Origin of the sequence: Mesorhizobium sp. B2-4-13 (assembly GCF_006658535.1) — a bacterium.
Classification (GTDB): domain Bacteria; phylum Pseudomonadota; class Alphaproteobacteria; order Rhizobiales; family Rhizobiaceae; genus Mesorhizobium; species Mesorhizobium australicum.
Genome location: NZ_VFVB01000002.1, coordinates 388,925 through 503,849, shown reverse-complemented (window position 1 = coordinate 503,849; position 114,925 = coordinate 388,925). Strand labels below are relative to the sequence as shown.

Below are 114,925 nucleotides of genomic sequence, written 5' to 3'. Positions count from 1 at the left end.
TCGTCCGCTCGTTGCCGAGTCCTGTCCGAACGCCAGATTCCGAAGAGGTCGGAGGCGAGCCTGCCGCTGGCGGTCTTTCAACCGAAGTCGATGAATCTTTGTCGGTTGGTGGCCAGTCAGAAGACGAGGTCGTTCAAGCCCAGCCAACGCCGGAGTTGGATCTGTTGCCTTCGGACGAAATGCCCGACAATGCTCAAGCCGATCCTTTCTGGCATATCCGCCGAGACGCCTTTTTTGGTGATGATGCGGAGGTTTCGCTCGGCAGCCAGTTCTTCACACAAACAACAGCCAACCAAGAAGCCGGTATTCAAACGGTAAGAGGTCTCCAGATTGTTCATGGCATAGCAGGGAGTGGCAAGACGTCGGTCGCCCTGGGTCGGTTGAAGTTCTTCGCGAACTTCAGATCGCTCGAGAATCTGCTTGAGTACGGGTTGCACGAGCGGGACTTTGCTGACTTCGACGCCAGCGGCATGGTTGGCTTCGTGCTGAGCCCGAGTCTGGTCTCGTATCTCAAGCAGACGGCTGAGAGCTTGGACATCGGAGCCATGAAGATACAGGATTTCGCCGAATTCCTGCACGCCGAGCGCGCCCATCGTCGCGTATTCAACAGTCGTCCGTTCAAGAAGTCTTCGGAACCCTGCCACCCGGAGCTGAAGTCGGTGCGCTGGCTGAAGATACTAGATATCGTGGCGGCGGCGTACGTCGCAGACGGTATGAGAGAGATAGCCGCGGCTCCTCTCGTGAAGCCCGCGGTCCCCGGAGCTGAAAAAATATCGGACCGACGCTGGGAGCAAATGGTTACGGATACGTGGGGCAAGGGACAACTGAGGTTTCGGCTTCAGAGCTTGGTCAGAAGCTTGGAGGTAGCGCCCGATCTCGACGTGCGGACGTTTGTTTTGCGCAAAGTGGCAATCGAGATCGATCGTCGAGTTCGCGTTGGGGAAAATGAATCGGGCGGCCTTGAGCTGAGTGAGCGGCGAATTCTCCGCGAAGCCATTGAAAGCGTTCAACAGCGGCTGTTCAGGCTTCTCAATCCGCAAGAGCTGTATGTCCGCATTTTTACCGAGCCTGCGTACCGCACACGGATCGAGGAACTTGCCTTGAGTGTAGGCATCTCGGCGAAGGACGTCGTTGAACCAATAGTCGAGCGCCTTAGTCAGAACTTGGTCACAGATGACGATGTCATCTGCGCGCTGTGCCTGAACGCACTGTCATGCGATCAGTTCGAACGTGACATCAGGGCTATCCCCTACCTACGGACATTTGCGGAGCGAGTTGGCGTCTTTATCGATGAGTACCAGGATTTTAGCGAGTTGCAGGTCCTGCTGATGGGCTACAAGGCTCTCCCAAAGTACTGGCTCGTCACAGTTTCTGGAGACGCCAGCCAACGGCTTCATCGCGACGGTCTTGCAGAGGTGCAGCGGGCGTTCCCTCAAATAGCAATGCGCCATGCATCAGTTCTTCTGGACCGCAACATGCGCCAGACTGGTCCGCTTGCCGCTCTGTCAGCCTGTTTCCGTTCGCTGACGGAGGCGGATGGTGGTCAGATAGTCAGCGCCTGCAATGCCCCTTTGGAGGTGTATGAGGATCCTGAGGAGTTCGCGCGGATGGCGATCGATCGCATCGTCGCGCTACCGGAGACCGCTAGCGTCGCTGTCATTTGTGCAGACGACCAGGATGTTGATCGCTGGTTCGCGTTGATGCACGGCGATCTCGATGCGAACTTCCGAAATCCGATGATCTCAGATCATTCGAAGCTGACGATGCGGTTTCACACTCATTTCACAACCCCGGTGGAAGCAAAGGGGCTTGAATTCGACGCGGTTGTGATCCCGAACTTGGCGGCATACGACGGCTCTGACGCGGTCGGTAGGAACTCGCTGTACGTCGCGGTTAGCCGTCCGCGTCAAGCGCTTCTGATGGGTTGCGACTATGAGGCCATCGGTTCGTCGATGGTCGCCGGATTGGTTGATGTCGGACATCTGGTACTTCGAACCCGAGAGCTTGTAGGTGACGCAGTCGACCGCGTAGCATAGTGGGCTCAGCTGACCTGGAGCCATGACAGCTCGTTGGCTACTTGCACTCCTGATTGAGCCTCTCAGTCTGAGGTGTCTTTGGTTGAATGCACAATTCGGTTGTCGGACACCGGCCTGACCTGATCTACGCCCCATGTTGTGGGCATCGGGGGGACGGCATGACGCGCAAGAAGAACTACTGGGAGACAATTGCGGAGCACATTGCCGAGGTTGTCGGAGCCCGGCAGATCGAGGATGTTCTGCATTTCACCCGCCTTGAGAATCTGTCCGGTATCCTTGAACACGGACTTCTAAGTCGATCAGTGCTCCGGAACGCCGATTATGGCGTTTATGTCAGCGATGCCGATCGCCTCGACAGGGAAGATGACGCGATCTCGGTGTCGATCTCGTGTTACTATCCGAAGATGTTCGAAGCGAAGCGGCACCGCTCAGGCGACGAGCCGTGGGTCATCCTTGTGCTGCACCCGAGCCTTCTGTGGAATTACCCCTGCCGCTTCCACCGAAATGGTGCTGCGACAAATGCCACGAAATACCAGAGCGGCACGACACATGGCGGGTTCGCGCTCTACAAGCTTTTCGACGATTTCCCTATGACGATGGATTCGACGAAGACAAGTTTCCGCGCTGAGTACGGACTTCCGATAAGTTGGCCGACCTCCTCAGATTCCGAAGTCCAGGTTATGAGCCCCATCCACCCAAACTACGTCATGGGAGCCTGGATCGAGACGCCTGAACACTACGAGTTTGTCCAGGCAGCGTTTGCCACCAAAGGACGCAAAGAGTGTAAAGTGGTGGTTCAGCCCTTCAGCCCCCGAATCTGCCGTAAACCCTACTGTTGGGGATGAGCCGTCTGGGAGGACGCCTGTCCGGCCCGCCAAGTTCGGATAGTGACTGAGACAGAGGCGCGCGGCCGCTTGAATTGATCACCAGGCATTGAACGATGAAATCCGAATCAAACTGGAGCGGCTTAGTCGCCCCTTGTCCACGAACTCGTCGAGCGTCACATTGTTCCACAGGGTAAAGATGTGGGGGAAAGCATGGCAGGCTGGGTGCGGTATTCCATGTGGGACCGCTGGCGCGATCTAACGCGGTTCCGGCTGGCGTGTGAGATGGCGCTTGATTCTTACAAAGCCTATGTGAACGACTTTCCGGTATCGTCTCCATCGCCAATGATCGTCCATGATCCCTCCGGCGATTCTGGATTCAAATGCGTTCTTGACGATTTCAAGCAGGTGTTGAACGACGGGGAGGTGCTATACCGGACACTCTATCCCACGTACGTCGCACTCACAGAGGACCTGGCGCGCGAACTCGTCGAACGGCTCGTGGCCGACAAAGGGGTCGCTCGTACGAGCTTCGCGGGCATGAAGGCTGGCAACATCAGCGAGGCCGCTGAGCGCTATGTGACTGATGTAGCAATGGAGGTTTGGGGCGATGCCATCTTGAAGGCGAGCGGCCGGGGCTGGTCGGGTATCAAAGGCAGCAAGCGCGCCGTCGTTGAAGCAGTGACGGTCCGCAATCTTTGTGCTCACGGCATTCCTGTCTTCAACCGCAAGGCGATCAACCGGATAGCAGCGGCGGCAGGGCGCAATATCGCGGTCAAGGAGGGCGATCCGATCAAGCTCGATAAGAAGCGCTTCACCAATTACACAGCAACGCTTCGGGCGTTTGCGCGCGCGCTCGCAGATGGCGTGACGAGCCTTCCAGATGTTAAGAAGGGCTCGTAGCGCCGGACTGGCCCGACAGGGCGATAATAGCCAAGTTTGCGTGGGCGGTGGTGTAGTCGTATTCGGTATCGTCACGAGCACCCAACGGAGGCGAAAGGTGCGGTTCAAACACATGCGGCTACAATGTGCGAACGTCGGCGACTGACTCCAATTACCTGCCGATAGGTGAGGGGTCAGTGTAAAATACCCATTTCACACTATTGGACGTTTCCAAGGATTTTCCCCAAACCGCTGACCCGAAAGTGACGCACTTTGCCAGAGGGTGAACGGCAGCTTTGCGCCCAATCTTGGCCAACTAGGTGGATCAACGAGGCTCCCGTAAGCGGACATCGCCGCCGTGCAGCCGAAACGCGATCGGTCTCGCTGGCGTTCATCGGCAGAGGAATATACGCGCCGGGGAACTTTCACCAGACCTCTAGGTTTTTCGAGTGACCTGCAAGTCAGCCAATTCCAGATGGTTGGCCGAAGTAAGAGGAGTTGGTGATGTGCCTGACCATCAACGGGCGAGAGGTCGAGGTGCCCGACGATTCCCGGGTGTCGCTGCTCGATCTTCTGCGCGAGCGTCTCGACCTCACGGGTACGAAAAAGGGTTGCAACCAGGGCGCTTGCGGAGCCTGCACTGTCCTGGTCGATGGCGAGCGCATCATTTCCTGCCTTGCGCTCGCTGTTCAGTACGACGGGCGCGCCATAACCACGATCGAAGGCCTGGCAAACGGCGGGTCTCTCCACCCGCTTCAGCAGGCATTCATCGATCATGACGGGTTTCAATGCGGATACTGCACGCCCGGCCAGATCTGTTCCGCGCTGGCAATGATCGACGAGCTTCGGCGCGGGGTGCCGAGCCACGTCACCTCGGCCCTCACGACCGACGAGATCGTGCTCGATCGCGAGGAGCTGCGAGAGCGGATGAGCGGCAATCTGTGCCGGTGCGGCGCGTATAACGGCATCGTCGACGCAATTCTCGACACTTTCAGCGACAGTATGGACGACGTGGCCCGATGACTCCCTTCCAGTATGCACACGCGAGCGATGCCGCCGATGCGGTGCGGCGCGCCAGGGTGACGGGAGCCATGTATCTGGGAGGCGGCACGAACCTGGTCGACCTCATGCGCGAGACCATCGAGCGGCCCTCGGCGCTGGTCGACGTGACCGGCTTGTCGAGAGACATCATCGAGCAGAAGAACGGCGGACTGCGGATCGGAGCGGCGATGCGCAACACGGCTCTCGCCGAGCACCGTCTGGTGCGGAAACGCTATCCTGTGCTCACGCGCGCGATCGTTGCTGGCGCGACCGCCCAGATCCGAAATATGGCGACCGTCGGCGGCAACCTGCTTCAGCGCACGCGCTGCACGTACTTCTACGATGAAGAGGGCTCGCGCTGTAACAAGCGCCTCCCCGGACAGGGTTGTGATGCACTCGACGGCTTCAACCGCGGGCACGCGATTCTGGGAGCCTCGAAGGCATGCATCGCGGTGAATCCGTCCGATATGTGCGTCGCGCTCGCCGCCCTCGATGCCGTCATCCACCTGGAGAGCCTGAGCGGCTCCCGTAGGCTGCCGTTGACCGACCTGCACAGGTTGCCTGGAGACACGCCGGATATCGAGACGGCGCTGGCACCCGGCGAGTTGATCACCGCGGTCGAGTTGCCGCCGCTGCCGCCGTCGATGCGCTCCAGCTACCGAAAGGTGCGAGACCGGGCGAGCTACGCGTTCGCGCTGGTCTCGGTCGCGGCTGCGCTGGAAATCGAGCATGGGCATATCAAGGACGTGCGGCTCGCACTCGGCGGCGTCGCACACAAGCCTTGGCGCGCCTGGAAGGCCGAAGAGGCCCTTCGCGGACAGCCAGCGAATGAAGCGATGTTCGGCTGCGCAGCCGATGCCGAATTGTCCGAGGCTCGGCCTCTGAAGGACAACGGGTTTAAGATCGAACTCGCGCGCCGCACGATCGTCGCGATCCTCTCGCAACTCGCGGGAGAACTGGCATGAGCATTCGGGAGAAGGCCAAGCAGCGTCTGCAAGCCACAGCGATGTCGGTGGTGCAGAAAGCCGTCGCTCTGGCGCCTGACGCGTGGGTTCCGGGTGGCCACCCCGATCCGCTGATCCACCACAGGAGCGGCCTGATCGGCGCCCCGGTCCCGAGAATTGACGCCCCGCAGAAGGTAGCGGGCCAAGCGCGGTTCGCAGCCGAAGTTCCGTTGGACGGCATGCTTTACGCGGCGCTCGTCTACAGCACGATTGCCAAGGGCAGGCTTGCTTCGCTCGACACGTCCGCGGCGGCGGCCGCACCAGGCGTCGCGCTGGTGATGACACACCGAAACGCGCCGCGGCTGCAGCCGCTACCGACCTTCACATCCAACATGCGGTCCGCGGCCCAGGACTCGATCCCGGTACTCCAAGACGATCGCATCCATTGGAATGGCCAGCCCGTTGCGCTTGTGCTGGCCGAAACTCAAGAACAGGCCGACTATGCCAAGTCCATGTTGCACCCTGTCTACGAGCCCGAGCATGCGGTTACTCGTTTCGCTGAAGCAAAGGCGGCCGGCCTTGAGACGGGCGCCATGATGGGCATGCAGTTCAAGGACGAAATTAACGACGCTGAAAAAGTGCTCGCGACGTCTCCGGTGAAGGTAGACGAAGTCTATTCGACGCCCCGCCACAATCACAACGCTCTCGAACTGCACGCTGTCACGGTCATCTGGGAGGACGACAACCTCACTGTTCACGACGCGACGCAAAAGCTCGCGCATACCGCTTGGTCGCTCGCCCACGCCTTCGGGCTGGACGAGAAACAAGTCCGGGTTCTCTCGCCTTACGTCGGCGGCGGCTTCGGCGGAAAAGGGCTGTGGCAGCACCATTTGCTTGCTGCCGCCGCCGCGCGCCTCGCTGGCCGCCCGGTCCGGTTGGTTCTCACCCGCGAGGGTGTCTACCGCATCGTTGGCGGGCGCACGCTGACCGAGCAGCGGGTCGCCATCGGCGCGCGGCCGGACGGTAAATTCGAGGCGCTCATCCACATCGGGAAGGTCGCGATGACCCCCCACAATAACATGCCTGAACCGCTCATTATGGGCACGCGCGGCCGCTACGCGGCTCGCGCCTTGCGGCTTGAGGTGCAGGCCGCCCGTGTCGACATGATGGCCAACACCTTCATGCGCGCTCCGGGTGAAGCTGTCGGCACCTTCGCGCTCGAATCCGCCGTCGACGAACTTGCCGCCCGCCTGGACATGGACCCGATCGAACTGCGCCTGCGGAACGAGCCGGATAAGGAGCCAACGAGCGGGCTACCCTTCTCGTTGCGCGAGGTCGAGAAGATCTTTCGTGATGGCGCCGAGCGCTTTGGCTGGAGCCGTCGCAACCAAACGCCGGGCCAGCGCCGCGAGGGCGAATGGCTGATCGGTACGGGTGTCGCGAGCGGGACCTATCCGCACAACCGCATGCCAGGCGGTGCAGCCCGGTTGACCGTCACGCGAGATGGCCACGCAACGGTCGAGTTTGCCGGGCAGGAGATGGGCATGGGCACCGCGACAGTACACGCCCAAGTCACCGCCGAGCGCCTCGGCCTGCCCATGACGCGGGTGGCTGCGAAGTATGGCGACAGCTTGCTTCCGGGCAGGGTCATGGCGGTCGGCTCGGCACAGACTACTTCGTTCGGCGCAGCGATCGCGGCCACGCACAAGAAGCTGGTGAAAGAACTGACCTCGCTCGCCGGCAATGATAGCCCGCTTGCCGGACTCTCGCCGGACGAAGTGGGTGGCCTGAACGCGGGACTCGCCAAACTCGACGACCCGACCCGGCATGAGAGCTACGCATCCATCCTGTCCCGCGCCGGCAGAATGGAACTGACGGTCGAAGCAGAAGCTCCCCCACCTCTGGAGACCATGCATTGGTCCATGCACTCGCACTCGGCCATGTTCTGCGAGGTGAAGGTCAACGCCGTCACAGGCGAAATCCGGGTCAGCCGCATCTTAGGATCGTTCGCCTGCGGTCGCATCCTCAATGCAAGGACCGCGTCGAGCCAGTTCCGAGGCGCCATCATCATGGGCATCGGGCTCGCGCTGATGGAAGAAACTCAGTTCGACGAGCGCAATGGCCGCATCATGAACGCCAGTCTCTCGGAATATCACGTGCCAGTGCACATGGACGTGCCCGAGATCGAGGTGATGTGGACCGACACGCCAGATCCGCATGCGCCCATGGGTGCGCATGGCGTCGGGGAGATAGGCATCACCGGAACCGCCGCCGCCATCGCCAACGCGGTGTTCAACGCCACGGGTAAACGCATCAGAGACCTGCCGATCACCCTCGACAAGCTGCTGTGACCCGGTAGATGTCGCGGGGTCGCCTCTGTTGGGTCTCAGATCTCTCACGGGCTGCACAGCCGTTGCCTTCTAATGGATGGCTTTGCTGGCGCTGCTGGGTCGCCACGGCAGTCTGTGCAGCCGCAGGAACAGCGCTTTGGAGTTGGACATCTGTCGATTGCCCAATCGAAGCACTGGAACGGAGGGAGCTCGTCTCGGCTGACGCCGGGGCGGGTTTTCCAGCATGGCCAGCACGGTCATCCCGATCCAGCGCGCATATCGATCACTTGGGCTCTCGGTGCAGCGCATCGGACAGTGTTTGACGCAATTGCCACCCGTCGATGGACTTCTGCACGTCGAGCGAAATGGCTTGCGCGGTGATCGGCGCGGCCCACGAAACGAGGGCAACGCTGACCGAGAACGAGATCAGCAGTGCGAAGGCGGTCGCGAACAAAACGTGGTCCTCTTTGGAAGCACTAGCTTTACGGCCGTCAGTCCGATTCGTTCATTCACGATCCGAGAGCCTATGTGTCGTGGTTAATCCATGCTTAACGAGCCGTGGCGACTTTATGCGCAGCCGTTTGCTAAGAGCGCAGATGGGGCGTAGCCTCAGACATCGGTCGCCGATTTGTCCGGATGCTGCCGACAGTGAGAGGGTACGTGCTCTTGCCCGATTGGGAGAAGAGCCATGCCGCAATCCATGCTTCGCAACCATGTCTTGAAAACCCTCACTCCTGAGGATTTTGGGCTTTTATGGCCATCGATGCATCACGTCGAACTGGCCCTCAAGGCCCGGCTGGAGATCGCGCATCAACCGATCGAGCATGTCTATTTTCCCGAGACGGGCATCGCGTCGGTTGTCGCCGCCATGACCGGTGGGCGGCAAAGCGAAGTCGGCATCATCGGCCGCGACGGCATGACGGGGATAGCGGTCGTTCTCGGCCAGGACCGATCTCCCAACGAAACCTATATCCAGGTCGCCAGCAACGGCTGGTGCCTGCCGGTTGAACATCTGCGCATTGCGATTGCCCAGAGCCAGACCCTTCGCCTGTCGCTGCTTCGCTACGCCCACGCATTCCTGGTCCAGTCGTCGCGAACGGCGCTGGTCAATGGCCATTCGAAAATCGAGGAACGGCTCGCCCGCTGGTTGCTGATGGTCAACGATCGCGCTGAAGGAGATATCATCTACCTGACGCATGAATTTCTGGCGACCATGCTTGGCTCCAGGCGCCCGGGCGTTACCACCGCCCTCCAAATGCTCGAATATCGGGGGCTGGTTCATGCCAAGCGCGGCGAGATCACGATCGTCGACCGCACCGGAATGATAAAACTCACGGATGGTGCCTATGGCCAGGAGGAGCAGCGTCACTTAGGTACCGCCTCCGGCTGACTGTCCGGAATCGGACATAGCCTTGAAGACCGCACCATGTTGGTCGAAAGTAGTGTTGGGTTTGGGTCCAGAGAGGAACTCTCGATGACCAACACTTTTCACACGATTACGATTGAAAGGGCGGCTGAGGCCTACGTTCTTTCCAGAGGCAGAGCCCGGTTTCTTTCCATCGCACAAGCCATCCGCGCCATCCGGACACTGATGCCAGCCTGTAAGGCCACCGACCACGACTTGGAGGAAATATTGGCAGCGGCATGTATCACTCATAATGTGCCCGTAGCGTTTGACACCATGACGGTCGATGGTTCCGAACAGCGGCTGCATTCATAGGGCTTCAAATGTCTGCGGTTGACGTCACGCCTACTGCATCGGCCGCTCGCCAAGCAATCGTCCGCTACCTTATTGATAATGTCGACCATCCGAGCGTTTCCATATCGGAGGTGATCCGTGCTGTGAGAGAGGTGCTCCCGCTTTGCGAGTTAACGGATTGGGAACTGGCCAATCACATAGCCAGAAGCGCTAGCGACGCGGGAATTATCGTTGAGTTGGACGCGAACATGCCCTGACCGGGATTTGGGGATGGATAACATGGCACTCCGACGTTGGAAGAGAGCACCACTGCTGGCCTTGATCCTCGCATGAAAAGCCACTGAATGAGAATTCAGCCGCACCTGTGGAAGCGACTAAGAGCGAACCTGTTGAGCCGCCTGTTCGCCAGAATCTCAGAAGACCCAACATCATCTGAGTTTAGGCTCGACGGACCTGACTAAGCCGAATTTTCTCGCTTCGTGAGCGAAAGCGCCTATAATGCTTAACCGGGTGAACGAGCAAAATGCCGATGTCCTTACGTGGCCGCGCGCTGTTCGATGTTTACGTTGCGAGCAGCCTAAATCATTCGAGTTTGAAACTCTTGGGCATTGGCACCCATGTGTTCAATCTGTCCTGCGATGCTGCGGCAGCACACATTCCAGTTAGCGAAATGACTGAAGAAGTTGGGCCGCTCGCTTCAGCCCTGTTAGCGGCTAGAAAAGGGTGAATGCCGACCAGACAGTCAGAATTGCCCCTCAATAGCCACATGGCTATCACACGGGCGCGTCTGACAGCGCAGTCGATCACGCCAAAATCAATTGCGGATTCCACACGCCTGTCGCACTGTCCGAGTTTCGTAGCTTTCGAGGAGGAAAGGCTATGTTGTACCCCGGTCAGTGCTTGGGACCGTGCGAGATCGATATGCTCTCTCGCGTGTGCCGTATTGTATGCAAGGAGAACGGCACTCCCCTTGAATCGCAGCAGGCCCAGCGCATCGCGTCCCACCTGCTCAAGCTGTTTATGAACGGCCTGACAGCCGAGGAGGAACTGCTGGATGCCGAGAGGAACCGCGCCGGACGGCTAAAGCAGTCGCTCCAGCATCAGCTTCCGCATCAGAACATTGTGGCCGACAGCCAGCTGCACGGCTAGGAAGTGCCAAGCTCCCCGGCCGGTGCCTGGCGGGCACCGCGGCACCACTGCGCGGACTTCTGCATGGCCCACAGTGGGAAGGCTGAGCAGACGTCCATCTGCTGCGCCGAAACCCGATCCACTCGGCTTGGCGTGGAAAGCCGCAGGGAGGGGGCTTAATTCACTCCTTTGAAAAGTTCCCATCGATTTTCGGACTCAGCTAGTTCGGCTACCGTATGGGCAATGCCACGGCGACCTTGAACCCTTGATTTGCGAGAACCGATCGCTGCTGGCGATTTTGATTGTGAATCGGCGTGCAAAATTGACCCCCTAAGCCGGGGAATCGGCGTCCAATTTTGACCCCCCTGATGCTTTGATTTTGCGACCATCAGCTCGTCGTAGCGAGCGGATGGTGTGGGGATGAAGTCGGTGGATACGATTGCTCGGGTTCGGCGCGCATTCCATGTGCAAGGATGGTCGCTCAAGCGGATTTGCCGCGAGCTGCATGTGTCTCGCAACACGGTCCGCAAGATTCTCAGATCCGACGAGACATCATTCTCCTACGAACGCGAGCGGCAGCCCAAGCCAAAGATCGGCCCATGGCAGGATCAGCTTGACGGGTTTTTGAATGGCAACCGTGGCAAGGCGGCGCGCGAGCAACTGACACTGATCCGGATTTACGAGGAGCTTTGCAGCCTCGGCTACGAGGGAGGCTATGACGCCGTCCGCCGATACGCGAAGAACTGGGCGAAGGCGCAGGGGTCGGCGATGGCGGACGCCTACGTGCCGCTATTCTTCGCGCCGGGCGAGGCCTACCAGTTCGACTGGAGCCACGAGATCGTCCTGATCAACGGCGTGACAGTGACCGTGAAGGTCGCCCATGTCCGGCTCTGCCACAGCCGCATGATGTTCGTCAGGGCCTATCCGCGCGAGACGCAGGAGATGGTGTTCGACGCCCATGACAGGGCCTTTGCCTTCTTCGGCGGCGCCTGCACGCGCGGCATCTACGACAACATGAAGACGGCGGTGGAAACGATCTTTGTCGGCAAGGACCGCCAATACAATCGCCGCCTCCTGCAGATGTGCAGCCACTATCTGGTGCAGCCGGTTGCCTGCACGCCGGCGTCGGGCTGGGAGAAAGGTCAGGTCGAGAACCAGGTCGGGCTGGTGCGCGAGCGCTTCTTCACGCCCAGGCTGCGCTTCAAGACCTACGAGGAGATGAACGCCTGGCTGCAGGACAAGTGCGTCGCCTACGCCAAGGCGCATCGTCACATTGAACAGCCGGAACGAACGATCTGGAACGTGTTCGAGGAGGAGCGCGGCAAACTGATCGAATATCGCGGCCCCTTCGACGGGTTCCACGCGGTGCCGGCTTCGGTGTCGAAGACCTGCACGGTGCGCTTCGACACCAACAAATACTCAGTCCTGTCGACGGCCGTCGGCCGCCCGGTCGAGATCCATGCCTATGCCGGCAAGATCGTCATCCGCCAGGACGGCGTGGTCGTCGCCGAGCATGCCCGCTCCTTCGGGCGCAACGAGACGGTCTACGATCCCTGGCACTATGTTCCGGTCCTCGCTCGCAAGCCTGGCGCCTTGCGCAATGGCGCGCCGTTCCAGGACTGGGTTCTGCCATCGGCAATGGAGCGGCTGCGGCGGAGATTGAAGCCGGCGCATGACGGCGATCGGCAGATGGTGTCAATCCTGGCCACGGTGTTGATCGACGGCATCGATGCCGTGGAGGCTGCCTGCCAGGAAGCGCTCGACCAGAATGTCTGCTCATCCGCCGTCATCATCAACATTCTGGCGCGGCGGCGCGATCCGGCGCCGGCCATTACCATCCTCACCCCGGACGCGCTCCGCCTGCAGCATGAGCCGCAGGCCGACTGCGCCCGCTACGACAGCCTCAGGAGGGCAAGCTGATGGAACGCACGCAGGTTCTGGAACTGATGGGAACGCTGAAGCTCTATGGCATGCGCGGCGCCTATGACGAGGTCATGGCGACAGGCATCAAGCGCCAGCACGAGCCGCCGAGGATCGTCGGCGATCTGCTGTCGGCCGAGATCGCCGAGAAGCAGGCGCGCTCCATCAAATACCAGCTCACTGTCGCCAAGCTGCCGATCGCCAAGGACATCGATGAATTCGACTTCGACGGCACGCCGGTTAACGAGGTGCTGGTCCGGGACCTTGCCAACGGCACCTTCGTCGCCGACCAGCGCAACGCCGTTCTCATCGGCGGCACCGGAACCGGCAAGTCGCATCTGGCAATCGCCATTGCCCGCGCCCTGATCCGCAACGCCTCACGTGGCCGCTTCTTCAACGTCGTCGATCTAGTCAACCGGCTCGAGACCGAGCACCGCGGCGGCAAGCAGGGCCGTATCGCCGACTACCTCACCAGGCTCGACTTCGTCGTGCTCGATGAACTCGGCTATCTGCCCTTTGCCCAGGCCGGCGGGCAATTGCTCTTCCACCTGATCAGCAGGCTCTATGAACGGACCTCGATCATCGTCACCACCAACCTGGCGTTCGGCGAATGGCCCGCCGTCTTCGGCGACGCCAAGATGACGACAGCGCTGCTCGACCGTCTCACCCATCATTGCGAGATCATCGAGACCGGAAACGAATCCTGGCGCTTCAAGAACCGCGCCTGATCACCCCATCAAGCTGCCAAGCGCCATCCGCGCTCGCCCGGGCTGCGCAACCCTGACCAGCTCCGCCCGGGCGAGCGCTGACCGCCGCACATTACATAAGGGGGGTCAAAATTGGACGCCGATCGGGGGTCAGTTTGGAAGCCGTTTGACAATTTTGATAGCCTTCCCCGATCGGTCAATCTCGAGGCCGTGAAGCTCCACCAGTTCCACCAGCAACGTGATAAAGGTCGTAGCGGTGGCTCGTCCACCCTTCTCGATCGCGCCGGCAATGGTATCCGCAATTACAGGGTAACATTCTCGCTCCAAAGCTGCGTTTCGTCATGATCGATGATCGAGCAGAAAAGCTCATGAAGGTCTTCGAACCAGCCGGTATCGGCCGGTATAATAACATCGCGCTCCTTGAACCTATGGGCCAGGTCGTCAAAGTATCTGATAAATGGGATGGGCACCTGCGTCTGTGGCTCGTTGCCTTTCACTCCGCTGCTGAGCCAATCGATCAGAGCGCTCTTGGTAGTGATGGCTGGACGTTTCCCAACGGTAGTCGGCATTGTTGTCTCCATAATTGTTAAAATAGGGGATCGGGTTTGCAGCCTGCTCCCTGGGATGACCAACTCGGCAACGACTGGCGGAAGACGGACATGATCGTCGCTCCTTCCCGGTCGAATAGGATGGTTCTTGAACCTTTACGGTAGGGCACTTTCGCCAGTGACCGCGCGTAGATCTCACGCCGCGGTGGCAACCCATTCAGTCAGGGCACCTTCCGACTGGACAGTTCCTCTGTCGGAAGGAGAATGAGAGAGTGACCTGGCATTAGTCTCGATCGGCCGTCGAGGCACTCACGTGCCGGTACTCACCTTCAGTCGGTGTCGAGATAAATCCAGTAGACCCGCCCTTTTGCACAAATCTTTGAGGGAGTTTTAATCGTCAACTTGGGGTTTTTGCCGCGCTCTGTCTTTGCCAGTCCGAGCCTCCGCAATTGCTGCATGATGGCCTTATGGTCTTCGAACTCAGCCCTGAACCGTTCTGACGGGATGAGCAGTGCCTTTCTCCCCGTCGCCCGGATTAAATACCCTGGCGATCCACTGAACTTCTTAAGGCTCACTGGACCTGACAAGGTTTTGACCCGTACGATGGCGTCGCCCTGCTTCTGAACGTATTTCGCCACACGCTCCAGCGCCGAGGAACCGGTGGCTGCGGTTTTCGCCGATCGCCCCTCCACCTGATCGAACACGTCAAGCAGGCTCTTCGTCAGGCTGCCCCACTCGTTAGGTAACAAGTCCCATTTGCGAGCGAGCATGCCTGCCGCAAACATCATAGCGAATACCTTCTTCACTCGCACAGATGACGCATCCTTGCCGAGGTGCTTGCTGAGCTTATCCAGGAACAACGCCATCCATTTTGAGATTTGTTCCTGGATCGCATTCTCATCCTCAGAGGCAGCTTCGATCAATCTGACGACGAAGGCCCGGCCAGGGTGACCGTAGTTCTTCGCGCAGATGCCCCGAAGTGTCGCCACCGCTTCACTTGCATCCTCAAACCCGTCGGGAACCGTGGCCAAGACCCCCTTCGTCTTATCGACGTTGATTGTCACCATCCGAGAGCTCACGGCATCGACAATCTCCTTCGACGCCTTTATCAACCGGCTGAGGGGTTCATTGCTCGTGCTCAACAAAGCCACTCGGACGTCCGTGGACGACACTGGGTCTGTCAGTCGCGTTCTGGTTCCGGTCGATGCGAATCTAAACGCAGCCGCCTGCAGGAGATCGGCCTTTTCGCGTGCATTGCTGCCGGCCGAGTTCGCCTCATCCAGCATCAACAGCACGTCGGCGTGTGACTCTTTCAGCGGATCCAAGCTGCCAAGGGTTCGATTCCAGTTCTGCCCACCACCGCTATCGCTGTTGCGCTTCCCGGACCAGACCGACGCAGCCAGCACCGCGACCGTGGATTTTCCTGTCTCACGGTCCCCGACAAGCTCAATTTGCGGGTTGAGGGTTCCTTCCGGTACGAACCGCAGGAGCGGCGGCACGAACGAGTAAGCGAGCATAGCCAACGGCAAAGGCTGACCCGCGATAATCCGTCCGACTTCTGTCATCCAAGCTTCCAAAGTCCCCGCCGCCTCGAATCTCGGATCGCGCTGAAATGCAACGATGATTTTCTCCGAGCGGTGCTTAGGAGAGACTACCGTCCTATCTCCGAAGACGAACGACTGACCGCACCAGCCCGGATGCGCCGCGACACTGGCCAGTCTATATCCTTTGGCATCTTCGATCTGCTTCTTGAAGCGGTTCTTCGATTTGGTCGTCAGCAGGATGCAGCCCGCCCCAGCCAATTTGGCAAGGACGCCGCTCTCGGCGGCATGGAGCTCCTGGATTGAGAACCATATCGATCGCAATGCAGTCCCGTAGCACACCCAATGAGTGCCGTTCTGGTCTTCGACGAGGTCAACGATTGCGACCTCGACCTTTGCGTTGTCATGATTGAGTGCGTTCGCCGTTTCCCTTGCGGGACGCGAGCTATTATTTTCAAGCGTCATGTTTTCACCTGTTTTCAGCTAGATTTCCCACCTTCCCACCCGTGGATCGGGTGGAACCCAAAAAATTTGAAGGGGATGATGTTGATCGCAGTGTTGTATCGAGAATGTTCTCAAAGTGGCTTCGGATGAACCTCCTATGGCAGTGTGAGCATGGTTTGAGCGGGTCTTCCGCAATTCGAGAAATACAAAGCTACCGCAGGGGAATGAATTGACCTGATCGATAAGAGCATTTGTTGGTGATCATCACATCGACCAGATTTTGTTTGTGAAGCCAGGCGAGAACTTGGTTGTGGTGGGGGAGGTCGATCCGAGTTCCTTCCCGCCTTCTTTTTTTCTTGCCGTTAATGTCAATGACGGCTTTCTGCGGCCAGAAGGCTTTGAACAGATAAGACAGCTGCTTTCTCCGATGGTTCACCGATTGCGATTTGATAGGAGCTGCCCCGGTTGAAGTCCGCTCGTAACCCCAACGACCCCTAAGGGCAGGTCGGATCGCCTGAGCTTTTTCGCGTGTTGTCACGAGATGCCAGTGCAGCTGGTAGGTCCGGCTGGTTGGTTCGAACTCACCATGCAGAAAACCGACCAGGAGCCCTTTCCGCGCAAGGATCCCAGCCCTCCCAAGGTGGGTCCGGAATTCGCCTTTGATCGATTTCGCGCTGGCTCTATCGAGGGCTGCCGGGTCGAGGTGCCAGTGGCGATTGATGACCGTCACGACGTTGAGGTCGTTGTGAGGAATGTCCTCAACGGCATCGAGCAAGGCCCCGATAATCTCGGCGCGTAGCTCCCTCATGTGACGAGACGAAGCCAAGGTTGGTTGTGGTTCCGGGCTGATAAGGCCGAAGCGCAGGAGCCTTTGAAGTTCTTTGGTCCTCGATCGATATTTCGGGCAAGTTTGAAGCAGCTCGAGGCGCTTCTGATCTTCGTTCCGGGAGAATGACCGCGTTTCAAAATAGCGCGATTCATCCTCCCACTGCCGTGTGGGTGGCATAGGTTCACCATGGTGTTAGAGGGGGTAGGGCGCCCCGGTCAGTCGCGACCGAGGTCCGACGTTCGTGCGGCGTCCATCGGCCTAGTGCTAGTCCCCGACAGAGTAGGTCATTCCGAACTGCCGGGTGTCCCAATTCACAATTTCGCTTTCAGGCCACCAACGACGGCCCCATAAGTATGTCGGCTCCGGGAAGCCAAGCGCTGCATCTTTTTGCCATCGGCTAAGAGTCCTTTCGCTGATGCCGAAGCGGGCGCAGACCATGTTGGCGTCGAGGGTTGGGATCCGTTTGCAGGAAGTCGCAGTCGATTCAGAGAAAACGGGGGACATGTTGGTTCCTTTAAGGGTTCGAGGACGCGATGACGGGCCGGTATGACCGTGCCTGCGTCCTCTCCGATCGTTCGGGTGTAGGCTAAAATAGTCAGCTACAGGGACGGCGATCGCGCTCACGGTTCTCGCCGCTCACCACTCAAGTCTTTGATCTGAAAGACCTTTACGGTGGGAGTGCTTTCTCTCACGAGCCTAGCCTTGGGTGAAATGACGCGGTCGGGTTGCGGACCTCTGGTGAGTTGGCAGGTGTTTTCGCGAGTGTTCGCCTCTTCCCAGGCGATCACGTCAGACAGCCGATAACGGACAGAACGGGAAAGCTTGACGAATGGTAGGAAGCCCCCAGTGACTCTACGATTTCGCAGAGTCTTGACGGATATAGCCCACCTCTCAGCAAGCGCATGCTCGTTCAGAAAGGTCTCGCTCCGGCGATCAGAAGTTTGTGTAGTTTCAAGCATCGGAAGTCCTTTTTCAAATTGAAGGACTTCCTAATTGAACCGCAAATCGCTGGTGAAAAATGCTGAAATTTCGGCTTGCACCCGTGTAATTTTAAATTACACGGTTTATCCCTCAAAATTCCAGTTTGCTTGGCTTTTGCCGGCCGGCCTTCGGGTAGGCGAGGGTTTGTAGAGTCATATTGTAGTTGTCGCGCACATTCTCTTCGAAAGGCTTAGGATCAAAAGCCTCGGCCTCCCCTGGGGGAGGCTCTATATTCGTCTTCATCATACCAGGCGTGAGAGTGTCGAAGACGAACCTTGCCCTGCCAAGGCAACTACGGATGTGGTCTGGATAAGAATGCAGGCTAGCGGGATTAACAATGATCCGATGGAGGAGACACTCCCCGTCGCCGAACGAGACGTTATAGGCAGCATAAGCGACCGCGGGTGCAGCACCCTTGTGATCTAGCTCGTTCTTGATCGTCCTGGTCTCTCCGATCCTTCGTTTGTTTGGTCTTTCAAAGGATTGCTTTCCGCCAGTCAGAATGCCTTCGATGGATGATCGCCACTCAATCGTCGAGGGCACCTGTCGCGCCTTGTTGGCACTCAAAATGTTCGAAAAGTTGGCTGGACCAATTTGCCCCATCAGATGGTGAAGGCCTGTGTACATTATCAGCGCATCGAGTACCCAAGCTGAGGTCTTTTTCGTCTCGGCGGCGATCTGATCTGACGTTTCGGGCCATCGTTCCGATGCAGCTTGCTCGACAAGATGATGTAGCCCCTGAAAGAACCCTCGGTATGAGACTAGGCGTGCGTGCATGGTGTCGATGTGCCCAGTCGGGAAATCTGATGGTCGATGGTCTCGCTGAAGTCCTTTCGCGACCGATGTGACTGAGGAGAGCAGCGTCCGGAAGTGAAGATTTGAGCTAGCTGGATCTGCCAACCAGGCTGCCAACATTCGCCCGACAATTGGTCTCTCCACCTTGGGGAGTTCATCGTCTAAAATTAGAGAGAACAGCTCATTTGGGTTGATGACACCCCCTTCGATGACCGACATGAATGGGATGGCGCCGGCGTCAGGCGGGGAAGCCGGTTGTTCCAAAAGTACGCGACGGATATTCTTAGTTTTGAGCTTCAGCGAATTTTTCGCCCAGTAGCGTTTCATACCGCGACGAACCTTTTCGCTCGGGCCGGCTACCGGAGTCCCTTCCTGATCATCTTCGTCCATCCACGACTTCTCCTAAGCTAATGCTAGGCTAGTCCTAGCATGAAGGACCGACTTGAGGCGATCAAACGGCGAGGGTGGGACTACCTCAATGTTCCGGATTTTTCCCCGTTCGCTGATTGCTATCTGATTGCTGTAACCGGTCAGCGCCGGAGTGCCGCGTATGGCGCTGCGTTAAAAAACTAAGCTGTTTCAGAAAGATAGGATGGTGGGCGTGACAGGGATTGAACCTGTGACCCCTGCAATGTCAATGCAGTGCTCTCCCGCTGAGCTACACGCCCATCCGAAGCCGCGCATACACCATTTTTGGTCAGGCGCGTCAATAGCAGGAAAAGAGGAAAAACACGTCGTCCCGCCGCGGCTGTGGACCAACGCCGGCGGCTTGCGAAAGGCGGTTCAAGCCGCCTGCAGCATCTTCTCGACCTCGTTGACCAGATCGCGCAGGTGGAAGGGCTTGGACAGCACCTTGGCGTCTTTCGGCGCCTTGGAATCCGGGTTCAGCGCGACGGCGGCAAAACCGGTGATGAACATGACCTTGAGGTCGGGATCGATTTCGGTGGCGCGACGCGCCAGTTCGATGCCGTCCATCTCCGGCATGACGATGTCGGTCAGAAGCAGCGAGAACGGTTCCTCACGCAGCCGCTCATAGGCGCTGGCGCCGTTGTCGAAATCGCTGACCTGATAGCCGGCGCGCTCCAGCGCCTTGACGAGGAACCGACGCATATCGTCGTCGTCTTCCGCCAGAAGAATGCGTGCCATGTTATCCCGTCCGAATCACCCGCCGGAGACTGCCGTGGGGCAGGCCCGTTAACCATCCTGTATATGAGGAGGTGAGAGTAAACATCAAGTGAACGCGGACGCGCCTGACCCACATTTGCCCAGCGGCACGACCGCCGAAATGCTGGACATGCGGCCAGCAAGGTGGCAGTTTCATGCCATGATGCACTGGTGTTTTCGGGTTCGTTCAAATTGAAGACGGCAGCCGAGGATTTTTCGGTCTTTCCACCCTTCGAAATCCGGTCGGGCGCCGAGCAGCGCGTCCCCTTCCTTTTCAACTCGCCGCATAGCGGCCGCTACTATCCCGAACGCTTCCTTGCCATGGCGAGGCTCGATCGCAATGCCATCCGCCGCTCGGAGGATTGCTATGTCGACGAGTTGTTCGGCGGCGCCGTGGCGCTCGGCGCGCCGCTGCTGGCGGCGAATTTCCCGCGCGCCTATCTCGACGTCAACCGCGAGCCCTGGGAACTCGACCCGCGCATGTTCGCCGAGCCGGTGCCGTCCTTCTGCAACATCCGCTCCGCGCGCGTGGCCGGCGGGCTCGGCACCGTGCCGAAGCTGGTGGGCGAGGGGCTCGACATCTATTCGGGCCGCTTGCCGCTCGCCGAGGCGGTTGCCCGCATCGAGGCCGTCTACAAGCCCTATCATGAAACGCTGAAGCGGCTTTTGACCAGGACCCACGCCCGGTTCGGCTTTGCCGTGCTGATCGATTGCCATTCGATGCCGGCGAGCATCCGTGTCGGCGACAACGGGCTGCGGCCGGATTTCATCATCGGCGACCGTTTCGGCATCTCGGCCACCGCGGCCCTGACCGAAACCGCGATCGGCCTGTTGACCGCGATGGGCTATACGGTTGCCCACAACAAGCCTTACGCCGGCGGGTTCATCACCGAGCATTACGGCCGTCCGGCGCGTCATTTGCACGCGCTGCAGATCGAGGTCAATCGCGGGCTCTACATGAATGAGCGGACATTCGAGAAAGCCGCCGGCTTCGACGCGCTGGCCGACGATCTGACGCGGTTTTCAGCCGACCTGATGGCGATGCCGGACCATCATTTCATCGATCTGCCGCTGGCCGCGGAGTGAAGACCACGCCTTGTCTCATGCGTGCCACCGCCCAAGATTTTTGTGTGCTTCTTTGGACGGCCCGCTCCAGGAGCGGCCGTGAAAAAAAGACCGCATCGTTTGCACGATACGGTCGAAGTCTAGGGAGGAAACGCCCAAGGAGGGCATGGACAGGAAACCCTGTCCGAGATTGAGGGTATTGTGCAGCGCACAAATGTCAAGCGACGTTTAGGCTTTTTTAATTCAGAGTGATGTGGAAATTGCGTTTCGATGACGTTGGAGTGACATTCCGGCAACAGTTGTCGCGGCGGATAAATCGATAGACAAGCTTGTCTTGGCGGGGAAGTCGCGGCAAGCCCGGCTAGGGCGCGCTGCAAAGCGGGAGAATCAGTTGGACATCAGCATCGATTTCATGCGCCGTATCGCGCAAGCGGCGGCGGCGGAGACCTTGCCGCGCTTCCGCGCCCAGGGCGCGGTCGCCAACAAGGAAAAAGGCAGTTTCGATCCGGTCACGGAGGCCGACCGCGAGGCCGAGCGCGCCATCCGGGCGCTGATATCGGCTGAGTATCCCGACCACGGCATCCTGGGCGAAGAGCACGGCAGCGAGAACATCTCCAGCCGGCATGTCTGGGTGATCGATCCGATCGACGGCACGCGCGCGTTCATCTCCGGCCTGCCGGTGTGGGGGACGCTGGTCGGGCTGACGGTCGATGGTGACGCGGTCGCCGGCATGATGGCCCAGCCCTTCACCGGCGAGCTGTTCTACGCCAACGCCTCCGGATCACATTATGAGGGGCCGGGAGGGCCCCGCAAGCTGACGACCAGCAAGACGACGAAGCTGGCCGAGGCCAGGTTGTTCACCACAACGCCGGCCCTGTTCAAGGGCGAGGCACGCAATCGCTATGACGCGTTCGAGCGGCAAATCCAGCTCGCCCGCTATGGCGCCGATTGCTATGCCTTCGCCATGATCGCCTCGGGGAGCGTCGACATCGTCGCCGATCCTGGATTGAAGCCCTACGACATCGTGGCGCTGATCCCGATCATCGAGAAGGCAGGCGGGGTCGTGACCACCTTCGACGGCGGGCCCGCGGAGAATGGCGGCGATGTTCTAGCGGCCGCGACACCGGAGCTTCATGCCGCCGCCATGGCTGCCCTGCGCGGCTGACATCGCCTCCGGTCGGCGGCTCTCGACCGCTGGAATGCCGCCAGCGTACGCCCATAGGTCTGCCTGAACGCCGCCAGCGCCTCCTTCCTGAAAAAGGGAGTGTCAGCTACACCCTCTCGCGGAAGAGCCGCGGCCCGTCAGGCTGTCGGGTCATCTGAGCCGGGGACGAAGGCGTCGAAGGCAGCGAGGAATTGTTCGCGGTAGAGATCGGCTTCCTGCAGGATTTCGTGCTTGGCACCGTCGATCATCAACAGCGAACCCAGCCGTAGATTTCTCGCATATGCCTCCACCGCCCTGGTCGAGACGACCTGGTCGGCGCCGGCGGCGATGATCAGCAGCGGCACCTGAATGCGGGCCATGAAGTCGGGGTCGCTGATGGCTGCCGACGCCTTCGCCGCCGCCTGCAGCCAGCGGATCGTCGGGCCGCCGAGCGCCATTTGCGGATATTCTTCATAAATGCGCGTGTTACGGCGATAGCGTTGCGGATCCGATGTCACCTTGTTGGCTTCGAAGGGCAGCGTGTGTCTCGGCCTTGGACCCCAGGCGGCATAGAGCCAGCCGAGCCCAAGGGCGCAGAAAAACGAACAGATCCGGCGCACCGTCCCTATCGAGACCGGCAGGTCGGGCAATGTCAGGAACGGCGCGATCAGCACCATGCGCCGCACGCGGTTCACCATCGACGGCGCGGCAAGCAGCGCGATCACAGCGCCGGCCGAATGGGCGAGGATATAGTACGGTCCGCGGCAGTCCGGCAGCACGATCTCTTCGAAGAACTGCTCCAGGTCAGCCGTATAGTCGCGGAACGACCTGACATAGCCACGCTGGCGATCGCGGATCAGCCTGTCCGAACCGCCCTGACCGCGCCAGTCTAGGATGGCGACACCAAAGCCGCGCGCGACAAGGTCACTGATGGTTTCGAAATATTTCTCGATGCACTCGTTGCGGCCGCCGAGCAGCACCACGGTGCCCCGCATCGGCCGCGCCACCGCCGCGAACAGGCCATAACGTATTTTCTTGCCGTCGCGCGTGGTGAAAAAGCCGCCGGTGGCGTTTTCCGGTCGCGGATTGCCCTCGGTTTCGTGGAAGAGCGGAGTGTCGTGGAAAAGATCCGTCATTCGGCGCTTTGTGCTCGGCGTCCTTGCGCGCCAGCCGGTCGCGGCTGGCCTCGTCACGGTGATAGACGCCAACACATCAAAAGCAAAGCAAATCCGGGTTATGGAGGACTGCGACGGGTAAGGCCGGAAGCGGCTTTGAGCGCGCTTCCGGCCCCTGTCGATCCGGGAGGAAGGGACGTTAACACCCGGTTCGGCCTCGTTGCGGCACCTTCGCAGATCCGGCGCCGCCAATTCTTGATCTTGAAAGCCACTTTAGCGCTGGCTGTCTGAACGGGCGCCGAAGCACCGGTTCATCTGCCGTTCATCAAAGGTTGGCTGCCTCGTTCTTTTTTGCCGTCAAACGAAACTTGAAATGCTTTCGAGCGCTCCCCAGATGTGGGTTGCGGTCGCCAATCGGGGCCGCTGGTCCTCCCGAAACGCCGCTCGCGGGTTTCGCACCGACCATACGCAAACCATGTTGCTCAACAGGAGAACACCTCATGCGTCACGTTGATTTTTCCCCGCTTTACCGTTCGACCGTCGGCTTCGACCGTCTCTTCACCATGTTGGATTCGCTTGCGCAGCCCGACGGCGCGCAGACCTATCCGCCCTATAACATCGAGCGCACCGGCGAGGATTCCTATCGGATTTCGATGGCCGTCGCCGGCTTCTCGGACGAGGAAATCTCGATCGAAGCTCACCGTAACGTGCTGACCGTGAAGGGCGAGCGCAAGGACGAGGGCACCGGCGAGGGTTCCGAACTGCTCTATCGCGGCATTGCCTCCAGGGCCTTCGAGCGCCGCTTCCAGCTTGCCGATCATGTTGAAGTCGTCGGCGCCGCGCTGAAGAACGGCCTGCTCTTCGTCGACCTCAAGCGCAACATTCCCGAAGAGCTGAAGCCGCGCAAGATCGCGATCACCTCGGCTCCGGCCAAGGCCAAGCAGATCGAGGCCAAGACGGCAGCCTGACGGCCGTATAAAATCTAAAGTCTCCTCCCGAGACGGAAGCGGCGCCGCGAGGCGCCGCTTTTTTGTCCGAAGATTGACTGTTATCCGGCGATCAGCTGGCCAAAGCGGTCGACTTCCTCAGTCGTCGTGGCAAAGCTGGTGACGAAGCGATAGAGCAGTTCGTCCTCGCCGATATGGCCGTCAAAACCATGCGGCCTGTGCCAGTCATAGAAGGCCGCGCCTGCAGCCTGCAGTCTGTCTGCTTCGGTTTTCTCGATCACCGCGAACACCTCATTAGCCTGCGGCAGCCAAGCGAGCTTTGCCGTGGCCGAATCCTCGATCGCCGCCGCCAGGCGCGCGGCCATGGCGTTGGCATGCCTGGCGGTGTCGAGCCACAGCCCGTCCTTGAAATAGGCTTCGAACTGCGCAGCGACGAAACGCGACTTCGAAAGCAGCTGTGCGGCACGCTTGCGCAGGAAGGCCAATTCCTTGGCACGGTCGAGGTCGAACAGCACGATCGCCTCCGCGCACCAGCAACCGTTCTTGGTACCGCCGAAGGACAGGACATCGACCCCGCGTTTCCAGGTCATTTCGGCCGGCGTGGTGTCGAGCGCGGCCAGCGCATTGGCAAAGCGGGCGCCATCCATGTGCAGTGGCACGGAATGCTGTTTGGCGATGGCCGAGATTGCGTCAATGTCGTCGAGACCATAGACGGTGCCGACCTCGGTCGACTGGGTGATCGAGACGGCCATCGGCCGGCCCCAATGGACGACCTCGCTTGCGAAACGACCGATCGCCCTGTCCAGATTGGGCGGGTCGATCTTGCCTAGGGGACCGTCGACGGCGTGCAGCCGCGAGCCGCCGGAAAAATACTCCGGCGCGCCACATTCATCCTCGATGACATGCGATTCTCGGTGAGCGAAGGAAATGCCGCCCGGCTTGTTGAAGGTGGTCAACGACAGCGAATTGGCGGCGGTGCCGGTTGCCACGAAGAACACCGCGACCTCGCGTTCGAAAATTTCACTGAAACGCTGATAAACCGCCTCGTCGAGGGCGCTGTCACCATAGGCGGTGGCAAAGCCGCCAGCCGCGGCCGACAGGCCGGCAACGATATTGGGATGGGCGCCTGCCCAATTGTCGGAAGCGAAGAACATGTATCTGCCTGTGTTGGGGAAATCAGCCGGAGTTGACCGGTTTAACGCGCCGACCGCAAGGGCCAGGCGCCGGAAAACCGTTGAACCCAGCCAACGTGGCGGCAAGCGTCGACGACTTAAGCTTACGTTTTTCCTCAACTCCGCGTAATTTTATGTCGCGGAAGCTCCAAGTTTTTTGTGAATCGGTCTTGTGCGCGTTAAGGAATTCTGCCATAAAAATTTAGGACAGTAGTGCTGTCTTATTTTGTCGCACAAAACAGGCCGGATTGGCGTAACATATTGGCCTCTCCGGCTGTTGCCGCGAGCGACAGGTGGACGGCCGGACGCTGGCCTGTACGATACCAGATGCGAAGCATGCGAAAAGCCGCATGGTTCGAAAAGGATTTCGCAAGACGTGCCGCAAGGATCAGGGTGAGCCAAGCGCTTGCCGAGGCAAACCAGCGCCTGAAGGGCTGGAATGGAGGACAGGACAATGACGGAATTGACGCTCTCTGCGACGAACGGCCAGGCCGCGCAGACGAAAGCGGCCGCCGTCAAAAATACCTCCGCCAAAAATCGCGCGTCTGCCGGCGGCTTGACCGCCCAGGGCCTCTACGATCCGCGCAACGAGCATGACGCCTGCGGCGTCGGCTTCATCGTCAACATGAAGGGCGTGAAGTCGCATCAGATCGTCAAGGACGGGCTTGCCGTGCTCGAGAACCTGACGCATCGCGGTGCCGTCGGCGCCGATCCGCTGGTCGGAGATGGCGCCGGAGTGCTGGTGCAGCTTCCGGATCTTTTCTTCCGTGAGGAGATGGCGGCCCAAGGTATCGAACTGCCACCAGTAGGCCAGTACGGCGTCGGACACTGGTTCATGCCGCAGGATGCTGCCCTTCGTGCACATATCGAGGAGATCATCGCCGAATCGGCGCAGTCCGAAGGGCTGCCGCTGCTCGGGTTCCGCGACGTGCCGGTCGACAATTCGTCACTATCGAAGGCGCCCGACATCGTCGCGTCCGAGCCGTTCCACCGCCAAGTCTTCATCGGCCGCACGGCCGACATCACCGACGACGAGGAATACGAGGCCAGGCTCTACCTGCTGCGCAAGGTCATATCGGGCCGCATCTACGCCGAGAACGACAACAAGGACATCGGCGCCTACTGCGTGTCGCTGTCGGCGCGCACCATCGTCTACAAGGGCATGTTCCTGGCTTATCAGGTCGGCGCCTACTACAAGGACCTCAAGGACCCGCGTTTTGAGACCGCGCTGATCCTCGTCCACCAGCGCTTCTCGACCAACACCTTCCCGTCGTGGAAGCTGGCGCATCCCTACCGCATGGTCGCGCATAATGGCGAGATCAACACGGTGCGCGGCAACAACAACTGGATGGCGGCGCGCCAGGCGTCGGTCGATTCCGAACTGTTCGGCAACAACATCTCGAAGCTCTGGCCGATCTCCTATGACGGCCAGTCCGATACCGCCTGCTTCGACAATGCGCTCGAGTTTCTGTTCCAGGGCGGCTACAGCCTCAGCCACGCCATGATGATGCTGATCCCGGAAGCCTGGGCCGGCAACAAGCTCATGGATGCCGATCGCAAGGCCTTCTACGAATACCACGCCGCGTTGATGGAGCCTTGGGACGGGCCGGCGGCGGTCGCCTTTACCGACGGACGCCAGATCGGCGCCACGCTGGACCGCAACGGCTTGCGCCCGGCACGCTACATCGTCACTGACGATGACCGCGTCATCATGGCTTCCGAGGCCGGCGTGCTGCCAGTGCCGGAAGAGAAGATCGTCCAGAAGTGGCGGTTGCAGCCCGGCCGCATGCTTCTGATCGACCTTGCCAAGGGCCGCATCGTCCCCGACGAGGAAATCAAGTCGGAGATCGCGACCAAACACCCCTACAAGACCTGGCTTGCCAATACGCAGCTCATCCTGGAAGATTTAAAGCCGGTCGAGCCGCGCGCGCTGCGCAAGGATGTCAGCCTGCTCGATCGCCAGCAGGCGTTCGGCTACACCCAGGAAGACACCAAACTATTGATGTCGCCGATGGCGACCACCGGCCAGGAAGCCGTGGGCTCGATGGGCACCGACACGCCGATCTCGGCGATGTCGGACAAGTCGAAGCTGCTCTACACCTACTTCAAGCAGAATTTTGCCCAGGTCACCAACCCGCCGATCGACCCGATCCGCGAGGAACTGGTAATGAGCCTGGTGTCCTTCATCGGACCGCGGCCGAACATCTTCGACCTGGTCGGCAATTCGCGCCGCAAGCGGCTCGAAGTGCGCCAGCCGATCCTGACCAATGGCGATCTCGAGAAGATCCGCTCGATCGGCCACACCGAGGACCGTTTCGACACCAAGACGATCGACATTACCTACGGGTCGAGCGAGGGTGCTGCCGGCATGCAAGGGGCCATCGACCGGCTGTGCGAGCGGGCGGAGGCGGCAGTCGCCGGCGGCTACAACATCATCATCCTGTCCGATCGCCAGCTCGGACCGGACCGCATCGCCATTCCGGCGTTGCTGGCGACCGCCGCCGTGCACCACCATCTGATTCGCAAGGGGCTGCGCACCGCGGTCGGCCTGGTCGTCGAATCGGGCGAGCCGCGCGAGGTGCATCATTTCTGCTGCCTTGCCGGCTACGGCGCGGAAGCGATCAATCCCTATCTCGCCTTCGACACGTTGCTCGACATGCACAAGCGCGGCGAACTGCCCGAGGAGGTCGACGCCTACGAAGTGGTGTCGCGCTACATCAAGTCGATCGGCAAGGGCATCCTCAAGGTGATGTCCAAAATGGGCATCTCGACCTATCAGTCCTATTGCGGCGCGCAGATCTTCGATGCCATCGGGCTGAAGACCGATTTCGTGCAGCAATACTTCACCGGCACCGCGACACTGATCGAAGGCGTCGGACTGGATGAGGTCGCAGGCGAAACCGTCAGCCGTCACACGGACGGTTTCGGCAGCGATCCGGTGCTGCGCAACAGCCTGGAGGTCGGTGGCGAATACCTGTTCCGCATGCGCGGCGAGGCGCATATGTGGTCGCCCGACGCGGTCGCCACCTTGCAGCACGCCGTGCGCCAGGGATCGTGGGAGACGTTCAAGGACTATTCGGCGCAGATCGACAGCGAGACGGCCCGCGCCCAGACCATACGCGGCCTGTTCAAGATCAAGCTGGCGGATGAGACCGGCCGCACGAAGGTCGCCCTCGACGACGTCATGCCGGCGGCCGACATCGTCAAGCGCTTCTCGACCGGGGCGATGTCGTTCGGCTCGATTTCCAGGGAAGCGCACACCACGCTGGCGCGTGCCATGAACCAGATCGGCGGCAAGTCGAACACCGGCGAGGGTGGCGAAGAGGCCGATCGCTATCTGCCGCTGCCAGGTGGCGGCAAGAACCCCGAACGTTCGGCGATCAAGCAGGTCGCGTCGGGGCGTTTCGGCGTGACGGCGGAATATCTCGTCAACTCCGACATGATGCAGATCAAGGTGGCGCAGGGCGCCAAGCCCGGCGAGGGCGGCCAGTTGCCCGGCCACAAGGTCGACGCAACCATCGCCAAGGTTCGGCATTCGACGCCGGGCGTCGGCCTGATCTCGCCGCCGCCGCACCACGACATCTATTCAATCGAGGATCTGGCGCAGCTGATCTACGATCTGAAGAACGTCAATCCGGCGGCCGACGTCTCGGTCAAGCTGGTGTCGGAGGTTGGTGTAGGCACGGTCGCGGCCGGCGTTGCAAAGGCGCGCGCCGACCACATCACCATCTCTGGCTATGATGGCGGCACCGGTGCGTCGCCGCTGACCTCGCTCAAGCATGCCGGCAGCCCGTGGGAAATGGGTCTTGCCGAAACGCACCAGACGCTGGTGCTGAACGGCCTGCGCTCGCGCGTGGCGCTGCAGGTCGACGGCGGCCTGCGCACCGGGCGCGACGTCATCATCGGCGCGCTGCTCGGCGCCGACGAGTTCGGCTTCTCGACCGCGCCTTTGATCGCGGCCGGCTGCATCATGATGCGCAAATGCCATCTCAACACCTGCCCGGTCGGCGTCGCGACGCAGGATCCGGTGCTGCGCAAGCGCTTCAAGGGTACGCCCGAGCACGTCATCAACTTCTTCTTCTACGTGGCGGAAGAGGTGCGGGCGCTGCTCGCCGAAATGGGCTTCACCCATATCGACCAGATCATCGGTGACGCCGACCTTCTGGAAAAGCGCGACGTGATCCAGCACTGGAAGGCGCGCGGGCTCGATTTCTCGAAGATGTTCTACAAGCCCGATGCGCCGCATGAAGCGGTGCACTGGACCGAGCGGCAGAAGCATCCGATCGACGATGTGCTCGACCGCAAGCTGATCGAACTGGCCAAACCCGCGCTGGAGGCCAAGCAACCGGTCAAGATCGAGGTCGACATCCGCAATGTCGACCGTTCGACGGGCGCCATGCTGTCGGGCGAGGTCGCCAAGCGCTTCAAGCACAAGGGCCTGCGCGAGGACACGATCCAGGTAAAACTCACCGGCACGGCCGGCCAGTCCTTCGCCGCCTTCCTGGCACGTGGCATCTCGTTCGAGCTCGTCGGCGCCGCCAATGACTATGTCGGCAAGGGCCTGTCGGGCGGGCGCATCGTCATCCGGCCACCGGAAGAGGCAAGGATCGTCGCGGCCGACTCCATCATCGTCGGCAATACGGTGCTCTATGGCGCGACCGAGGGCGAGGCCTATTTCGCCGGCGTCGCCGGCGAGCGCTTCGCGGTGCGCAATTCGGGCGTCGCCGCGGTCGTCGAGGGCGTCGGCGACCATGGCTGCGAATACATGACCGGCGGCGTCGTCGTCGTCATCGGCAAAACCGGCCGCAACTTTGCCGCCGGCATGTCGGGCGGTGTCGCCTATGTGCTGGACGAAGCAGGTGATTTCGCCGAGCGCTGCAACATGGCCATGGTCGAGCTGGAGCCGGTCCCAGAAGAAGACGATCTGATGGAAAAGCTGCTGCACCATGGCGGCGACCTCGACCACAAGGGCCGCGTCGACGTGTCTGGCGACATGACCAGTCATGACGAAGAACGGCTTTACCAGCTGATCTCGAACCACGTGCACTATACGGGTTCGGTGCGCGGCCGCGAGATACTCGACGACTGGGCTATTTTCCGGCCGAAATTCCGCAAGATCATGCCGGTCGAATACCGCCGCGCGCTGATCGAGATGGAACGCATGCGCATGGGCGTCGCGGCCGAATAGATTTGAGAATTGCCGGGGGGCCCGGGCTTCCCGGCCCCTTCATCGACAGTTTGACCTCGGGCTCAAGGTTGCCACGGCTGCCTCAAGAGGTTAACGGGTGCGGCGAAAACCGCACCATCTGGACAGCAGGAACTGGACTATGGGCAAGGTAACAGGCTTTCTCGAAATCGACCGGCAGGTGCACAAGTACCAGCCGGCCTCCGACCGCATCCGGCATTTCCGCGAATTCACGCTGCCGATGTCGGACAAGGAAGTCGAGAAACAGGCCGCGCGCTGCATGGATTGCGGCATTCCGTTCTGCCATGGGCCAACGGGCTGTCCGATCCACAACCAGATCCCCGACTGGAACGACCTCGTCTACAACAGGGACTGGGACAACGCGATCCGCAACCTGCACTCGACCAACAATTTCCCGGAGTTCACCGGCCGCATCTGCCCCGCGCCTTGCGAGGAAGCCTGCACGCTGAACCTTGAGGACATTCCGGTCGCCATCAAGACGGTGGAGCAGGCGATCGCGGACAAGGCTTACGAGACCGGCCACATCAGGCCCTATCCGCCGGAGAAGAAGACCGGCAAGCGGGTCGCCATCATCGGCTCCGGCCCAGCCGGCATGGCGGCCGCCCAGCAGCTTGGCCGCGCCGGTCACGACGTGCATGTCTATGAGCGCGAGAGCCGCCCCGGCGGGCTGATGCGCTACGGCATCCCCGACTTCAAGATCGAGAAGCATTATATCGACCGGCGCATCGAACAGATGCAGGGCGAGGGCGTCACCTTCCATTGCGGCGTCAATGTCGGCATCGACAAGCCGGTGGCTGAACTCCTCGCCGAACATGACGCCGTGCTCTATTGCGGTGGTTCGGAAACGCCGCGCGCTGCCGGTATTCCCGGCGACGATCTCGGCGGCGTGCATGACGCGATGCCCTATCTGGTGCAGCAGAACCGCCGCGTCGGCGGCGAACCGATCCAGTCGGTGGCATGGCCGTCGCATCCAATCATCGCCGGTGGCCAGCACGTCGTCGTCGTCGGCGGCGGCGACACCGCGTCCGACTGCGTCGGCACCGCCTTCCGCCAGGGTGCGGTGCGCGTCACCCAGCTCGACATCCGTCCGCAGCCGCCCGAGAAGGAAGACAAGCTCTCCGTCTGGCCCTACTGGGCGACCAAGATGCGCACCTCGTCCTCGCAGGCCGAGGGCGCCGAACGCGAATTCCAGGTGGCGACGCTCGAATTCATCGGCGAGGAAGGCCAGCTTACAGGCGTGAAGTGCTGCGAGGTCGACGACAAGCGCAAGCCGATCGCCGGCACTGAATTCGTCATCCGCGCCGATCTCGCCTTCATCGCCATCGGCTTTGCTGGCCCGGCGATGGCGGGCGTTGCGGCGGAACTCGAGGGGGAGATGAAGATCACCACCGACAGCCGCCGTTCCAGGAATGTCGAGGCCAATGACCGCGATTACAGGACGAGCGTCGACCGGCTCTACGCGGCGGGCGACGTACGCCGTGGCCAGTCGCTGGTCGTCTGGGCGATCCGCGAAGGCCGCCAGGCGGCACGCTCGATCGACGAGGCGCTGATGGGGACGACCGTCCTGCCGCGTTAAGGGCTGATCGCCGTGGTGGTGTCGGACGCTGCCGCTGTCGCCGGACTTGCCTTCGGCGGCCGGGAAAAGTCGTCGGCGCGGCCTGGGGAAGCCTCCGGCGCCTTGCCCTCGATCACCAGCCTTTCGCCAGGAAGAGCCGGATTGGCCTTCGGCGGTGGGGCGGCGCCGAGCAATTCTGTGCCGCCGTCGAGCGCGGGATCGCTGAGCAGCATGGGTTGGGTGCGATCGATGACGATAGGCGCGGCCGCCGGAGCGGGGGTCTCGACCGGTGCGCCCGCCGGCGCCGTCGTCGGTGCCACGCTTCCCGGCGCGGCCAGTCCAAGGATCTTAAGCAGCGGCTTTTCGGTGTAGAAGGCGAGCTTGCGCTTGCCGGCTTTGGACACGTTGATGCCGTCATCGGCGCGCAGTCGCACCGGCTGACCGTTCATGTCGGGGCCAGAGGTGACGAAGGCGCCGTTCTCGTCGACGAAGCCGTCCCAGACATCGACGAATTCGCCGCCGTGGCTTTCGGCGGCCTTGTGGTAGATGTCGTTGAAGGCCAGCATGTCGGAGGTCATCTTCGGCACCCGGAAGGCAGGCATGCCGACCCACAGGAAAGGCACCTTGGCGGTGGCGATTGCCTTGCCGAGCTCATCGGTGCGGCGCTCGTATTCCTTCGTCCAGTTTTCGGAGCGGGGCTGTTCGCGTACGTCGCCGACCTTCATCTGCTGGCGGTCGTTCGACCCGAGCATGACGACCACCGCGGCGGGTTTTTCGGTGTCGATCAGCGATTTGATCTGTTCGGGCCAGTTGTAGAAATCATCGCGCACGAAGCCTGACGAGCCATTGCTGCGGACCACGATCCTGACGCCGGTATTCTCGGCGAAGGCTTCGTCCAGACCCTCGGCGAGGCCGGCCGCCATGAAGTCGCCGACCACCAGGACGGTGCGGGCGTCCGGCGCTTTTTCGACCACGGGCGTTGCCGGCTCCTCTGGTGGGCGAGGCGCACGCGGTTTCTTCTTCGGCTTAGGTCTCGCCTTCTGGATGTCCTGCGGCGGCTCGACCCGCTCGCTGCGGCGCGGAAACAGAAGGTCGCGCAATGACCAGCCCCGGCTTTGCTGCGGCTGTTCCTGCGCCATGGCTGGGGCATGGACAGCTCCGGCCACGGCAATGGCGAGCACGGCGAAGGCCAGGATCAGCACCGGCATGCGACGGACGAACGTCCCGATGCGCGTAGGCCAAACCAATCGCTCCCTCCCTACTCAACTTCGTCAGGCTCTATTTCTGCCTGAGCCATTTCAGCACTTCCAAGCTCGGATAGCCATCCTGGGTCAAGCCAACCTTGGCCTGATAAGCCATGATGGCCGTCTTCGAGCCGTCGCCGATCTTGCCGTCGAATTTGCCGTCGTAAAGGCCGTGCTGGGAAAGTCGCTTCTGCAACTCCTGCCGTTCCTCGAAGCTGAGCTTGGTAAAAGGCCGGTTCCAATCCTGGACCAGGCCGCTGCCACCCGCGATCTCATCGGCAAGCAGACCGACGGCGAGCGCGTATTTGTCGGCATTGTTGTAGGCCTTGATGACCGAAAAATTCCTGACCATCAGGAAGGCCGGCCCGCCACGGCCGTCCGGCACTTTCAGCGTTGCCTTGTCGGTGAGGTTCTTGAACGGCTTGCCGCTGGCGCGGCCCACGCCGAGCGCCTGCCATTGCGCCAGGGTCTTCGACCCGGCGGGAAGTTTGCCGGCCGGCAACGCGACCTCGTAGCCCCAGGTCTTGCCGGCCTGCCAGCCATTCTTCTTGAGCAAATTGGCTGATGTCGCCAGCGCATCGGGAATGGAATTCCAGATGTCGCGCTTGCCATTGCCGTCCATGTCGACGGCATAGTGCTGGTAACTGGTCGGGATGAACTGGGTCTGGCCCATGGCGCCCGCCCAGGAGCCCATCAGGTGGCTTTCGTCGATATCGCCGGTCTGCAGGATCTTCAGCGCCGCTACCAGCTGGGTGCGGGCGTATTTCGACCGTTTCGCGTCGCCATAACCCAAAGTCGCCAGCGAACGGATGACGTTGCGCATGATGTCGTCGCGCTTGAGAATTTCGCCATAGTTCGATTCCATCGACCAGATGGCCAGGAGAACGTAGCGGTCGACGCCGAATCTCGCCTCGATCCTGTCCAGCCAAGGCTTCCATTTCTTCGCCATCTGCTGCCCGACGGCGACGGACTGGTCATGGACGCGGTTGTCGAAATAATCCCAGGCGGGCGCGGTGAATTCGGGCTGGGTGCGGGCCTTTTCCAGCACCACCGGATCGGGCTCGTTGATGCCCCGGAAAGCCTGGTCGTAAACGGCGCCGGAAACGCCACCCGCCACGGCGGTGGCGCGGAAGCCGGCGACCCATTGCCGGAAACCGGCGTCGGCGAAGGCCGGCCCGGTGGGGACAAGCAAAGCGAGCGAGAGGCTGGCCGCCGTCATGACGCTGGCGAAACGTTTTGCGGCATTGCGAACGGACATTTTTTCCTCCTTCTCTGTCCCAGGAAAGACCATTCTTCGCCGAACCGGGTTAGGAATTAGTTTACCATAGGCGTCGCCTGGAACGAAAAGACACCTCGATGCTTTAACCGGCGGGAGTTTCCCTCAGCCGCCCCACTAATCTTCAATTCCGGCGCGAAAATGTCGTGGGACGGGGATTGCGGAGCTGGCCAGCAAACGGATAATTTAAACTATGAAGAGAGTTCGCAAGGCAGTTTTCCCGGTCGCCGGTCTCGGCACGCGGTTTCTCCCGGCCACCAAGGCTGTTCCCAAGGAGATGCTGACCGTCGTCGACAGGCCAGTCATCCAGTATGTCGTCGATGAGGCGCGCGAGGCGGGCATCGAGCATTTCATCTTCGTCACGGGCCGCAACAAGGCGGTCATCGAGGACCATTTCGATATCCAGTTCGAACTCTATGACACGCTGGCACAACGCGGCAAGGACGAGCAGCTTGCCCGCCTGCAGCGGCTGCAGCCGGCACCGGGGCAGACCAGCTTCACCCGCCAGCAGGTGCCGATGGGTCTTGGCCATGCCGTCTGGTGTGCGCGCGAACTGGTCGGCGATGAGCCGTTCGCCCTGTTGTTGCCCGACATGATCATGCAGTCGGAAAAGAGCTGCACGAAGGCGATGGTCGAGCTCTACGAGGAGACCGGCAACAACATCATCGCGGTGCAGGAATGCGACCCGGCGGAGGCTCATAAATACGGCATCGTCGGGCGCGGCGAAGACACGCATCACGGCTTCCGCATCACCGAGATGGTCGAGAAGCCGAAGTCGGGCACCGCGCCGTCCAACCTCTACATCAACGGCCGCTACATCCTGCAGCCCGAGATCTTTAGGATTCTGGAAGGCCAGGAAAAGGGCGCCGGGAACGAGATCCAGCTGACCGACGCGATGCTGAAGCTGGAGAAGCAGCAGGCCTTCTACGGCTACCATTATAAGGGCCGCACCTTCGATTGCGGCTCGCCGGAAGGTTTCGTCGAGGCCAATGTCGCCTTCGCGCTGTGGCGCAACGACATGAACCAGAGCATGGCCGGCGTTATCCGCACACTGCTCGACGAGATGAAGCCATCAGAACGGCGCGGGGCAGCCTTTTAGGGCATGCCGATATTCAGGTGATGCCGGCCTGCGAATGGCCGCTTCCTACGCTTCCCCATTCTACCGCGCCGCAGTAGAACTGTGCTCACGTACATAAAGGCTCTCGGTATCAGCCATTCTCGACTCGGCCCGACCCTGACTCTCGCCATACCTTGGCGCACACGCCTTCAGCGCTGCACCTTCACGCCGACGAAGATGCTGTTGGCGGTGTAGTCGCGGCCGGGCAGGTTACTGGTCAGCTTTTCGGTCCTTACCCTGCTGGTGAGGCCCGCATAGCGGTTCAGCCACCAGGTCAGCCCGGCCTCGGCGCTCAAGATCCTGTCATGGCCGTCAATGCCGACATAATCGCGCCAATCGAGACCCAGGGCCGCATTCGCGGTAAGATTGGATCGGATCACGCGCTCGCCCGTCAGGCGTCCGGAATAGAGGATATCGCCGCTTTCGCCCGATGTGGTCGTGGTCTCGACGGTGGTCTTGCCGGTCAAGCCGATGGTGGTGCCGCGCTGCGGCGACCATTTGAGGTCGGCATTGAGGGTGGCCCCCGAAATCGCTTCCAGGCTGTTGTCGTCGATCGCCTCTCTGAGCCAACCGGCCGAGAATTCGCCCGACAGCTTCTCGCCCATATCGAGTTGCAAGCCGGCGCGGGCGCCAAGACGCGTCGAGGAGCGCTCGAAGCCTTCATTGTCGATGCGCTGGTCGTAGGCCCGGCGGCCGACCTCGATCTCGGTGAAGGGCGTGAGCGCGGGGGAGATCTCGTAGCCGGTGCGCAAGGTTGCAGTGTAGAGCGTATTGTCCTGATCTTTCTGCGACAGCGAGGTGCCGTCCGAGAGCTTGGCGTCACCATAGAAGTCGTGCGAGACCGCCCCGGTCAACGTATACTGCATCTTGCCGACGGCCTTTTCGACGCCGATGCTGCCGTCGATGGTCTGCCGCAGCGGCTGGGTGCTGACGCCAGCGATGGCATCGGGCGAGGACGCGGATTCCGGCACGGCTTCGTAGCCGAGCTTGGCGATGGCACGCAAGTCATTGTCGAGGTCGACATTGAGCTGGCCTTCGATGCGCCCCTGCGCATCGTGAACCGGGTAGCCCGACACGGTTTCACGGAAAATTCCGTAGCCGTCGATGGTCGCGGCGTTTTCACGCCAGTCGGAAGCAGCGGTAAAGCGCAGCGCCGTCTCGGACAGCAGCGCCGATGTGCCGGCACTGCTCGAATCGCCGTTCGTCGTCGCCGTCAGCCCCTGTTCGATGGTCGGCCGGATGATGAAGGAGCCCCATTTGACGCCGGTTGCGGCGAACGGATCGTCCTCGGGTTTCTTGTTCTGGCCCTCGATTGCAGCGGTGCGCTCGGCGCCGGGGTCGAGTTTCTGCTTGTCCGCACTGTCGATGGTGAGTGCACGGCGATTGGCCGCTTCCTGATCCGCCGCGATATCGGCGGTGTCGTCCGTCGCGGCCGTCGTGGCGGTGGTGGTTGGATCCGTAGCCGCCGTGGTGTTCTTTTTCTTCTTCTTTTTGTCGGCGACCTTGTCCTTTGCCTTGTCGGCCGCATTCTGCCTGGCGGTCGAAGCGCGGCGTGGCTTGGGCGGCGTGGGCGCGTCGGCGGAGGCATCGTCGCCGGCCTGGGGCGGGTCGAAGACGCTGGTGGTCGAGTTCGCGGCGTCCGCGTCGTCAGGCACGGCGCCGGCGCTGGCCGGCAGATAGGTTCGCGCCGGCGCATTGTCCTGCGCGGCCGCGTTGGCCGCCGCTTGCTGTGCAAGAACCAGGTTTCTCGCCTTGCGCTGCTGGTCGGACAGGATCGCCGATTCCGACACTTCTCCGCGCAATTCCGTTTCCTGGGCATGGAGTGGCGTGGAACGCAGCAAGGCAAGGATGCTGGTCGCCAGCAGCAAGGCGCAGATCGCCTTGCCCTGTCGTCCTCTCAATTTTTCTGGCTGGACCCCGGACATCGCCACCACTGCCTGCGCGGCGCACGCGCGCCATACTTACCGAACCGTAAATGGGGATGGTTAACGGAGGGTTGAGGTCGCGCGCGCCACTGGCTCCAAACGCGGATTTCCGCGGGCGACAATGCGGGTCTGCGTCGTGCCTTCCATTTGATCCTTGTCGTCGTCCCCAACGACCGCACACATCCGGCCGTCATGCAGAGGCCATTTCTGTTGGACAGGCGGGCGGCAAAGCGCTAATCGCATCACCCATGCATGCGAGATCTCTCGATAAGAAGCCTCTGGACAGGCAAGCGTCGATCGAATCGGCGCTGAGAACGGTAACAACCGAACAGGCGGGAATCGCGGCCCTTGCCGAGGCGCTTGAGAACGGACTGGCGGCACCCTTTGCCCAGGCCGTCGAGACGATCTCGAAGATCGAGGGCCGGCTCATCGTCACCGGTGTCGGCAAAAGCGGCCATATCGGTTCGAAGATCGCCGCGACGCTGGCCTCGACCGGCACGCCGGCCTTCTTCGTCCATCCCGTCGAGGCAAATCACGGCGATCTAGGCATGATCGCCAGGGACGACGCCATCATCGCGATCTCATGGTCGGGCGAGAGCAAGGAGATGATGGGCATCGTCGCCTATTCCAGGCGCTTCTCCATTCCACTCATCGCCATCACCTCCGGAGAAACCTCGGCGCTGGCGCGCGCGGCCGACGTCGTGCTGCTTTTGCCGCGCACCCCGGAAGCCTGCCCGCACGGCCTGGCGCCGACGACGTCGACGCTGCTGCAACTGGTCATCGGCGATGCGCTGGCGATCGCACTGCTCGAGGCGCGCGGCTTCACGCCGGACCATTTCCGCACCTTCCATCCCGGCGGCCAGCTCGGCGCCAACCTGACCATGGTCTCCGAGATCATGCGGGTCGGCGAGCAGATGCCGCTGGCTTCGCTCGGCACCAAGATGCCGGAAGCGGTGATGACGCTGTCGCAGAAGAAGGTCGGCTGCGTGCTGATCGTCGACGCCAATGGCGAGTTGGCCGGGATCATCACCGATGGCGATGTCGCGCGCAACCTGCACCGCAACCTGGCCGACGTCATCGTCGACGAGGTGATGACCCGCACACCCAAGACGGTCGACCCGCAGACGCTTGCAGGCACTGCGATCGCGCTGCTCAACGAGCACAATGTCGGTGCGCTGGTGGTGACCAGGAACAACATGCCGCTGGGCGTGGTGCATTTCCACGACCTGCTGCGCATCGGCGCCGCCTAAGATATTGATCTTCAGGTGAGGCCGGCCTGCGAGCGAAGGCTTCCTGCGCTTCCGGCATAGGCCGGAGCGCACGGACTTAATGTCCGCCCTGCTCGTCGCAAGAGCGACCCGAAACCAATCGTTCACGACTTGGCCTGACCTGAATCTCAATACTTTAGCGCGTTGGCACTCGCTGGAATTCAGACCCGCTCCACCGTCAGTTCCAGATCCGTGTCCGCGGCGCTTGTCACACGAACCTGAGTGCCGGCGGGCAGATCGGGGCCGGAGACACGCCACAGCGTGTCGCCGAGCTTGATGCGGCCACGACCGTCGCGGATCGGTTCGGCGAGCGTCGCCATCCTGCCGACCATCTGGGCGCCACGGCGATTGAGCAGCGGCTGATCGGTTGGCTGGTCGTGTCCGCCCATGAGTTTCTTGCCGACAAAGGCTGAAACCAGCGACAGCACGAGGAATAGCAGCACCTGGACCTGCCATGTCCAGATGGCGACATCCCAGATCAGCAGCGACACCGCGCCGACGATCAGAGCGGCGATGCCGATCCAAAGCATGAAGAAACCCGGTGCGATGACCTCTACCACCAGCAGCACGAAGCCCAGAACCATCCAGTTCCACGGCCCGAGTTCAGAAACGATGCGGTCGATCATGAGAGTGGCCTATCTCAGTTGTCGGAGGGCCTGACGACGGGCGGACGTGCCGCCTGCCTTTGCGCGCCGGTCGTGCCTTCGCTGCGAAAGACTTCCTTGGCGATTTCGCCGATACCCCCGAGCGAGCCGATCAGCGACGATGCCTCGAAAGGCATCAGCACGATCTTGCTGTTGGTGGCGGTGCCGATCTTGCCCAGCGCCTCGGTGTATTTTTGGGCGACGAAGTAGTTCAGTGCCTGGACGTCGCCCTTGGAGATCGCTTCCGACACCACCTGGGTGGCGCGGGCTTCCGCTTCGGCGGAGCGTTCGCGCGCCTCGGCGTCGCGGAAGGCGGCTTCCTTGCGGCCCTCCGCTTCGAGGATCTGCGACTGCTTGAGGCCCTCGGCGGCCAGGATCTGCGCGCGCTTGTTGCGCTCGGCGGTCATCTGGCGGCCCATCGATTCGATCAGGTTGGCGGGCGGGTTGATATCCTTGATCTCGACGCGGGTGATCTTGATGCCCCAAGGATGCGCGGCCTCGTCGACGACGCGCAGCAGGCGCTCGTTGATGGCGTCGCGGTTCGACAACAGCTCATCGAGGTCCATCGAACCCATGACGGTACGGATGTTGGTCATCGTCAGGTTGAGGATGGCGTTCTGCAGGCCGGCAACCTGATAGGCGGCCTGTGCCGCATTGAGGATCTGGTAGAAAGCGATGCCGTCGACACCGACGATGGCATTGTCGCGGGTGATGATCTCCTGGCTCGGAACGTCGAGCACCTGTTCCATCATGTTCATCTTGGCGCCGATGCGGTCGACGAACGGAAAGATGAGGTTCAGGCCGGGGCTCAGTGTCTTGGTGTAACGACCAAAGCGTTCGACGGTATAGTTGTATCCCTGTGGGATTGTCTTGATGCCCTTGAACAGCACCAGTACGACAAGCGCCACCAGAACAACGACCGCAATATCGAAACCACTGAAATCCATTTGGCCCTCCCTCATGGGCAGGCCGCGCGAGCCATTCCCGCGCAACCGGCTTCACCAAAGACTTAAGTGTGTTTCAGGAACGTTACAATCAGGTGATGAGGGATTGTTTGTGGGTATGCACTCAGCGGTTGAAGGCAAACAGGCTTGCATCCGTGTCTTCAAGCCCGCCGATCGAAGCAGAGATGATCTCGGCGGCGATGCGCGAGAAGGTAATGCCGTTGCCGCCATAACCCATCACGGCATGGATGCGCGGGTGCCTGGGAATGGCGCCGATGTAGGGGAGGCCAGTGGTCGTGGTGCCGAAGGAGCCGGTCCAGGCAAAGTCGGGCCGGGTGTCGAGGTGCGGAAACATCAGGTCGAGTTTTGCGGCAATGCGGGCGCTTTTGTCGGCTATCAGCTTATCGCGCCGCGTCTCGTCAAGGAATTCCTCGTCCTCGCCGCCGCAGATGACCCGGCCATCGGCGGTTGCCCTGACATAGAGGTAGGGATCCGACGCCTCCCAGATGAACGCCGCGCCCGGCCAGAGCTTCCGTGGTTGCGGACATGTCGCAATCGCCCATGTCGAGATGACCCGGTGAGCGGCCGCCGGCACGATGTCGATCAGCTCGTAACCGGTAGCCAGGACAACATGCCGTGCCGTGATGGTGGGGCCGTCCGTGGTTGCCACCACCACCTCATCGGCGCTGTCCTCGATCGCCGTCGCTTCGACGGGAGCGTATAAACGTGCCTTGCGCTCCAGCGCCTTGAGCAGCAGCCCTGCCGTCAGCTTGCGAGGGTCGAGCGCGATGTTGCCATGGCTCAGGATGGCGCCACCCCGATCGATGCCGAATGCTCCGGCCAATGGCGCCGATGTAAGATAGGTCGCGCCGATGCCGGCCATCTGCCGCGCCTCGGCTTCGTCCCGGAGTTCCGATGGGCCGAGCACGGTGCCAGCCAGATAAAGCGATTGGGTGCGGCTTATGCCGCAGTTGATGCCGAGTTCGGCGATGCGGGCGGCAAGGTTGGAAACGGCTAGCCGGGAGCGTCGCCAGGCCTGCCGTGCCTGGCCCTTGCCGATCATCCTCGAGAGCGTTGAAAGCGGCTGGTCGATCTCGAATTGCACAAGCGCGGTTGTTGCCGCCGTCGATCCTTTCAGCGGCCCACGCCGGTCGATGCAGATCACGGCGTGAGCGCCGGCTGTCAGCGCCTCGGCCATCATGGCGCCGCTGATGCCCATGCCGACGATAAGCACATCGGTCTTGACGTCCCGGGTCAGACTGCCAGTCGGTACCGCGGGCGCCCGATAGGCGGACCAGACGGGCCGGCCAGTGCTGAGGTCAAGTTTGCGGAGCATTGGGTTCTCCGGAGGCGCTGCTCAACGCTCCGGAGCTGGTGTTGTTCCGGCATCAAGCCCAGCCTGACAGCTCGCGCCGTACCATCGCTTCGATCACCGCCATGCCTTCAGGGCTGTCATTCAGGCATGGTATGTGGGCGAAGTTCTTGCCGCCGCCATGGTGGAAGGTCTCGGCCGCTTCGCGGCCAATCTCATCCAGCGTCTCGATGCAGTCGACTGAAAACCCCGGATTGACGATGGCGATCGACTTGACGCCGTCCTTGGCCAGTTTCTCCACAGTCTTGTCGGTGTAGGGCTGCAGCCATTCTTGCGCCCCGAAGCGTGATTGGAACGTGGTGATCAGTTTTCTTTCGTCCCAGCCGAGCCTGTCGCGCAGCAGCCGCGTCGTCTTCAGGCAATGGCAATGATAGGGATCGCCCTTCTCAAAATAGGGTTTTGGAATGCCGTGATAGGAGGCGATGACCACCTCGGGCTGGAAATCCAGGGTCGCCAGGTGCCGTTCGATCGAACTGGCCAGCGCCTCGATGTAGACTGGCCCATCATAATAGGGCGGCACGCTGCGGACGGCAGGTGCCGCCCGCATCTTCATCAAGGCGCGAAACAGCTGGTCGTTTGCGGTGGCGGTCGTCGTCGCCGAATATTGCGGATAGAGTGGAAAGCTCAGGATGCGATCGCAGCCTTGTGCGACCAGCCTTTCGGCGACGCTCGACGTCGAAGGGTTGCCGTAGCGCATCGCCCAGTCGACGACCACGTTGGGCAGATCGCGTAACGCCTCGGCCAGTTTTTCACCTTGTGCGCGGGTATAGGTTCGCAAAGGCGACTCGTTCTTCTCCCGGTTCCAGATCCTGGCGTAGTTGGCGCCCGACTTCTTCGGTCGCGTGGTCAGCACCAGTCCATAGAGGATGGGATACCAGATCGCCTTGTTGAGTTCGATAACGCGTGGATCAGACAGGAACTCCCTGAGATAACGCCACATCGGCCTGAACTCGGTGCCGTCGGGTGTTCCAAGGTTGACCAGCATGACCCCTATCTTGCCGGTCTTGACGGGCGGATGCCCGACCGGTCGTGGGCCAGGGGCTTTCGCGGCTTTGGGATCGACAATAGTGGAAAGCGGCATATGGGTCTCCGAGACGTGAACCTAACGATCCTGCAGGAGCTTTCAATGCCGCGTCTGGCCGCACCTTGCAGCATGTCGCGGCGGATAGGATTCGCCCGACCTGCCGTAAGCTTCTGATAACCGAGGACACCTCCGGGCGACATGTATCAGGCCATGGAGATATAAACCCCGCCCGGTTCCCCGGGCGGGCGATGTGGCGGAGCTGGACGAAATTACTTCGCCGGGATGGTCAGTGTCGCGCCCGGCATAAGCCGATGCGGCCTTTGGCCCTTGTTCGCCTCATAGATGAGCTTCCACTTGGTCGCATCGCCATAGGCCTTCTTCGCCAGATCCCAGTAGGTATCGCCGGTCACGACGACATGATTGCCGGTGGCTGGTGTGGCTTCAGCGGGCTTTGCCGGCTCGGCGGGCGCGGGCGTCGCAGGCGCAGGAGTGGCCGGCGCGGGAGTGGTCTCGGCAGGCTTCGCCGGTTCGGCAGGTGCCGGCGGGGCCGGTGGTGCAGGCGCGTTTTCCGTCGATATGGCTGGCGGCGTGTTGGCGATATCGCCTGAGTTGGCAGGCAATTCCGGCATTGCCGGTGCAGCCGGTTTGGCAGCCTCGGCCGGTGCCGGCGCTGCCGGTGCGGTCTCCGCCGGCTTTGCTGGTTCGGCGGCGGGAGCTGCCGCTGTCGTCGCGGCGATCTCGGTGATGCGGCCGTCGAGCTTCGGCGTATAGGGCCGGTGCGCGCCGAGATAGTCGGCCACGACCTGTTCGAGGCCAGGGCCGTAGTCATAAGCGTTCTTGGCCTTTTCGGCGAAGACCTTGTAGCCGTCGCCGCCCTGGCGGACATAGTTGTTGGTGGCGACCAAATAGTCCTTGGTCGGATTTATCGGCGTCCAGGCGCCATTTTCCATCACCTCCACCGACTTGACGCGGCCGGCATTGGATGCGACCGATCTGTCGAAGGAATATTTGAGGCCCGCCACCTGCGGGAAGCGGCCGGCGCCGTCCTCGATCTGGCTAAGCCCGCCTTCGAGGCCTGCGACTAGGTCCTTGCCGGAAATCTGGAAGGTCGCCAGCGTGTTCTGAAACGGCAGCACGGTCAGCACCTCGCCCATGGTGACGGTGCCCTTATCGATGGAAGCGCGCAGGCCGCCTCCGTTGGAAATGACGATCTCGACACCCTGTCCCTTGACGCGGTCGAGGATGGCGTCGGAGACGAGATTGCCCATCGCGCATTCCTTGGCGCGGCAGCTTTCGCGGCTGCCGTCGATGACATCGGTGGTCTCGGCCACTTCCTTGTTCTTCAAGGCCTCGATCGGCGCGCCAAGCTCCTTGATGCGGGCGAGCACGGCCGGGTCCGGCGTGATCGATTTGTCGAGATAGATCGGGTCGCCGCTTGCCGATTTGACGACGCCGTTGTCGTCGAACACCACCTTGAACTCGCCGAGGTATTTCGAATAGGACGCCGCCTGCACCACCGGCACCTTGTAGCCGCCGGGGTTGTCGACCATGGTCGGGTAGGGGCCAGCCGCCTTCGGATCGGTATTGGACAGAAGCGTGTGGCTGTGGCCGCCGACCACGATGTCGATGCCAGGGATCTTGGCGATGACGTCGCGCTCCCTGTTGTAGCCGATATGGGTCACGGCGATGATCTTGTCGACGCCTTCTCCCTTGAGTTTCTCGATCTCGGCCGTGATCGACTTGACGTCGTCCTCGATTTTGATGTTGGGGCCGGGAGAGGCGAGTTCGGGCGTGTCGTTGGTGACGGCGCCGATGATGCCGATCTTCTGTCCACCGACCTGGACGACAACAGACGACTTGACGCGGTCGCCGAGCTTGGACTGCGCGTTGGCCTTGACGTTGGCGCCGAGCACCGGGAACTTGATCATGTCGAGGAACGGCGCCAGCGCCGCCTCGCCGTCGTCGAATTCATGGTTGCCGAGTGCCATGGCGTCGAACTTCATGTCATTGAGGAACTCGCCTTCTACCTTGCCCTTGTATGTCGTGTAGAACAGCGAACCCTGGAAATTGTCGCCGGCGCTGAGCAGCAACACGTTCTGGCCTTCCAGCTTCTTGCGTTCCTGGGCAATGGCGGTGATCAGCCGGCCGGCGCCGCCGATGCATTCGCCCTTGGTCTCCTCCTCGGCCGAGCAGGTCGATTCGTATTTGTTGTTGCCTTCGATGCGGCTGTGCCAGTCATTAATGTGCAGGATGTTCAGTGTGTAGTCGGCAAAGGATGCGCCGGCCGACAGGCCAAGCGTCGAAGCGGAAAGGGCGGCAATGGCGGCAAGCTTCTTCATCTTCGTCTCCCGGTAGGCTGATCAGAGGCGTCTGGCGCCTTGTTTGACTGGGTATTACAGCCAGCCTTTCGATCATGTTCCCATCGCGTTCGGGCCGACGCAAGCGGAAATGCGGCGGTATCTCCAGGCGCGAAACCTGGGGTATTTGCCGGCACAAAAAAACGGCGGCCGAGGGGCCGCCGTCGTTCTTTGTGACTGGAATGTTCGCCGAGTTCAGGTGCGCCGCGTCAGCACGAAATTCTGGCCGGCGGAGCTGGTGCAGTTGAGCTGGCTGGTCGACACCATCAGGCAATTGAAGCTTACCGGGGTTTGGCGGATCAGCGAGGTGCCGTTGATCTGCACCGACGTGGCGCCGGTCATCGTGTAGCTGCCATCGGCAAGCTTCTGTCCCGTGTCGGTGGCGACGGTCGTGAAGGTGCCGCCGGTGAAGGTCGACAGGCCGGTGCCCTTGGCATCGATCCAGGAACCTTCGACCCCTTTCGGGGCGGCGGCCATGGGCGGCGTATCTGGGCCGCTGGTGGCACAGGCAGCAAGCATCGAGGCAAGGGCGCCCGCCAGGCCCGTCGAAAGAACTTTGCGCGCAATCATCATATGAAATCCTCTCCAAACGCGTCGTCCCAGAAATCGGGCCGATTTCTGGGAATTGACGCGAACGTCCAAAGTGCCGGGGTATGCTTTAAGCGTTCAACGGACGCACATCGCCACCCCAGGCCGCCTCCCTTCAATCGCCCGATTTCCGGGCGATTGCAAGGCAATGGAGCATGGTCCGGGTGGTGCTATCGGACGAGGATGTTGCGGAATTGCCACGGGTCGCTGCGGTCGAGGTCCTCCGGGAAGAGACCCGGGCGTCTGTCGAGCGGCGTCCAGTCGGTATAATAGCCCTTGACCGGTCCGAGATAGGGCGACTGCACGTCCAGGCAGCGTTTGTAATCCATCTCGTCGGCCTCGACGATGCCGGCGGCGGGATTCTCCAGTGCCCAGACCATGCCGGCCAGGACAGCCGAGGTGACCTGCATGCCAGTGGCGTTCTGGTAGGGGGCCAGCTTGCGCGCTTCGGCGAGTGACAGCTGCGAACCGTACCAGTAGGCATTCTTGTCATGGCCGTAGAGCAGGACGCCGAGTTCGTCGACACCGTCGACCAGTTCGTTCTCGTCGAGCACGTGGTGCACCGGCTGCGGCTTGCCGGCGGCACCGAACATCTCGTCCAGCGACAGCATCGCATCGTTGCAGGGATGGTAGGCGTAGTGGCAGGTCGGGCGGTATTGAACCTTGCCCTTCTTGGAGCGCACGGTGAAGAAATCGGCGATCGAGATCGCCTCGTTGTGGGTTACCAGCAGGCCATATTGCGGTCCCGGCGTCGGGCACCAGGAGCGTACGCGGGTGTTGGCGCCGGGCTGCTCCAGGTAGATCGCGGCCTTTGAACCATGCTTGTGCTTCTTGCCGTTCTTGGGCATCCAGGTCTCATGCGTGCCCCAGCCGAGCTCGGCTGGCTGCAACCCCTCGGAGATGAAGCCCTCGACCGACCAGGTGTTCCAGAACACATCCATCGGCTTGGGCTTCTTGGTCCGCTGGGTGTCGCGCTCGGCGATGTGGATGCCCTTGACGCCGGCCTTCTTCATCAGCTTGGCCCAGCCCTCGCGGTCGTCCTGCGATGGCTCGGAGAATTCCATGCCAAGATCGGTGGCGAGGTTGACCAGCGCCTGCTTGACGAACCACGACACCATGCCGGGATTAGCACCGCAGGTGGATATCGCAGTGGCGCCGCCCGGCTTGTCGTGCTTTTCCTTGATCAGCGCCTCGCGCAACGCATAGTTGGTGCGGCTGGCGTTGTCGGCCTTGGCGTCGAAATAGAAGCCAAGCCAAGGCTCGACGACGGTGTCGATATAGAGCACGCCGAGCTTGCGGCAGAGCCGCATCAGGTCCACCGAGCCGGTATCGACCGACAGGTTGACGCAGAAGCCCTGGCCACCGCCATTGGTCAGAAGCGGCGTCAAAAGCTTCTTGTAGTTCTTCTCGGTCACCGCTTCCTGGACGAAGGCGATGCCGCGCTCGTCGAGCAGCTTGCGATCGGTATCGCGCGGGTCGAGGACTGTCATGCGCGACTTGTCGAACTTGAAATGGCGCTCGATGAGCGGCAACGTTCCGCGTCCGATCGAGCCGAAGCCGATCATCACCACGGGGCCGGTGATCTCACCGTAAACGGGCCAGTTTTCGTTCGCCATTTTATCGAGCACTCCTTCAACTACGTCCAAAAGCCGGGCAACTGCGTTCAAAAGCTGGGCAACTGCGTGCAAAAGCCCGGCATTTTCACCCAACGGCCATGCGCTACATCACAGATCATTGTCACAAACCAGCGAAAAGCGCCAACCAGCGACTACGCGTCCTTGGCCATTTGGTTAAGGACGGCGATCAGCCGATCGCGATCCGATGTCAGGCCCTTGTAGTCGAGCTGGGCGACATCGAGTGCTTCGAGCTGCGCGGCAAAGGACGCTGCCAGCGTCGCCCGGTCCGGGTGCCGCGCCAGCACGGCGAGCGGGTCGAGATGGATGCGGATGGTGAACAGGATGTCGCGTGAGGCGGGCAGTTTGCGCAGCGTCTGGCGCTCGACCCGGATGAAGGCGTGCGTCTTCACGTCACCGTCGGGGAAACGCGTCGGCCGGCTGGTGGCGCGGTCGATGCGCTCGATGTTGGACAGCGGATGGTAGAGTGCATCGCCTGATTGGATCGACCAATTGTAACGTTCGACGGCCTGGCCCTGCAGGCCATCGAACATCCGGTTGATCAGATCGGCCGGCCTTGTGCCTGGGCCGAAGCCCGGCACCGGCTCGTGGATCTGCTGCAGCGGCTTGCCGAATTTTTCGACAAGCGACCAGGACGAGGGAAAGCACAGCGAACCCGCGGCGAGCCGCCAGCCGTCTTCGCCCCGCCGCATGAGGATCAGGTCCTCCTGGACCAGCAGCGAGGCCGCGACGAGGGGGGCGCCGGCGAGGCTGGAGGGGATCGTGGGACGGCTCGTCGCACCCACGACCGCAACGCCCGCATCGCTGCGCCGGTGGGTGTCGGGAAATCTTTCCGGCAGGTAAGCGCCGAGCAGTTCGAGCACTTCCTGCTGGGCGTCACGCGTACCGTCCTGCTCGACGAAGACGCGTTCAGGGATTTCGGCATAGAGCCGGCGCTTTTTAGCGAGGTAGGGCAGCAAATGGCCGTCTACCTCGATCCAGTTCGCGGGGTCGAGCGGCTTCAGCCCGATGGTGAAGAGTTTCGACGAGCCGTCATACGGCGTGTGGGCGGGTAGGGACGTCATGCCTCAGATCAGTTTGACTTCAGATTAGTTTGGCCGGGATCAGCCCGCGCAGCGAATTGCCGACGAACAGCGCCTTGGCGGATTTCAGGTCATTCAAGCTGTAGATCGCTTCACTGGCGCGGCCTTCATCCAGAAGCGCGCCGCGCAGTACGCCAGGCAGCAGGCCGCAATCGAGCCGGGGCGTTGCCAGCACGCCGTCGCCGAAATCGGCGAAGACATTGGTGATCGTGCCTTCGCAGATCTCGCCGCGCTCATTGGCCAGCAGCACCTCATCGGCCTGGGTGACGAGGTATTCGGAGCGGGCATGGGTGTAGGGCTGCCGCCGGCTGGTCTTGTGGCGCAGCAGCATGTTGCTCGAATCGAGCCTCGTCCGCGCCAGCCGCAGTGCCCACACCTTGTCGGCGGCAAGCGGTTCATAGGGCTGCGCCGAGGCGTTGGCCTGGCCATTGCGCGACAGGGCGAGCCGCGTGCGCATGGCGACGGGCGATCGATCGACCGCGTCGCTCAGGGCCTCGCCAACCCTTTGCGGATCATAGCTGAAGCCCAGTTCCGCCGCCGAGCCGTAAAGGCGGGCAAGATGGCGATCGAGGCGCAGGAAGCCCGAGGCGGGCTCCCAGCGCATGGTCTCGATCAGCTCGAAACCGGCGGTTTCCCCGTCGCGAAACGGGCTTTGAGCAGACACTCCTGGTACTCCTCTTCCGCGACCGAATCGAAGACGATGCCGCCGCCGACATTGTAGACGGCCTCGCCGCTGGCAAAGAGCGAGATGGTGCGGATCGCCACGGAAAAGCGCATCGTGCCGCCGGGCGCGATCCAGCCAATGGCGCCGCAATAGACATCGCGCGGCGTGGCCTCCAGATCGTGCAGGATCTCCATGGCGCGGATCTTCGGCGCGCCGGTGATCGAGCCGCAGGGAAACAGCGCCGCGAACACCTGTCGTATCGAGAGGCCGGGCAGCAGCTTGGCCCTGACGTCGCTCACCATCTGGTGCACGGTCGGGTAGGTCTCGATGCGGAACAGTTCCGGCACCTCCAGCGTGCCGACCTCGCTGATCAGCGATATGTCGTTGCGCAGGAGGTCGACGATCATCCGGTTCTCGGCCTGGTTCTTCTCGTCATTGCGCAGGAAATTCTTCTGCCGCTCGTCCTCGTCCCCGGTTGCGCCGCGCGGTGCGGTACCCTTCATCGGATGCGTCTCGATCATCCCCGCCGCATCGATCTCGAAGAACAGTTCGGGCGAGCGCGACAGGACGATCGGGTCGCCCAGCGCGATCACGGCGCCATATTTCACGGGCTGGCGTTCGGTCAGCGCGTCGAAGGCGGCGAGCGGATCGCCGGACCATTGCGCGTGCACCGGAAAGGTCAGGTTGCCCTGGTAGCAATCGCCTTGCCTGATGTGCCGATGCAACCGCGAGAACCGCTTCTCGTAGTCCTCGAACGACCACGTTGCCCTTGCGTCGAAGATCGGGCCGTTGGTCGGCGTCCCTGGCGGCGGCACCGCTTCTTCATCAGGAGCATCGAAGACCCCGAGGCAGACCAGCGGGGCCCGGCGCCGGCCCGGCAGCAAGGGAACGAGTTTCGGTTCGAGCAGGTAACCGGCCTCGTAGGAGAAATAGCCGGCCAGCCATTTGCCGGCATCGTGCGCGGCCTGCGCCGCTTGCAACGCCGCCGGGAAGTCTTTGGGCTCATGCGCAACGATGACATCGGCCGGCCGCTTGAAAACGAGCTGGCGCGCGCTTTCGTCGTTGCGGAAAATTGCTGCGGGCAGGGACATGGGAACCGGGATCGATGGAGCTGACGATCGCTCTATATAGGGGGCCGGGCGCGCGCAATCGAGGGAACGGCACCCTGTCCCTCAAAGCCGACCTTTGCCGGATCGAACCTTGCCGACAAAAGAAAGCGGCGGCGCCCTTGGCGCCGCCGGTCGCATGGCCTCTGTATCCGTCGTTCAGGTATTGCTGGCGGTTCCGGCCGTCGGAAACTGCTTGGCGAATTCGGCCTCGTTGCCAGCGGCGAGCAGCTTGGCCTGCTCGATCCAGCGTTCGCGCGCGATGCGGCCGTCGAAGTTCATCACCTCCTCGATCCGCTTGATGTCGGCTGGTGTCCAGCCGGCGATCTGGGCGTATGTGGTCACGCCTTGCGCCTTGAGCAGCTTTTCGTTGACTGGGCCGATGCCGATCAACCGGCGCAGATTGTCGGGCTTGCCCGACGCCGGCTTGGCCGCTGCCGGTGCGGTCTTCTTTGCAGCGGGTGCTGCCTTGGGCACGGTCGAAGTCTTCGCCGGAGCCTTGGTCGCCGGAGCCTTGCTCTGCGAAGCCATGGCTGCCGGTGCCGAAGCAGTTGCGAGTTTGGCGGCCGCGGGCTTCGGTGCTGCCTTTGCCGGGGCCGCCTTCGCGGCGGCTGGCTTGGCTGCCGCCGCACCGGATTTTGCAACGGCTGGCGTCGACATCAGGGCTGCCGGTGGCTGACTTGACGCCTTTGCTCCGCCGGTGCCCGACGAGGCCTGGGCCTCGCGCAGCTGACGCTCGAGGTCGGAGCGGCTCTTGCCGCATGCACTGAGTTCGCCGGTCAGGCGGTCGCTGTCGGCGCGCAGCTTGTCGCGCTCGCTGCGGGTGCGATCGAGGTCGCCGCGAAGACTGTCGAGCTCACCGCGCAGGCGCCCCCAGATGAACCAGCCGACCAACACGCCTACCAACAACGCCAGGACCACGTAGAAAAAAGTGCCCATTGTCTCTCTCCAGTCAGATCCGTCTGCCGTGGGTCATGGCCTTCGGCGCAGGACTACTCGGTGATGGTTCCGCGGTTCGCGGAACAGCCGGCTTCGGTCAAGCTGTCGGCGATCGGCTTTGCCTGCCCATGGCCAACGGCCGTTGTCGCGTTCGCCTGATCGCCACGGCCGGCTGAGATTTCCCTCGCCGATCCGCATGCGCTCCGGCTGAGCTTAAACGGAAAGCTACCATAGAGCTTGCGGAAAGCTATGGGAAAACGTCGATGTAGAGTTCTTCAAGAACAAATATTTAGGGCAAGAAAAGTGCGGCCCGAACATGCATTCCGGCTAAACTGTTCTTGCCGGGCGAGAGGCGTCTCAATCGTCGAGCGTTTCCAGTTCGTCAATCAGACCGCCGATGACGCCGAGCCCGATCTGCCAGAAGGCCGGATCGGTGGCGTCGAGGCCGAAGGGCGCCAGAAGCTGCGAATGATGCTTGGTGCCGCCGGCACGCAGCATCTCGAAATATTTGTCCTGAAAGCCGCGTTCGGCATTCTGGTAGACGGCATAGAGCGAGTTCACCAGGCAGTCGCCGAACGCATAGGCATAGACGTAGAAGGGCGAGTGGATGAAGTGCGGAATGTAGGTCCAGAACACCTCGTAGCCCTCGCGCAACTTGATCGCCGGTCCGAGGCTTTCGGCCTGCACCTCCAGCCAGAACTCGCCCAGCCTGTCGGATGTCAATTCGCCGTTGCGGCGCTCGGCATGCACCTTGCGCTCGAATTCATAGAAGGCGATCTGGCGCACCACGGTGTTGATCATGTCCTCGACCTTCTGGGCGAGCATGGCCTTGCGCTCGCGCCGGTCGGTGGTCCGCTCGAGCAGCGAGCGGAAGGTCAGCATCTCGCCAAAGACGGATGCCGTCTCCGCCAGCGTCAGCGGCGTCGAGGCCATCAGCGCGCCCTGGCCGGCGGCCAGCACCTGATGCACGCCATGCCCGAGTTCATGCGCCAGCGTCATCACGTCGCGCGGCTTGCCCATGTAGTTGAGCAGCACATAGGGGTGAGCCGAGGGTACGGTCGGATGTGCGAAGGCGCCCGGCGACTTGCCCGGACGCACCGGCGCGTCGATCCAGTTGCGGTCGAAGAAGGTGCGCGCGATCTCGGCCATCTCGGGCGAGAAGCGGTGATAGGCCGACAGAACCGTGTTCCTGGCCTCATCCCAGCCGATCACCGCCTGCGGCGTCTCCGGCAAGGGCGCGTTGCGGTCCCAGTGGTTCATCACCTCCATGCCGAGCCAGCGCGCCTTCATCGCATAATAGCGGTGCGACAGGCGCGGATAGGCCTCGCGCACGGCGGTGGCGAGCGCATCGACCACGCCGCGTTCGACGCGGTTGGCGAGGTGGCGTGAATCGGCAATGTCCTCGAAGCCGCGCCAGCGGTCCGAAATTTCCTTGTCCTTGGCAAGCGTGTTGGTGATCAGCGTAAAGGTGCGCAGGTTCTTGCGGAAGGTCGCGGCCAACGCCTCCGAGGCGCGGCGGCGGACCTCGCCGTCGGCATCCTGCAAGCGATTGAGGGCCGGCTCCAGCGTCAGTTCCTCGCCGTCGATATCGAAGCGAAGATCGGTCATCGTCTCGTCGAACAGGCGGTTCCAGGCGCCGCGCCCGGTTATCGATTTCTCGTGGAAAAGCTGCTCGACACGGTCCTCGAGCTGATAGGGCTTGTCCATTCTGAGATCGAGCACCCACGGGCGGTAATGCCCGAAGGCGGGATCGGCGGCCAGCGCGCCCTCGATCGCCGCATCGTCGATCAGGTTCAGCTCGAGCGCGAAGAACAACAGATGCGCGCTGGCGTCGGTCATCTTCTCCTGGATGTCGCCATAGAGCTTGGCGCGCTGCGGATCGGCGGTATTGCCGGCATAGACGAGGCCGGCATAGGAGACGATGCGGCCGATCAGTTCCTCGAGCGCCTCGTATGCGGCCAGTGCCTCGCCCAGCCTGCCGGTAGTTCCGCGCCCGGCCTCGGCGGCGAGCGTGCCTTTCCAGCGGGCCTCGAATGCGACGGCGTCGGCCGCCGCCTTGGCAATGTCACGCTTCAGTTCCGGCGCGTCCATGCCGGCATAAAGGTCGGCGAGGTTCCATTCCGGCAGATCGCCAAGCCCGGCAGCGCCCTGACCGGACGCTGGCGCTGCAATCCGCCGATCAAACATCATGCGCATCGAGATACCTTCTTTGAATCAAATGGCCTGAGTTGAATCACGTGGCCGCAATCACGGAGCCGGACTCAACGGGAATGGAGAAGCCGGTCAAATCCTAAGGAATTCGTTCACCGGGTTTTTTGAAACCTTATTTAGAACCCTGTGCCAAGATGATCCATGGGGTTTTCGGGCGCGGGCGAAGCAAGACAGTCATGACAGGTTCCATACTCATAGTCGATGACGATCCCGTGCAGCGCCGGCTGCTCGAGGCCGCGGTGACGCGGTTCGGCCATACCGCGATCGTTGTGGATGGCGGTACCGCCGGCCTCGAAGTTCTCGACGGGCCTGGCGCCCGCGATGTCTCGGTCGTGATCCTCGACCTGGTCATGCCCGGTCTCGACGGCATCGGCGTGCTGAAGGCGATGCGCGAGCGCGACATCAGCGTGCCGGTCATCGTGCAGACCGCGCAGGGCGGCATCGAGACCGTGGTTTCGGCGATGCGCCACGGCGCTTTCGATTTCGTCGTCAAGCCGGCTTCGCCCGACAGGCTGCAGGCCTCGATCTCCAATGCGCTCAAGGTCGAGGCGGTGGAGGGCGAGGTCAAGCGCACGTCGCGCAAACGCGGCGGGCTGCTGACCTTCAGGGACATGATCACCCATAGTCCGGCCATGGACCGGGTGATACGTCTCGGCCAGAAAGCGGCGGCCTCTCACATCCCGATCCTGATCGAGGGCGAGTCGGGCGTCGGCAAGGAACTGGTGGCGCGTGCCATCCAGGGCAGCGGCGACCGCCGCTCGAAACCCTTCGTCACCGTCAATTGCGGCGCCATTCCCGACAATCTGGTGGAATCCATCCTGTTCGGCCATGAGAAAGGCTCATTCACCGGCGCCACCGACAGGCACACCGGCAAATTCGTCGAGGCGCATTCCGGCACGCTGTTCCTCGACGAGATCGGCGACCTGCCGCTCGACGTCCAGGTCAAGCTGCTGCGCGCCGTCCAGGAAGGCGAGGTCGATCCGGTCGGCGGCCGCTCGACCGTCAAGGTCGACATCCGGCTGATTTCGGCGACGCACCGCAACCTCCTGCAACAGGTCAAGGACGGCAAATTCCGCGAGGATCTGTTCTACCGGCTGAACGTCTACCCGATCTTCGTGCCGCCTTTGCGCGACCGCCGCGACGACATTCCTCATCTGGTCACGCATTTCATGGAGAAGGTGGCGCCGGCCGACCCGCGCCACCGGCTGAAAGGCATTTCGGCGGCAGCACTTGCGGTGCTGCAGGCTTATGACTGGCCCGGCAACATCCGGCAGCTCGAAAACGCCGTCTTCCGCGCCTCGGTGCTGTGCGAAGGCGATGTGTTGACCGCCGATGACTTCCCGCAGATCCGCGCGCAGGTGGAAGGCACCGTCAATCTCGACGCGGACGACACGTTGGAAGCAAGCAGCGTTGCGCCGCCGCCGTCGCTGGAGCCGCGCGACGAGGACGTCGTGCCCGACGAGACCGCTCCGGCGGCTGTGCTGCCGGCCGGGGTCCAGGCCCGCTTCGGCACGCTGCGGGCGCTCGACGAGCGCGGCAATGTGCGTGCGCTGGCCGATGTCGAGCTCGAAATGATCAAGCTCGCCATCGATCACTACAATGGCCAGATGAGCGAGGTCGCCCGCCGGCTCGGCATCGGTCGCTCGACGCTTTACCGCAAGCTCAAGGAATATGGCATCGACCCGGAAACCGGCCGCGTCGACAGGCTTGCTTCCTGAGCCGCAAGGCAGGCACCAGTTTCCCTCGTTATTATATGGTTCGACAGAGCGCCGTCGCCGGATAATGGCGGCGCTCGACGGGGTATTGTTCACGCATTGAGGCCGGCGGTAACAGATTGTGTTCGGCCCAAGCCGGAATCCTGATCTAAACCAGCGGTTTACCAAGAAACCTTGCGGACAATTTTTGACGGGATATCGCCATGGTCTTACCGCATTTTGGCTTCAATAAGCGATGATTAACCATTAGGATCGATATTCGGATGTGAAAACGACACGTCCGTTTGGGCAAATCCGGGGACAAACGGCAGCCTGCAAGGCCTTTTGATTTGAACAGAATCGAACGACTCACAAACGGGCGGCACTATCATTTGAGCGTCTGGCCGAGATGGTTGGCGGCGGTGATTGTCGCATTTGGTTTTGTTGCCGCGGCCGCCACGGGCGCCCAGGCCGAAGTTCGTTCACTGAAGCTCTACCATCTTCACACGCATGAGAAGGCGGAGATCGTCTACAAGCGCAATGGTCGCTACGTTCCCGAAGGCCTGAGGAAGATCAACATCATTCTGCGCGACTGGCGTCGCAACGAGCCGACCAAAATGGACCCGCGTCTGCTGGATCTGGTCTGGGAGGCGTATCGGGAAAGTGGCGCCACCGATTATATCCAGGTCGTCTGCGGCTACCGTTCGCCGTCCACCAATTCGATGCTGCGCAGCCGCAGCCGCGGTGTCGCCGAGAAGAGCCAGCATATGCTTGGCAAGGCGATGGATTTCTACATTCCCGGCGTACCGCTGAAGAAGCTGCGCAACATCGGCCTCAAGATGCAGGGCGGTGGTGTCGGCTATTACCCGACCTCCGGTTCGCCATTCGTCCACATGGATGTCGGCAATGTGCGCCACTGGCCCGGCATCAGCCGCCAGGAACTGGTCAGCCTGTTCCCCAATGGCAAGACGCTGCATGTGCCGAGCGATGGCCGGCCGCTGCCCGGCTATGAACAGGCGCTGGCCTCCTACAAGTCGCGCAAGGGTTCGGGCACACCGAATATCGAAGTGGCCAGCGCTGGCGGCAGCGGCAAGAAATCCGGCGGGTTCCTCGCTGCCTTCTTCGGCGGCGGTGGCGATGACGAGGCCGACGACAGCGCAGACGTCGAGACCGCTTCGGCCGCACCCGCGCCCAAGGCTAGAAATCTGAAGCCGGCCGCGACAGCCAAGAGCGGCAACCTGCCTGGCATCGCCATCGTGGCCCCCGAGAATGCCCAGCGCGCCGACATTCCGCAGATTGCCGACGAGCAGGCTCCGGAACCGGAGAAGGACACGCCGGAGACAATCATCGCGGCGCTGCCGGCCAAGGAAATCCCGCTGCCCGATTTCGCGCCTCGGCCGAAGGCCGATGTCGGCGCACAGACGCCTGAAAACGTTCCCTTCGCCACGGCGGATGCGACGACCACCACGGAACAGGCCGTGGCGACCGCGCAGGCGCCGGCGAACATGCCTTTCGGCAAGGCCGATCCGGCGGCGCTGGCAGCGGCGGCCGATCCGGCGCAGGTCGCCGTCAACAATATCCCCTTGCCGACATGGCGTCCCGAACGCACGCTGCCGGCGGATCTCGCGCCGCCGCCCAGCAAGGATGTGCTGATGGCGCTGGCCGAAACGGCTGACCAAGGCAAGACCGCGACGGATGCGTTCTCCGTGCTGCCGACGGCGCGTCCCGAGCCGGCCAAGCCGGATGCCGTCAAGGCCGTGCTCGACGAGGCCAATGCCAAGGCCGGCGCCGCCGACGAATATCAGCTGGCCTCGCTGTCCGTAGAACCGCGTTCGGCCTTCAACGATCCGTCCGGTGTCGATGCGGCGTCGCCGCGCCAGGCTGTTGCCGGCCGGCCGGCCGGTTCGGATCCGGCCGCCGCGATCGGCGCCGGTGTGAAGACGACCCGCAAGGAAGCCAGGGCCACCGCCCGCGATCAGAAGCCTGGCCCCAGGGCCGTGGTGGTTGCCGCAGCGCCGCAGGCCGCCCGCTGGGCACTGACCAGCGGCGAGAACGTCGCCACCGTTTCGAGTGCGACGACCGCGCCGGGTTACGCCTACAACATCGTGCATACGCCGCCGAGCGAGGTCTATACGGCCGGCTTCCAGCAGGACAATCAGGTGGCCGACGCCAATCGCTTTACCGGCAACGCCGTCAAGTTCCTGTCTGTCGCCCGCTTCCAGACGAAGTAACGAACAGGCCGCAGCATGAGGCCGCGCCGGGCGACCCGCGCGGCTTTTTGCTGTCCCAGCGTGCGATGCATGCGGCCTCCGACCCCTGAGGATCACGCGCGGCTGAACTTCTCGTGAAGCGGGAACGGCCCGCTCATTTCCGGTTTAGTGTGGGTACGCTCCAACCCGAGGATACTCATGAAAAAGATTATATTGGCATCAGTTATGGCGGTGGCGGCAGCATCGGCCGCCATCGCGCCATCACAGGCGGAGACCGTTGTCGTCAAGACCGACAATCATATGCACATGATCAAGAAGCACTGCCGCACCAGGGTGGTGACGCACTGGCGGCACCATCGCAAAGTGACGGAGACGGTCAAGGTCTGCAACTGATCGCAGTCTGGATTAGCCAGTCAGAAAGGCCCGGTCGACGCTCGTCGGCAGGGTTTTTCATGCCGTGCGGAAAGACGCTATTTCCCGAGTTCGCTGGCAGCGCGTGCGAGCGCTTCGATCTGGTCCCACTTGCCGGCCTTGACCATGTCGTCGGGCGCCACCCATGAGCCGCCGACGCAGATGACATTGGACAGGCTGAGATAATCGGCCGCGTTCTTGCCGGTGATGCCGCCAGTCGGGCAGAACTTGACGTCCGCCAGCGGCGAGGCAAAAGCCTTGAGCGAAGCGATGCCGCCGGACTGTTCGGCCGGGAAGAATTTCAGGAAGCGAAGGCCGGCTTCGCGCGCGGCCATGATCTCGCCGGGCGTGATGGCGCCGGGCAGCAGCGGAACCTCGCTGTCGGAGGCGGCAGCCAGAAGCTCGCGGGTGATGCCGGGGCTGACGATGAAGCGCGAACCGGCCGCGGCCGCTTCGTCGAACTGGCTGGCATCCAGAACGGTGCCGGCGCCGACGATGGCTTCCTCGACTTCGCCCGCCACTCGACGGATCGCTTCGAGCGCATCCGCGGTCCTCAGCGTGATCTCGATCGCCGGCAAACCGCCACGCGCCAGGGCACGGGCCAGCGGCACCGCATCGGCAACGTTGGCGATCTTCAACACCGGAATGACCGGCTGGCCATTGAGGAGCGACAGGAGGTTCTCGGTCTTGCTGGACATTCGGTCTCTCCTTGTCGGGGGCGTATCGAAGGGAATTTCAACCGATTAGCAGACAGGTATTGCCCTGTCCACGGAACCCATCGCGGCGCGATGTCACGCGTTGCCGCTCAGCTTAAAGGTTCTTTCCCGACAGGGCCATGACAGACGGATCGAACCCGTTTCACTTGAATCGGCTTCTACTAGCGTCTAGTTGCTCTGGCAATGACAACACTGCCCGCGCCATCCCAGCCAGCCCGCGTCGCCGCGCTCTACCGTTTTGCCCGGCTCGATGCTTTCGAGGCGTTGCGGGCGCCGCTTGCGGCCTTCTGCTGCGGGCGCGGCATCAAGGGCACGCTGCTCCTGGCGCATGAGGGCATCAACGGCACCGTCGCCGGCAGCGACGAAGCGATCGCCGCGCTGATCGAACACATCGAAGCGATCGACGGCCTATCGGGTCTCGAGGTCAAGTACAGCAGTGCCGCGGCCATGCCTTTCCACCGCATGAAGGTGCGGCTGAAGCGCGAGATCGTCACCATGGGCGTCGAGACCATCGACCCGGCGGCAAGTGCGGGCACCTATGTGGAGGCGGGCGACTGGAATGCGCTGATCTCGCAAGCCGACACGATCGTCATCGATACGCGCAACGCCTATGAGGTCTCGATCGGCAGCTTCAAGGGCGCCGTCGACCCGGCGACGGCGAGCTTTCGCGAATTCCCGGCCTGGGTGGAAGCGCATCGGGCGGATCTCGAAGGACGCAAGGTGGCGATGTTCTGCACCGGCGGCATTCGCTGCGAAAAGGCGACCGCCTATGTGAAGTCACTCGGCTTCGAGGACGTGTTCCACCTCAAGGGGGGCATCCTCAAATACCTTGAGGAGGTTCCAGCGGAGCAGAGCCTGTGGCAAGGCGAGTGCTTCGTCTTCGACGAGCGGGTTTCGGTGTCGCACGGCCTCACCGAGGGTGATGCGGAGCTTTGCCGTGCCTGCCGCCATCCGCTGACGGCAAGCGAGCTGGCTTCGCCTCGATATGCCGCCGGCGTTTCTTGCCCGCATTGTTTTGACGCCCGCTCGGACGAAGACCGGAAGCGCTACGCGGAGCGGCAGCGACAGGTCGAGTTCGCGCAAGCGCGGGGCAGGGGACCGCACATCGGGTCCTGATCGAGGGCGCCGGGGCCGGGCAAACCGGGGCACTGTCATTGCAATGTCAAGCTTCGGGACCTACGTCTTCGGCGTTCGAAACCTGCCCGTTCGGCTGGGCAAATCCTGGAGGCATCGATGTTCGATCCCAAGAAGCTTCTCGACGATCTGCTCGGCTCGCAAGTTCCCGGTGCTAGCGGCACGGTCCGCGACAAGGCCGGCCAAGCGGTGCAGATGGCCAAGGACAATCCGCTGGCCGCCGGTGCGCTGGCCGCCGTGCTGCTTGGGACCGGCGCCGGCCGGCAGGTGACGGGTGCCGCGGTGAAGCTCGGCGGACTGGCCGCCATCGGTGGTCTCGCCTACAAGGCCTACCAGAACTACAAGGCCGGCAACGCACCGGAACAGGTGCCCGCCGCCGGCGAGCCGGAATTGCTGCCGCCGCCCAAGGACACCGCCTTCCACCCGTCGCAGGCGCCGCAAGGCGAGGATGAGTTCACGCTGACCTTGGTGCGGGCGATGATCTCGGCGGCCAAGGCCGACGGCCATGTCGACGACGAAGAACGGCGGAAGATCGCCGGCAAGCTCAGCCTCGCCGGGATCGGCACCGATGCGGAAAAATTCCTAATGGCGGAACTGGAGAGCCCACTCGACCTCGACACGCTGGTGGCGGGTGCTCATACTGATGCGCAGAAGCTCGAACTCTACACGGCGTCGCGCCTCACGATCGACCCCGACACGCGCGCCGAGCGCGGTTACCTCGACCTGCTTGCCGGGCGGCTCGGCCTGCCGGACTCGCTGATCGACCATGTCGAGGCGACGGTTTCGGCGGCGAAAGTGCCCACGGCCGAGGGTACGCCACCCAATCCGCAGTGGTAACCCGGATTGGCACACAGGCCGTGGAGGCGTTAACCTTTCGTTAACTCAGGAAGCGCATGATTCTACACAGTCGGATCGGCTTTTCCTCCTCCCAAGCCCGGTTCAGATCAGGGCGGTCGCCAATGACCGCCCTTTTTGTCCGTCCTCGCCGGCTGCCCTCCAAGTAAATGGGTTCACTTTTCGAGGCCATGTCCCAGTGGCCGCGCTTGCCATCGCTGCCATCATTTGCGATGCCTTCTCCACCCGAACCAAATTTGTAGATCAGGCGAGCACGCACATCGCTGCCGGAGGACATCAGCCATGACCGAGCAAAAGACCGCCATCGTCACCGGGGCCGGCACCGGGATCGGCAAGAGCGTAGCCACGGCATTGCTCAAGGCCGGCTGGAATACGGTGTTCTGCGGGCGCCGCAAGCCGGTGCTGGATGCCGCGATCGCCGAGATCGGGCCGACCGAGGCCAAGGCATTGGCGGTTGCCTGCGACATCAGCAAGGCCGGTGAGGTCGACGATCTGTTCGAGACCGTGGCGGAGGCTTTCGGGCGGGTCGATCTGCTCTTCAACAATGCAGGCATGGGCTACAAGTCGACGCCGATCGACGAGATCTCGGTCGAGGTCTGGAACGATATCGTCGGCGTCAACCTCACCGGATCTTTCTTGTGCGCGCGCGCGGCTTTCGGCGCCATGCGCAAGCAGAAGCCCATGGGCGGCCGCATCATCAACAATGGTTCGGTGTCGGCCTATGCGCCGCGCCCGGGCTCGGTGCCCTATACGGCGACCAAGCACGCCATCACCGGGCTGACCAAGACGCTGGCGCTCGATGGCCGCCCCTATGACATCGCCTGCGGACAGATCGACATCGGCAATGCATTGACCGACATGGCGCAGCCGATGACCGTCGGCGTGCCGCAGGCCAATGGCTCGATATCAGCCGAAGCGGTGATGGATGTCCAACGCGTCGCCGACGCGGTCGTGCACATGGCCAGCCTGCCGCTCGACGCCAACGTGCTGTTCATGACCGTGATGGCGACCAAGATGCCGTTCGTGGGGCGTGGGTGAGCAGCGCGTGCCGGCAGCGCTTTCGCCCGGGCCTCATTTTTCCGCCAGCGGCACGCCAGGCTTGAAGAGTAGAATGGGCCTGATCTCGTAAACGGCGGTCGGATTGACACGACGAAGATCGCGGGCGATCGCGATGGCGTCATCCCTGGTGACGCAGTCGACGACATAGAGGCCGAGCAACTGTTCCTTGGTCTCGGCAAAGGGCCCATCGATGATCATACCGTCGCCCGGGCCGCGCAAGGTGCAGGCATCCGCCGTCGCGCCCAAACGCGCCGACGGCCCAAGCGTGCCTTCTGCATGAAGCCTGGTGTTGATCTTGAGCAACTCGGCCATCAGCGCCGCATCTTCCTGCGGCGTCAGCGCCTCGATCGCATCTTCCACGTGATAGGCAAGGATTGCATAGAACATGCGAGATTCCCTCATTGGTCCTGATACGGGAATTCGTAGCCGTTTTCGGTATGCCCGCACAGCCTTGGCTGCGCGCCTCCGGACGGCTCATGACACCGTCATGGAATGCGGTGGCAAGCTATCCGGCTCGCGCGGCGACGCTGATGCTCACTTGGCCAGAAACGCCCCGATCCGCTCCAGCGCGCGCAGGATGTTCTCCTCGGAATTGGCGTAGGAGAGCCTGATGTAGCCTTCGCCGAGAATGCCGAAATCGGGGCCGCCGATCAGCGCCACACCGGCCTCGTCGAGCAGGGCCGAGGCGAGTTTCTTGGCCTTCCAGCCGGTCTTCGAGACATTGGGGAAGGCATAGAAGGCGCCCTTGGGCGTGATGCAGGAGATGTTTGGCAGGGCATTCAGGCCCTCGACCACGATTTTCCGGCGGTTGTCGAAGGCGCGCATCATAGTGTCGACGTCATCCTGCGGGCCGTCGATCGCCGCGATGCCGGCGAACTGGCTTGGTGCGTTGACGCAGGACCAGCAATTGACCGCCAGCTTGCGCACCTTGTCGTAGAGGTGGGCGCCCTTGTCGCCGTTCGGCCAGATCGACCAGCCCATGCGCCAGCCGGTCATCGCCCAGGTCTTGGACCAGCCGTTGAGCACGATCAGCCGGTCACGGATCTCGGGAAAGCCAAGCAGCGAGCAATGCGTCTCGCCGTCATAAGTCATGACATCGTAGATTTCGTCGGAGAGAATGGCCACGTCTGGATGCTTCTCAAGCCCCTTGACCAGCTTCTCGATCTCGGCGCGCGGGGTGACGCCGCCGGTCGGGTTGGCCGGCGAGTTGAGGATCAAGAGCCTGGTCTTCGGCGTGATCAGCCCCAGCGTCTCTTCGGCCGAGAAGGCGAAGCCGTTCTCCTCGCGCATCGGCACCGGAATGGGGGTTGCACCGGTGAACTCGATCATCGAGCGGTAGATGGGAAAGCCGGGGTCGGGATAGAGGATCTCGGCGCCGGGCTTGCCGAACATCAGGATGGCGGCGAACATGGTTGGCTTGCCGCCGGGCAGGATCATCACCGCCTCCGGCGAGACCTCGACGCCGGTGGTCGTCAGCGTGCGCCGCACCACCGCCTCGCGGGTCGCCAGCAGGCCATTGGCCGGCGTGTAGCCATGGTGGCCGTCACGCAGCGCCTTGATCGCCGCCTCGACGATGTGCAGCGGCGTCTTGAAGTCGGGCTGGCCGATGCCGAGATTGACGATGTCGCGGCCCTGGCTCGCCAGCGCCGTTGCCCGGGCCAGCACGGCAAAAGCGTTTTCCTCGCCGAGACGGTCGAAGGCCGAAATCGTGTGGAGCATTTTTCCCGTCCCTGTGGTTCTTACTGTTGGCGAGCGTTTTTGTGAGCGTCCGCCCGCAAAAGTCAAACGGATTGGAGTTTTCGGTGTCGGAAAATCTCAAAGACTGGCAGCCGCGCCCGCGCCCGGAGCGCAAGGTTCTAGAGGGCCGCTATGTCAGGCTCGAGCCATTGAGTGCCGCAACACATGGCGACGGCCTCTATGAAGCGTCGTCCGTGGCCGACGTCGACGGCCGCTTCGCGTGGCTGCCCGACTATCCGCCGGAAACCCGCGCCGCCTTCCAGCCCTGGCTGGACAAGGTGGAGGCGAGCGAGGATCCACTATTCTTCGCCATTGTCGACAAGGCAAGCGGCAAGGTCGCCGGCCGCCAGACGCTGATGCGCATCGATCCGACCTATGGCGTCATCGAGATCGGCAACATCTACTGGGGACCGCTCATCTCGCGCAAGCCGGCGGCGACGGAAGCGCAGTTCCTGTTCATGAAATACATCTTCGACGAGCTCGGCTATCGCCGCTACGAATGGAAGTGCAACAACCGTAACGAGCCGTCGAAGCGCGCGGCGGAACGGTTCGGCTTCAAGTTCGAGGGTATTTTCCGCCAGCATCTCATCGTCAAGGGTGAAAACCGCGACACCGCGTGGTATTCGATCATCGACAAGGAATGGCCGGCTCTGCGCAAGGCTTATGAAGCCTGGCTCGATCCGGCCAACTTCGACGCCAATGGCCAGCAGAACCGCCGGCTCGAGGATTTTCGCGCGGAATTCGGCGCCTAACGGGAGTTTGCCATTTGGCGCATATCCACGATCACAGCGGGCACGATCACGGCGGCGGCCATGTGCATGGGTCGACGGACCAGAAGCGCGTCCTGATCGCGGCCTGCCTGACCGCCGGCTTCATGGTGGCCGAGGCGCTCGGCGGCCTGTTTACCGGGTCGCTGGCGCTGCTGGCCGATGCCGGCCACATGCTCGCCGACGCCATTGCGCTCGGCCTGGCCTGGTATGCCTTCCATCTGGCGGGCCGGCCGGCAACCGGCCAGCTCACCTACGGCTTCGGCCGCGTCAAGACGCTGGTGGCCTACACCAATGGCATCGCCATTTTCGTGATCGCTCTGTGGATCGTCTACGAAGCGTGGGATCGCCTGCTGACACCGGCGCCGGTGCTGGGCGGGCCGATGCTGGTGGTGGCGATCCTCGGCCTGCTGGTCAATATCGGCTCCTTCCTGGTGCTGCATGGCGGCGATCGAGACAACCTCAACATGCGCGGCGCCATCCTGCATGTGCTCGGCGATCTGCTCGGCTCGGCAGCCGCGATCGTCGCGGCACTGGTCATCCTGGCGACCGGCTGGACGCCGATCGACCCGATCCTGTCCGTGCTGGTATCGCTGCTGATCCTGTCCACCGCGTGGTCGCTGATGCGCGCCGCCGCCCACGTCCTGCTCGAAGGCGTGCCGCCAAGCCTCGATCGCGACCTGATCGCCGGGGACATTCAGGCAACGGTCCAGGGCGTGCGCGAGGTGCACCATATGCACATCTGGTCGCTCGACGGGTCGAGCAGCATGGCGACGCTGCATGCCTGCCTCAACGAGGGCGTCGATGCCCATCAGGCGGTCAGCGCCATCAAGAAGCGGCTTGCCAGCGAGCACGGCATCAGCCATGCCACCGTGGAACCGGAATTCGGCCGGTGCGCCGACGATGGCGACGACCATCATCACGAGCATGAGCACGGTGCGGCCGCGCATCACGGCCACTATCACTAGGATCGATCGATGACCGTTGATCGGACCTGCCTCAGGAGTCCTCCAGCTTTGCAACTCAGCTCGATGAACGACCGCCGTTCCGGTGCGGCATGATGGACCGTGACACGCGCAATGCGGCCATTGCGGCGGTCTGGATCATGCTTCTGTTCGGCATTACCGCTTTCTACCTGCCGACCGTGATGTTGGCACTCGGCAGTTATTCGACCGTGCTGGCGGGTATCTTCGGCACCGTCTTCGTGCTGGCGTTTTTCCTGGTGTTCTGGTTGCGCGCGCGCACCCAGCGCAAAAATCGGAAGTAAGGGATATCGGACATGCGCATTTTGATCACCGGCGCCGCGGGCATGGTCGGCCGCAAGCTCATCGCCCGGCTGGCCAAGGACGGCACGCTGCGCGGCGAGAAGATCACCGCGCTCGACCTGCACGACATCGTACCGCCGCAGGCGCCAGCCATGGACGGCGTCAGCGTCGCGCTGCACACGGGGGACCTTGCCGAAGCAGGCGCCGCGGAAAGCCTGGTTGTGTCGCGCCCCGATGTCGTCTTCCACCTCGCCGGCATCGTGTCGGGTGAGGCGGAAGCGAATTTCGACCTCGGCTACCGCGTCAACCTCGACGGCACGCGTGCGCTGTTCGACGCCATCCGCCTGGCAGGGTTTGCGCCGCGCGTCGTCTTCACGTCGTCAATCGCCGTTTTCGGCGCGCCGTTCCCGGATGTCATACCGGACGAATTCCACCCGACGCCGCTGACCTCCTACGGCACGCAGAAGCAAATGAGCGAAGCGCTGCTGGCAGACTATTCCAGGCGCGGCTTCTTCGACGGCATCGGCATCCGGCTGCCGACGATCTGCGTGCGGCCCGGCAAGCCCAACAAGGCGGCGTCCGGCTTCTTCTCCGGTATCATTCGTGAACCCTTGAGCGGGCAGGAGGCGATCCTGCCGGTGCCGCGCTCGGTCGTGCACACCCATGCCAGCCCGCGCTCGGCGGTGAGTTTCCTGATCCATGGCGCGGAGATCGAGGGCGCAGCCGTGGGGCCGCGCCGCAACCTGACGATGCCGGGTGTCGCCGTCACCGTTGGCGAGCAGATCGAGGCGCTGGAACGGGTGGCTGGATCGCAGGCGACAAGCCTGATCCGCGAGGTGCCCGACGAGACGATCTGGGCAATCGTCAAGGGCTGGCCGACCCGCTTCGAGGCGCGGCGGTCAAGGGAACTTGGCTTCAGTGCCGAAAAGAGTTTTGACGAGATCATCCGCGCGCATATCGAGGATGAGCTGGGCGGCAAGATTCCCGGTCAGTAGCGCACGGTGCCTATCCCATTCCAACGGAATGGTAGGGTCTAAACGCTGCCCGTCAGGCTCGCGGACAGCAGCAGCAGTCCGAACAGGAAGACGAAGGCCGCGCCGCCGATCTCGACGATCGAGTGGATGCGGTTGCCCATGCGGCCGTCGCCGGCGAAATACACCGCCCAGTTCTTGGCGGTCACCGCCAGTGTGGCCAGGCCCGAGACGGTGATCGCGGTTCCGATCGACATTGCCAGCACCGACAGCAGGCCGCCGAGCCAGAGCCCGTTGAGCAGCGCGAAGCTGAGAACGATCAACGCACCGGAGCAAGGGCGGATGCCGACGGCGGCCACCGCCGACCAGGCGGTGCGCCAGTCGAAGCGGTCACCCGACAGCAGCGCCGGATCGGGCGCATGCGAGTGGCCACAGGTGTCGCAGACCTCGCCGCTGGCGTGGTCGTGATGCGCATGATCATGCGCGCCGTGGCCGTAATGATCGTGCGAATGGCCATGCCCATGGTCGTGATCGCCATGCCCGTGCAGTGCGTGGGAATGAGCGTGCGCCGCATGGTCGTGAGCGCCATGCGAATGGCCGGCATGGGAATGACCGGCGTGAGCCGCCGACAGGCTGTAGGCCGGGCCCTTGCCAAACAGGCGCAGGACGGCTGGGCCGAGCTTGCGCCACAAAAGCCAGGCGCCAAAGAGGGTGACCAGGGCAAAGCTCATGATCTCCATGAACCAGGCCGCATCGGTCATCGAGATGGTGGTGCCGCGCAGGACGAAATAGGCCAGCAGCATCACCAGGATCGCCGTCAGGCCCTGCAGCAGCGCCGAGACGAAGGACAATAGGATGCCGCGCTTCAGCGCCACTTCGTTGGCCACCATATAAGACGAGATCACCGCCTTGCCGTGGCCGGGGCCGGCGGCGTGGAAAATGCCATAGGCGAAGGACAGGCCGATGAGTATCCAGATCTTGCTGTTGTCCTGGCGCATTGCCTTCATGGCGGTCGCCAGCGCGCGGTAGAATTCCTGCTGCTTCAGATTGATCCACATCAGGATATGGGCGAACGGACCGGTGGTGGGTGCCATGCCGTCATTGACGCCGATGCCGAGCGAACTCTGGGCGTGCGCGGCATTGGCGAAATGCATCATGGCAAAGGCAAGGGCCAACAGGCCGACTGCCAAACGCAGGGACGGTTTCGAACAGTTCCCGATCGGGTTCACCGGATCTATCCTTCTGGCTGACAGGTCAGTTCGAGTTTGGTGGCAAAGATCTTGCTCATGTCGGTGCCTGTCGGATCGTTGAAGAAGGCATCCGTCAGGGTCTTCTGGTTTTCCTTGATCGCTTCGTCCGGGTCCGGCCGGACGACCTTGCTCGTGCAGTTCGACGGCAGGCCCTCGACGGTGATGTTGGAATCCTCGGTGAAGTCGATCGCCGTGTAGAAGGTCGGATCGTAGACGCCGATGTCGATCGTGCCGGACAGCTTGATCGGCGCCTTCGGTTCGGATTCAAACAGGATGATCAACTGGTCGTTGTCGAAATTGGCCATCAGATGCGGCGGCGGCGTCATCGCCACGTCCTTGCCGTCCTGCGTGACGAGCTGGAAATAATTGAACTCGGCCAGCGAGGCATGGACGGTGTCGGCGACCTCCTTCAGCTCCTTGTCGTCAAGCTTCAGGTCGGAGTTCTTGTCGAACTCCATCATCACCGTGCTCGAAAACAGATCGTCGAAGCGCCACAGATGACGCAACGCTTTCACACTTTGGTGATCCGGGGACAGGACCACGTCGAGGCGCGCCTCGGCGAAGACGTGCGGATGCACCTCGGCCGGTCCTGTCGCGGCAAAGATCGCCGCCAAGGCCGAGGCCAGCATGATTGCGTGCCGTTTCAGATGCATTCGCGGTCGCGATTCCCTTGGCTTTCGAGAGCGTGGTCGAAGGTTACCAGAAAGGGGGCGAAATTGGGACTGCGGGCGCATGTCACCCAAAAGTGCGCGAGGCTTTGGATAGAGCCACGCATGCAGGAGAGCTCAAAAGCGTGCGGTATCCGGGCTGCTGGGGCAGGTCAGGCGCTCTCGCGCGTCCTGAACCACTGCACCAGGAAATCGACGAAAACGCGCACCTTCGCCGGAAGGTAACGGCGATGCGGATAGACGGCGAAGATGCCTCCGCCCGACAGGATGCGGTCGTCGAGCACCGCCACCAATTGGCCGCTCTTGAGGTCTGGGGCGGCGATGAAATCCGGCAGGATGCAAAATCCAAGCCCCGACAAGGCCGCGGCGCGCGCCGCCATCGGGCTGTTGACCTCGATCGGGCCGGAGACGGCGATGCTCACCGGATCGCCATTGTCGCCCTTGAAGGGCCAGTTGTTCAGTCCGCGGCCATTGGTGTCGACGATGCAGGGCATGTGGCTGAGATCCTGCGGTCGCGTCGGCATGCCATGCTTGGCGATCAGTTCTGGAGAGCCGCAGAGCTTGATCGAAAACGGCGCCAGCCGCCTGGCGATCAGCGACGAGTTCTCCAGCCGCGAGATGCGCACGGCAAGGTCGAAGCCTTCCTCGACCAGATCGACAAAGCGGTCGTCGAGCTGGATGTCGAGCACGATGTCGGGATACTGCTTGGCGAAGTCGATCAGCGACTGGCCGATCGGCGCGTCGGCGAAGGTGCGCGGCGCCGACAGCTTGATGCGGCCGCGCACGTCGCCGGAGGACTCGCGCACGGCGTCGGCCAGGCTATCGACCTCGCGCACGATTTCCGAGGCGCGGCGGTAGTAGGTGTGGCCGGCCTCGGTCATCGAGAACTGGCGCGTGGTGCGGTTCAGCAGCAGAGCGCCGAGCTCGTCCTCCAGCTCGCGCACATATTTCGACAGCAGCGCCTTGGAGCGGCCGATCTTGCGCGCCGCCGCCGAAAAGCCTTCGGCCTCGACGACGTCGATGAAGGCGCGCATGCGGGTCAGTGTGTCCATTGTTCAGGCTCTTTGTGCTGCGTCGAGAAGTTTTCGGCCGAGCCGTATCAGGGCAATGTCGCTGCCGGAAGGGCCAAGCAGCGACAGGCCGAACGGAGCGCCGGCGACCGAGCCGATCGGCAAGGTGATCTGCGGAAAGCCGGAGAGCCCGGCCAGGCATAGAAGATGGAGCGCGCGTTCGCGGTAGGCCTGGAATTGCTCCGGTGTGCTGGCGACATAGGGTGCCGGACCCGGCACCGTCGGCAGGACAATGAAGCCGTCCTTGCCAAGCAAGGCGCTGAGTTCGCCGCGAAAGGTCAGCCGGCGCACCTTCTCGGCCTGTGCTGTCCGGTCGTCGACCGCACGGCCAAAGCCGAACCGTTCCTCGACGCCGGGCCCGAGCTCGCGCTCGCCGCTGGTGATCCATTCGCCATGCACTGTCCAGGCCTCCTTGGCCTGCAGGCGGCGAAAGCACCAGTAGAGTTCGTCCGGGGACGAGCTGAAGCGCGTCGCTGGCGTCGCCGGCGTGCCGAACACCGTGCCCACCAGCGCCTTCATTCCGGCATATTCGGCGGCCGCCGGCCGGGCGACCATCTCGTCCAGCCAGCCGAGCGCCAGCGGGCGGTCCAGGGAATGCTGGTGCGGATCGCGGCCAAGCAACAGCTTGCCGACAGTCTCATAGGTTTCGATGTCGTCGGCGAACCAGCCGAACGTGTCGAAACTCGGCGCCAGTTGCATGGTGCCGTCGAGGGAAATGCGACCATGCGTGGTGCGCAGCCCGATCAGCCCGCAGAAACTCGCCGGCGCGCGGATCGAACCCCCGGTGTCGGACCCCGTGGCGATGTCGGCCAACCTGCCCGCCACCGCCGCCGCCGACCCCGACGACGAGCCTCCGGTGACACGGTCGGGAGCCGCGGGGTTCACCGGAAACGGAAAATGCGCGTTCTGGCCGAATAGAGCGAAGGCCAGTTCGTCGGTCTGCGTCTTGCCGATGAAGCGCGCACCGGCGTCGAGAATTGCCTGCACGGCCGGCGCCGTGCGCGAAGCGGCGTGGCCATTGGCGAATTTCTGCAAATTGCCGCAACCGGTACGGTAGCCGGCAACGTCGTAAATATCCTTGACCGCCAGCCGCAGGCCGGCCAGGGGTCCAAGTTCGGCATGCGCCACCGGCATCTGGCGAAGGTCGAGAAAGGCGTTGAAAGGGCCGTGCGTGCCTGTCATCGTTCGATATCCGTATACGGTTGGCCAACATTGTTCGATGCCAGAAATTTTACAACCTGCGATACGATTTTTATTGATTGTGAAATGCTTCGCTCTTATATCGCGCTTGCCCAAAGTCGCACGTGCCTGTGGGTGTCCGCCGATCCTCGAATGGTGAGGGAAATCGGTAAGGTAACTGGAGCTAACCCCTCCAGTCGGTTTAGCGGCCAACCGCCAGACCGAGGACACCTTGAAGCAACGACGGTGCGGGCCTTTCTGGTTCTCTGCCGGTTGTCCAAAGACCGGGGTTACTGAAGAGGCACACCTTCATTGCCGGCAGTGCGGAACGGGGTTCTCCCAATCCAAGCCAAGGCAGACAAAGCGAACCGAAGCCGGGCAAGGCTAAGGTTCATCGCCGCGAGACGGCGTTTCATGGTTCCGGGGTCTCCACCGGCTGGTTCCATGGATTTTCCGTCCCGCCTTTGTTTGACCGCGTGTTCGCGAGGCCGACAGCCCGCGCCCGCACCCTTGTGCGCGCCGAAAGGCGCGATGGAGAAACCCGATGGCCACACAGCGCATCCTCGACTTCCTCGCCACCCGACGTCCGTCCGGCCCCTGCCTCGTCGTCGACCTCGACGTCGTGCGCGACAATTTCCGCGCCTTCGAGAAGGCTCTGCCCGATTCCAAGATCTATTATGCGGTGAAAGCAAACCCGGCGCCGGAAATCCTGCGCCTGCTTGCTGCGATGGGCTCGTCCTTCGACACCGCTTCCGTTGCCGAAGTCGAGATGGCGATGGACGCCGGTGCGCCGGCGGACCGCATCTCCTTCGGCAACACCATCAAGAAGGAGCGTGACATCGCACGCGCCTACCAGCTCGGTATCCGGCTGTTCGCGGTCGATTGCGTCGAGGAAGTCGAGAAGATCGCGCGCGCCGCTCCAGGCTCCCGCGTGTTCTGCCGCGTGCTGACCGATGGCGAGGGCGCCGAGTGGCCGCTGTCGCGCAAGTTCGGCTGCGTGCCCGACATGGCCGTCGACGTGCTGCGCCATGCCAGGGGCCTCGGCCTCGACGCCCATGGCGTGTCGTTCCATGTCGGCTCGCAGCAGACCGACCTGACCGCGTGGGACCGTGCTCTGGCCGACGCCAAGAAGGTGTTCGCGACGCTCGCGGAAGAAGGCATCGTCCTCAAGATGGTCAATATGGGCGGCGGCTTCCCGACGCGCTATTTGCGTGACGTGCCGGCGGCCCAGGCCTATGGCCAGGCGATCTTCTCGGCGCTGCGCAAGCACTTCGGCAACGCCATTCCCGAGACGATCATCGAGCCGGGCCGCGGCATGGTCGGCAATGCCGGGGTCATCAAGTCGGAAGTCGTGCTGATCTCGAAGAAGGCCGACAACGACAATGTGCGCTGGGTGTTCCTCGACATCGGCAAGTTCGGTGGTCTGGCCGAGACGATGGACGAGGCGATCCGCTATCCCCTCGTCACCCGCCATGACGGCAGCGAGACCGCGCCTTGCGTGCTCGCCGGCCCGACCTGCGATTCGGCCGACGTGATGTACGAGAAGACGCCCTATCCGCTGCCCTTGTCGCTGACCATCGGCGACGAGGTGCTGATTGAAGGCACCGGCGCCTACACGACCACCTACTCGGCGGTCGCCTTCAACGGCTTCGAGCCTCTCCGATCGTACGTGATCTGACGGCTCATTAGAGCTGTTCAGATCATCCCAGGTGGGCGCCCGTCGCCCACTTGGGCTCGCCTGTGGAACATATCTCCGCTCGTGAAGGGATCGCGGAAATGGAAATGTCAGTCGAATTCGTAGCTCATGCGCCGGCCTTCGCCATGGTCGCCGAAACCGCTGCCGACGTGGCGGCGCGCGAAGCCTTGCTCGATCGCGCCATGGGGCCGAAGCGCAAGACCAAATCATCGGAGAAGCTGCGCCGCGGCCGCCGGCCCTCGGAGGGGCTTGCCTTCGTCGCACGCGATGCCTCGGGCGGCGTGGCCGGCACCGTGCGGCTATGGGATGTCACGCTGGGCGAGGGCGGTCCGCCAGCGCTGCTGCTTGGCCCGCTCGCCGTCGACCCGTCGCTCGAGAGTGCCGGCATCGGCTCGGCGCTGATGCGGCATGCCATCGCGGAAGCCGCGCGCCTCGGCCACGCTGCGATCCTGCTGGTTGGAGACGAGCCTTACTATGGCCGCTTCGGCTTTTCGGCCGCCAGGACCGGGGCGCTCGCCATGCCGGGGCCTTACGAACGGCACCGTCTGCTGGCCTTGGAACTGGTGGAGGGCGTGCTTGACGGCGCCAGGGGCACGCTGAAGGCGTCCGGCCGCAAGCTCAAGGCACAGGCGCCGACCTTGGCCGCATGAGGCCTTAAGCGCGACTGCCCTTCAAACGAAACGCCGCCTGAAAAGGCGGCGTTTCGTTTACCTCAAAGTCGCTTCTGGCGGCCGCGCCTGTCAACCGATCAACTGGCTCAGCGCCATGGCGACGGTCATGTCGCCCTCGACCTTTATCTTGCCGGTCATGAACGCCATGGTCGGGTTCAGGTCGCCCGCGATCAGCGAATCCAGATCGTCGAGCGACAGCTTGATGGTGCAGTCGGCGGGAGCGTCCGTGGTCGAGACGGTCGCGCCGTCGATAACGATGACGCCGTCGCTGCCGGTGTCGAACTTCACGGAACGGTCGAAGCCGCTGCTGGCCACGCGCGACTTGATCTTCTCGGCTATATCCTGAACGCTCACGCTGTTCTCCCTGTCTGGTTGCATCTGTCACGCTACGCACTTCGGTCCAGCCGAAGTTCATGCGGCATCACTGGCGATCATGATCGCTGCCGCATATAGCTTCGGATTGACGTTTACGTCAACGCGAATTGCAGGGATTGGCCGCTCTAGAGTCACCGGCACCGGGCCGATGGCTTAGTGCGCGCTGACCGGCTTGGGAGTTTCGGTCGCCGGGGTGCTGGCATCCTGCCGCCGGCGCAGCCAGTTGTCGCGGATCTCATCCTTGCTCAGGAAATTGACCTGGTCGATCAGGACCTCATGGACCAGGGTTGCGCCGACCCGGGTGTTGATCGTGTCGCGGATCGCGGCGCGAAAGGCATCGAGGTCGAGCGTCGCCTTCTTGGTGAAGTCGATCTGGGGGTTGGCGTAGAGATAGGTGTAGACCTGATCGGTGATGAGCGCCTCGGCCGGGATCGACAGCTTCTTTATCTGCTCCGGCTCGACGGTGTAGACGAGCTTGGCCAGAAAATAGCCGTCGATCTTGGAATCGTGGATCAGCGGCACCGAAATGATGTCGGTCTTGACGTAGTCCAGCCCGCCCAGCATCGGCTTGGGTTTCTCACCGACGCCCTGTTCACCGGCGGCCTGGAACGAATAGAACACCGCGCCGAGCGTGGCGGCGCAGATCCAGACCGCTATGGCGATGACCTTGATCATTCTGAACCCGAGCCCGGCATTGCCGCGCTCTAACCTTTCATCCTGCCGAACTCGCCGGCGGAGTAGGTGCCGTCGGTCTCGGCGCGCTGGATGGCACTGCGCAGCAGGCTGGCGACCTCGTTGACGGCGCTCAGATGCGCCAGGATAGCGGCTTCGTTCTTCGCCAGCTTCTGGCGCAGCCGGGTCAGGCCCTCGCGGTGCTGCTCGAGGAATTCGGCTTCGCTGCCGCCCTTCATGGCCCGGGTCAGCTCGTAGAGATAGCGGCTCTTGCGGGCGTTCGACGCCTTGAGGTCATAGCTTGTATCGCTGCGGATGCCGGCGGTCTCTTCCTCGACCACCTCCTCGATGCGGCCGATGATGGCGGCAAGGTTTCCAGGCCGCGCGAAAGGAGTCGGTGCATCCGACGCGGTGGTGCGCGCGGGCAGCTTGGCGGTGAATTCCGAAGAGTCGGCCATGTGTTTCCCAGTCCTAGATCTTGATGTCTGTTTTTTTGGTTGTCTCGTCGCCGGTCATCGACTTGGCGGCTTTGCGCTGCAGCTCCTGGACGAGCGACGTGGACAGACGGGTCTGCTGATCGATCTGGGTTTTTTCCGGCCCATTCGAGACCGGGCCGATCGGAACCTTGCGCTTGCCGTCCATGTAGTGGTCGGCGAGCAGCGACTTGGCGATGCCGATGCCGCCGCGGTCAGCCATGACGTCGGCGACACGCTCGGCGAGCTGCGATTTCCACATGTCGCCTGCGAGACCCGTGCCATAGACGCCCTCGGTGTCCTTGGGCAGCATGTTCTGGATGAAGGTCTGCAGGACCATCGCCTCGAACTTCTTGAACTTCTTGGCCGGGTCGGCTGTCGCGGCGGCCTTGTCCGCCGTCGCGCGCGACAGGATCGAGCCGGCATCGACCGAAGCCGCGGTGTCGACCGAAAACGTGCCGGCGACGCTGCCGGCGCGCTTGGTCAGCGCGGCGCGGGCGGCCTCGATATCCATCGGATCGGCAGCTCGGGCGACATCCATCACGATGTCGCTGGGTGGAGAAATCGCCAAGAAGGTCCGCCTTTTGCCGGGTTTCCTTAGCCAGGACCATGCCTCAACAAGCTTGTGGCAGGCTTGCGGAGGCGGGCTTGATCTGGTTTCGCCGGGTCCAAGCCGTCTAGCCACCTTCCGTCAGGAAGCAGGAAGGCCAGCTCTCGACAGCATTTCGAGGAATCTCGCGTGATGATGATCCTTCACATAGCGAGGCACAAAGCCGGGGCAGACATTGCCCAGGTTGAGATGAGGAAGTTGTGACAGGCAATGGTGTATGGCCCTAGAGGCTTCTTCGTTGTTTCCGGTCGCCGACGCGGACGCGGCCCAGTAAAGGGCGCCGCGAACAAATCCCGGCTTTGTCCTGACCACCCTGCGGGCGACTTCGAGCGCCCGCCGATCGTCGCCGCCCGCAAACAGTGCGACAACCAAGCCATGATGACGCCAGAAATCGATGACGTCATGCGTTCCGAGCCGGATTGCCTCGTTCGCCTCACGCACTGCTTCGTTTACCTCTCCGCGCAATGCCAACAGCATCGAAATGTCGCCGTGGCCGGTCGGATAGCTTGGATTGAGACTGATCGCGTGCTGGCATTCGGCGATCGCTTCGTCGATGCGGCCACAGCTTTCGAGCGCGAATGACAGGATGCAGCGGGCGATTTCGTCGTCAGGCACCGCCCGTACCGCCGCCGCCGCAAGCTCGACCGCCCGCTCGATCTGGCCCGGCTCCCTGGGTAACGAGCCGAACGCCACGCCCATTGAAATTATAATCGAGAGCGTCCGCTTCGCACGCGCGTTGTCGACGCCTATGGAGACAGCTTTCTCGGCAAGTTCTAGCCCGATCAGAAGCGAGTCCCGGGTCATCTCAAAATACTTCATCAAAGCTTCGTTCACCAACCTGCGCACTTCGGGGGGACCAGGCGGACTCTTGTCGCGGACTTTCCAGTTGGTCAGTTGAAGGTCGAGGATCACGGCCAAGACAACAGACTGTGCGATCCTGTCCTGGAATTCGAGCGCATTCTCGGACTGCCCGTCGAACTTCTGGGCCCAGACGTTGTGGCCGCCAGCGGCATCGACAAGCTGGATGTTCACCCTCAGCCCATTGCCCGATCTCTGGACGCTGCCGCTAAGCACGTATCGCGCACGGAGCGTTCCCGGGATCTTGGTTCCTTCGGCACCACTTTTCTCCGCAGGCGGCTGTGCGGAGAGCACGACATAATCGGCCACCTCGGAAAGAGCCGTGGTGATGTCCTGCATGAGCCCCTTGGAGAAAAAGTCGTCGCCTTGCTTTCCGGTCAGATTGATGAAGTCGGCAACGCTGATCGATGGGCGCCCGTGGCGCTGGTTGGCTGGAACAGTATTTGCCGACTGTGTATTCGACGCCGTATCGGTAGACAGCATGGATTGCCAAAGCGCTCGCGTTTCCGGGCCGACCTCGACCCCGAATTCTTTCTTCAACATGCTTCTGCAAACTTCGTATGTCCTGATCGCCCTGTCGCGTTGACCCGACGCAAGCAGTAATTCCATCTTGAGCCGATAGGCCTCTTCCCGCGTCGGTTCCATGACGAGAACGCGATCGACCAGTATGATTCCGGTTTCCGTGTCAACGAGACGGGCCAATTTTTCGAAAGCTTCAAGTGCGCGGCTCAGCAATCTGTCGCGTTCGGATGTGACCCAGCCATCGAACCCATCGCTTCCCAGATAAAACCCGTCGAGGAACGGCCCGTTGTAGTTCGCCAGAGCCTTTTCGAGTTCCGGCACAGAACGGGCCGTGAGGCCTGCTTCGAACTCGTCCACGTCAACCCGAACCGCGTCTGGCGTGAGGCCAATCGATTCCCCGCGGGAATGGATAAGATTCACGCCTGCCCGCGATAAATCCCGGCGCAGAATACTGAGGGTTTGCCTCAGACTGTTGCGGGAGTGTTCGCTATCGCTGTCACTCCAGAATAGATCAGCCAGCCTCTCCCGTGTCGCTGCCATGCCTGGAGACCGGGACAGATAAGCGATGATCGCAGGCCCTCGTTTTCCTGTCAGCCGGAGCGAATCCGCCATGGCATTTTCGATCCTGAAACCACCGAAGAGTGAGATTCTATTTGTCTCGTTCTTATCTTCATTTTGCATTTGCTCTCCCCGCCTGACGAAATTCTAACTCAAAACTAACGCTTCGCAAACAGTAGCGGCCCACCCTCAAGCGCTGCCGTGATGCAGGATTGTCTAGGTCCGGCGAGTTAGGGGGCCGAGTCATCAAGAACTTGGCTTGAGGGGTGCCGGGTGTCTGAGATCAGAGCCAATTTGCTGCTGCTGTTGGCGGCCGCTATATGGGGCCTCGCCTGGCCCGATCCGTTCCGTAGTGCAGTGCTCGCCAGCCGGTTGCCGGCAATGCTAGCGACAACCGTAGCCCTCGGGGGGACCTTCCCGCGGGTCTGGTTGGGCGAGTCCTTCGCGGCGCTCGCCATGCAACTGAGTTTGCTGGGCTGTTACCTTCTATGGACCAAGGCGGATCTGCTGCTGCTCGGCGCGCGGAGCAAGGTTCTTCGCGAGATTTCCACATGTTGAAAAGTAACTGTTTGAGAATGCCCGTCTTGAGGTGGAGAATGACATGTTGGGTAGTATGCATCGGGGCGTAGGTGCCCTGTCCGTAGCGGCCTCTTTTCGCGAGCAGGCGTGCGCGATATGCAGGGGTACCCTGATATCGGGGACAGAGCGGTCAGCCGAAGGGCCAGCAACGCGTGCCGGCCTATTTTTGGCGCTGGTAGGGACACTTGGAGCTTCGGTGGTTTGGGCGCCGCAGGCCTGGGCGGCCAACGTCGATGTTGCCGTAGTATTCGCTGTCGATTTCTCATCCTCGGTCGATCCAAAGGTCGCCGATCTACAGCGCGAAGGTCATGCTGCGGCACTTACTTCTCCAGAGATCATCGCCGCCATCGCGCGCAATTACGTCGGCTGCATCAGCGTTGCCTACTTTGAGTGGTCAAGTCCCGGACACTCACGCGTCGTGCTGCCGTGGACAAACATCTGCGGGCTGGAAGACGCCAGAGCGGCCGCATCGGTGATCAGCAAGAAAGGAGATACCGGCTTCGCCCGTCGGGGGCGGAGCGGAACGTCCGTATCGTCGGCTATTGATGTCGGTGCCCTTCTGCTCGACCAGTTTCCGGGAACGGCAGCAAAGAAAGTAATCGACATCTCAGCCAACGGCGAGAATAATGATGGGCTTCCTGTCCAGCCGAGCAGGCTGAACGCCGTTGCCAAGGGGTATACAATCAACGCGATTGCCATTCCAACGCAGGATGAGGATCCCGATCAACCGTTGGCATCCTATTTTGCCAAATCGGTCATTGGCGGCTCCCAAGCCTTCGTTATAACGCCGAAGGGACCGAGTGACTATGTGATGGCCCTTCGCCGCAAGCTGGTTACGGAAGTAAGCATGGACGTTAGCCGGCAGGCGGATGGACTCTCTACGCAACATTGATGAGTTCGGGCAACGTTCCGGCTCCGCCAATTACTCCTGTCCCCGCTTCTGCGCGATCAGGTCCAGCCGCTCGCGGTCTGATCTCTCGCGCTCGTCGCGGTTGCGCAGGTCCCTGTAGGCGCGCTCGACCATGTTCGTGCGGGCGGTTGCCGCGGCGATGAGGGCGGCTTCTTGTCTCGCGCCTTCCAGGCTCTCCTCCTGGCGCACGACGGCCTGGGCGATGCGGCGATGATAGAGATCGGGGAACAGGCTAGAGAGGGAATTGTCCTGGTCGAAATGGCCGATCAATTCGCGGGCCTCGGTCTCGGCGGCGCTTGCCGCGGCGACGAAGGTGGCGTGGCGGGTTTCGTGCAGGGCTTTCAGCTGTCCCTGCACCTTGACCAGTTTCCTCAGACGATCCTTGCGCGTGCTCATGTCACCTCGCCAGCGTGAGGTCGACGAAGCCGTCGACGAACAGCGACAGCATGGTGCCGGCGGCGAAATAGAAGATCAGCATGCCGCCGGCCATGACGAAGGGCTGCGAGATGAAATAAATCGGGATCTGCGGCGTCAGCTTGTTGACGAAGCCGATCGTCAGATTGACGAGAATGGCATAGGCGACGAACGGGCTGCCGAGGCGGATGACCAGGAAGAAAGTGTCCGACACGGTGTCGGTGATGTCGACCAGCGCCGCCTGCGGGTTGAAGAAGACGTTGACCGGCGCGACCGTGTAGGACGCCACGAGGGCGCGGACGATCTCGTGATCGAAGTCGAAGACGAACAGCATCAGCAGCGCCGAGAACGAAATGATGGCGGCAAGGGCTGCCTGCGGCTCCGGTTCCTCGATCGCCGGTCCGCCGGAACCGCCATAGCCGATCAGCATGGCGATGGCCGAGCCCATGAAGCGAAGCGCCTCCATGTAGAGCCTGGTCATGGCGCCGATCAGCCCGCCGACCAGCAACTCCGAGATGATCATCGGCACCAGGATCTGCGGACGCGGATCAACGAAGGGAAAGATCTTGTCCCACAGGAAGGCAAGCAGGCCGCCGGTGGCGGCGATCGCGACGAACAGCCTGACCTGGACCGGGACGCGGGCGCTGGACAGGCCAGGCATCAGCATGAAACAGGCGCCGATGCGGCAGAAGGCGAGGAACGCCGCGATGACGACGGCCTGCGAGAGAACGCTCACGATATGGTCCCGAGCACCCTGATCTCGACGCCCTTGGCGATTTCGACATGGGAGAGCACCGGCAGCGTGGTGAACAGGCGCTCGATGATCATGCGCACATAGGGGCGGGCGTCGGGCGCGGTGACGAGGACAAAACGCTCGCCGGCTTCGAGGTGTTTCTTGATCGCCTTGGTGGCGTCCTGGCCGAATTCCTCCAACTGGCGCGGATCGATGTCGAATTCGCGCACCTCGCCCTTGGTGTCGCGCTTGAGGCTCTGGTGGAAGGCAAGGTCCCAGCGGTTGCCGAGGCGCAGCACCTTGAGCACGCCGCCTTCGGAGAGGTCGCCGCAGATCTGCTGGGCCATGCGGATGCGCACATGTTCGACGATCTGCTCGGTGCGGCGCACATGCGGCGCGATCTCGGCGATGGCCTCGATGATGAGATGCAGGTTGCGGATCGAGACGCGTTCGGCAAGCAGCAGCTTGAGCACCGCCTGCAGGCCGGGATAGGAGATGTGGGTGGTGCAGATCTCGTCGGCGAGCTTGCGGTATTCCTGGTCCTGGCGTTCGAGTAGCGCCTTCATGTCCTTGTAGGACAGGAGCTGCGGCAGGTTGTTGCGGATGACTTCCGAGAGATGGGTGAGCAGCACCGACATGTTGTCGGCGAAGGTGAAGTTCTCGCGCTTCAGATCCTCGGCGAAGGTTTCCATGACGGAGTAGGCGCGCATGCCGAAGGCGGGCTCACGAATCTCCTCGCCTGGGATTTCGGGTATGTCGCGGTTGCCGAGCAGCACCATGATCTCGCCGACGCGCATCGAATATTCGGCGACCACGGTGCCGTGCACCTTGATCTGATAGCTTTTCGGTGGGATGGCGAAGTCGTCGGCGACACGGACTTCCGGCACGACGAAGCCGTATTGCTGGGCGAATTTCTTGCGCATCTTGGACATGCGGAAGACCAGTTCCTGGTGCGAGACCAGGAGCCGGGTCGAAAGCTGCTTGCCGATCAGCAGTTCGATCTCGGCGGTGGCGAGCGAGGCCTTGACCGAGTTCTTCTCTTCCTCGGCCTTGCTCGCTTTTTCCTGGCTCTTCAGCGCCTCGGCCTCGGCGACGGCCCGGTTGTGGCGCATTGGAATGACATAGCCGAGGCCGGCCATGCCGGCGGCGAGCGCGAAGAACGGGAACAGTGGCAGGCCGGGCATCAGGCCGAGCAACACCAGCAGTGCGGCCGCCACGTAGAGCGCGCGCGGATGGGCGCCGAGCTGGCCGAACACGGCCTGGTTGGTCGAGCCGCGCGTGCCGCCCTTGGAGACCAGCAGGCCGGCGGCGAGCGAGACGATGAGCGCCGGGATCTGAGTGACGAGACCGTCGCCGACCGACAGCTTGATGAACACGTCGGCGGCCTCGCCCATGCCCATGCCGTGCCTGATGTAGCCGATGGCGATGCCGCCGACGATGTTGATGGCGGTGATGATGAGGCCAGCGATGGCGTCGCCGCGGACGAATTTCGAGGCGCCGTCCATCGAACCGAAGAAGGAGGATTCCTCTTCCAGTTCGCGGCGGCGCAGTTGCGCGGTCTTGTCGTCGATCATGCCGGCGGAGAGGTCGGCGTCGATCGACATCTGCTTGCCGGGGATGGCGTCGAGGGTGAAGCGCGCACCGACCTCGGCGATACGGGTGGCGCCCTTGGTGATGACGATGAAGTTCACCACGATCAGGATCATGAAGACGATCAGGCCGATGACGAAATCGCTGGCCATCACCAGCTTGGAGAAGCCGGCGATGACATAGCCGGCGGCGTGCGTGCCCTCATTGCCGTGCGACAGGATCATGCGCGTGGTGGCGATGTTGAGCGACAGGCGCAGCATGGTGGCAATGAGCAGCACGGTCGGGAAGGACGAGAAATCGAGCGGCCGCTGGATCCACAGCGCCACCATCAGGATCAGCACCGAAAGCGCGATCGAGAAGGCAAGCCCGATGTCGATGAGAAAGGCCGGGATCGGCAGGAACAGCACGGCCAGGATGACGACGATGCCGAGCGCGAAGAAGACGTCGCGGCCGTTCTTGGCCACCGCGCCGGGCTGGATGCTTTCGCTGATCGCCATTCTCGTCCTCGAAACCCTGGGCTGCCGAGCATGCGACAGCCCGGCGAGGGTAGCTGGCCAAGCTTGCGCGAGGGTGGGAGAGTGACGGAATCGACTCTCTCGCGAAGGACACCTCATGCTGCTGATCATCGGTACGATCCGCCTGCCGCCCGACAGGCTCGACGAGGCAAGGCCGGTGATGGAGCGCATGGTTCGCGCCAGCCGCGCCGAGGACGGCTGCCTTGAATATTCTTATGCGCAGGATGTGCTTGATCCCGGTTTGATCCGGATCACCGAGGTGTGGCGCGCCAGACCGGCCCTGGATGCGCATTTCCGCTCGCCGCATCTTGCCGACTGGCGCGCGAGCTGGCCGGGGCTCGGCATCGGCGAGCGCAATCTCGTGCTCTACGAGGCCGGCGAAGCCATGCCGACCTGAGCGGTCCGGCGCCCGGATCCTTGCCGCGCTCCGGCTCGGTGTACGCATTGTGCTGAAAGGGCACGGTTAGTTCGCAACTGGCGGGCGGCCCCGTCGGCCCAAAGCGGGAAAGGCCGGATCGGGCGGTTTCGCGGCCATAATGGCGCCTTTGATGTCGGCATTGTGGTTGTCACGACGTGCCGCCCGGCGTATCAGGCGGGTCTTCCTTTGCCTTGATATCGGCGAGCCGCCCCGGTGCTTTCCAGAAACCAACCCCAAGTCTACGCCCGCCGGCTGCGCGCGGTTCTTTTGAGGTCAGTCCCTCTGCTGGAGGCGCGCGGTATCGCCGTCGTCATGCTGGCGGGCGTTATCGGCGTCATGGCTGGCATACTGGTCACCGCGATGAGCCAGATCGTACAGGACCTGCACGGGCTGCTGTTCGGCGTCCAGCCCGGCGGGCGCCTGTCTGGCATGTTCTCGCTCGCCAATCCGATACAGGCGCTGATCCCGGCGATCGGCGGTATCCTGCTCGGGATATCGGTGGTCTGGCTGAGGCTCCGGAAATTCCGCACGCCGGTCGATCCGATCGAGGCCAACGCGCTCTATGGCGGGCGCATGTCTCTGACCGATACCTTCATCATCGTCGTGCAGACGATGATTTCCAGCGGCTTCGGCGCTTCGGTCGGTCTGGAGGCGGGCTACACGCAGGTCGGCTCAGGCGTCGCCTCACGGCTGGCGCGCGCTTTCCGGTTGCGCCGCAACGACGTCCGCATCCTGGTTGGCTGTGGTGCCGCCGGCGCCATATCGGCCGCCTTCGACGCGCCGCTGACGGGCGCCTTCTACGGTTTCGAACTGGTCATCGGCATCTACTCGGTCGCCAATGTCGCCCCTGTCATGACGGCCGCGATCTCGGCGTCGCTGACGGCGGAAGTGTTCGGCGGCGTGCCCTTTCCGCTCGAGCTTTCAGGGTTGCCGCAACTCACCGCCAGCCAATATGTGCCTTTCCTGTTGCTCGGCCTGCTTGGCGGTGCTGCCTCGATCGCCATCATGCAACTCGTGACGTTGATCGAGCGTGGGTTCAACCGCCTGTCGGTCGACGCCTCGCTGCGCCCCGTCATCGGTGGTGTGCTGGTCGGCCTCCTCGGCCTGATCACGCCGCAGGTCCTGTCCAGCGGCCACGGCGCGCTGCATCGCGAGTTCGCCATGAATTACGGGCTGGCGGTGGTGGCCAGCGTCTTCGTGCTGAAGCTGGCGGCGTCGGCGATCTCACTGGGTTCGGGCTTTCGCGGCGGATTGTTCTTCGCCTCGCTGTTCCTTGGTGCGCTACTAGGCAAGTCGTTCGCCGGTGTCATGGCGCTCGTGTCGCCGGCGACCGGTATCGACCCCTCCGTCGCCGCCGTTGTCGGCATGACGTCGCTTGCCGTCGGCGTCGTCGGCGGGCCTCTGACCATGACCTTCCTGGCGCTGGAATCGACCCGCGACCTGACGCTCACCGGCGTGGTGCTGGCCGCCTCGATCATGGCGGCGATCCTGGTGCGCGAGACCTTCGGTTATTCGTTCTCGACCTGGCGCTTCCACCTGCGCGGCGAGACGATCCGCAGCGCCCACGATGTCGGCTGGATGCGCAGCCTGACCGTCGGCTCGATGATGCGCGAGGACATCAAGACCGTCGATGCGTCGACGACGCTGGCCGCCTTCCGCAAGGAATTCCCGCTGGGTTCGGCCCAGCGCGTGATCGCCGTCGACCCGGGGGATGAGTATGTCGGCGTGCTGATCGTGGCCGAACTGCACAGCGATCCCTCCGGGGGCGAGGTGCCGGTGCGCGACCTTGCCCAGTACAAGGATGCCGTCCTGGTGCCCAGCATGAACGTGCAGGCCGCCGCCGAGACCTTCCAGCGCGCCGGCGCCGAGGAACTGGCCGTGGTCGAGGACTTCGCCGACCACATCGTGCTCGGGCTGCTGACCGAGGGCCATTTGATGCGGCGCTATGCCGAGGAACTCGAAAAGGCCCGCCGGGACCTGTCGGGAGAGGGGTAGGCGCCGCGAACCTTCGAATTCGTCAGTGCTCGATCGGCCCCTTGGCCATCACCAACGCGGTGCCGGCGGTCGTCGGGCGCTCGATGACGCGGCGCACGCGCGGCGGCTCGTTGCCCGAGTGCAGCGCCCGCAAGCGTTCGCCGACCATGGCGTCGGCTTGGGTGATGCGACCGTTATGCCTGACATATTCGAGCCAGGTCGGCGTGTGGTAATGCTCGATCCAGATCGCCGGATTTTCGAGATCGCGCGCCAGTGTCCAGTTGCGGGCGCCGTCGCGGCGGCGGATGCGGCCGCGCTCGGCCATGGTGGCGAGGAATTCCGCCTCGTCCTCGTGCCGGATGATGTATTCGATCATAATGGCGATCGGACCGCTGCGCGGCTTCAGGTCGAGTGCCAGGTGGGGCTCCTTGAAGCGGTTGAGCGGGTCGAGGTTGAGCACCTGCTGTTGCGGCAGCGGCAGCACGAGGCCGATGGCGCCGCCGGCCAGCATGGCGATGGCTGCGGCGATCAGCGCCGTCTCGGCGCCATGCGCGTCGGCGACGACACCCCAGATCCAGCTGCCCAGTGCTATGCCCCCGAAGGTTGCGGTCTGGTAGACCGACAGAACCCGGCCGACCACCCAGCGCGGTGTCGCCATCTGCACGGTGACGTTGAAATGCGAGAGCGCGATCACCCAGCAGGCACCGCCGACCAGCAGGCCGAGCGAGGTCTGCCAGGCATGCTGGCTGACGGCGGCGTTGAAGGCGCAGGCCGCAAAGCCGGCGAAGGCACAGCGCACCATCGTCTCGCTGGAGAGCAGTTGCCGCAGCCGCACGCTGATCAGCGCCCCGCCGACGGCGCCGATGCCGAAGGCGCCCAGCATGATGCCGTAGGTCAGCGCATCGCCCTTGACGACGTCGCGCGCCACCAGCGGCAACAGCGCCAGCACCGCGCCGGCGCTGAAGCCAAAGGCGGCGCCCCTGACCAGCACCTTGCCGATATTGGGCGACATGGCGACGTAGCGCAGGCCGGCGCCCATGGCGGCCCCCAATGACTCGCGCGGCAAGGTCGAGGCCGGCAGATCCGGCTTCCAGCGTGCGAGCACGACGATAAGCCCGACATAGCTCACCGCGTTCGCCGCGAAGGCCGCGGCCGCGCCGGCGGCCGCGACGATGATGCCACCGATTGCCGGGCCGACGCTGCGTGTCAGGTTGAAGCCCATGGAATTCAGCGCCACGGCGGCAGGCACCTTGTTGCGCGGAACGATGTCGCCGACGGAGGCCTGCCATGACGGGCTGTTGAGTGCCGTGCCGCTGTCGATCAGGAAGGTAAAGGCCAGCAGCGTCCACGGCGTGATCAGGTCCAAATAGGTGAACGCGGTCAAAAGCACCGAAACGACCAGCATGAAGGTCTGGGCGACCAGCATCACCTTGCGGCGATCGAAGCTGTCGGCGATGGCGCCGGCGACAAGCGCGAACAGCATGATCGGCAAGGTGGTCGAGGCCTGGACCAGGGCGACCTGATAGGGCGAGGTGGCGATGGTGGTCATCATCCAGGCGGCGCCGACGCCCTGGATCAAGCCGCCGAAATTGGAGACGAGGCTCGCGCCCCATACGGCCCGGAAGATGCCATGCCGGAACGGCGCCAGCGCCGAGACGCTTTCGCTATCCGGCTTCTCGTCAATCATGGATGGGTTCCTGCCACGGCGCGCTGATCCTTGCGGGAACCCGTTTCCCCGCATGATTTGCCGAAACTATGGCATCGCGGCGCAAAGGGCGAATGCCTTGCAGGGAAGATCATGGTCCAACAAGGGGATAGCGAAGGGCCACACGCTGGCGCCGCCACCGCAAACCGTCGCGCCCTGAATGGCACTCCACAGCATGTCGCGGCGAACAGGATTCGCCCGACCTTGCTGTAAGCTTCTGATTTTATACAGGTCGTTGTTCCGGAACCGGGAACCACTTCCGGGCGAAATGCATTAGCCGCAACCCGGACGCCTGCTAGCTGCGTTCCATCCCGGCGCAAATCTGGGCGGAAGCGTCGAGCACCCCTTGCTGGAAATCGCTCAGAAACCGTTCTGGATGCGCTCGAAGATGACATTGGTGAAGGCCGATATCTGGCCGCCGATGAAGGGACCCGTAAGCGCCACCACCAGCATGATGGCGACGATCTTGGGAACGAAGGTCAAGGTGATTTCCTGGACCTGCGTCAACGCCTGGATCAAGGCGATGCCAATGCCGACCGCCATGGCGACCAGGACCACCGGAGCGGATGCGGTCAGCACCGTCCACACCGCATACTGGACGATGTCGAGTGCGTCGGCCTCATTCATGTCGGCGGTTGGCCTAGCTCGCCGGCTTGATCGACACGCCCGCGCCGACAGGGACCGTGGTGCCATCCTGCAACACCGCGATCAGTCCGTTGCTGCCAAGCGTAACCGACGCCACCGTGCCCGTTGTCTTGCCATCGGCCGAGGTGATGTTGCGGCCTATGAGAGCGTCGGCCTGCGACAGCGCCGAGGACTGCATGATCTGGTCGAGCTTGGTGTTGGTCTGCACCGATTGCTCGACCTGGGAGAAGGTGGCGAGCTGGGCGACATACGCCGTCGAATCCATCGGTTTGGTCGGATCCTGGTTCTTCATCTCCGCGATCAGAAGCTTCAGGAAGGACTGATAGTCGACCGCCGTCTTCGAGGTCGGCGTGGTGGTCTGGTTGGCGCCAACCGGCACCGTCGTCGTCATGTCCACGGTCATCAGTATCGTGCTCCCACGGCCAGCGGGCGCGCGGCGCCCGGAACATCGTCATTGCCGCCAAGCGCGCGGCGTTCGAGAGGATAAAGCGAACGGATCGCCTTCAAGGCCTCGTAGATGTGATCCTCGCCGACCATGCGGTCGACCTGTTTCAGCGCGCTGCCGATCTCGGCGTCTTCGAAACTTGCAATGAGCAGTGGCAGCGAGCGGCGGAACATCTCGCGCGCTTCGTCGGCGCCAGCGGGGTTTATCAGCATGACCTGCACGATGAAATAAAGCTGCCGCAATGGCGTCGACGCGTCGTCTGCTTGGATCACATGGCTCTCGAGCAGGAACTGCACGTCGTTCATCAGCTCGATGGTGACCTTGCGGTCGACGCGGATGACCGCGCCGTTGATGTAGATCTTCTCATTGGGCTTCAGCGATAACTTCAACGTGTTGGTCATTGAATGCCGTCGCGGATGATCTGGGATACTTCGATCAGCCCCTCGAAATTGTCGGTGCGGCCCTGGCGGATGTCCTCGGCCTCACGCAGCAGCCACAGGCCGATAGAGATCAGGTTGGCGCGCAATTCCTTGGGGAGCGCATTGTCGCTGGAGCCGAGATCCTCGACGAAGGTGGTCCAGACGCGATTGGTGAAATGCAGCGCCTCCACCGCCTCCATCGAATGCTGGCCTGCCGCGGCGGCGGCCGACAGCATGTCGATCGAGCGGGTCAGTAGGTCCCGCTCGCGGTCCTTGGCGTCCGCGACGGAGGTGCTCTGAACGTCGGCGTAGGAGAATTGGTACATCGGTGGCTCTACCGTTCCGCTGGAGGTGTCAGGTCAGGTAATTCAACAGGCTGAGCTGCTGCAGGCGCGCCGTCAGGGCGAAAGAGGTCTCGATATGCTGCGTCAGATTGGCGACGCGGGTCGCCGCTTCCGCCGGATCGACTGCCTCGAGATCCAGAATGTGGCGTTCGAACAGGTCGATCTGCGTCTTCATGCGGTCGCTGGCATCGGAGACGCGCTTCTGCACGATGCCGGTCTGGGATTGGACCTGGGCGATGCCGCTCAGCGCCTCGCCGACCAATTTCTGCGAGTGGTCGATGATGGTGTCCTTCGCCGCCTGGCTGATGTTGGTGGACATCAGGCTGGAGACCAAGGCCGCCGCCATGGCGAGCTTCCTGATGCCGTCGCTGTTGGCCCCGGTCGAGGTCTCGGTGGTTTCGTTGAGCGCGATGCGGCTGACGATCTGCTGGTCGGTCGCATTCGACATGTTGGTCTGCCAGCCCGCGCCGAGGAACTGCGGCGTGACATCGTTGGTGATGAAATCGTCCATCTGGGCCGCGGTGATGTTGGCCGCGGCCGGGTCACTGGGCGGGAAGCCGAACTTGGCGACGAAGGAGGCGTCAAAGGCAGCCTTGGCGGGAGAGCCGGCGGCCGTGAAATCGTTGATCGGCTTGACGTCGGTGTTGGTGCCAGCGAACAGATATTCGCCGTTGACGCTGGTGTTGAGGATCGACGTAAGCTGCTGGATCGTTGTCTGGCCGGTCGATTGGGTCAGGCTGTCGGAGTTGTCGCCCGACGACGCGGTGGTCAGGCTGGACAGGAAAGTCTGCGCGACGTTGGAGAGCTGGCCGAGCGAGGTCTGGGTGGATGAGAGCCGGGCGGCCACCAGTCCGTTGGAATCGACAACGACGTTGAGCCGGTCGAGGTCGCGCGAAAAGGTGACGGACTGGGCGGTACGCCCACCAAGTGCCAGACCGACATCGGCGACCTTGCCGGTCGAGGACTCTTTCGTGGCTTTGACGAGATCGGCCTGCATGCGCATCTGCTGATAGCGCATGGCATTCGTAAGGGCAGCAGAGGAGACAAAGGTCATGGCTTATCCCACCGCGCTCAACAGCGCCGTCATCATGTCGTCGATGGTCTTCATCATCCGGGCGGATGCCTGATAGGTGTGCTCGAGATCGAGCATCAGCGACATTTCCTGATCGACATTGACGCCCGTTGCGTTGGACAAGGCATCGGCACTGCGCTGTGCCAGGGCTTCCTTGGCGTCGGCGGCGGTCGAAGCCTGCTGACGAACGCCCTGCAACCAGCCGATCGAATTGGCGGCGTAGTCGGCAACGCTGGAGGTTGCCGAAATCCCGGCCGAGGGATCGAACGTCATCGGTTTGTCCAACTGGTCGCCATAGGCGACCAGAAGGTTGGAGTATGAAGCCCCGCCAGTGGTGTTGGCGACGTAGGCGACGCCATTGGCGCCCCCATCGCGCAGCAATGTCGGGTTGCCGCCAGTGCTGGGATCCATCGCGGCATTGATCTTGATCGTTCCAGCAAGGCCGTCGACGAGCGTGCCCGCGGCTGGCACCGCCGGTGCGCCCGACCAGGTGAACAGGCCCGCCGCATTGGGCATCGACGGTGCCGTTTCGGCAAAGGCGGTGATCAGGCCGCGCGCGGTTTCGTCGAGCTGGCTTTGCATGGTCGAGGCGACGCCGTCGCGCAATTGCAGCAGGCCGGCAATGGTGCCGCTGGCGGTGGTGTTGCCGCCGCTGCCCGCCGATACCGGTACGTTGTCGATATAGACCGTGTTGCCGGCCGCACCCGCGGCATAGCCCGAAGACGGAGCGAAGCTGACGGTGCGTGGGATCGTCTCGAACAATGTCGTGCCGTCACCCGTGGTGATGACCATGTCGTTGTCGCCACGCGTGAAGGTCGACACCGGAATGTAATTGGCGATCTTCTTCAACAATGCGTCGCGTTGGTCGAGCGCATCGGAAACGTCGGTGCCTGAACGGGTTCCGGACATGACCGCGGTGTTGGCATCCTGGAACTGGTTGAGCAGCGAGTTGAGATCCTTGACGGCGGTATCGATCTGGCCGTCGGTTTGGGTACGAAAATCCTGAATGGCCTTGGAGCCTTCATTCAGGGACCGCACGACCTGTTTGGCCGCGTCGATCACGCTCGAGCCAAGATTCTGGTTGGACGGCGAGGTGGCGTATAGCTGCAGCGCCTGCTGCAGATTGCCGATCGCTGTCGAAGGCGAGGAGGCGTTGTCGACGCCATTCACCGATACGTCGAGCTGATCCATGCCGTTGTAGAGCGCGCTCTGGCCGGCATAGGCGGACAGAGCGCCGAGGTTCTGGCGAAACAGCAGGTCGTTGGCCGCACGCTGGACATCAACCGAACGCGCGCCGGGCGTCGTGCTGGTGACCAGCGCGATGCGGCGCGAATAGTTCGGATTGTCGGCGTCTGCCACGTTGCGCGTGACGACGCTTGTCTGGCGCGAGGTGGCCAGAAGCGCCGATTGGGCGATGCTCAGTGCGGAGGAAAGCGACATGCTGGTCTTTCACGGGCGAAGCCCGGTTTATCTCTTCAGGTTGACAAGGACGTCCATCAGGTCGGAACCGGTCTGGAAGACTTTGGAATTGGCGGTGTAGCTGCGCTGGGCCGCGATCATGTCGGTCAATTCCTCCGCGATATCGACGTTGGAATTTTCGAGCGCGCCCGAGATGATCGAACCGGCCTTGCCTTCGTTGGCAAAGCCGACACGGACCGCACCGGAGTCGGTGCCTTGCGCGTAGACATTGCCAGGCAGCGCCTTGAGCTGGTCAGGGCTCTGCACGTCGGCCAGCGGAATTTTGTAGAGCGGCTTGGAGGTGCCGTCCTTGTACTGGGCGTAGATGGTGCCGTCCTTGCTGATCTGCACCTTGTCGATGGTGCTCGGCGCGTTGCCGTTCACCTGGGCGTCGGTGACGGTGAAGCCGGTGCCGAGCTGGGTCAGCTTTGACAGGTCGAGGGCAAGGCTGGCGCCGCCCGGTACGGTGAATGAAACGCCGGTCGGGGTGCCGGTGAGCTTGCCGGTGGTGGTATCGAAGGTCAGGTTGGCCGTGCCCAGGGCGCCGCCGGCAGCGTAGGGGAAGCCAGTTCCGGCCGTCGCCTTCGACTGGTCGAAGACCGCCACCTCCCAGGTGCCTGCGCCGGTGTTGGTGAAATAGACGTCGAGCAACTTCTTGTTGCCGAGATTGTCATAGGCGACCATCGACGACTTCGAAGTATACTGCGCTCCCGCCGAGTTCGTGCTGGGCAGGTTGATGGCAGCGACCGGTGTCGCACCTGCCGGCAGATTGCCGCTGAAATTGCCTTGGGTGCTCGGCGTCGCGGTCAGTCCCTGGTCGGAGATGACAACCGGCTCGAGACCTTCGAAGCCGTTCACCGTGGCCGCCGGCGTGCCATTGGCGTAGCTGTAGGCCATCAGCTGGAAACCGGCGGCATTGACCAGCCGGCCCTGTGCGTCGGGGACGAAGGCGCCGGCGCGGGTCAGGAAAGGCGTGCCGCTTGGATCCTGGACGACGAAAAAACCATCGCCGCTGACGGCAAGGTCGGAGACCGAGGTCGTGTATTGAAGCACGCCCGGATCGCTGACCGCCTGGCGGATTGTGGTGGTGACGCCGCCGGAATTATAGGCGCCACCGGTCGACGGCATGATCAATGTCGAAAATTCGGCCGAGGACCGCTTGTAGCCGGTGGTATCGGAGTTGGCGATGTTGTCGGCTGTCGTCGACAGGCGGTTCGCCTGGGCGTTCATGCCCGAAACGCCGGTCCGCATCATTCCGTAGAGGCTCATCGAGATGTCTCCGCAATATCCATGCCACTGGCTTCGAGGCTACGCGTCCTGTCTTGCGCGAGGCTGGCGCGGTGCCGCATCAGAACACGAGCCGGTAGCCGAGGAAGCGCTTGGAATCGATCGGGTCGGTGCCCAGCTTCTCGCGCAGTTTCTTGCGCAACTTGCTGATGTGGCTTTCAACCACGTTCTCTTCGACCTCTTCGTCGAAGATGCCGTAAATGGCATTGAACACCTGGGTCTTGGTGACGCGGCGGCCACGGTTGCTCGCCAGATATTCCAGGATACGGCGCTCGCGGCGCGGCAAGGGCAGCGGCTGCCCGTCGATCTCGGGATCGCGGCCGTCCATGAAGATGCGCATGGCACCGATCTCGGTATAGGCGACGTCCTCGCTGGCGCGGCGGCGGATGGCGGTGATGCGGGCCAGGATTTCGCGGATGTGCACCGGCTTGCGGATGACGTCATCGACGCCGCTCTCGAACAACCGCAGCGTGTTTTCCAGCGAATGCTGCTCGCTGAGCGCAATGACCGGAGCTCCGGTGCGGTCGCGGATCTGGCGCGGCGAGATCGCGCCGTCGCGACAGTCGCCGATCAGGAAGGCCCGCACCGATCGCAGATCGGTGTCGGCGGCCGAGTTGACCCACTCGCCGAACTCGCCCGGCGCGAAACCGGCGCAGGCGATCCCCTCGCGGTCGAAAAGTGAATTGTAGCCCTCTGTCACGAGCTCTCGCTCGTCAACGATAACGATCATCGGCCCCGCCTCCGAATCAGCATATTTGCCCCGTGGGGAAAGGCGTATCCGCTGGCGGGAATCCTGAACAACCGTCATTTCTTGTAACTAGTTTCTTGGGAGTCCGGAATCGCGTCGGTTGCATTAGCGTGCAGCCAGATATGCTTGGGGGTCCAAGTCTCGGCCAAGTCGAATCGATCGCTTCGCAGCCACGGGACTGATGTATTAGAAGTGGAAAATGCGCTTACGGGTTGCAGAAGGCGCGTGCGTTCGTGGTCCATTTGCCGAAGCCGGTGGCCACCATGTTGGCGATCACCCTGCAGACATAGACCTTCTGCGCCGGGTCGTTGTCGGGTCCGGCATGATAGCGGGCGACGGCCATGGACCAGGTCTCATGGCGGGCATGGAGGCTGGCCAGGAAGCGTGCCGCGTAGTCGACGTTCTGGCGCGGGTCGAGCATGTCCTCGACGCTGCGGAAATGCGAGGCATGGTAGTGATGGTTGATCTGCATGCAGCCGAGATCGATCAGCGTCTTGCCCTCGCGCTGGGCGTTGGCGAAGGCGGCAAGCGCTTCGTCCCGGCTTCTCGGGAAGACTGCTTTTCCCTCTATATTCAAGGCATTGGGTTGAAGGCTGCCCTTGTTTCCGGTTTCCGTCAACCCGACGGCATAGAGGATGCCGGCAGGCACGCCATAGCGGTCGGCGGCACGCAGGATCTCGGGTTCGCAAGGATTGGTGGCGGCGCCTGCGCTGCTCGCGAGGCTAGATAAAAACACCGCCGCCAGCGCGCTCGCGAGAAGGCGAAGCGGCGCGGCCATGTGCTTGCGCTTCATCATGATTACCCCTTGCGGATTGCTGACCTGACTGCTGGCCGCCGGTTCCACTGTTGCCGCCGCCGGAATTTCCGGGCTGGAAGGATGACGGATCGCGGCCGGGTGCAGCGCTCATCGAGGCGGTTGCATCCGTGCGGGTTGTAGAGGGAATTGCTACCGAAGGTTGCAGAATGGTGACCTTGTCAACCTCGAAGCCCAGCCCGCGCAGCGACTTGATGATCGCCTCGCTGTCACTGGAAAGCCGGCGATAGGCATCGTGTGTTTCGGGCTTCAATTCAATCGACAGTTGTTCTCCGGAGAGCCGAAGATGGGCCGTCACCATGCCCAGTTCGGCCGGGTGAAGTTCGATCTTCAACACATGTGTCGGAACGGCAACAGAGCCTGCCAGCTGCGCGGTCGCGGAAGCCGTGGAAAGCGCCTGGTTCGGACCGCCATCGGCTGAAATGGCGCCGATCACGTTGAGGGCTGCCTGGCTTATCGGTGCCTGCGGCGGGGCGGGGAAGCTGCGCTCGGAAACGACGTCGATGCGTGCCGCCGCCGACTGCTGTTTTCCCGGCTCGGACCGCAACGAGGACTGGAGATCGGCGATCGATTTCAACTGCGGCGCCGCCTGCTTCGTCTCCACGCCCGGCACGTCCGCAGGCGCCTCGGGCAAGGGGCCGGCCGTGACCATACTGTCATGTTTAGGCGTGCCGGCGGCATCGTGAATGAGCCGGCCGTCGAGTTTCGTCAACGGTCCGTCGACCAGCGATACCCGCTCGGGCTTGGCCATGGGTTCGAGACCGTCACGCCCGGCGGCGGATTTCTGCCGGTAGGCCTTCGGCGGAAGCTGTCCAACGACCGCGGCGTCCTGTCCCGTTCCGGCCGCGCTCTGGTCGGCCGTTTTGGCCGATGTCGAGAAATGGCGCAGGTCATGAAACGCCATCAGCAGCGCTAGATGCTCGTCGAGCGGCGTCGCGCCCGATTCGGCGGCCGGCGCGTCGGCATCGGCATCCTTGCCCGTCCCGGCGTCCTTGCCGTCCTTCATGGATTTCGCGGCAGACCATCCGCTCGGCGTGGTCCTTGCCTTGCCGGCGGGCCTAGGCTCGTCCTCGCCTGCCTTTGCCGCAAGCTCCGCGGCAAGCTTGCTCCACCGCGGATCGCGGGAGCCTGGCTCGGCCGGTGGCTGCTTCTCCGAATGGGCGGGGCTTGTGCCGCCGTGCACCATCTCTCCGAACCCGGTGTCCTCCTTCTTTCCGGACGCGGCCGGCTGCTCGGCCATGCGCGCGGCGGTAAATCCTGGCAGGGCCGGGCCGAGGCTGGGGGTCATTTCGGGGCGGCTCCAAGCATCTGGTCGATCAGGTCTAGCTGTCGACGGGTTTTCGTCATGGCGGCGTCGGTCGGATCTGTCGTGTCGGCGCTGGCCGCGACCGCCGGGGCCGATGCCGGCAGGACGGTTGCCGCGTCGGTTGTCGGCGCGGATGCGTTCGGCGCAGCGGGCGCCGCCGCCTGGGGCGCCACGGCCGGCTTCTCGGACACGGCACCCTCGACAGGTGGCAATCCGGCGGCATCCGTGGTCGATGCAGCCGCAATTTCGGGTTCGGGCGATGGTACGACCGGCGCGGGCGCCGGATTTGCGACCGGAAGGGAAGCAGGCGGCGCCACCACTTCGCCGGCGATGGCCTGGGCCGCGTCGAGCAAGGCCCGGTCGCCGTCCGATAATTTGCCGCGGTCGATCTTGCCAAGTTTGGTGCGCACGTCCTCGATCGTATCGGAGGTCACCGTGGACAGGCTGGAATAGAGCAGGGCGCGCGGATCGCCCTGATTGGTGTTGCCGTCGCGACCCTGTTCGGCCCGCGCCGAGGCGAAGGCCGACAAGTCACTCATGCCGTCAATTGCGGCGCGGCGAGCGATACGCAGATAGATCACCTTCTCGCGCTCGGGGTCCATCATCGAGGTGATGTCGGCCAGCTTGTCCTGGCTGATCGACATATGCAGTGCAATGACGCCGGAAACGAAGGAGTCGGCGAACTGGCTGGCGTAAGGCGAATAGAGGTAGCGCTCGACATATTGGGTGGAGGCAAGCGCGAACCGCGCCGCGTCGCCCTGCGTCACGGCAATGCCGACCGAGCGCCGCAAGGCCGCTTCCTCGACCAGAGTGCCGGGGCTGAGCAGCTTGGCTTCATCGAGCAGCGTGAGTGCGGCCGCCGGCTGATCCGTGGCAAGCAATGACCCTTTGACCAAAGCGAGGAACGCGCCGAGGTCGCCTGGCAGGGCCATCGGGTCGATCGGCCTCAGGGCTTCGATCGCCTCGCCTGGCCGGCCGTTCAGATAGTCGATCACCCCTTTGGCCATGGCAAGGTTCCGCGGATCGGAGGCGGCGCGCGATACGGCCGCCTCGACGGTCACCGGATTGCCGCCGCTCATGCCGTAGACCAGCAACGCGCGAAAATTCTTGGGATCCTTGAAATCCTCGGCGTCCGCCGCGCGCAAACGCGCATCGGTCATCTCGAGCAGCTTGGCCTGCATCGGCATCGCGGCATGATCGCCGGCCGCGATGCGGTCCTGAACGAGCTGCAGCGAGCGGACCAGCTGATAAGGCTGCAGCGTGTCCTGGGCGAGGCCCGCAGACGGACAAGCCGTGGCCAGCAGCAACAGGCCTATCATGCGGCTGGTGAGCGCCGCCCGTTTCATCCGCCGGTTGCCATCAGGATCTCGATGCGGCGGTTGGCCGCCGACAGCGGATCAGCCGCATCCTTGGGCTGGCGATCGGCGAAGCCGGCAACCTCGGTGATGCGGCGTTCATCGACGCCGCCACGCACGAGCATGTAATAGGCCGAGTGCGCGCGCGCCGTCGACAGCCGCCAATTGTCGTAGCTGGCACCGCGGAAGGGACGCGCATCGGTGTGACCGTTGATGCTGATGGTGCCTTTCTGGCCGTTGACGATGCGGCCGATCTTTTCCATCGCCAGCACCAGTTCGCGGCTCGGCACCGCCGAGCCGACCTCGAACATGCCAAAGTCGAGCTGATCGGTGATGGAGATGACGACACCCTTGTCGGTGGCTTCCACCGAGACGCCGTCATGCAGCTTGTCGCCGGGCTTGAAGGCATCGGCCAGCTGCTGCTTGACGTCGGCGGCGGCCTTCAGCGCGGCGGCGGTCGGAGCCTTGTCCGTCTCGGATTTTGCGGCCTCCTGCTTCGCTGCGGCCGTGTCCGCCTTGGCCACATCCGCGGCCTTGCTGTCTCCAGCCTCGGCCTTGGTATCCCTGGCCTTGGCATCAGCAGTCTTGGCCATTGTCGCCGCGGCGTCCTTGCCGTCCCCGGCTAGGGGCTCCAGTGGCGCATCCTTGATCGGCGGCGCCGGCGGCACGGCCTTGACCTTAGCGATCTGTGTCTCGGCAGCCTTGTCGCCGGGCTTGAGCGGATCGCCCTCGACCCTGGGGCGCTGGGCACTCGCCTCGGCGCCGGGCGCGGCGACCTGCTGCGACCAGAAGTCCGGCTCGAAAGGATCGCGGTAGGACGCGCCACCCGAGGCGCCCGTCGCCGGGCCGGAATTCTGCGCGCCGCCATCGCCCTTCTGGCTGACATTCTGCATGACGCCGGTATCCGTGGCGATCTCCGAAAGCACCGCATAGGGGTCGGCGAAAAGATGCTCGTCGGACTGTTGCGACTGCTGCGGCTCCTGCTCCTGTTTGCGATTGGACGAGCCCGCGGCGCCGGTGCCGTCCTGTCCAGCCTTGGTGGTCGCTTCCTGCGGGTCGTCGGCCGTCGGCCCGGCCGTGCGCGGTCCATTGCCGAGATCCTTAAGGCCCTTGCGGCTCGACTCGCGGTCGACCAGCTTGACGGGGTTGAAATAGCTGGCGACGGCCGTCTTGGTCTGTTCGTTGGCGGCATTGATCAGCCACATGACCAGGAAGAAGCACATCATCGCGGTCATGAAGTCGGCGAAGGCGATCTTCCAGACGCCGCCATGATGACCTTCGTCGTGGTCGTCATGGCCGCGCCGCACGATTATGATCTCGTGCCTGCCATGATCGGCTTCGGCGACGCTCATGACAGGACCTCGGACAGGGTTACCGACCATTCGGCCATGCGCGTCTCGAACACGGCCTCTTCGATGGTGATCATCAGGTCGAAGCCGGGCGCCTCGATGAAGTCGAGGTTTGCGGCGCGTGACCCAAGCGACGCCTTCAGCGTTTCGAACAGCGAGAGCGGCCCGCGAACGGCGATGCGCACCGCTTCGCCATCGCCAACGGCTTCGCGGATCGCGCCGGCGAGCGCTTCGAGCGAGCGCTTCCGCAGATCGTCGCTGACAACGCCGCCGATGATGCGGGCGACCGTGGCGGCGACAAGATCCGTCACGCGCGCCTCCATGGCGTCGATGCGCGACGAGACCGCCTTGCCGACATCGCCGCCGAAACTGTCGAGAAAGGCCTTCGCTTCCTCGGCATTTGCCTGGCGTTCCGCTTGCAGCGCCGCTTCATGGGCCGCGGCAAGCCGTTCGCCGAGCGCCGCCTCCGCTTGGGCAACGGCTTCGGCGATCAGCGTGCCGATATCGGCCGTCGGTGCTGCCGCCTCGGGCTTATTCTCGGCGGTGGCCTGCGGCTGGCTGGCGCGTTGCGCGCGCGTGCCGAAATCCGGGAGAAGATCAAAGAGGGCTGCGGAGGGCATGGTCTACGCCGCGACTTCCTGGGCCGCCCATTTGCGCAGGATCTGCGCGGTGCGTTCCTCGTTGATGTCGACCATGCGGGCAAGCCGCTCCTGCGGGGCCGGCCTGATCTTCTGGCGCAGATCGTCGAGCGGGGTGGCGCCGGCGCGCGTGCCGGGCAGAGCACCAATGGCGGCACCCGCATCGGCGGAAGCGGCTGCCTCCGGAGTGGGCAGGGAGCGCTGGACCTCATCGAAATTGGGGCCTGCTATAGCGGGCGTCGCCTTTGCCGTCAGCGCGGCCGCCATCGGCCGCAGGCCGAAGAAGGCGACCAGGAACACCACCACGATGAAGGCGCCGGCATTGATCAGCGTGCCGGCATGCTGGCCGATGGAATCGAGCATTCCCGCCTGTGGCACCGCCTCGCCGTCCAGCCCGTCGATGAACTCGACCGCCGAGACGTCGATGACGTCGCCGCGCTTGTCGTCGAAGCCGGTGGCGGAGCTTACCATCTTCTGGATTTCGGCGACGCGCTTGGCGATCTGGTCCGGTGTCGCGTCCTTGCCCAGGATCGTCTTCAGCCGGTCCTGGTTGACGACGACGGCGATCGACATCTTGGTGACGCTGTAGCCATTGGAGACGGTGGCGATCTTCTTGGAGTTGATCTCGTAGTTGGTGATCTCCTCCTTGCGGTCGTTGGCCGAGGAGGTCTGCGGACCTTCGGTGCTGGTCGCCTGGGTCTCCGGCAGGTTCTGCTCGACGCTGGCCGGGGTCGAGGCCTGTTTCTGGTTGCTGTTCTCGTTGGCGCGCACCGATTGCACCGAGCGCTCGACACGGGACTCCGGATCGAAGATCGTCTCTTCGGTCTGGCGGGTGTCGGTGTTGACATCAGCTTTTACGCTGGCGCGGAAATTGTCGGGCCCGAGATAGGGCGTGAGCGCGCGGCGAATGTTGTCGCCGATCTGCGCCTCCACGGTCTGCTCGACGCCGAGCGTGCGAGCGGCACTGGTGTTGGATGGATCATCGCCCGCGGCCAGCAGATTGCCGTTGGAATCGAGCACCGTCACCTTGTCGGCCGACAGGCCAGGGACTGCGGCGGCGACGAGATGGCGGATCGACATGGCGCTCTTCTCCGCGTCGATGCCGGCGTAGCGGATGACGACCGACGCGGAGGGCTGCTGTTCGTCGCGACGAAAATTGGCGCGCTCGGACATGACGATGTGGACGCGCGCCGCCTTGATACCCGATATCGACTGGATGGTGCGGGCGATCTCGCCTTCAAGCGCGCGCACCCGGGTGATCTGCTGCATGAAGGAGGTGAGGCCCATCGCGCCGACATTGTCGAACAATTCGTAGCCGGCATTGGCGCTGGTCGGCAGACCCTTTTCGGCAAGCAGCATGCGCGCCTGCGCCGTGGTGCCGGCCGGAACCAGCACGGAGGTTCCGTCGGCGCCGACGTCGAAGCCGATGCCGGCCTCGCCCAGCACCAGGCCGATCTGGTTCACGTCGGAGCGATCGAGCCCGACATAGAGCGTGTCGTAGGCCGGGCGGTTGAGGTAGACCGAGGCAATGCCGATGACGCCCATCACCAGGACGGCGATGCCCGCCAGCATGGCCAGGCGCCTGACGCCAAAGCCGCGGAGATTCGAGATGATGCTCTGGATCTGTTCCGGCACGATTGAGCGACTCCCAGCATGACTGTCCGCCGGAACACTAGCTCCCGAAGCTTGTGCGAAAATGAAATCGGGCCGCGCTTGAGGCGCGGCCCGTGAATTTCGAAGTATCCGTCAGCTAGGCCAAGGTTAGCCGTTCTTGAACAGCGACAGGATCGACTGCGAGGAGCTGTTGGCGATCGACAGCGACTGGATGCCGAGCTGCTGCTGGACCTGGAGCGCCTGGAGGCGGGTCGATTCCTTGTTCATGTCGGCATCGACGAGCTGGCCGACGCCGCGATCGATCGAGTCCATCAGGCTCTGCGTGAAGGTCTTCTGCAGGTCGATGGAGCTCTTGGCCGCACCGAGAATGGTGGCGGAGTCGGTCAACTGGCTCATGACCTTGTCGATCTTGCCGACCATCTGGGTGATGATGTCGTCGGTCACGCCGGCCGCGGTGATATCGAGGTTGTATGCGGAAACATTGTCGATCCTGGGAACCACCGCCCCGGCCGCGGTCTGGCCGGCGGTGTTGGCGGCAATATCCGTGCCGCCGCCGGCGATTGCGGCCGCATAAGCGGTATCATACAGGTCCTGGGCGGCCGCCGTGGAATAGACCGAGGTCTGGCGGTCAAGCGTGCCCTGGTTCTTGACGGCGGTGGAGAGACCGGAATCGAACAGCTTGGTGCTCTCGACATCGATGTCGATCGTCCCGAGCGAGATGGCGCCCGACGATGAGCGATTGAAGGACGACACGATCTTGGCGTCGGCCTGGACGCCATCATTGGCGGCGGCGACCTGCGTCGACGTTACCGAAAGATAATTCGAGCCCGAAAAGGTGGCGGCATCGGCAAAGGACTTCATCTGCGCCTGGAGTGCGGTGATTTCAGTCTGCGTCTTTGCCTTGGCGGCACCCGTCTGGCCGATGGTCGAAAGCAACTTGGTCTTGATCTTGCCGATCGTATCCAGCGCATTGTTCATGCCGGTATAGGCAGTGTCGACTTTCGAGGCGCCCAGGCCGAGCGCGTCCTGGACTGTCGACAGCGCCTGGTTGTCGGAGCGCATCGTCGTGGCGATCGACCAGTAGGCGGCGTTGTCGGAGGCCTCGGAGACCCTGTAGCCCGTCGAGATTCGGGACTGCGTTTGCTCGAGCGACTTGTTGGTGGCGTTAAGGCTTTGAAGTGCGGTCAACGCCGCGGCGTTCGTCATGATGCTCGCCAAGAAACTCGCTCCTTTTTCCAGACCGGTCTTTCTCAAACCGGCGTTGCCCTCGCGAGCCGCTCGACCCGCTCGTGGATTACCGTCACCCGATCGGGCCGATTCGGCAATCCGTTGTAAGTCATTGGTTAACCATGACTAGCGCGTTATGGTTAACGGCCTGTTAAAAGCCAGCTTTCGAGGGTTAAGAAACGAGGGTTGCGCGGGGCTGGAGCAAACGCAAAACGGGCCGCGCTTTTGGCGCGGCCCGTTTGCCTGGTTTGATCGGTCGAGAGGGATCAGCCGCGGAAGAGCGACAGGATCGACTGCGACGAGCCGTTGGCGATCGACAGCGCCTGGACGCCGAGCTGCTGCTGAACCTGCAGGGCCTGGAGGCGGGTCGATTCCTTGTTCATGTCGGCATCGACGAGCTGGCCGACGCCGCGATCGATGGAGTCCATCAGGCTCGAGGTGAAGGTCTTCTGCAGGTCGATGGAGCTCTTGGCGGCGCCGAGCTTGGTGGCAGCGTTGGTCATGCCCTTCAGCGCGGCATCGACGACGTTCATCATAGCCTGGATCTGGGTGTCGCTCGCAGCGGTGGTGCCCGAGAAGATCTTCAGGCTGGCGACCGAATAAGTGTCGGTGGCCGCCGCGGCAGCGCCCAGGGTCGGGTTCGAGGCCGCGGCCGCGACGCTGCCATCGGTACCGAGGCGGTCGGCGTCGAGGATACCCTTCGTCACGCCGGCAGCAGTGCCGGCTTCATACAGCTTGATGCTTTCCACGTTGACGTCGATCGTCGAGATCGAAACCGCGCCGGTTGCGCTGCGGTTGAAGGCGGAAACGATCTTGACGTCGGCCGCGGTCGTGGCGGTGGCGCCGCTGTTGACCGAGAGCATGTTGGTGCCGGAGAAGGTGGCGCCATCGGCATAGGCCTTCAACTGCTTCTGAAGAGCGGCGATTTCGACCTGGGTCTTTTCCTTGGAAGCGTCCGTCTGGCCGTAGGATGCGGTCAGCTTCTGCTGGATCTGGTTGATGGTCGTGATCGCGCTGTCCATGCCGGTGTAGGCGGTGTCGACCTTCGAGGCGCCGAGGCCGAGCGCGTCCGAAACGGTGGACATCGCCGAGTTGTCCGAGCGCATCGTGGTGGCGATCGACCAGTAGGCGGCGTTGTCCGACGCCTGGGAGACGCGATAACCCGTCGAGATGCGGGCCTGGGTGGTGTCGAGGTTCTTCTGGGTGGCGTTCAAGCTCTGCAGAGCGGTCAACGCCGAGGCGTTGGTCATGATACTGGCCATGGCTACTCGTACCTTGTTTTACAGGATGTTTTTTGCATACCGGTTTGTCCGGTATGACGGAGCGGCATCATGCCAATGACCGTTGCGTTTGGGTCACCCGCCATCTGCGAGCGACTATGGCGGCGAGTCCCTACCAAACGACTAAACTGGACGGTTAATCGAAAATAATTCGGAGGAATTCGATGACGCGGCGCGCTGCCTCATTCCGCAGGCAGGCCATACCCGATGTCGAGCGCGCACGGTCAGGTGAAAGAGCGCACCAGGCTGCCGACGAGCAGGTTCCAGCCGTCGATCAGGACAAAGAACAGGATCTTGAACGGCAACGACACGACCGTGGGCGGCAGCATCATCATGCCCATCGCCATGGTGATGGTGGCCACGATCAAGTCGATGACCAGGAATGGCAGCACGATCAGGAAGCCGATCTCGAAGCCGCGCCGGATCTCGGAGATCATGAAGGCAGGCACCAGGATGCGCAGGTCGACCGTCTCCTTCGCAACGACCTGGCCGCGTTCGCGGGCAAGGTCGGCGAAAAGGTCGAAATCCTTGTCGCGCACATTGTGCAGCATGAAGGTGCGGAACGGATCGGAAATCTTCTCGAAGGCCTCTGTCTGGCTGATCTGATTGTCCATCAACGGCTTGACGCCGGTGTTCCACGCCTGATCGAAGGTCGGCGCCATGACATAAAAGGTCATGAACAGCGACAGCGAAATGAGGATGAGGTTCGCCGGCGTCGATTGCAGGCCAATGCCGGCACGCAGGATGGAGAAGGCGATGACGAAGCGGGTGAAGCTGGTCACCATGATCAGCAGCCCCGGCGCCACCGACAGCACGGTGAGCAGACCGAACATCTGGATGATGTAGCCGACGGTGGCGCCATCGGCCTTGCCGATGCCGCCAAGGTCCAGTTGCTGGGCCGCCGCGACGGAGGTGGCGGCGCCAATCAGTGCCGCGGCAAGAAGGAATTTTCTCATTCGAGCAGCAATGTCCTGACGAGAACCTGTTTGACGTGCCCCTGACTGCGGATCGAGGCGCGTTCGTCGAGATCGGCCTTCAGATGCTGGTAGCCGCTGGCTCCTTCGATCTGGTGCATCTTGAGGGTACGCACGAAGGCCAGAAGATCCTGCTGGACGTCCTCCGCCATCGCCGGCGGCTGCGGAGCGTCGTAGACCACGGACACTTCCATCCTGATCCAAGTGTCCGCGGGCGAGGCGATGTTGGTGGTGATCGGCGCCAGCGCGACGAGCGTCGGCCCCGCGCCAGCTTGTTGAGCGGCTTCGGGCTGGGGTACCTTGCCCTCGTTTTCAGGCGCGACTGGCACCGACGATGGTGCGCCAACGCCCTTGAGATAACCGCCCGACATCCAGCCCATGCCGATGGCGGCGGCCGTCACCACGAGCAGCATGGCGCCCTGCACGGCAAGGGAAGGACCCTTGCGAGGCTGAATCTGATCGACATTGGCCATGGTGCCGCGCTCTCCAATGCCTAGAACGGAAGAACCTGGTCGAGGACCTGCTGGCCATAAGCCGGCTGCTGGACCTCGCTGACGCGGCCACGGCCGCCATAGGAGATGCGCGCCTCGGCGATGCGTTCATAGGAGATGGTGTTTTCCGCGCCGATGTCCGACGGGCGCACCATGCCGGCGATGGTGAGCACCCTGAGCTCGTAGTTGACGCGCACTTCCTGGGAACCCCTGATCATCAAATTGCCGTTGGGCAGGACCTCGGTGACGACGGCGGCGACGTTGAGCTCCAGGTTTTCGGAGCGCTTGATTTCGCCGTCGGCATTGGTTTCGGTGCTGGAACTCAAGCCGGCGTCGCCCTTGCCGCTGGTGCTGTTGCCTTCCCATCCGAGCGTGACGTCATAACCCAGCTTGCGTGCGGCGGTGCGGCTCCGGTCGTTCTGGTTCTTGAAGTTGGCCTTGTCGTTGAGCTTGATCCTGACGGTCAGGATGTCGCCTTCGCGCAGCGCCCTGGGATCGGTGAACAGCCGGCTCTGGCGGTCGTCCCACAAAGAGAACTTCTTGACCGGCGCGGCGGGCGGCTGAGGATAGCTGTAGGGTGCTGCCCCGTCGCCGCCGATGCCCGAACCGACCGGCGACAGCGATGGTTCCCTACCGATCTCCTTGAAATTGGTTGCGCAGCCGGACAAGGCTGCCGCCGCGCACAGGATGAGCATTCTGCGGATCATGACGGATCTACCCTTCGGGCTGCGCTGGCCATGATGCCGGTGAGCGTCGCCGCCGCCTTCTGGTCCATTTCGTTGAGGATGACGCCCGCCTTGCGTGAATCGAGCTTCATCAGGATGGCCGCGGCGAGGTCCGCATTGACGATCGCCAGGCGTTCGGCCGCCGCATCGGGCTTCATGCCGGCATAGATCTTGACGACGCCGTCCTCGGCCCGGGCCAGAAACACCTCGCGCCGCTTCAACCAGGTTTCGTATTCGGCTTTTTTTGCGTCCAGCGCCTTCATGCGCTCGTCGATGCCTGCCTGCAGCTGTTTTAACTCTTCCGCCTGCAAGGCATAGCGGCGGTCGCGCGCGGCGTCGGCGATGTTGGAGCAGAAGCGCTCGATCTCGCTCTGGTCCGGCGCCTTTTCTCGTGTCAGTTGCTGCGGTGCGACCGCGGGCTGCGCTCCGGGCAGAATTTGGCGAACGACATCCTCGGCGCGTGCGCCGCTGCTCGAAGCGGACATGGCCGCGAGGACCGTGGCCGCGAACAAGATTGCGCGGGGAGGGCGTCCTTGATGGGATGAGAGGGAGGTGATCATCGACATCGCTATTGGAGAACCAGATCGGCTTGCAAGGCGCCGGCCGACTTGATGCCTTGCAGGATGGCAATGATGCCGTCCGGCTTGACGCCGAGACGGTTGAGGCCGGAAACGAGAGTTTGCAGGTCGGGCCCGTCGAGCACGGCGACGCGGGCGTTGGGCCGGGTGGCATCGATGGCTGTGAACGGTTCGACGGCGGTTTCGCCCTTGGAGAAGGGTTCGGGCTGCACGACGCGCGGCGCTTCCGTAATGCGCACCGTCAGCGTGCCGTGGCTGATGGCGACACGTGAGATCTTGACGTCGTTGCCGATGACGATGGTACCGGTGCGCTCGTCGATGACGACGCGGGCCGGCGTGTCGGACTCGACCACCAGGTTTTCGATCTCGGCATAGAAGCGGGCCGCCGAAACGCTCTTCGGCCGCCTAATCTGCACGGTGCGGGAATCGCGCTCCGCCGCCACGCGCATTCCGAAGCGCTGGGCGGTGTAGTCGTTGATCGCGTCGGCGATGCGGATGGCGGTCGAAAAATCGGGATTGCGCAATTGCAGTGTCAGCGTCGACTGGTCATCGAACTCGGCCTTCACCTGCCGCTCGATTATGGCCCCGTTCGGCACGCGGCCGGCGGTCGGTACGCCTTGCGTCAACTGCTCGGCCTGGCCTTGAGCGGTGAAACCGGAAACGATGACCGCGCCCTGGCCGACGGCGTAGATCTCCCCGTCCGCCGCCTTCAGCGGCGTCATGATCAGCGTGCCGCCGGCAAGCGAGGTAGCGTCGCCCATCGAGGAGACGTCGATGTCGATGCGGGCGCCGGACTGCACATAGGGCGGCATGTTGGCGGTGACGATGACGGCGGCGACGTTCTTGGCGCGTGCGCTGCCGCCTTCGGTGGCGATGCCGAGATTTTCGAGCATGGCGCGGATCGACTGTTCGGTGAACGGCGAGTTGCGCAGGCTGTCGCCGGATCCGGCGAGCCCGATGACGAGGCCGTAGCCGACGAGCTGGTTGTCGCGCGAACTCTGCAGCTGCGCGATATCCTTGATGCGCGAGGCGACCTGGCCAGGCGGCAGCGAGCTTGGTCCGGGCGAAACGCGGAACATGCGCGTGGTGGTGGCGGGATCATATTCGGGATCGTCGTAGACACCGCCATTCCTGGCGGCGAGTTCGCGCTTGGCCTTGGGCGTCAGGCCATCGGCTAGTGCCGGCTGCAGACCGAGCGTGGCCGCAATCAGAAGGGCAAGCAGGCGCATCATGAAGCGCCGACCTGGATGGTGCCGTCGGCCATCACCGTGCCGGAGAGAATCTTGCCGCTGTCGCTGTTGCGGACCTTGATGAAGTCGCCCGCCGAACCCGCCTGCAACGTCACGGCGGTGGCCGTTATCGTCAGCCCGCCGGCGACGAAGAAGACCTGCACGGCGGCACCCTGCTCGACCAGCCAGGCCTCACGGACGGCGGCTGAAGGAATGTAGCGGCCGGGCAGCAGCGTGCGCTTGGCGATCTTGCCCTGCAGTTCCTCGGAACGGGTGGCAACAGCATCTGGCTTGTGCTTGCCGGGGATGAGGGTGACCTGCTTGAGAGCGGCAAGCTCGATGGTCTCGCCGGGATAGATGACCCGGTTGGGGATCAGCACGACCTCGCCAGCAGGTTGGTTGCTGGCGATCTGGTTGGCCGAGTCCTGGGCGAAAGCCGGCATGCCGGCCGCCAGCGCAAGGGCGAGCGCGGCGCGGCGGAATGCGGAGCAGGAGATCGGCATGGCCATCATCCGTTACCTGATGTTCTTGGAGACGACGGAGGCCATGTCGTCGGCGGCCTGGATGACCTTGGAGTTCATTTCATAGGCGCGCTGCGCCGAGATCAGTTCGGTGATTTCCTTGACCGGGTCGACATTGGAGGCCTCGAGATAGCCTTGCTGGATGGTGGCGAAGCCGGGATCGCCGGGCACGCCGACATTGGCCGGGCCGGAAGCCGTTGTCTCCTGGAAGAGATTGTCGCCAAGCGGCGCGAGGCCCGCCTCGTTGGCGAAGTTGACGATCTGGAGCTGGCCGAGGTTCTGCAGGTCGGTCTGGCCGTCGATGCGGGCGAAGACCTGGCCGGTCTTGTTGACGATGACTTCGACCGCATCAGTCGGCACGGTGATGGCCGGAATGACACTGGCGCCGTCCACCGTCACCAGCTGGCCGGTGGCGTTGGTGTTGAAGGCGCCGGCGCGGGTATAGAGCGTACCGCCATCGGCGCCTTCGATCTGGAACCAGCCCCTGCCGGTGAGCGCCATGTCGAAGCTGTTGCCGGTGCTGGTCAGTTCACCCTGGGTGTGGACGTTGCGTACGGCGGTCGTCTTGACGCCGAGACCGATCGAAACGCCTTCCGGCACCAGCGAGGCATTGGAGCGGTTGGGGACGCCTTGCGTGCGGTCGACCTGGTAGAGCAGGTCGGAGAATTCGGCGCGCGCGCGCTTGTAGCCGGTGGTGTTGATGTTGGCGATGTTGTTGGCGATGACTTCCAGATTGGTCTGCTGGGCATTCATGCCGGTGGCGGCGATAGCGAGTGCTTTCATGGCCTGCTCCTCAGATGCCCATGCGACTGACTTCGAGATAGGCCGAGACCACCTTGTCGCGGATGGCGACGGCGGTCTGCAGCGCCTGCTGGGCGCTCATCACGGCATCGACCACCTGGCGGGTGTCGGCGTCGCCCTTGAGCGCCTGCATCGACACCTGCTCGGCATTCTGCATGGTGCTGACGGTCTTGGAGGCAGCCTGGCTCACCGCTTCGGCGAAGGAGGTGCCAAGGTTGCCCGATGCCGCCGGCGCAACGCCACCCTGCAGCAGATCGGTGGCTGTATGGCCCAGCCCAGGCTTCAGGTTAAGCGCGCCGATGCCGTTGACGATCATTGGTTCCTCATCAGGTCGATGGTCATTGAAATGAGATCACGCGCCTGCTTCACGACTTGCAGGTTGGCCTCGTAGGAGCGGTTGGCCTCGGTCATGTCGGCCATCTCGATCAGCACGTTCACATTGGGCATCTTGACGTAGCCCTTGTCGTCGGCGGCCTCGTTGCCGGGCTGGAATTCGACGGGAAAATTGCTCGGGTCGCGGTCGATCGAATTCACCTCCACCGTCGAGCTGCCGGAGGCCCGGTCGAGTTCGGAGACGAAGCTGATGGTCTTGCGGCGATACGGGTCGGCGCCCGGCGTGGTTCCTGTCGACTGGGCGTTGGCGAGGTTCTCCGAAACCACGCGCAGGCGCTCGGACTGGGCGCCGAGGCCTGATGCTGCGACTTTGAGGGCTGCGGTCAGTGCGTCCATGGTCAGCTCTTCACCGCCATCATCATCATTGAGTGGAATGCCTTGACGATGGCCGTGTTGAGTTCGAAGGAGCGGCGCACCTCGCCGGCCTTGAGAAGCTGGTCTTCAAGCACGACCGTGTTCTTGGAGGGCATGACCACGCCGTCGTCTTCCTGCGGCTTGATGGAGAAGCCGGCATTGGTCGCCGCAGTGCCGAGATGGCCGGGCTCGGTGATCTGGAGCGACACCGCGGTGCGGTCGAGCACCTTCTCGAACGGCTCGACATCGTTTGCCGTGTAGCCCGGCGTGTTGGCATTGGCGATGTTGCCGGCGACCGCCGACTGACGTACCGACAGCCACTGCGCTTGCTTGGCGGCGAGATCGAAAAGGGAAACAGGCTCCATGGGAATCTCCGGGCATGTGCCCAAAGACTAGGACGCCAGTCTTGCGCGGACCTTGCGATCGGTCGCTAGAACGTGAAGGCGAAAACGGTGAAGCGGTTTTCGGACGACATCATGCTCCATCCCTTGAAATGGAGACGGATGATTTCAGGACGATCCGACCTGAAATCATCCTCGGCACAAAACCGTGACGGCTTATCTGGAAAGCTCGATCACCTGGTTGGCGCTGGTGAGCATGACCCATTTGCCGTTGCGCTGCTCGATCGCCGATACCTTGCTGGAATCCGGCAGCGTCGAACCGCGCTGGACCATCCACAGGCCGGTGTCGTCCTCGATCATGGCGCGGCCATTGGCGACATGGACCATGCGGAACTTCGCGATGTCGGCGGGGAAGGGTTGCTCGCCGGGCGGCTGCGTTTTGGAATCGTCCTGCACCGTGCCGGTGGCAAGCAGATCCACATCGGCGTTGGGAACGTCCCTGGCGGTCAGCGGCGCGCTGCGCTCGGCGACCACGCCACCTCCCGCACGTCCCGAATTGGTACCGGTGCCGCCGAACTTGATCGCCTGCACGCCGAACTGGTCCTGGTTGAAGAAGATGTACCAGGGAAACAGGGCGCAGGTCAGGCCGAGCGTGATGCCGAGCGCGGCGATGACGACGTCGCTGCGACGGTCCGCCTTCTTCTTGCCCAGTCTGGGGAATTGCGGCTTTGGCGGCTGCGGCCATTCGCTGGCGGCAAACAGACCATCGATCAGCGATTCGCGACTGGCTTGAGCCATATCGGCAGCCTCGACGCGGGGAAGGGAATTCACAGGGGGCTCGGCAGTCCGGGCCGGCAAAGGCTCGGATCTGGGGAGAGCCGATTTGACGGCCTTGGCCAGAACAACCGCGGTCCGGGCAGCCATGGCGGCGGCGGCGTTTGCCCTGGCGACCCTGGCCTCCTCCGCTCGAGCCTGCTCCGCGGCGTTCGCTTCGGCGATCATCTCGTTCAGGAGTCGCTCGGTGTACTGGCGTTCAGTCTCCTGGTTCGGCATTCTGCTTTCCCTTGAGATGGCGGGCAAGATCGGAGAACGGATCGGCGGACGGACGGTCCCTGGGCGATTGCGTCAGCGCCTCATAGATGACGGGCACCTGGCGTACGGCCATATCGAGTTCAGCGTCGACGCCGCCCTGATAGGCGCCGAGCAGCCGGATGTCGCGCGTGTCCTCGAAGCGGGAGATCATCGACTTCAGCCGCGTCACCAGGGCTCGCTGTTCGACACTCCAGGCCTTGCCGGCCAGTCGCGAGATGGACGACAGCGGATTGACGGGCGGATAGCGGCCCTGTTCGGCGATCGCGCGGTCGAGCACGACATGGCCGTCGAGGATGCCGCGCACCGAATCGGCGACCGGATCGTTGTGATCATCGCCGTCGACCAGCACGGAAATCATGGCCGTGATCGATCCCTTGCCTTCCAATCCTGGGCCTTCGGTTCCAGGCCCGGCGCGCTCGAGCAGCTTGGGCAGTTCGGTGAAGACCGAGGCGGGATAGCCGCGGGCAACCGGCGGCTCGCCGGTTCCCGTCGCCACCTCGCGCAGGGCGTGAGCGAAGCGGGTGATCGAATCCAGCACCAGCAGCACACGGTGGCCCTGGTCGCGAAAATGCTCGGCGACGCGCATGGCGGTGTCTGGCGCGCGCCGGCGCATCATGGCGCTCTCGTCGCTGGTGGCGACGACGGCCACGGTCTTGGCCATGCTGTCGCCGATCGTATCCTCGAGGAATTCGCGGACCTCGCGGCCGCGTTCGCCGATCAGCGCCACGACGACGGTGTCGAATGCGTCGGCGCCGGCGAGCATGGCAAGCAGCGTCGACTTGCCGACGCCAGATCCGGCGAAGACGCCCATGCGCTGGCCGAAGCAGAGTGGCGTGAAGATGTCGATGACCTTGACGCCGGTCATGAAGGCGGTACCGACGCGCTGCCGCGCCATGGCGCCGGGTGTCGCGGCGGCCGCCGACATGTCGTCGCCCCTGACCAAGGGCGGACCACCGTCGATTGCCCGGGTGAGCGCGTCGATGGCGCGGCCGCGCCACGAGGCATGCGGCGCCACCGCGAGCGGACCCCTGCGGAACACGGCATCGCCGATGCCGGCGTCGGCGCTGCGTTCGAAGGGGGCGATCACAACCTCGTCGCGGCTGATCTTGACGATCTCGCCGCGGCGCGAGCCGGACTGACCGCGCTGCTCGACAATGTCACCCAGCCTGGTGAAATCGGAAAGGCCGCGCACCTTGTAGTGCGTTGATGTGACTTCGGTGACGAGCCCGCCGCGCTTGACCAGCCCGTCGCTGTCGCCAAAGCGCCTGATAATCCGCTCCAAAGCGGCAAGCCGATCCAGCGGCGCCGGCTGGAGCTGTCTTTCGGGTGCACGGAGGGCTGGCTGCTCTGACGACATGCTACGACTTCGAGCCGAGCGTCTTTATCGCCTCCTCGGCGGAGGAATCGGTCTGCCGCATCAGCGCGGCAGTGTTCTCGAAGGCGCGCTGGACCATGATCAGCCGGGTCATTTCCAGCACGGGATTGACGTTGGATTCCTCGAGGAAACCCTGGGCGACGCCGATGTCGGAGCGGTCGGTGACCGGTTCGGGCGTGCGTGCGGGCACAATGCCGGAATTGCCGTAGCGCACGAAATTCTCGCCCGGGTCGAAATTGTAGAGGCCGATCGAGCCGACGAGCTGTTCGTTCTGGCGCAGCGAGCCGTCGGCGCCGGCCTTGGGCGGACCGTTGCGGGGGTCGAGCTGGATCGGCGCCCCGCCGGCGTCGAGCACCGGATGGCCCTCGACCGACATCAGCTCGCCATTCTCGTTCATCGAGAAACGGCCGTCGCGGGTCATGACGGTGCCAACTGGCGTGTCGATGGCGAACCAGGCGTCGCCCTGGATGGCGAAATCGAACGGGTTGCCGGTCTCCGTCATGGCGCCGTGAGCCCCCGACATAAAGGTCTTGCCGGAGGAGGCGAACGAAACCGACTTCTGCCCTGCGCCAGACACCACGTCCTCGAACTTCACGCCGGTGGCGCGAAAGCCGACGGTGCTGGCGTTGGCGACGTTGTCGGCGATCGTGTCGAGCCGGCGCTCGAGGGCTATCTGCGCGGAGAGGGCAACGTAGAGACTGTCTCGCATGATCAGAACTTCAGTTTCTGCATGGCCATCATCAGGTCGGTGGAGATGCCCGATGTGACCGGTTTGGCAAAGAGCACGCTGACCGACGTCACCGCCGTCGAGGTCGGATTGTTGATCTCGTACATGCTGGTGAAGCGGGTCAGGAACTTGTTCAGTTTCACGGGGTCCGTGAAATCCGAGATGTCGAGCTTCTGCCCGAACAACTGCGCCTGCTTGTCGATGTCGGCGGTGGCGAAAGAATCGGGCAGCCCCAGCGCGGTGCGCACCACGCTGGCAAGCGCCGTGTCGGCCAGCACGTCGTACCAGCTGGTGATGGTTGATGCTTTCCGGTCGAAATAGAGCGCCAGCCGCACGCCCTCATTGGTCTTGCCGGCGTCCTCCTCGAGGGTCTGGCGCATGTAGTTGTCGACGGTCGGCTGCTGCGCCGGATTGATGGTGGTGGCTGCTTCGCCGTACTGCTCGAAGTTGAAAGCGGCGGCGAGCCCGGCATAAGCCTTGTTCGTCATCTTGTTGGCGACGCTGTCGGCGTCGCGAATGCCCCCGGTCAGCACGCTGCGGATGAGATCCTTGCTTTCGGTCGCCGGATCGAGTCCGTAAGCCGAGAGCGCATAGTTGTACAACCGGCTGTTGGCCATCAGGTCGTCGATGGATTTCACGGTCGTGACGTTGGCAAGGTAGTATGCGGTCTCCGATTTTATGGAGTCCGCGTTCGGCGGGATCAGGCCAAGCGCCGACCCCGTGGTGTAGATCTTCGGCGTGTCTTTCAGCACCTCGTCGCGCGACGTTGTCTGATCGCCATATTGGGCAAAGTTGAACGCCGTGACGAAGTTGGCGTAGCGTTTGTCTGTCAGCTTGTTTGCCGGGCTGTTGGGATCGCTGACGCCGCCCGCCAGCATCGTGCTGATCTGCAGCGGCTTTTCGGTCGACGCATCCAATCCGTAGGAAGCCATGGCGAAGGTGAGCAGGCGCTTGTCCGCCATGAGATCGTCGATCGACTTCATCTTGGAGATGTTTGCCGCGTAATAGTCCGCCTCGCCCTTGATATACTGGGCGCTCGGTTCGACCAATTTCAGTCCGGTTCCGGCCACATAGCCTTTCGGCACCGCCTGCTGGGCAGCATCGCGCGTGGTTGTCTGATCGCCATACTGGGCGAAGTCGAAGACCGAGACAAAATTGGCGTAGCTCTTGTCGGTCAGTTTGTTGGCGGGGCTGTTGGGGTCGCTGACGCCACCTTCGAGCATGGCCCTGACGGTTGCCGCCGGTTCGGTCTCGGCGTCGAGGCCGAATGCGGCCATCGCGTATGTCAGCAGGCGGCTGTTGCCCATCAGGTCGTCGATCGACTTCACCTTGGAGATGTTGGTGACGTAGTAGGCGGTTTCACTCTGGTAGTAGGAGAGTCCTGCCTGCGAGGCGCCGATCTGGACTTGCAGCGCATAGTTGCTGGTCACCAGTTGCTGCGCCTTGTTGTAGATCGTCGCATTGGGGCCGTTGGCGGCGAAATTGAAGGCGCTGACGAACGCGGCGTAGCGCTTGTCGGTCAGTTTGTTGGCAAAACTGTTGGGATCGGAGACGCCTTCCTTGAGTGCCTTCACCATGAACGCCTTGGCGTAGTCCATGTTCTCCAGGCCGTAGGCCTTCATGGCGTATTTGAACAGCCGGTCATTTTTGACGAAATCGTCGATCGATTTCACCTTGGTGATGTTGGCGAGATAATATTGGGTATCGCGGTCGACCGTCGGCTGTTGCTCGATGCGGTCGATCGACTTGTTGATGTCTTTGGTGATCAACTGGTAGCTGGTATAGGTACTGAGCAAGGACGCGCCTCCGGCCGAAGCTATGCCAGCACAATAAGCTCACTTCCTTGCGCGAAACTGAATCGCCAACTTTCGTGCCATGGCGGCTCGGATTCAAGCCTCACACAAGGCACGGGGACTATCCCTTGTCCGACGTGAAATGCGGAAGGACCGGTCGTGGGCATTCTGATTGGACTTGTGGTGACGCTTGGCTGCGTCCTTGGCGGCTTCATGGCCATGGGCGGGCATCTGCACGTGCTGGTGCAGCCATGGGAAGCCGTGGTCATCTGCGGCGCCGCACTCGGCACCTTCCTGGTCGCCAATCCGATGAAGACGGTCAAGGATACCGGCAAGGGCATTCTGGAAGCCTTCAAGCAGGCGGTGCCGAAGGAGCAGGACTATCTGGAAACGCTCGGCGTGCTGCACAGCCTGATGCGCGAGTTGCGCTCCAAGTCGCGCAGCGAGGTCGAGGCGCATATCGACAATCCGGAGGAATCGGCGATCTTCCAGGCCTTTCCAACCGTGCTCAAGAATCACGATTTGATGAATTTCATCTGCGATTATTGCCGCATCATCATCATCGGCAATGCCCGCTCACACGAGATCGAGGCGCTGATGGACGAGGAAATCCAGACCATCAAATCCGACAAGATGAAGGCCTATCACGCGCTGGTCGCGGTCGGCGACGGCCTGCCGGCGCTCGGCATCGTCGCCGCCGTGCTCGGCGTGGTCAAGGCGATGGGCGCGCTTGACCAGTCGCCGGAAATCCTCGGCGGCCTGATCGGCGCGGCGCTGGTCGGCACCTTTCTCGGCATCTTCCTGTCCTATGCGGTGGTCGGACCTGTCGCCACCAAGATCAAGACGGTGCGCGAGAAGAAGAACCGCCTCTACATCATCGTCAAGCAGACGCTGCTCGCCTACATGAACGGTGCGCTGCCGCAGGTGGCGATCGAGTTCGGCCGCAAGACCATCTCCTCCTATGAACGGCCGACCATCGACGCGGTCGAGCAGAGCACCATGAACACCGGCAGCGCCGAGAAGAAGGCTGCCTGAGCGATGCGCGACAGATCGGTGCCAAAACTGTCATGACGAGTCCGGGCAGCCCCTCGCAGGCGCGTTCGTTGATCATCGAGCGTCTGGTCGGCGACAGCGGTGAGACCGATCAGGTCGTCGACGCCGGCCGTGCCATGGCCGAACGCGCCGTGCCGCTGCTGCAGAAGGGACTCTCGGGCGAGCTCGGCATTCCCGTAATTGTCGACCTCAAGGCCGTCGAGGTCAGCCGCGTCCCGGAGGCGCGCTCGCGCGCCGGCGACAATTTCGCGATGACCGTCGTCGGCTCGCCGGCGTCCTCGGACGCGATGACACTCGTCATGGATGCTCCCGCAATCGCGATCATGGTCTCCACCCTGTTCGGCGGCGACCCGGATATGCCGGTGTCGCCGATCGAGCGCGAGCTGTCGTCGATCGAGGCCGATGTCTCGACCATGGTGCTCCAGGAAGTGGCGCAGGCGCTGAATGGATCGGGGCGGCGCTCGCTCGAACTGCGGCTGCCCGCACCGCGCGCCATGTCGGGGATCGAGGCCAGGCGGCACGTGCTGCGCGACGGTGCCGCGATCCGCATCGTCCTTGGCATCTCGACGCCGGTCGACAGCGGCTCGATTACCGTGACGATGCCGCAGCGCATCGTGCTGGCGGGCCGCGATGCCACGGCCAGCATCAGCGAGGACGATCACGGAACCAGTTGGCGGGCACGCTTTTCGGAAGAGGTGATGCGCTCGACCGTAGCGCTCGAGGCCACCATGCCGCTGGCGCGGCTGACGCTGGGCGACCTCGCCAACCTCGAAGTGGGCCAGGTCATCGACTTCGAAGAAACGGCG

The 114,925-nt window shown here is 62.9% G+C and carries 104 protein-coding genes, 1 tRNA gene and 1 pseudogene (2 of these 106 cut by a window edge); 36 read left to right on the top strand and 70 right to left on the bottom strand.

What is annotated here, in order from left to right:
• From FJ936_RS06560 to FJ936_RS06535, 6 genes are all read left to right on the top strand, one after another.
• Nucleotides 1-2,036, top strand: partial view of an ATP-binding domain-containing protein gene (locus FJ936_RS06560; protein ID WP_141906250.1) — the 3' portion only. It extends 529 nt beyond the left edge of the window; the window shows 2,036 of its 2,565 coding nt (coding positions 530-2,565); its start codon lies off the left edge, out of view; it ends in the stop codon at nt 2,034-2,036.
• Between the two features lie 158 nt (nt 2,037-2,194).
• Entirely contained in the window at nt 2,195-2,881 is a 687-nt protein-coding gene (locus FJ936_RS06555; protein ID WP_181763099.1) for a DarT ssDNA thymidine ADP-ribosyltransferase family protein, read from the top strand.
• 192 nt (nt 2,882-3,073) lie between these two features.
• Nucleotides 3,074-3,763 (top strand): hypothetical protein, encoded by a 690-nt coding sequence (locus tag FJ936_RS06550; protein WP_141906248.1) that lies wholly within the window; start codon nt 3,074-3,076, stop codon nt 3,761-3,763.
• A gap of 483 nt (nt 3,764-4,246) precedes the next feature.
• On the top strand, nt 4,247-4,765 hold the full coding sequence (locus FJ936_RS06545) for a 2Fe-2S iron-sulfur cluster-binding protein (protein ID WP_141906247.1): 519 nt from the start codon (nt 4,247-4,249) through the stop codon (nt 4,763-4,765).
• Complete coding sequence (locus FJ936_RS06540) at nt 4,762-5,748, top strand: xanthine dehydrogenase family protein subunit M (protein ID WP_141906246.1); 987 nt, start codon at nt 4,762-4,764, stop codon at nt 5,746-5,748. Before FJ936_RS06545 ends, FJ936_RS06540 begins: the two co-directional genes overlap by 4 nt.
• 41 nt (nt 5,749-5,789) lie before the next feature.
• Complete coding sequence (locus tag FJ936_RS06535) at nt 5,790-8,078, top strand: xanthine dehydrogenase family protein molybdopterin-binding subunit (protein ID WP_210245816.1); 2,289 nt, start codon at nt 5,790-5,792, stop codon at nt 8,076-8,078.
• A 262-nt stretch (nt 8,079-8,340) separates the two neighbouring features.
• On the opposite strand, the gene FJ936_RS30450 is transcribed toward FJ936_RS06535, so the two are convergent.
• Complete coding sequence (locus FJ936_RS30450; RefSeq protein WP_181763098.1) at nt 8,341-8,511, bottom strand: hypothetical protein; 171 nt, start codon at nt 8,509-8,511, stop codon at nt 8,341-8,343.
• A gap of 234 nt (nt 8,512-8,745) precedes the next feature.
• On the opposite strand from FJ936_RS30450, the gene FJ936_RS06530 reads away from it, so the two are divergent.
• From FJ936_RS06530 to istB, 5 genes and pseudogenes are all read left to right on the top strand, one after another.
• On the top strand, nt 8,746-9,447 hold the full coding sequence (locus FJ936_RS06530) for a Crp/Fnr family transcriptional regulator (protein ID WP_141906244.1): 702 nt from the start codon (nt 8,746-8,748) through the stop codon (nt 9,445-9,447).
• 84 nt (nt 9,448-9,531) lie between these two features.
• A complete protein-coding gene (locus tag FJ936_RS06525) occupies nt 9,532-9,777 on the top strand; it encodes a hypothetical protein (protein ID WP_141906243.1) in 246 nt (81 codons plus the stop codon).
• A gap of 900 nt (nt 9,778-10,677) precedes the next feature.
• A complete protein-coding gene (locus FJ936_RS06515; RefSeq protein WP_181763097.1) occupies nt 10,678-10,905 on the top strand; it encodes a hypothetical protein in 228 nt (75 codons plus the stop codon).
• A gap of 399 nt (nt 10,906-11,304) precedes the next feature.
• Nucleotides 11,305-12,871 (top strand): annotated as a pseudogene (istA, locus tag FJ936_RS06510) (IS21 family transposase).
• A complete protein-coding gene (istB, locus tag FJ936_RS06505) occupies nt 12,804-13,532 on the top strand; it encodes an IS21-like element helper ATPase IstB (RefSeq protein ID WP_141906240.1) in 729 nt (242 codons plus the stop codon). The pseudogene istA and the gene istB overlap by 68 nt, the downstream one beginning before the upstream one ends.
• Nucleotides 13,533-13,813: 281 nt before the next feature.
• Here istB and FJ936_RS06500 read toward each other — a convergent pair whose 3' ends face one another.
• From FJ936_RS06500 to FJ936_RS06465, 6 genes are all read right to left on the bottom strand, one after another.
• A complete protein-coding gene (locus FJ936_RS06500) occupies nt 13,814-14,080 on the bottom strand; it encodes a hypothetical protein (protein WP_141906239.1) in 267 nt (88 codons plus the stop codon).
• 308 nt (nt 14,081-14,388) lie between these two features.
• Nucleotides 14,389-16,065 (bottom strand): DUF927 domain-containing protein, encoded by a 1,677-nt coding sequence (locus FJ936_RS06495; RefSeq protein ID WP_141906238.1) that lies wholly within the window; start codon nt 16,063-16,065, stop codon nt 14,389-14,391.
• Between the two features lie 190 nt (nt 16,066-16,255).
• Nucleotides 16,256-17,050: a hypothetical protein gene (locus FJ936_RS06490; RefSeq protein ID WP_141906237.1), complete on the bottom strand. Its 795-nt coding sequence runs from the start codon at nt 17,048-17,050 to the stop codon at nt 16,256-16,258.
• Nucleotides 17,051-17,944: 894 nt separating this feature from the next.
• Nucleotides 17,945-19,039 (bottom strand): hypothetical protein, encoded by a 1,095-nt coding sequence (locus FJ936_RS06475; RefSeq protein WP_141906235.1) that lies wholly within the window; start codon nt 19,037-19,039, stop codon nt 17,945-17,947.
• A gap of 203 nt (nt 19,040-19,242) precedes the next feature.
• Nucleotides 19,243-19,317, bottom strand: a tRNA-Val gene (locus FJ936_RS06470).
• A 115-nt stretch (nt 19,318-19,432) separates the two neighbouring features.
• A complete protein-coding gene (locus FJ936_RS06465) occupies nt 19,433-19,795 on the bottom strand; it encodes a response regulator (RefSeq protein WP_006199474.1) in 363 nt (120 codons plus the stop codon).
• A gap of 162 nt (nt 19,796-19,957) precedes the next feature.
• On the opposite strand from FJ936_RS06465, the gene FJ936_RS06460 reads away from it, so the two are divergent.
• Complete coding sequence (locus tag FJ936_RS06460; RefSeq protein ID WP_140721345.1) at nt 19,958-20,899, top strand: N-formylglutamate amidohydrolase; 942 nt, start codon at nt 19,958-19,960, stop codon at nt 20,897-20,899.
• A 370-nt stretch (nt 20,900-21,269) separates the two neighbouring features.
• Nucleotides 21,270-22,043 carry a histidinol-phosphatase gene (gene hisN / locus FJ936_RS06455; RefSeq protein WP_141906234.1) on the top strand — a complete coding sequence of 258 codons (774 nt, stop codon included), beginning with the start codon at nt 21,270-21,272 and terminating at the stop codon, nt 22,041-22,043.
• A 137-nt stretch (nt 22,044-22,180) separates the two neighbouring features.
• Here hisN and FJ936_RS06450 read toward each other — a convergent pair whose 3' ends face one another.
• Nucleotides 22,181-23,158: an alpha/beta hydrolase gene (locus FJ936_RS06450; RefSeq protein WP_140789022.1), complete on the bottom strand. Its 978-nt coding sequence runs from the start codon at nt 23,156-23,158 to the stop codon at nt 22,181-22,183.
• Between the two features lie 479 nt (nt 23,159-23,637).
• Here FJ936_RS06450 and FJ936_RS06445 point away from each other — a divergent pair, with 479 nt between their 5' ends.
• Entirely contained in the window at nt 23,638-24,105 is a 468-nt protein-coding gene (locus FJ936_RS06445; RefSeq protein WP_013893124.1) for an Hsp20 family protein, read from the top strand.
• An 80-nt stretch (nt 24,106-24,185) separates the two neighbouring features.
• On the opposite strand, the gene FJ936_RS06440 is transcribed toward FJ936_RS06445, so the two are convergent.
• Entirely contained in the window at nt 24,186-25,238 is a 1,053-nt protein-coding gene (locus FJ936_RS06440) for a low specificity L-threonine aldolase (RefSeq protein WP_140789024.1), read from the bottom strand.
• Between the two features lie 472 nt (nt 25,239-25,710).
• Here FJ936_RS06440 and gltB point away from each other — a divergent pair, with 472 nt between their 5' ends.
• The gene (gene gltB, locus FJ936_RS06435; RefSeq protein ID WP_140789026.1) at nt 25,711-30,444 is read left to right on the top strand and encodes a glutamate synthase large subunit; all 4,734 of its coding nucleotides are present in this window, start codon (nt 25,711-25,713) and stop codon (nt 30,442-30,444) included.
• 139 nt (nt 30,445-30,583) lie between these two features.
• Nucleotides 30,584-32,038 (top strand): glutamate synthase subunit beta, encoded by a 1,455-nt coding sequence (locus FJ936_RS06430; RefSeq protein ID WP_015315836.1) that lies wholly within the window; start codon nt 30,584-30,586, stop codon nt 32,036-32,038.
• On the opposite strand, the gene FJ936_RS06425 is transcribed toward FJ936_RS06430, so the two are convergent.
• Both FJ936_RS06425 and FJ936_RS06420 read right to left on the bottom strand, forming a co-directional pair.
• Nucleotides 32,035-33,225 carry a DUF459 domain-containing protein gene (locus tag FJ936_RS06425; RefSeq protein ID WP_083882972.1) on the bottom strand — a complete coding sequence of 397 codons (1,191 nt, stop codon included), beginning with the start codon at nt 33,223-33,225 and terminating at the stop codon, nt 32,035-32,037. The genes FJ936_RS06430 and FJ936_RS06425 overlap by 4 nt on opposite strands.
• Before the next feature lie 70 nt (nt 33,226-33,295).
• On the bottom strand, nt 33,296-34,519 hold the full coding sequence (locus FJ936_RS06420; protein WP_015315838.1) for a lytic murein transglycosylase: 1,224 nt from the start codon (nt 34,517-34,519) through the stop codon (nt 33,296-33,298).
• 211 nt (nt 34,520-34,730) lie between these two features.
• On the opposite strand from FJ936_RS06420, the gene galU reads away from it, so the two are divergent.
• The gene (galU, locus tag FJ936_RS06415) at nt 34,731-35,636 is read left to right on the top strand and encodes a UTP--glucose-1-phosphate uridylyltransferase GalU (protein WP_015315839.1); all 906 of its coding nucleotides are present in this window, start codon (nt 34,731-34,733) and stop codon (nt 35,634-35,636) included.
• A gap of 167 nt (nt 35,637-35,803) precedes the next feature.
• Here galU and FJ936_RS06410 read toward each other — a convergent pair whose 3' ends face one another.
• Entirely contained in the window at nt 35,804-37,579 is a 1,776-nt protein-coding gene (locus FJ936_RS06410; RefSeq protein WP_181171155.1) for an outer membrane beta-barrel protein, read from the bottom strand.
• Nucleotides 37,580-37,827: 248 nt separating this feature from the next.
• Between FJ936_RS06410 and FJ936_RS06405 the strand changes: the two genes are divergently transcribed.
• Nucleotides 37,828-38,829, top strand: coding sequence for a KpsF/GutQ family sugar-phosphate isomerase (locus FJ936_RS06405; protein WP_140619376.1), 1,002 nt, complete (start codon nt 37,828-37,830; stop codon nt 38,827-38,829).
• Nucleotides 38,830-39,008: 179 nt separating this feature from the next.
• Here FJ936_RS06405 and FJ936_RS06400 read toward each other — a convergent pair whose 3' ends face one another.
• The 12 genes from FJ936_RS06400 to FJ936_RS06345 form a co-directional block, all read right to left on the bottom strand.
• Nucleotides 39,009-39,473 (bottom strand): NfeD family protein, encoded by a 465-nt coding sequence (locus tag FJ936_RS06400; protein WP_015315842.1) that lies wholly within the window; start codon nt 39,471-39,473, stop codon nt 39,009-39,011.
• A gap of 14 nt (nt 39,474-39,487) precedes the next feature.
• Complete coding sequence (locus FJ936_RS06395) at nt 39,488-40,438, bottom strand: SPFH domain-containing protein (protein WP_015315843.1); 951 nt, start codon at nt 40,436-40,438, stop codon at nt 39,488-39,490.
• Between the two features lie 121 nt (nt 40,439-40,559).
• Nucleotides 40,560-41,771: an FAD-binding oxidoreductase gene (locus FJ936_RS06390; RefSeq protein WP_015315844.1), complete on the bottom strand. Its 1,212-nt coding sequence runs from the start codon at nt 41,769-41,771 to the stop codon at nt 40,560-40,562.
• A 52-nt stretch (nt 41,772-41,823) separates the two neighbouring features.
• Nucleotides 41,824-42,888: a ferrochelatase gene (gene hemH / locus FJ936_RS06385; protein ID WP_140789030.1), complete on the bottom strand. Its 1,065-nt coding sequence runs from the start codon at nt 42,886-42,888 to the stop codon at nt 41,824-41,826.
• A 212-nt stretch (nt 42,889-43,100) separates the two neighbouring features.
• Complete coding sequence (locus FJ936_RS06380) at nt 43,101-45,170, bottom strand: bifunctional UDP-sugar hydrolase/5'-nucleotidase (protein WP_140789032.1); 2,070 nt, start codon at nt 45,168-45,170, stop codon at nt 43,101-43,103.
• A 213-nt stretch (nt 45,171-45,383) separates the two neighbouring features.
• Complete coding sequence (locus FJ936_RS06375) at nt 45,384-45,761, bottom strand: hypothetical protein (RefSeq protein ID WP_140661789.1); 378 nt, start codon at nt 45,759-45,761, stop codon at nt 45,384-45,386.
• A 185-nt stretch (nt 45,762-45,946) separates the two neighbouring features.
• The gene (locus FJ936_RS06370; RefSeq protein ID WP_140661790.1) at nt 45,947-47,392 is read right to left on the bottom strand and encodes a homospermidine synthase; all 1,446 of its coding nucleotides are present in this window, start codon (nt 47,390-47,392) and stop codon (nt 45,947-45,949) included.
• Between the two features lie 152 nt (nt 47,393-47,544).
• Nucleotides 47,545-48,474 (bottom strand): DUF3445 domain-containing protein, encoded by a 930-nt coding sequence (locus tag FJ936_RS06365; protein WP_140789034.1) that lies wholly within the window; start codon nt 48,472-48,474, stop codon nt 47,545-47,547.
• 19 nt (nt 48,475-48,493) lie between these two features.
• The gene (locus FJ936_RS06360) at nt 48,494-49,156 is read right to left on the bottom strand and encodes an aminotransferase class IV family protein (RefSeq protein WP_140789036.1); all 663 of its coding nucleotides are present in this window, start codon (nt 49,154-49,156) and stop codon (nt 48,494-48,496) included.
• On the bottom strand, nt 49,105-50,247 hold the full coding sequence (locus FJ936_RS06355; protein WP_140789038.1) for an aminodeoxychorismate synthase component I: 1,143 nt from the start codon (nt 50,245-50,247) through the stop codon (nt 49,105-49,107). The genes FJ936_RS06360 and FJ936_RS06355 overlap by 52 nt, the downstream gene beginning before the upstream one ends.
• A gap of 174 nt (nt 50,248-50,421) precedes the next feature.
• Nucleotides 50,422-51,201, bottom strand: coding sequence for a proton-conducting membrane transporter (locus FJ936_RS06350; RefSeq protein ID WP_140789040.1), 780 nt, complete (start codon nt 51,199-51,201; stop codon nt 50,422-50,424).
• Nucleotides 51,202-51,558: 357 nt separating this feature from the next.
• On the bottom strand, nt 51,559-53,397 hold the full coding sequence (locus tag FJ936_RS06345; protein WP_181173961.1) for a M3 family oligoendopeptidase: 1,839 nt from the start codon (nt 53,395-53,397) through the stop codon (nt 51,559-51,561).
• A 191-nt stretch (nt 53,398-53,588) separates the two neighbouring features.
• Between FJ936_RS06345 and FJ936_RS06340 the strand changes: the two genes are divergently transcribed.
• From FJ936_RS06340 to FJ936_RS06330, 3 genes are all read left to right on the top strand, one after another.
• The gene (locus FJ936_RS06340; RefSeq protein ID WP_140619396.1) at nt 53,589-55,130 is read left to right on the top strand and encodes a sigma-54 dependent transcriptional regulator; all 1,542 of its coding nucleotides are present in this window, start codon (nt 53,589-53,591) and stop codon (nt 55,128-55,130) included.
• A 398-nt stretch (nt 55,131-55,528) separates the two neighbouring features.
• Entirely contained in the window at nt 55,529-57,337 is a 1,809-nt protein-coding gene (locus FJ936_RS06335) for a DUF882 domain-containing protein (RefSeq protein WP_224596384.1), read from the top strand.
• 177 nt (nt 57,338-57,514) lie between these two features.
• On the top strand, nt 57,515-57,709 hold the full coding sequence (locus FJ936_RS06330) for a hypothetical protein (protein ID WP_140619399.1): 195 nt from the start codon (nt 57,515-57,517) through the stop codon (nt 57,707-57,709).
• A gap of 77 nt (nt 57,710-57,786) precedes the next feature.
• Here the strand turns inward: FJ936_RS06330 and FJ936_RS06325 are convergent, their stop codons facing one another.
• Complete coding sequence (locus tag FJ936_RS06325; RefSeq protein ID WP_140619401.1) at nt 57,787-58,425, bottom strand: 2-dehydro-3-deoxy-phosphogluconate aldolase; 639 nt, start codon at nt 58,423-58,425, stop codon at nt 57,787-57,789.
• 201 nt (nt 58,426-58,626) lie between these two features.
• Here FJ936_RS06325 and FJ936_RS06320 point away from each other — a divergent pair, with 201 nt between their 5' ends.
• From FJ936_RS06320 to FJ936_RS06310, 3 genes are all read left to right on the top strand, one after another.
• Nucleotides 58,627-59,559 carry a rhodanese-related sulfurtransferase gene (locus tag FJ936_RS06320; RefSeq protein ID WP_140823127.1) on the top strand — a complete coding sequence of 311 codons (933 nt, stop codon included), beginning with the start codon at nt 58,627-58,629 and terminating at the stop codon, nt 59,557-59,559.
• 117 nt (nt 59,560-59,676) lie between these two features.
• On the top strand, nt 59,677-60,414 hold the full coding sequence (locus tag FJ936_RS06315; protein ID WP_140823128.1) for a tellurite resistance TerB family protein: 738 nt from the start codon (nt 59,677-59,679) through the stop codon (nt 60,412-60,414).
• Between the two features lie 300 nt (nt 60,415-60,714).
• Nucleotides 60,715-61,470: an SDR family oxidoreductase gene (locus tag FJ936_RS06310; protein ID WP_141906233.1), complete on the top strand. Its 756-nt coding sequence runs from the start codon at nt 60,715-60,717 to the stop codon at nt 61,468-61,470.
• A 33-nt stretch (nt 61,471-61,503) separates the two neighbouring features.
• Here the strand turns inward: FJ936_RS06310 and FJ936_RS06305 are convergent, their stop codons facing one another.
• On the bottom strand, nt 61,504-61,878 hold the full coding sequence (locus FJ936_RS06305; protein WP_141906232.1) for a YciI family protein: 375 nt from the start codon (nt 61,876-61,878) through the stop codon (nt 61,504-61,506).
• Nucleotides 61,879-62,025: 147 nt separating this feature from the next.
• Nucleotides 62,026-63,210 (bottom strand): pyridoxal phosphate-dependent aminotransferase, encoded by a 1,185-nt coding sequence (locus tag FJ936_RS06300; RefSeq protein ID WP_141906231.1) that lies wholly within the window; start codon nt 63,208-63,210, stop codon nt 62,026-62,028.
• A gap of 83 nt (nt 63,211-63,293) precedes the next feature.
• Between FJ936_RS06300 and FJ936_RS06295 the strand changes: the two genes are divergently transcribed.
• From FJ936_RS06295 to denD, 4 genes are all read left to right on the top strand, one after another.
• Nucleotides 63,294-63,980, top strand: a complete 687-nt coding sequence (locus FJ936_RS06295) for a GNAT family protein (RefSeq protein ID WP_141906230.1) — start codon at nt 63,294-63,296, stop codon at nt 63,978-63,980.
• A gap of 14 nt (nt 63,981-63,994) precedes the next feature.
• A complete protein-coding gene (locus FJ936_RS06290; protein ID WP_140789061.1) occupies nt 63,995-64,963 on the top strand; it encodes a cation diffusion facilitator family transporter in 969 nt (322 codons plus the stop codon).
• An 89-nt stretch (nt 64,964-65,052) separates the two neighbouring features.
• The gene (locus FJ936_RS06285) at nt 65,053-65,262 is read left to right on the top strand and encodes a hypothetical protein (RefSeq protein WP_140661799.1); all 210 of its coding nucleotides are present in this window, start codon (nt 65,053-65,055) and stop codon (nt 65,260-65,262) included.
• Between the two features lie 12 nt (nt 65,263-65,274).
• On the top strand, nt 65,275-66,255 hold the full coding sequence (gene denD, locus FJ936_RS06280; RefSeq protein WP_015315871.1) for a D-erythronate dehydrogenase: 981 nt from the start codon (nt 65,275-65,277) through the stop codon (nt 66,253-66,255).
• Between the two features lie 38 nt (nt 66,256-66,293).
• On the opposite strand, the gene FJ936_RS06275 is transcribed toward denD, so the two are convergent.
• From FJ936_RS06275 to FJ936_RS06260, 4 genes are all read right to left on the bottom strand, one after another.
• On the bottom strand, nt 66,294-67,388 hold the full coding sequence (locus tag FJ936_RS06275) for a nickel/cobalt transporter (RefSeq protein ID WP_246680424.1): 1,095 nt from the start codon (nt 67,386-67,388) through the stop codon (nt 66,294-66,296).
• A gap of 77 nt (nt 67,389-67,465) precedes the next feature.
• Nucleotides 67,466-68,134, bottom strand: coding sequence for a DUF1007 family protein (locus FJ936_RS06270; protein ID WP_140619413.1), 669 nt, complete (start codon nt 68,132-68,134; stop codon nt 67,466-67,468).
• Nucleotides 68,135-68,301: 167 nt separating this feature from the next.
• The gene (locus FJ936_RS06265; RefSeq protein ID WP_127275856.1) at nt 68,302-69,201 is read right to left on the bottom strand and encodes a LysR family transcriptional regulator; all 900 of its coding nucleotides are present in this window, start codon (nt 69,199-69,201) and stop codon (nt 68,302-68,304) included.
• A gap of 3 nt (nt 69,202-69,204) precedes the next feature.
• Nucleotides 69,205-70,401: an amidase gene (locus tag FJ936_RS06260; protein ID WP_140789063.1), complete on the bottom strand. Its 1,197-nt coding sequence runs from the start codon at nt 70,399-70,401 to the stop codon at nt 69,205-69,207.
• Nucleotides 70,402-70,942: 541 nt separating this feature from the next.
• Between FJ936_RS06260 and odc2 the strand changes: the two genes are divergently transcribed.
• Nucleotides 70,943-72,076 carry an ornithine/lysine decarboxylase gene (gene odc2 / locus FJ936_RS06255; RefSeq protein ID WP_015315876.1) on the top strand — a complete coding sequence of 378 codons (1,134 nt, stop codon included), beginning with the start codon at nt 70,943-70,945 and terminating at the stop codon, nt 72,074-72,076.
• A 98-nt stretch (nt 72,077-72,174) separates the two neighbouring features.
• Complete coding sequence (locus FJ936_RS06250) at nt 72,175-72,744, top strand: N-acetyltransferase (protein WP_140789065.1); 570 nt, start codon at nt 72,175-72,177, stop codon at nt 72,742-72,744.
• 90 nt (nt 72,745-72,834) lie between these two features.
• On the opposite strand, the gene FJ936_RS06245 is transcribed toward FJ936_RS06250, so the two are convergent.
• The 5 genes from FJ936_RS06245 to FJ936_RS06225 all read right to left on the bottom strand — a co-directional run bounded on the left by FJ936_RS06245 (nt 72,835) and on the right by FJ936_RS06225 (nt 76,956).
• Nucleotides 72,835-73,119 carry an SCP2 sterol-binding domain-containing protein gene (locus FJ936_RS06245; RefSeq protein ID WP_015315878.1) on the bottom strand — a complete coding sequence of 95 codons (285 nt, stop codon included), beginning with the start codon at nt 73,117-73,119 and terminating at the stop codon, nt 72,835-72,837.
• 174 nt (nt 73,120-73,293) lie between these two features.
• Complete coding sequence (locus FJ936_RS06240; RefSeq protein ID WP_140789067.1) at nt 73,294-73,815, bottom strand: hypothetical protein; 522 nt, start codon at nt 73,813-73,815, stop codon at nt 73,294-73,296.
• Nucleotides 73,816-73,844: 29 nt separating this feature from the next.
• Nucleotides 73,845-74,270 carry a hypothetical protein gene (locus FJ936_RS06235; RefSeq protein WP_015315880.1) on the bottom strand — a complete coding sequence of 142 codons (426 nt, stop codon included), beginning with the start codon at nt 74,268-74,270 and terminating at the stop codon, nt 73,845-73,847.
• A gap of 13 nt (nt 74,271-74,283) precedes the next feature.
• On the bottom strand, nt 74,284-74,856 hold the full coding sequence (locus FJ936_RS06230; RefSeq protein ID WP_181171161.1) for a rod-binding protein: 573 nt from the start codon (nt 74,854-74,856) through the stop codon (nt 74,284-74,286).
• A 120-nt stretch (nt 74,857-74,976) separates the two neighbouring features.
• On the bottom strand, nt 74,977-76,956 hold the full coding sequence (locus tag FJ936_RS06225; protein ID WP_141906229.1) for a BTAD domain-containing putative transcriptional regulator: 1,980 nt from the start codon (nt 76,954-76,956) through the stop codon (nt 74,977-74,979).
• 150 nt (nt 76,957-77,106) lie between these two features.
• On the opposite strand from FJ936_RS06225, the gene FJ936_RS06220 reads away from it, so the two are divergent.
• Nucleotides 77,107-77,391 (top strand): hypothetical protein, encoded by a 285-nt coding sequence (locus FJ936_RS06220; protein ID WP_181171431.1) that lies wholly within the window; start codon nt 77,107-77,109, stop codon nt 77,389-77,391.
• A 43-nt stretch (nt 77,392-77,434) separates the two neighbouring features.
• Nucleotides 77,435-78,304: a DUF1194 domain-containing protein gene (locus FJ936_RS06215; protein ID WP_141906228.1), complete on the top strand. Its 870-nt coding sequence runs from the start codon at nt 77,435-77,437 to the stop codon at nt 78,302-78,304.
• 30 nt (nt 78,305-78,334) lie between these two features.
• Here FJ936_RS06215 and FJ936_RS06210 read toward each other — a convergent pair whose 3' ends face one another.
• The 3 genes from FJ936_RS06210 to flhA are packed head-to-tail and all read right to left on the bottom strand — an operon-like array spanning nt 78,335 to nt 81,556.
• Nucleotides 78,335-78,718, bottom strand: a complete 384-nt coding sequence (locus FJ936_RS06210; RefSeq protein ID WP_140619426.1) for a hypothetical protein — start codon at nt 78,716-78,718, stop codon at nt 78,335-78,337.
• Nucleotide 78,719: 1 nt separating this feature from the next.
• Nucleotides 78,720-79,472 carry a flagellar biosynthetic protein FliR gene (gene fliR, locus FJ936_RS06205; protein WP_140619428.1) on the bottom strand — a complete coding sequence of 251 codons (753 nt, stop codon included), beginning with the start codon at nt 79,470-79,472 and terminating at the stop codon, nt 78,720-78,722.
• A complete protein-coding gene (flhA, locus tag FJ936_RS06200) occupies nt 79,469-81,556 on the bottom strand; it encodes a flagellar biosynthesis protein FlhA (protein ID WP_141906227.1) in 2,088 nt (695 codons plus the stop codon). The genes fliR and flhA overlap by 4 nt, the downstream gene beginning before the upstream one ends.
• Before the next feature lie 115 nt (nt 81,557-81,671).
• Between flhA and FJ936_RS06195 the strand changes: the two genes are divergently transcribed.
• Nucleotides 81,672-81,971, top strand: coding sequence for a putative quinol monooxygenase (locus FJ936_RS06195; protein WP_015315888.1), 300 nt, complete (start codon nt 81,672-81,674; stop codon nt 81,969-81,971).
• Between the two features lie 234 nt (nt 81,972-82,205).
• A complete protein-coding gene (locus FJ936_RS06190) occupies nt 82,206-83,987 on the top strand; it encodes a chloride channel protein (RefSeq protein ID WP_140661808.1) in 1,782 nt (593 codons plus the stop codon).
• A gap of 22 nt (nt 83,988-84,009) precedes the next feature.
• Here the strand turns inward: FJ936_RS06190 and FJ936_RS06185 are convergent, their stop codons facing one another.
• The 31 genes from FJ936_RS06185 to FJ936_RS06035 form a co-directional block, all read right to left on the bottom strand.
• Nucleotides 84,010-85,653, bottom strand: a complete 1,644-nt coding sequence (locus FJ936_RS06185; protein ID WP_140619434.1) for an MFS transporter — start codon at nt 85,651-85,653, stop codon at nt 84,010-84,012.
• A gap of 378 nt (nt 85,654-86,031) precedes the next feature.
• Complete coding sequence (gene fliQ, locus FJ936_RS06180) at nt 86,032-86,298, bottom strand: flagellar biosynthesis protein FliQ (protein WP_013893193.1); 267 nt, start codon at nt 86,296-86,298, stop codon at nt 86,032-86,034.
• Nucleotides 86,299-86,311: 13 nt separating this feature from the next.
• Nucleotides 86,312-86,719, bottom strand: a complete 408-nt coding sequence (flgD, locus tag FJ936_RS06175) for a flagellar hook assembly protein FlgD (protein ID WP_015315891.1) — start codon at nt 86,717-86,719, stop codon at nt 86,312-86,314.
• A complete protein-coding gene (gene flbT / locus FJ936_RS06170) occupies nt 86,719-87,162 on the bottom strand; it encodes a flagellar biosynthesis repressor FlbT (RefSeq protein ID WP_015315892.1) in 444 nt (147 codons plus the stop codon). The genes flgD and flbT overlap by 1 nt, the downstream gene beginning before the upstream one ends.
• Complete coding sequence (gene flaF / locus FJ936_RS06165; protein WP_015315893.1) at nt 87,159-87,506, bottom strand: flagellar biosynthesis regulator FlaF; 348 nt, start codon at nt 87,504-87,506, stop codon at nt 87,159-87,161. Before flaF ends, flbT begins: the two co-directional genes overlap by 4 nt.
• A 28-nt stretch (nt 87,507-87,534) precedes the next feature.
• Nucleotides 87,535-88,578 carry a flagellar hook-associated family protein gene (locus FJ936_RS06160; protein ID WP_140789078.1) on the bottom strand — a complete coding sequence of 348 codons (1,044 nt, stop codon included), beginning with the start codon at nt 88,576-88,578 and terminating at the stop codon, nt 87,535-87,537.
• A gap of 3 nt (nt 88,579-88,581) precedes the next feature.
• Nucleotides 88,582-90,036, bottom strand: a complete 1,455-nt coding sequence (gene flgK / locus FJ936_RS06155) for a flagellar hook-associated protein FlgK (protein WP_140619438.1) — start codon at nt 90,034-90,036, stop codon at nt 88,582-88,584.
• A gap of 27 nt (nt 90,037-90,063) precedes the next feature.
• The gene (locus FJ936_RS06150; protein WP_015315896.1) at nt 90,064-91,323 is read right to left on the bottom strand and encodes a flagellar hook protein FlgE; all 1,260 of its coding nucleotides are present in this window, start codon (nt 91,321-91,323) and stop codon (nt 90,064-90,066) included.
• Nucleotides 91,324-91,402: 79 nt separating this feature from the next.
• A complete protein-coding gene (locus FJ936_RS06145) occupies nt 91,403-92,071 on the bottom strand; it encodes a response regulator transcription factor (protein ID WP_015315897.1) in 669 nt (222 codons plus the stop codon).
• A gap of 223 nt (nt 92,072-92,294) precedes the next feature.
• On the bottom strand, nt 92,295-92,882 hold the full coding sequence (locus tag FJ936_RS06140) for a transglycosylase SLT domain-containing protein (RefSeq protein ID WP_181171169.1): 588 nt from the start codon (nt 92,880-92,882) through the stop codon (nt 92,295-92,297).
• Nucleotides 92,812-94,191: a flagellar hook-length control protein FliK gene (locus FJ936_RS06135; RefSeq protein ID WP_140789080.1), complete on the bottom strand. Its 1,380-nt coding sequence runs from the start codon at nt 94,189-94,191 to the stop codon at nt 92,812-92,814. Before FJ936_RS06135 ends, FJ936_RS06140 begins: the two co-directional genes overlap by 71 nt.
• Nucleotides 94,188-95,555, bottom strand: coding sequence for a chemotaxis protein MotC (locus FJ936_RS06130; RefSeq protein WP_140789082.1), 1,368 nt, complete (start codon nt 95,553-95,555; stop codon nt 94,188-94,190). The genes FJ936_RS06135 and FJ936_RS06130 overlap by 4 nt, the downstream gene beginning before the upstream one ends.
• Nucleotides 95,552-96,916, bottom strand: a complete 1,365-nt coding sequence (locus FJ936_RS06125) for a MotB family protein (RefSeq protein WP_141906226.1) — start codon at nt 96,914-96,916, stop codon at nt 95,552-95,554. Before FJ936_RS06125 ends, FJ936_RS06130 begins: the two co-directional genes overlap by 4 nt.
• Nucleotides 96,913-97,533, bottom strand: a complete 621-nt coding sequence (locus FJ936_RS06120; RefSeq protein WP_140789086.1) for a hypothetical protein — start codon at nt 97,531-97,533, stop codon at nt 96,913-96,915. The genes FJ936_RS06125 and FJ936_RS06120 overlap by 4 nt, the downstream gene beginning before the upstream one ends.
• 3 nt (nt 97,534-97,536) lie before the next feature.
• Nucleotides 97,537-99,186 carry a flagellar basal-body MS-ring/collar protein FliF gene (fliF, locus tag FJ936_RS06115; RefSeq protein WP_023781317.1) on the bottom strand — a complete coding sequence of 550 codons (1,650 nt, stop codon included), beginning with the start codon at nt 99,184-99,186 and terminating at the stop codon, nt 97,537-97,539.
• Between the two features lie 126 nt (nt 99,187-99,312).
• Nucleotides 99,313-100,383 (bottom strand): flagellin, encoded by a 1,071-nt coding sequence (locus FJ936_RS06110; protein ID WP_015315904.1) that lies wholly within the window; start codon nt 100,381-100,383, stop codon nt 99,313-99,315.
• Nucleotides 100,384-100,658: 275 nt separating this feature from the next.
• Nucleotides 100,659-101,654 (bottom strand): flagellin, encoded by a 996-nt coding sequence (locus FJ936_RS06105; protein ID WP_015315905.1) that lies wholly within the window; start codon nt 101,652-101,654, stop codon nt 100,659-100,661.
• 242 nt (nt 101,655-101,896) lie between these two features.
• Nucleotides 101,897-102,628, bottom strand: a complete 732-nt coding sequence (gene fliP / locus FJ936_RS06100) for a flagellar type III secretion system pore protein FliP (RefSeq protein ID WP_015315906.1) — start codon at nt 102,626-102,628, stop codon at nt 101,897-101,899.
• Nucleotides 102,625-103,119, bottom strand: coding sequence for a flagellar basal body-associated FliL family protein (locus tag FJ936_RS06095; protein ID WP_015315907.1), 495 nt, complete (start codon nt 103,117-103,119; stop codon nt 102,625-102,627). The genes fliP and FJ936_RS06095 overlap by 4 nt, the downstream gene beginning before the upstream one ends.
• A gap of 20 nt (nt 103,120-103,139) precedes the next feature.
• The gene (flgH, locus tag FJ936_RS06090; RefSeq protein ID WP_015315908.1) at nt 103,140-103,844 is read right to left on the bottom strand and encodes a flagellar basal body L-ring protein FlgH; all 705 of its coding nucleotides are present in this window, start codon (nt 103,842-103,844) and stop codon (nt 103,140-103,142) included.
• Entirely contained in the window at nt 103,841-104,428 is a 588-nt protein-coding gene (locus FJ936_RS06085; RefSeq protein WP_181171163.1) for a MotE family protein, read from the bottom strand. The genes flgH and FJ936_RS06085 overlap by 4 nt, the downstream gene beginning before the upstream one ends.
• Before the next feature lie 2 nt (nt 104,429-104,430).
• A complete protein-coding gene (locus FJ936_RS06080; RefSeq protein WP_140713462.1) occupies nt 104,431-105,672 on the bottom strand; it encodes a flagellar basal body P-ring protein FlgI in 1,242 nt (413 codons plus the stop codon).
• Nucleotides 105,669-106,178: a flagellar basal body P-ring formation chaperone FlgA gene (gene flgA, locus FJ936_RS06075; protein WP_181171165.1), complete on the bottom strand. Its 510-nt coding sequence runs from the start codon at nt 106,176-106,178 to the stop codon at nt 105,669-105,671. The genes FJ936_RS06080 and flgA overlap by 4 nt, the downstream gene beginning before the upstream one ends.
• Before the next feature lie 6 nt (nt 106,179-106,184).
• A complete protein-coding gene (flgG, locus tag FJ936_RS06070) occupies nt 106,185-106,973 on the bottom strand; it encodes a flagellar basal-body rod protein FlgG (RefSeq protein ID WP_015315912.1) in 789 nt (262 codons plus the stop codon).
• Between the two features lie 10 nt (nt 106,974-106,983).
• Nucleotides 106,984-107,307 carry a flagellar hook-basal body complex protein FliE gene (locus FJ936_RS06065; RefSeq protein ID WP_015315913.1) on the bottom strand — a complete coding sequence of 108 codons (324 nt, stop codon included), beginning with the start codon at nt 107,305-107,307 and terminating at the stop codon, nt 106,984-106,986.
• Nucleotides 107,304-107,720, bottom strand: a complete 417-nt coding sequence (gene flgC, locus FJ936_RS06060; protein ID WP_015315914.1) for a flagellar basal body rod protein FlgC — start codon at nt 107,718-107,720, stop codon at nt 107,304-107,306. Before flgC ends, FJ936_RS06065 begins: the two co-directional genes overlap by 4 nt.
• 2 nt (nt 107,721-107,722) lie before the next feature.
• Nucleotides 107,723-108,103, bottom strand: coding sequence for a flagellar basal body rod protein FlgB (gene flgB / locus FJ936_RS06055; RefSeq protein WP_015315915.1), 381 nt, complete (start codon nt 108,101-108,103; stop codon nt 107,723-107,725).
• A 192-nt stretch (nt 108,104-108,295) separates the two neighbouring features.
• A complete protein-coding gene (locus FJ936_RS06050; RefSeq protein ID WP_140661818.1) occupies nt 108,296-109,132 on the bottom strand; it encodes a hypothetical protein in 837 nt (278 codons plus the stop codon).
• Nucleotides 109,113-110,528 carry a flagellar protein export ATPase FliI gene (gene fliI / locus FJ936_RS06045; protein ID WP_140789090.1) on the bottom strand — a complete coding sequence of 472 codons (1,416 nt, stop codon included), beginning with the start codon at nt 110,526-110,528 and terminating at the stop codon, nt 109,113-109,115. The genes FJ936_RS06050 and fliI overlap by 20 nt, the downstream gene beginning before the upstream one ends.
• Before the next feature lies 1 nt (nt 110,529).
• Nucleotides 110,530-111,255, bottom strand: a complete 726-nt coding sequence (gene flgF, locus FJ936_RS06040) for a flagellar basal-body rod protein FlgF (protein WP_140661819.1) — start codon at nt 111,253-111,255, stop codon at nt 110,530-110,532.
• A 2-nt stretch (nt 111,256-111,257) separates the two neighbouring features.
• Nucleotides 111,258-113,069 (bottom strand): DUF1217 domain-containing protein, encoded by a 1,812-nt coding sequence (locus FJ936_RS06035; protein ID WP_141906225.1) that lies wholly within the window; start codon nt 113,067-113,069, stop codon nt 111,258-111,260.
• Nucleotides 113,070-113,225: 156 nt separating this feature from the next.
• Between FJ936_RS06035 and motA the strand changes: the two genes are divergently transcribed.
• The gene (gene motA / locus FJ936_RS06030; RefSeq protein WP_015315920.1) at nt 113,226-114,101 is read left to right on the top strand and encodes a flagellar motor stator protein MotA; all 876 of its coding nucleotides are present in this window, start codon (nt 113,226-113,228) and stop codon (nt 114,099-114,101) included.
• A 32-nt stretch (nt 114,102-114,133) separates the two neighbouring features.
• Nucleotides 114,134-114,925: the 5' portion of a FliM/FliN family flagellar motor switch protein gene (locus FJ936_RS06025; protein ID WP_140619462.1), read on the top strand. It continues 156 nt past the right edge of the window; the window shows 792 of its 948 coding nt (coding positions 1-792); the start codon lies at nt 114,134-114,136; its stop codon lies off the right edge, out of view.

Excerpts from the sequence above, each read along its gene's own strand:
- FJ936_RS06555 (WP_181763099.1), top strand. The coding sequence starts at position 2,195 with ATGACGCGCAAGAAGAACTACTGGGAGACAATTGCGGAGCACATTGCC.
- FJ936_RS06550 (WP_141906248.1), top strand. The coding sequence starts at position 3,074 with ATGGCAGGCTGGGTGCGGTATTCCATGTGGGACCGCTGGCGCGATCTA.
- FJ936_RS06545 (WP_141906247.1), top strand. The coding sequence starts at position 4,247 with ATGTGCCTGACCATCAACGGGCGAGAGGTCGAGGTGCCCGACGATTCC.
- FJ936_RS06540 (WP_141906246.1), top strand. The coding sequence starts at position 4,762 with ATGACTCCCTTCCAGTATGCACACGCGAGCGATGCCGCCGATGCGGTG.
- FJ936_RS06535 (WP_210245816.1), top strand. The coding sequence starts at position 5,790 with ATGTCGGTGGTGCAGAAAGCCGTCGCTCTGGCGCCTGACGCGTGGGTT.
- FJ936_RS06530 (WP_141906244.1), top strand. The coding sequence starts at position 8,746 with ATGCCGCAATCCATGCTTCGCAACCATGTCTTGAAAACCCTCACTCCT.
- FJ936_RS06525 (WP_141906243.1), top strand. The coding sequence starts at position 9,532 with ATGACCAACACTTTTCACACGATTACGATTGAAAGGGCGGCTGAGGCC.
- FJ936_RS06515 (WP_181763097.1), top strand. The coding sequence starts at position 10,678 with ATGCTCTCTCGCGTGTGCCGTATTGTATGCAAGGAGAACGGCACTCCC.
- istB (WP_141906240.1), top strand. The coding sequence starts at position 12,804 with ATGGAACGCACGCAGGTTCTGGAACTGATGGGAACGCTGAAGCTCTAT.
- FJ936_RS06500 (WP_141906239.1), bottom strand. The coding sequence starts at position 14,080 with ATGCCGACTACCGTTGGGAAACGTCCAGCCATCACTACCAAGAGCGCT.
- FJ936_RS06495 (WP_141906238.1), bottom strand. The coding sequence starts at position 16,065 with ATGACGCTTGAAAATAATAGCTCGCGTCCCGCAAGGGAAACGGCGAAC.
- FJ936_RS06490 (WP_141906237.1), bottom strand. The coding sequence starts at position 17,050 with ATGCCACCCACACGGCAGTGGGAGGATGAATCGCGCTATTTTGAAACG.
- FJ936_RS06475 (WP_141906235.1), bottom strand. The coding sequence starts at position 19,039 with ATGGACGAAGATGATCAGGAAGGGACTCCGGTAGCCGGCCCGAGCGAA.
- FJ936_RS06465 (WP_006199474.1), bottom strand. The coding sequence starts at position 19,795 with ATGGCACGCATTCTTCTGGCGGAAGACGACGACGATATGCGTCGGTTC.
- FJ936_RS06450 (WP_140789022.1), bottom strand. The coding sequence starts at position 23,158 with ATGACGGATCTTTTCCACGACACTCCGCTCTTCCACGAAACCGAGGGC.
- FJ936_RS06445 (WP_013893124.1), top strand. The coding sequence starts at position 23,638 with ATGCGTCACGTTGATTTTTCCCCGCTTTACCGTTCGACCGTCGGCTTC.
- FJ936_RS06440 (WP_140789024.1), bottom strand. The coding sequence starts at position 25,238 with ATGTTCTTCGCTTCCGACAATTGGGCAGGCGCCCATCCCAATATCGTT.
- gltB (WP_140789026.1), top strand. The coding sequence starts at position 25,711 with ATGACGGAATTGACGCTCTCTGCGACGAACGGCCAGGCCGCGCAGACG.
- FJ936_RS06430 (WP_015315836.1), top strand. The coding sequence starts at position 30,584 with ATGGGCAAGGTAACAGGCTTTCTCGAAATCGACCGGCAGGTGCACAAG.
- FJ936_RS06425 (WP_083882972.1), bottom strand. The coding sequence starts at position 33,225 with ATGCCGGTGCTGATCCTGGCCTTCGCCGTGCTCGCCATTGCCGTGGCC.
- FJ936_RS06420 (WP_015315838.1), bottom strand. The coding sequence starts at position 34,519 with ATGTCCGTTCGCAATGCCGCAAAACGTTTCGCCAGCGTCATGACGGCG.
- galU (WP_015315839.1), top strand. The coding sequence starts at position 34,731 with ATGAAGAGAGTTCGCAAGGCAGTTTTCCCGGTCGCCGGTCTCGGCACG.
- FJ936_RS06410 (WP_181171155.1), bottom strand. The coding sequence starts at position 37,579 with ATGTCCGGGGTCCAGCCAGAAAAATTGAGAGGACGACAGGGCAAGGCG.
- FJ936_RS06405 (WP_140619376.1), top strand. The coding sequence starts at position 37,828 with ATGCATGCGAGATCTCTCGATAAGAAGCCTCTGGACAGGCAAGCGTCG.
- FJ936_RS06400 (WP_015315842.1), bottom strand. The coding sequence starts at position 39,473 with ATGATCGACCGCATCGTTTCTGAACTCGGGCCGTGGAACTGGATGGTT.
- FJ936_RS06395 (WP_015315843.1), bottom strand. The coding sequence starts at position 40,438 with ATGGATTTCAGTGGTTTCGATATTGCGGTCGTTGTTCTGGTGGCGCTT.
- FJ936_RS06390 (WP_015315844.1), bottom strand. The coding sequence starts at position 41,771 with ATGCTCCGCAAACTTGACCTCAGCACTGGCCGGCCCGTCTGGTCCGCC.
- hemH (WP_140789030.1), bottom strand. The coding sequence starts at position 42,888 with ATGCCGCTTTCCACTATTGTCGATCCCAAAGCCGCGAAAGCCCCTGGC.
- FJ936_RS06380 (WP_140789032.1), bottom strand. The coding sequence starts at position 45,170 with ATGAAGAAGCTTGCCGCCATTGCCGCCCTTTCCGCTTCGACGCTTGGC.
- FJ936_RS06375 (WP_140661789.1), bottom strand. The coding sequence starts at position 45,761 with ATGATGATTGCGCGCAAAGTTCTTTCGACGGGCCTGGCGGGCGCCCTT.
- FJ936_RS06370 (WP_140661790.1), bottom strand. The coding sequence starts at position 47,392 with ATGGCGAACGAAAACTGGCCCGTTTACGGTGAGATCACCGGCCCCGTG.
- FJ936_RS06365 (WP_140789034.1), bottom strand. The coding sequence starts at position 48,474 with ATGACGTCCCTACCCGCCCACACGCCGTATGACGGCTCGTCGAAACTC.
- FJ936_RS06355 (WP_140789038.1), bottom strand. The coding sequence starts at position 50,247 with ATGTCCCTGCCCGCAGCAATTTTCCGCAACGACGAAAGCGCGCGCCAG.
- FJ936_RS06350 (WP_140789040.1), bottom strand. The coding sequence starts at position 51,201 with ATGGGCACTTTTTTCTACGTGGTCCTGGCGTTGTTGGTAGGCGTGTTG.
- FJ936_RS06345 (WP_181173961.1), bottom strand. The coding sequence starts at position 53,397 with ATGCGCATGATGTTTGATCGGCGGATTGCAGCGCCAGCGTCCGGTCAG.
- FJ936_RS06340 (WP_140619396.1), top strand. The coding sequence starts at position 53,589 with ATGACAGGTTCCATACTCATAGTCGATGACGATCCCGTGCAGCGCCGG.
- FJ936_RS06330 (WP_140619399.1), top strand. The coding sequence starts at position 57,515 with ATGAAAAAGATTATATTGGCATCAGTTATGGCGGTGGCGGCAGCATCG.
- FJ936_RS06325 (WP_140619401.1), bottom strand. The coding sequence starts at position 58,425 with ATGTCCAGCAAGACCGAGAACCTCCTGTCGCTCCTCAATGGCCAGCCG.
- FJ936_RS06320 (WP_140823127.1), top strand. The coding sequence starts at position 58,627 with ATGACAACACTGCCCGCGCCATCCCAGCCAGCCCGCGTCGCCGCGCTC.
- FJ936_RS06315 (WP_140823128.1), top strand. The coding sequence starts at position 59,677 with ATGTTCGATCCCAAGAAGCTTCTCGACGATCTGCTCGGCTCGCAAGTT.
- FJ936_RS06310 (WP_141906233.1), top strand. The coding sequence starts at position 60,715 with ATGACCGAGCAAAAGACCGCCATCGTCACCGGGGCCGGCACCGGGATC.
- FJ936_RS06305 (WP_141906232.1), bottom strand. The coding sequence starts at position 61,878 with ATGTTCTATGCAATCCTTGCCTATCACGTGGAAGATGCGATCGAGGCG.
- FJ936_RS06300 (WP_141906231.1), bottom strand. The coding sequence starts at position 63,210 with ATGCTCCACACGATTTCGGCCTTCGACCGTCTCGGCGAGGAAAACGCT.
- FJ936_RS06285 (WP_140661799.1), top strand. The coding sequence starts at position 65,053 with ATGATGGACCGTGACACGCGCAATGCGGCCATTGCGGCGGTCTGGATC.
- denD (WP_015315871.1), top strand. The coding sequence starts at position 65,275 with ATGCGCATTTTGATCACCGGCGCCGCGGGCATGGTCGGCCGCAAGCTC.
- FJ936_RS06275 (WP_246680424.1), bottom strand. The coding sequence starts at position 67,388 with ATGATGCATTTCGCCAATGCCGCGCACGCCCAGAGTTCGCTCGGCATC.
- FJ936_RS06270 (WP_140619413.1), bottom strand. The coding sequence starts at position 68,134 with ATGCATCTGAAACGGCACGCAATCATGCTGGCCTCGGCCTTGGCGGCG.
- FJ936_RS06265 (WP_127275856.1), bottom strand. The coding sequence starts at position 69,201 with ATGGACACACTGACCCGCATGCGCGCCTTCATCGACGTCGTCGAGGCC.
- FJ936_RS06260 (WP_140789063.1), bottom strand. The coding sequence starts at position 70,401 with ATGACAGGCACGCACGGCCCTTTCAACGCCTTTCTCGACCTTCGCCAG.
- odc2 (WP_015315876.1), top strand. The coding sequence starts at position 70,943 with ATGGCCACACAGCGCATCCTCGACTTCCTCGCCACCCGACGTCCGTCC.
- FJ936_RS06250 (WP_140789065.1), top strand. The coding sequence starts at position 72,175 with ATGGAAATGTCAGTCGAATTCGTAGCTCATGCGCCGGCCTTCGCCATG.
- FJ936_RS06240 (WP_140789067.1), bottom strand. The coding sequence starts at position 73,815 with ATGATCAAGGTCATCGCCATAGCGGTCTGGATCTGCGCCGCCACGCTC.
- FJ936_RS06235 (WP_015315880.1), bottom strand. The coding sequence starts at position 74,270 with ATGGCCGACTCTTCGGAATTCACCGCCAAGCTGCCCGCGCGCACCACC.
- FJ936_RS06225 (WP_141906229.1), bottom strand. The coding sequence starts at position 76,956 with ATGCAAAATGAAGATAAGAACGAGACAAATAGAATCTCACTCTTCGGT.
- FJ936_RS06215 (WP_141906228.1), top strand. The coding sequence starts at position 77,435 with ATGTTGGGTAGTATGCATCGGGGCGTAGGTGCCCTGTCCGTAGCGGCC.
- FJ936_RS06210 (WP_140619426.1), bottom strand. The coding sequence starts at position 78,718 with ATGAGCACGCGCAAGGATCGTCTGAGGAAACTGGTCAAGGTGCAGGGA.
- flhA (WP_141906227.1), bottom strand. The coding sequence starts at position 81,556 with ATGGCGATCAGCGAAAGCATCCAGCCCGGCGCGGTGGCCAAGAACGGC.
- FJ936_RS06195 (WP_015315888.1), top strand. The coding sequence starts at position 81,672 with ATGCTGCTGATCATCGGTACGATCCGCCTGCCGCCCGACAGGCTCGAC.
- FJ936_RS06185 (WP_140619434.1), bottom strand. The coding sequence starts at position 85,653 with ATGATTGACGAGAAGCCGGATAGCGAAAGCGTCTCGGCGCTGGCGCCG.
- fliQ (WP_013893193.1), bottom strand. The coding sequence starts at position 86,298 with ATGAATGAGGCCGACGCACTCGACATCGTCCAGTATGCGGTGTGGACG.
- flgD (WP_015315891.1), bottom strand. The coding sequence starts at position 86,719 with ATGACCGTGGACATGACGACGACGGTGCCGGTTGGCGCCAACCAGACC.
- flbT (WP_015315892.1), bottom strand. The coding sequence starts at position 87,162 with ATGACCAACACGTTGAAGTTATCGCTGAAGCCCAATGAGAAGATCTAC.
- flaF (WP_015315893.1), bottom strand. The coding sequence starts at position 87,506 with ATGTACCAATTCTCCTACGCCGACGTTCAGAGCACCTCCGTCGCGGAC.
- FJ936_RS06160 (WP_140789078.1), bottom strand. The coding sequence starts at position 88,578 with ATGACCTTTGTCTCCTCTGCTGCCCTTACGAATGCCATGCGCTATCAG.
- flgK (WP_140619438.1), bottom strand. The coding sequence starts at position 90,036 with ATGTCGCTTTCCTCCGCACTGAGCATCGCCCAATCGGCGCTTCTGGCC.
- FJ936_RS06150 (WP_015315896.1), bottom strand. The coding sequence starts at position 91,323 with ATGAGCCTCTACGGAATGATGCGGACCGGCGTTTCGGGCATGAACGCC.
- FJ936_RS06145 (WP_015315897.1), bottom strand. The coding sequence starts at position 92,071 with ATGATCGTTATCGTTGACGAGCGAGAGCTCGTGACAGAGGGCTACAAT.
- FJ936_RS06140 (WP_181171169.1), bottom strand. The coding sequence starts at position 92,882 with ATGAAGCGCAAGCACATGGCCGCGCCGCTTCGCCTTCTCGCGAGCGCG.
- FJ936_RS06135 (WP_140789080.1), bottom strand. The coding sequence starts at position 94,191 with ATGACCCCCAGCCTCGGCCCGGCCCTGCCAGGATTTACCGCCGCGCGC.
- FJ936_RS06130 (WP_140789082.1), bottom strand. The coding sequence starts at position 95,555 with ATGAAACGGGCGGCGCTCACCAGCCGCATGATAGGCCTGTTGCTGCTG.
- FJ936_RS06125 (WP_141906226.1), bottom strand. The coding sequence starts at position 96,916 with ATGAGCGTCGCCGAAGCCGATCATGGCAGGCACGAGATCATAATCGTG.
- FJ936_RS06120 (WP_140789086.1), bottom strand. The coding sequence starts at position 97,533 with ATGCCCTCCGCAGCCCTCTTTGATCTTCTCCCGGATTTCGGCACGCGC.
- FJ936_RS06105 (WP_015315905.1), bottom strand. The coding sequence starts at position 101,654 with ATGGCCAGTATCATGACCAACGCCTCGGCGTTGACCGCTCTGCAGAGC.
- fliP (WP_015315906.1), bottom strand. The coding sequence starts at position 102,628 with ATGAGAAAATTCCTTCTTGCCGCGGCACTGATTGGCGCCGCCACCTCC.
- FJ936_RS06095 (WP_015315907.1), bottom strand. The coding sequence starts at position 103,119 with ATGGCCAATGTCGATCAGATTCAGCCTCGCAAGGGTCCTTCCCTTGCC.
- flgH (WP_015315908.1), bottom strand. The coding sequence starts at position 103,844 with ATGATCCGCAGAATGCTCATCCTGTGCGCGGCGGCAGCCTTGTCCGGC.
- FJ936_RS06085 (WP_181171163.1), bottom strand. The coding sequence starts at position 104,428 with ATGTCGATGATCACCTCCCTCTCATCCCATCAAGGACGCCCTCCCCGC.
- FJ936_RS06080 (WP_140713462.1), bottom strand. The coding sequence starts at position 105,672 with ATGATGCGCCTGCTTGCCCTTCTGATTGCGGCCACGCTCGGTCTGCAG.
- flgA (WP_181171165.1), bottom strand. The coding sequence starts at position 106,178 with ATGGCCATGCCGATCTCCTGCTCCGCATTCCGCCGCGCCGCGCTCGCC.
- flgG (WP_015315912.1), bottom strand. The coding sequence starts at position 106,973 with ATGAAAGCACTCGCTATCGCCGCCACCGGCATGAATGCCCAGCAGACC.
- FJ936_RS06065 (WP_015315913.1), bottom strand. The coding sequence starts at position 107,307 with ATGATCGTCAACGGCATCGGCGCGCTTAACCTGAAGCCTGGGCTGGGC.
- flgC (WP_015315914.1), bottom strand. The coding sequence starts at position 107,720 with ATGGACGCACTGACCGCAGCCCTCAAAGTCGCAGCATCAGGCCTCGGC.
- flgB (WP_015315915.1), bottom strand. The coding sequence starts at position 108,103 with ATGGAGCCTGTTTCCCTTTTCGATCTCGCCGCCAAGCAAGCGCAGTGG.
- FJ936_RS06050 (WP_140661818.1), bottom strand. The coding sequence starts at position 109,132 with ATGCCGAACCAGGAGACTGAACGCCAGTACACCGAGCGACTCCTGAAC.
- fliI (WP_140789090.1), bottom strand. The coding sequence starts at position 110,528 with ATGTCGTCAGAGCAGCCAGCCCTCCGTGCACCCGAAAGACAGCTCCAG.
- flgF (WP_140661819.1), bottom strand. The coding sequence starts at position 111,255 with ATGCGAGACAGTCTCTACGTTGCCCTCTCCGCGCAGATAGCCCTCGAG.